Annotated in this window: 109 protein-coding genes (2 of these 109 running past the window's edge); 66 read left to right on the top strand and 43 right to left on the bottom strand. The window is 35.1% G+C overall.

Annotation, left to right across the window (positions count from 1 at the left end; all coding sequences use genetic code 11):
- From aceB to AB9K26_RS10150, 4 genes are all read left to right on the top strand, one after another.
- On the top strand, nt 1-946 hold the 3' portion of the coding sequence (aceB, locus tag AB9K26_RS10165) for a malate synthase A (protein ID WP_369972461.1). The gene continues 653 nt to the left of window position 1, outside the view; only the last 946 of its 1,599 coding nucleotides appear in the window; its start codon lies off the left edge, out of view; it ends in the stop codon at nt 944-946.
- 76 nt (nt 947-1,022) lie between these two features.
- Nucleotides 1,023-2,654 (top strand): isocitrate lyase, encoded by a 1,632-nt coding sequence (locus tag AB9K26_RS10160; RefSeq protein WP_369972460.1) that lies wholly within the window; start codon nt 1,023-1,025, stop codon nt 2,652-2,654.
- A gap of 180 nt (nt 2,655-2,834) precedes the next feature.
- Nucleotides 2,835-3,440, top strand: a complete 606-nt coding sequence (locus AB9K26_RS10155; RefSeq protein WP_369972459.1) for a DUF2306 domain-containing protein — start codon at nt 2,835-2,837, stop codon at nt 3,438-3,440.
- A gap of 75 nt (nt 3,441-3,515) precedes the next feature.
- Nucleotides 3,516-4,520: an NAD(P)-dependent alcohol dehydrogenase gene (locus tag AB9K26_RS10150; RefSeq protein WP_369972458.1), complete on the top strand. Its 1,005-nt coding sequence runs from the start codon at nt 3,516-3,518 to the stop codon at nt 4,518-4,520.
- Here AB9K26_RS10150 and AB9K26_RS10145 read toward each other — a convergent pair whose 3' ends face one another.
- From AB9K26_RS10145 to AB9K26_RS10130, 4 genes are all read right to left on the bottom strand, one after another.
- A complete protein-coding gene (locus AB9K26_RS10145) occupies nt 4,521-5,168 on the bottom strand; it encodes a PolC-type DNA polymerase III (protein WP_369972457.1) in 648 nt (215 codons plus the stop codon). It lies immediately after the preceding gene.
- Nucleotides 5,168-7,069 carry a DUF294 nucleotidyltransferase-like domain-containing protein gene (locus AB9K26_RS10140; RefSeq protein WP_369972456.1) on the bottom strand — a complete coding sequence of 634 codons (1,902 nt, stop codon included), beginning with the start codon at nt 7,067-7,069 and terminating at the stop codon, nt 5,168-5,170. The genes AB9K26_RS10145 and AB9K26_RS10140 overlap by 1 nt, the downstream gene beginning before the upstream one ends.
- A gap of 85 nt (nt 7,070-7,154) precedes the next feature.
- Complete coding sequence (locus AB9K26_RS10135; RefSeq protein ID WP_369972455.1) at nt 7,155-9,332, bottom strand: DUF3857 domain-containing protein; 2,178 nt, start codon at nt 9,330-9,332, stop codon at nt 7,155-7,157.
- A 3-nt stretch (nt 9,333-9,335) separates the two neighbouring features.
- On the bottom strand, nt 9,336-11,258 hold the full coding sequence (locus AB9K26_RS10130) for a transglutaminase family protein (RefSeq protein ID WP_369972454.1): 1,923 nt from the start codon (nt 11,256-11,258) through the stop codon (nt 9,336-9,338).
- Nucleotides 11,259-11,405: 147 nt separating this feature from the next.
- Here AB9K26_RS10130 and AB9K26_RS10125 point away from each other — a divergent pair, with 147 nt between their 5' ends.
- On the top strand, nt 11,406-12,356 hold the full coding sequence (locus AB9K26_RS10125; protein ID WP_369972453.1) for an NAD(P)H-dependent flavin oxidoreductase: 951 nt from the start codon (nt 11,406-11,408) through the stop codon (nt 12,354-12,356).
- 80 nt (nt 12,357-12,436) lie between these two features.
- Nucleotides 12,437-13,609, top strand: a complete 1,173-nt coding sequence (locus AB9K26_RS10120) for an alpha/beta hydrolase-fold protein (protein ID WP_369972452.1) — start codon at nt 12,437-12,439, stop codon at nt 13,607-13,609.
- Nucleotides 13,610-13,612: 3 nt separating this feature from the next.
- Here the strand turns inward: AB9K26_RS10120 and AB9K26_RS10115 are convergent, their stop codons facing one another.
- A complete protein-coding gene (locus AB9K26_RS10115) occupies nt 13,613-14,248 on the bottom strand; it encodes an alpha/beta hydrolase (protein ID WP_369972451.1) in 636 nt (211 codons plus the stop codon).
- 40 nt (nt 14,249-14,288) lie between these two features.
- Here AB9K26_RS10115 and AB9K26_RS10110 point away from each other — a divergent pair, with 40 nt between their 5' ends.
- The 5 genes from AB9K26_RS10110 to AB9K26_RS10090 all read left to right on the top strand — a co-directional run bounded on the left by AB9K26_RS10110 (nt 14,289) and on the right by AB9K26_RS10090 (nt 18,979).
- The gene (locus AB9K26_RS10110; RefSeq protein WP_369972450.1) at nt 14,289-14,711 is read left to right on the top strand and encodes a PaaI family thioesterase; all 423 of its coding nucleotides are present in this window, start codon (nt 14,289-14,291) and stop codon (nt 14,709-14,711) included.
- 2 nt (nt 14,712-14,713) lie between these two features.
- Complete coding sequence (locus tag AB9K26_RS10105; protein ID WP_369972449.1) at nt 14,714-15,829, top strand: chorismate-binding protein; 1,116 nt, start codon at nt 14,714-14,716, stop codon at nt 15,827-15,829.
- 39 nt (nt 15,830-15,868) lie between these two features.
- A complete protein-coding gene (gene menD, locus AB9K26_RS10100; RefSeq protein ID WP_369972448.1) occupies nt 15,869-17,629 on the top strand; it encodes a 2-succinyl-5-enolpyruvyl-6-hydroxy-3-cyclohexene-1-carboxylic-acid synthase in 1,761 nt (586 codons plus the stop codon).
- An 88-nt stretch (nt 17,630-17,717) separates the two neighbouring features.
- Nucleotides 17,718-18,056 (top strand): DUF2853 family protein, encoded by a 339-nt coding sequence (locus tag AB9K26_RS10095; protein ID WP_369972447.1) that lies wholly within the window; start codon nt 17,718-17,720, stop codon nt 18,054-18,056.
- A gap of 92 nt (nt 18,057-18,148) precedes the next feature.
- The gene (locus AB9K26_RS10090) at nt 18,149-18,979 is read left to right on the top strand and encodes a S1 RNA-binding domain-containing protein (RefSeq protein WP_369972446.1); all 831 of its coding nucleotides are present in this window, start codon (nt 18,149-18,151) and stop codon (nt 18,977-18,979) included.
- On the opposite strand, the gene AB9K26_RS10085 is transcribed toward AB9K26_RS10090, so the two are convergent.
- Both AB9K26_RS10085 and AB9K26_RS10080 read right to left on the bottom strand, forming a co-directional pair.
- Nucleotides 18,971-19,171 (bottom strand): hypothetical protein, encoded by a 201-nt coding sequence (locus AB9K26_RS10085; protein WP_369972445.1) that lies wholly within the window; start codon nt 19,169-19,171, stop codon nt 18,971-18,973. The genes AB9K26_RS10090 and AB9K26_RS10085 overlap by 9 nt on opposite strands.
- Before the next feature lie 375 nt (nt 19,172-19,546).
- Entirely contained in the window at nt 19,547-20,080 is a 534-nt protein-coding gene (locus AB9K26_RS10080) for a hypothetical protein (protein ID WP_369972444.1), read from the bottom strand.
- Between AB9K26_RS10080 and AB9K26_RS10075 the strand changes: the two genes are divergently transcribed.
- The 3 genes from AB9K26_RS10075 (at nt 20,072) to AB9K26_RS10065 (ending at nt 22,700) form a co-directional block, all read left to right on the top strand.
- Complete coding sequence (locus AB9K26_RS10075; RefSeq protein ID WP_369972443.1) at nt 20,072-20,911, top strand: 1,4-dihydroxy-2-naphthoyl-CoA synthase; 840 nt, start codon at nt 20,072-20,074, stop codon at nt 20,909-20,911. The two genes, AB9K26_RS10080 and AB9K26_RS10075, sit on opposite strands and share 9 nt — an antisense overlap.
- A gap of 16 nt (nt 20,912-20,927) precedes the next feature.
- Nucleotides 20,928-21,833 (top strand): 1,4-dihydroxy-2-naphthoate octaprenyltransferase, encoded by a 906-nt coding sequence (menA, locus tag AB9K26_RS10070; protein ID WP_369972442.1) that lies wholly within the window; start codon nt 20,928-20,930, stop codon nt 21,831-21,833.
- Nucleotides 21,834-22,022: 189 nt separating this feature from the next.
- Entirely contained in the window at nt 22,023-22,700 is a 678-nt protein-coding gene (locus tag AB9K26_RS10065) for a metal-dependent hydrolase (protein WP_369972441.1), read from the top strand.
- A 4-nt stretch (nt 22,701-22,704) separates the two neighbouring features.
- Here AB9K26_RS10065 and AB9K26_RS10060 read toward each other — a convergent pair whose 3' ends face one another.
- Nucleotides 22,705-23,496, bottom strand: coding sequence for an SDR family oxidoreductase (locus tag AB9K26_RS10060; protein WP_369972440.1), 792 nt, complete (start codon nt 23,494-23,496; stop codon nt 22,705-22,707).
- Nucleotides 23,486-24,394: a sterol desaturase family protein gene (locus AB9K26_RS10055; RefSeq protein ID WP_369972439.1), complete on the bottom strand. Its 909-nt coding sequence runs from the start codon at nt 24,392-24,394 to the stop codon at nt 23,486-23,488. The genes AB9K26_RS10060 and AB9K26_RS10055 overlap by 11 nt, the downstream gene beginning before the upstream one ends.
- 72 nt (nt 24,395-24,466) lie before the next feature.
- Between AB9K26_RS10055 and AB9K26_RS10050 the strand changes: the two genes are divergently transcribed.
- Genes AB9K26_RS10050 through AB9K26_RS10040 form a run of 3 tightly spaced genes read left to right on the top strand, consistent with a single transcriptional unit; the run spans nt 24,467 to nt 27,200 of the window.
- The gene (locus AB9K26_RS10050) at nt 24,467-25,159 is read left to right on the top strand and encodes a DUF2490 domain-containing protein (protein WP_369972438.1); all 693 of its coding nucleotides are present in this window, start codon (nt 24,467-24,469) and stop codon (nt 25,157-25,159) included.
- A 21-nt stretch (nt 25,160-25,180) separates the two neighbouring features.
- A complete protein-coding gene (locus AB9K26_RS10045) occupies nt 25,181-26,230 on the top strand; it encodes an o-succinylbenzoate synthase (protein WP_369972437.1) in 1,050 nt (349 codons plus the stop codon).
- A gap of 10 nt (nt 26,231-26,240) precedes the next feature.
- Nucleotides 26,241-27,200, top strand: coding sequence for a lysostaphin resistance A-like protein (locus AB9K26_RS10040; protein WP_369972436.1), 960 nt, complete (start codon nt 26,241-26,243; stop codon nt 27,198-27,200).
- Nucleotides 27,201-27,233: 33 nt separating this feature from the next.
- On the opposite strand, the gene AB9K26_RS10035 is transcribed toward AB9K26_RS10040, so the two are convergent.
- A complete protein-coding gene (locus AB9K26_RS10035; RefSeq protein ID WP_369972435.1) occupies nt 27,234-29,168 on the bottom strand; it encodes a hypothetical protein in 1,935 nt (644 codons plus the stop codon).
- Entirely contained in the window at nt 29,168-31,051 is a 1,884-nt protein-coding gene (locus tag AB9K26_RS10030; protein WP_369972434.1) for a DUF3857 domain-containing protein, read from the bottom strand. Before AB9K26_RS10030 ends, AB9K26_RS10035 begins: the two co-directional genes overlap by 1 nt.
- A gap of 103 nt (nt 31,052-31,154) precedes the next feature.
- Here AB9K26_RS10030 and AB9K26_RS10025 point away from each other — a divergent pair, with 103 nt between their 5' ends.
- Entirely contained in the window at nt 31,155-32,219 is a 1,065-nt protein-coding gene (locus AB9K26_RS10025) for an AMP-binding protein (RefSeq protein WP_369972433.1), read from the top strand.
- Nucleotides 32,220-32,309: 90 nt separating this feature from the next.
- Nucleotides 32,310-32,909, top strand: coding sequence for a hypothetical protein (locus AB9K26_RS10020; protein ID WP_369972432.1), 600 nt, complete (start codon nt 32,310-32,312; stop codon nt 32,907-32,909).
- Nucleotides 32,910-32,911: 2 nt separating this feature from the next.
- On the opposite strand, the gene AB9K26_RS10015 is transcribed toward AB9K26_RS10020, so the two are convergent.
- Entirely contained in the window at nt 32,912-34,555 is a 1,644-nt protein-coding gene (locus tag AB9K26_RS10015) for an acyl-CoA carboxylase subunit beta (RefSeq protein ID WP_369972431.1), read from the bottom strand.
- Nucleotides 34,556-34,692: 137 nt separating this feature from the next.
- Between AB9K26_RS10015 and AB9K26_RS10010 the strand changes: the two genes are divergently transcribed.
- From AB9K26_RS10010 to ettA, 6 genes are all read left to right on the top strand, one after another.
- Complete coding sequence (locus AB9K26_RS10010) at nt 34,693-35,223, top strand: NADPH-dependent FMN reductase (RefSeq protein WP_369972430.1); 531 nt, start codon at nt 34,693-34,695, stop codon at nt 35,221-35,223.
- 1 nt (nt 35,224) lies between these two features.
- The gene (locus AB9K26_RS10005) at nt 35,225-35,506 is read left to right on the top strand and encodes a GNAT family N-acetyltransferase (protein ID WP_369972429.1); all 282 of its coding nucleotides are present in this window, start codon (nt 35,225-35,227) and stop codon (nt 35,504-35,506) included.
- 3 nt (nt 35,507-35,509) lie between these two features.
- Entirely contained in the window at nt 35,510-35,947 is a 438-nt protein-coding gene (locus AB9K26_RS10000) for a MarR family winged helix-turn-helix transcriptional regulator (RefSeq protein WP_369972428.1), read from the top strand.
- A 51-nt stretch (nt 35,948-35,998) separates the two neighbouring features.
- The gene (locus tag AB9K26_RS09995) at nt 35,999-36,724 is read left to right on the top strand and encodes a pirin family protein (RefSeq protein ID WP_369972427.1); all 726 of its coding nucleotides are present in this window, start codon (nt 35,999-36,001) and stop codon (nt 36,722-36,724) included.
- 103 nt (nt 36,725-36,827) lie between these two features.
- Complete coding sequence (locus AB9K26_RS09990; protein WP_369972426.1) at nt 36,828-37,010, top strand: CAL67264 family membrane protein; 183 nt, start codon at nt 36,828-36,830, stop codon at nt 37,008-37,010.
- Entirely contained in the window at nt 37,010-38,701 is a 1,692-nt protein-coding gene (ettA, locus tag AB9K26_RS09985) for an energy-dependent translational throttle protein EttA (protein WP_369972425.1), read from the top strand. Before AB9K26_RS09990 ends, ettA begins: the two co-directional genes overlap by 1 nt.
- A gap of 69 nt (nt 38,702-38,770) precedes the next feature.
- On the opposite strand, the gene AB9K26_RS09980 is transcribed toward ettA, so the two are convergent.
- Nucleotides 38,771-39,001 (bottom strand): hypothetical protein, encoded by a 231-nt coding sequence (locus tag AB9K26_RS09980; protein WP_369972424.1) that lies wholly within the window; start codon nt 38,999-39,001, stop codon nt 38,771-38,773.
- Nucleotides 39,002-39,093: 92 nt separating this feature from the next.
- On the bottom strand, nt 39,094-39,933 hold the full coding sequence (locus tag AB9K26_RS09975) for an MBL fold metallo-hydrolase (protein ID WP_369972423.1): 840 nt from the start codon (nt 39,931-39,933) through the stop codon (nt 39,094-39,096).
- A gap of 169 nt (nt 39,934-40,102) precedes the next feature.
- Between AB9K26_RS09975 and AB9K26_RS09970 the strand changes: the two genes are divergently transcribed.
- The 8 genes from AB9K26_RS09970 to AB9K26_RS09935 all read left to right on the top strand — a co-directional run bounded on the left by AB9K26_RS09970 (nt 40,103) and on the right by AB9K26_RS09935 (nt 49,246).
- The gene (locus AB9K26_RS09970; protein ID WP_369972422.1) at nt 40,103-41,446 is read left to right on the top strand and encodes a microtubule-binding protein; all 1,344 of its coding nucleotides are present in this window, start codon (nt 40,103-40,105) and stop codon (nt 41,444-41,446) included.
- 134 nt (nt 41,447-41,580) lie between these two features.
- A complete protein-coding gene (locus AB9K26_RS09965; protein ID WP_369972421.1) occupies nt 41,581-42,624 on the top strand; it encodes a hypothetical protein in 1,044 nt (347 codons plus the stop codon).
- Between the two features lie 35 nt (nt 42,625-42,659).
- Nucleotides 42,660-42,998: a GIY-YIG nuclease family protein gene (locus AB9K26_RS09960; protein WP_369972420.1), complete on the top strand. Its 339-nt coding sequence runs from the start codon at nt 42,660-42,662 to the stop codon at nt 42,996-42,998.
- Between the two features lie 139 nt (nt 42,999-43,137).
- On the top strand, nt 43,138-45,099 hold the full coding sequence (locus AB9K26_RS09955) for an AAA family ATPase (RefSeq protein WP_369972419.1): 1,962 nt from the start codon (nt 43,138-43,140) through the stop codon (nt 45,097-45,099).
- A 2-nt stretch (nt 45,100-45,101) separates the two neighbouring features.
- Nucleotides 45,102-45,698: an NUDIX domain-containing protein gene (locus tag AB9K26_RS09950; protein ID WP_369972418.1), complete on the top strand. Its 597-nt coding sequence runs from the start codon at nt 45,102-45,104 to the stop codon at nt 45,696-45,698.
- Nucleotides 45,686-46,921 carry a DUF6638 family protein gene (locus AB9K26_RS09945; protein ID WP_369972417.1) on the top strand — a complete coding sequence of 412 codons (1,236 nt, stop codon included), beginning with the start codon at nt 45,686-45,688 and terminating at the stop codon, nt 46,919-46,921. The genes AB9K26_RS09950 and AB9K26_RS09945 overlap by 13 nt, the downstream gene beginning before the upstream one ends.
- Before the next feature lie 48 nt (nt 46,922-46,969).
- Nucleotides 46,970-47,512, top strand: a complete 543-nt coding sequence (locus AB9K26_RS09940; protein ID WP_369972416.1) for a hypothetical protein — start codon at nt 46,970-46,972, stop codon at nt 47,510-47,512.
- Between the two features lie 30 nt (nt 47,513-47,542).
- Entirely contained in the window at nt 47,543-49,246 is a 1,704-nt protein-coding gene (locus tag AB9K26_RS09935) for a DUF4199 domain-containing protein (protein ID WP_369972415.1), read from the top strand.
- A gap of 113 nt (nt 49,247-49,359) precedes the next feature.
- On the opposite strand, the gene AB9K26_RS09930 is transcribed toward AB9K26_RS09935, so the two are convergent.
- Complete coding sequence (locus AB9K26_RS09930) at nt 49,360-50,388, bottom strand: formimidoylglutamase (RefSeq protein WP_369972414.1); 1,029 nt, start codon at nt 50,386-50,388, stop codon at nt 49,360-49,362.
- A gap of 109 nt (nt 50,389-50,497) precedes the next feature.
- Here AB9K26_RS09930 and AB9K26_RS09925 point away from each other — a divergent pair, with 109 nt between their 5' ends.
- Entirely contained in the window at nt 50,498-51,379 is an 882-nt protein-coding gene (locus tag AB9K26_RS09925) for a chromosome partitioning protein ParA (RefSeq protein WP_369972413.1), read from the top strand.
- A 57-nt stretch (nt 51,380-51,436) separates the two neighbouring features.
- Here AB9K26_RS09925 and hutI read toward each other — a convergent pair whose 3' ends face one another.
- From hutI to fumC, 3 genes are all read right to left on the bottom strand, one after another.
- A complete protein-coding gene (gene hutI / locus AB9K26_RS09920) occupies nt 51,437-52,675 on the bottom strand; it encodes an imidazolonepropionase (protein WP_369972412.1) in 1,239 nt (412 codons plus the stop codon).
- Between the two features lie 83 nt (nt 52,676-52,758).
- Nucleotides 52,759-54,150 (bottom strand): T9SS type A sorting domain-containing protein, encoded by a 1,392-nt coding sequence (locus tag AB9K26_RS09915; RefSeq protein WP_369972411.1) that lies wholly within the window; start codon nt 54,148-54,150, stop codon nt 52,759-52,761.
- Nucleotides 54,151-54,191: 41 nt separating this feature from the next.
- The gene (fumC, locus tag AB9K26_RS09910) at nt 54,192-55,589 is read right to left on the bottom strand and encodes a class II fumarate hydratase (protein ID WP_369972410.1); all 1,398 of its coding nucleotides are present in this window, start codon (nt 55,587-55,589) and stop codon (nt 54,192-54,194) included.
- A 188-nt stretch (nt 55,590-55,777) separates the two neighbouring features.
- Between fumC and AB9K26_RS09905 the strand changes: the two genes are divergently transcribed.
- Nucleotides 55,778-55,957 (top strand): hypothetical protein, encoded by a 180-nt coding sequence (locus AB9K26_RS09905; RefSeq protein ID WP_369972409.1) that lies wholly within the window; start codon nt 55,778-55,780, stop codon nt 55,955-55,957.
- Between the two features lie 78 nt (nt 55,958-56,035).
- Here the strand turns inward: AB9K26_RS09905 and AB9K26_RS09900 are convergent, their stop codons facing one another.
- From AB9K26_RS09900 to prfB, 4 genes are all read right to left on the bottom strand, one after another.
- Nucleotides 56,036-58,555: a TonB-dependent receptor domain-containing protein gene (locus AB9K26_RS09900; RefSeq protein WP_369972408.1), complete on the bottom strand. Its 2,520-nt coding sequence runs from the start codon at nt 58,553-58,555 to the stop codon at nt 56,036-56,038.
- Nucleotides 58,556-58,677: 122 nt separating this feature from the next.
- The gene (locus AB9K26_RS09895; protein WP_369972407.1) at nt 58,678-59,091 is read right to left on the bottom strand and encodes a hypothetical protein; all 414 of its coding nucleotides are present in this window, start codon (nt 59,089-59,091) and stop codon (nt 58,678-58,680) included.
- A 10-nt stretch (nt 59,092-59,101) separates the two neighbouring features.
- Nucleotides 59,102-59,443: an arsenate reductase (glutaredoxin) gene (gene arsC, locus AB9K26_RS09890; RefSeq protein WP_369972406.1), complete on the bottom strand. Its 342-nt coding sequence runs from the start codon at nt 59,441-59,443 to the stop codon at nt 59,102-59,104.
- Nucleotides 59,444-59,446: 3 nt separating this feature from the next.
- A protein-coding gene (gene prfB / locus AB9K26_RS09885; protein ID WP_369972405.1) for a peptide chain release factor 2 occupies nt 59,447-60,557 on the bottom strand; the annotation gives its coding sequence in 2 pieces (ribosomal slippage) (nt 59,447-60,493 and nt 60,495-60,557; 1,110 coding nt in all).
- A 100-nt stretch (nt 60,558-60,657) separates the two neighbouring features.
- On the opposite strand from prfB, the gene AB9K26_RS09880 reads away from it, so the two are divergent.
- Both AB9K26_RS09880 and AB9K26_RS09875 read left to right on the top strand, forming a co-directional pair.
- A complete protein-coding gene (locus AB9K26_RS09880; RefSeq protein WP_369972404.1) occupies nt 60,658-63,081 on the top strand; it encodes a zinc-dependent metalloprotease in 2,424 nt (807 codons plus the stop codon).
- Between the two features lie 3 nt (nt 63,082-63,084).
- On the top strand, nt 63,085-64,101 hold the full coding sequence (locus tag AB9K26_RS09875; protein WP_369972403.1) for a low specificity L-threonine aldolase: 1,017 nt from the start codon (nt 63,085-63,087) through the stop codon (nt 64,099-64,101).
- A gap of 3 nt (nt 64,102-64,104) precedes the next feature.
- Here the strand turns inward: AB9K26_RS09875 and AB9K26_RS09870 are convergent, their stop codons facing one another.
- Nucleotides 64,105-64,428 (bottom strand): YbaB/EbfC family nucleoid-associated protein, encoded by a 324-nt coding sequence (locus AB9K26_RS09870; RefSeq protein WP_369972402.1) that lies wholly within the window; start codon nt 64,426-64,428, stop codon nt 64,105-64,107.
- A 62-nt stretch (nt 64,429-64,490) separates the two neighbouring features.
- On the opposite strand from AB9K26_RS09870, the gene AB9K26_RS09865 reads away from it, so the two are divergent.
- The 3 genes from AB9K26_RS09865 (at nt 64,491) to AB9K26_RS09855 (ending at nt 69,066) form a co-directional block, all read left to right on the top strand.
- Nucleotides 64,491-66,551: a S9 family peptidase gene (locus tag AB9K26_RS09865; RefSeq protein ID WP_369972401.1), complete on the top strand. Its 2,061-nt coding sequence runs from the start codon at nt 64,491-64,493 to the stop codon at nt 66,549-66,551.
- Nucleotides 66,552-66,616: 65 nt separating this feature from the next.
- Complete coding sequence (locus AB9K26_RS09860; RefSeq protein WP_369972400.1) at nt 66,617-67,654, top strand: PLP-dependent cysteine synthase family protein; 1,038 nt, start codon at nt 66,617-66,619, stop codon at nt 67,652-67,654.
- Nucleotides 67,655-67,806: 152 nt separating this feature from the next.
- Nucleotides 67,807-69,066 carry an aminotransferase class I/II-fold pyridoxal phosphate-dependent enzyme gene (locus AB9K26_RS09855; protein WP_369972399.1) on the top strand — a complete coding sequence of 420 codons (1,260 nt, stop codon included), beginning with the start codon at nt 67,807-67,809 and terminating at the stop codon, nt 69,064-69,066.
- Nucleotides 69,067-69,159: 93 nt separating this feature from the next.
- On the opposite strand, the gene AB9K26_RS09850 is transcribed toward AB9K26_RS09855, so the two are convergent.
- Both AB9K26_RS09850 and AB9K26_RS09845 read right to left on the bottom strand, forming a co-directional pair.
- Nucleotides 69,160-69,864, bottom strand: a complete 705-nt coding sequence (locus tag AB9K26_RS09850; RefSeq protein WP_369972398.1) for a 16S rRNA (uracil(1498)-N(3))-methyltransferase — start codon at nt 69,862-69,864, stop codon at nt 69,160-69,162.
- Complete coding sequence (locus AB9K26_RS09845; protein ID WP_369972397.1) at nt 69,864-70,502, bottom strand: peptidylprolyl isomerase; 639 nt, start codon at nt 70,500-70,502, stop codon at nt 69,864-69,866. The genes AB9K26_RS09850 and AB9K26_RS09845 overlap by 1 nt, the downstream gene beginning before the upstream one ends.
- Before the next feature lie 175 nt (nt 70,503-70,677).
- On the opposite strand from AB9K26_RS09845, the gene AB9K26_RS09840 reads away from it, so the two are divergent.
- The 3 genes from AB9K26_RS09840 to AB9K26_RS09830 are packed head-to-tail and all read left to right on the top strand — an operon-like array spanning nt 70,678 to nt 73,987.
- On the top strand, nt 70,678-72,810 hold the full coding sequence (locus AB9K26_RS09840; RefSeq protein ID WP_369972396.1) for an ATP-binding protein: 2,133 nt from the start codon (nt 70,678-70,680) through the stop codon (nt 72,808-72,810).
- Complete coding sequence (locus AB9K26_RS09835) at nt 72,807-73,226, top strand: hypothetical protein (RefSeq protein WP_369972395.1); 420 nt, start codon at nt 72,807-72,809, stop codon at nt 73,224-73,226. The genes AB9K26_RS09840 and AB9K26_RS09835 overlap by 4 nt, the downstream gene beginning before the upstream one ends.
- Entirely contained in the window at nt 73,226-73,987 is a 762-nt protein-coding gene (locus tag AB9K26_RS09830) for a hypothetical protein (RefSeq protein ID WP_369972394.1), read from the top strand. The genes AB9K26_RS09835 and AB9K26_RS09830 overlap by 1 nt, the downstream gene beginning before the upstream one ends.
- Here AB9K26_RS09830 and AB9K26_RS09825 read toward each other — a convergent pair.
- On the bottom strand, nt 73,984-74,646 hold the full coding sequence (locus tag AB9K26_RS09825) for an ABC transporter ATP-binding protein (RefSeq protein ID WP_369972393.1): 663 nt from the start codon (nt 74,644-74,646) through the stop codon (nt 73,984-73,986). The two genes, AB9K26_RS09830 and AB9K26_RS09825, sit on opposite strands and share 4 nt — an antisense overlap.
- Nucleotides 74,647-74,694: 48 nt before the next feature.
- Nucleotides 74,695-77,148, bottom strand: a complete 2,454-nt coding sequence (locus AB9K26_RS09820) for a DUF5916 domain-containing protein (RefSeq protein ID WP_369972392.1) — start codon at nt 77,146-77,148, stop codon at nt 74,695-74,697.
- A 208-nt stretch (nt 77,149-77,356) separates the two neighbouring features.
- On the opposite strand from AB9K26_RS09820, the gene folE reads away from it, so the two are divergent.
- Together folE and AB9K26_RS09810 are read left to right on the top strand one after the other, a co-directional pair.
- Nucleotides 77,357-77,953 (top strand): GTP cyclohydrolase I FolE, encoded by a 597-nt coding sequence (gene folE, locus AB9K26_RS09815; protein ID WP_369972391.1) that lies wholly within the window; start codon nt 77,357-77,359, stop codon nt 77,951-77,953.
- 50 nt (nt 77,954-78,003) lie between these two features.
- Entirely contained in the window at nt 78,004-78,300 is a 297-nt protein-coding gene (locus tag AB9K26_RS09810) for a hypothetical protein (protein ID WP_369972390.1), read from the top strand.
- 48 nt (nt 78,301-78,348) lie between these two features.
- Here AB9K26_RS09810 and AB9K26_RS09805 read toward each other — a convergent pair whose 3' ends face one another.
- The 8 genes from AB9K26_RS09805 to AB9K26_RS09770 form a co-directional block, all read right to left on the bottom strand.
- The gene (locus tag AB9K26_RS09805) at nt 78,349-80,580 is read right to left on the bottom strand and encodes a TonB-dependent receptor domain-containing protein (RefSeq protein WP_369972389.1); all 2,232 of its coding nucleotides are present in this window, start codon (nt 80,578-80,580) and stop codon (nt 78,349-78,351) included.
- A gap of 64 nt (nt 80,581-80,644) precedes the next feature.
- Nucleotides 80,645-80,980 carry a hypothetical protein gene (locus AB9K26_RS09800; RefSeq protein WP_369972388.1) on the bottom strand — a complete coding sequence of 112 codons (336 nt, stop codon included), beginning with the start codon at nt 80,978-80,980 and terminating at the stop codon, nt 80,645-80,647.
- On the bottom strand, nt 80,977-81,474 hold the full coding sequence (locus tag AB9K26_RS09795; RefSeq protein WP_369972387.1) for a DUF6787 family protein: 498 nt from the start codon (nt 81,472-81,474) through the stop codon (nt 80,977-80,979). Before AB9K26_RS09795 ends, AB9K26_RS09800 begins: the two co-directional genes overlap by 4 nt.
- A 27-nt stretch (nt 81,475-81,501) precedes the next feature.
- The gene (locus AB9K26_RS09790; RefSeq protein WP_369972386.1) at nt 81,502-81,933 is read right to left on the bottom strand and encodes a DUF6146 family protein; all 432 of its coding nucleotides are present in this window, start codon (nt 81,931-81,933) and stop codon (nt 81,502-81,504) included.
- Nucleotides 81,934-82,128: 195 nt separating this feature from the next.
- Nucleotides 82,129-82,767 (bottom strand): DUF937 domain-containing protein, encoded by a 639-nt coding sequence (locus tag AB9K26_RS09785; protein ID WP_369972385.1) that lies wholly within the window; start codon nt 82,765-82,767, stop codon nt 82,129-82,131.
- A gap of 100 nt (nt 82,768-82,867) precedes the next feature.
- On the bottom strand, nt 82,868-83,818 hold the full coding sequence (locus AB9K26_RS09780; protein ID WP_369972384.1) for a D-2-hydroxyacid dehydrogenase: 951 nt from the start codon (nt 83,816-83,818) through the stop codon (nt 82,868-82,870).
- Between the two features lie 38 nt (nt 83,819-83,856).
- Nucleotides 83,857-84,918, bottom strand: a complete 1,062-nt coding sequence (serC, locus tag AB9K26_RS09775; RefSeq protein ID WP_369972383.1) for a 3-phosphoserine/phosphohydroxythreonine transaminase — start codon at nt 84,916-84,918, stop codon at nt 83,857-83,859.
- 97 nt (nt 84,919-85,015) lie between these two features.
- On the bottom strand, nt 85,016-86,077 hold the full coding sequence (locus tag AB9K26_RS09770; RefSeq protein ID WP_369972382.1) for an acyl-CoA reductase: 1,062 nt from the start codon (nt 86,075-86,077) through the stop codon (nt 85,016-85,018).
- A 74-nt stretch (nt 86,078-86,151) separates the two neighbouring features.
- On the opposite strand from AB9K26_RS09770, the gene AB9K26_RS09765 reads away from it, so the two are divergent.
- A complete protein-coding gene (locus AB9K26_RS09765) occupies nt 86,152-86,505 on the top strand; it encodes a 4Fe-4S dicluster domain-containing protein (RefSeq protein ID WP_369972381.1) in 354 nt (117 codons plus the stop codon).
- A 67-nt stretch (nt 86,506-86,572) separates the two neighbouring features.
- On the opposite strand, the gene AB9K26_RS09760 is transcribed toward AB9K26_RS09765, so the two are convergent.
- Nucleotides 86,573-87,700 carry a carboxypeptidase-like regulatory domain-containing protein gene (locus tag AB9K26_RS09760; RefSeq protein WP_369972380.1) on the bottom strand — a complete coding sequence of 376 codons (1,128 nt, stop codon included), beginning with the start codon at nt 87,698-87,700 and terminating at the stop codon, nt 86,573-86,575.
- Nucleotides 87,701-88,030: 330 nt separating this feature from the next.
- On the opposite strand from AB9K26_RS09760, the gene ychF reads away from it, so the two are divergent.
- From ychF to AB9K26_RS09710, 10 genes are all read left to right on the top strand, one after another.
- The gene (gene ychF / locus AB9K26_RS09755) at nt 88,031-89,125 is read left to right on the top strand and encodes a redox-regulated ATPase YchF (protein ID WP_369972379.1); all 1,095 of its coding nucleotides are present in this window, start codon (nt 88,031-88,033) and stop codon (nt 89,123-89,125) included.
- Between the two features lie 46 nt (nt 89,126-89,171).
- The gene (locus AB9K26_RS09750; protein ID WP_369972378.1) at nt 89,172-89,936 is read left to right on the top strand and encodes a DUF481 domain-containing protein; all 765 of its coding nucleotides are present in this window, start codon (nt 89,172-89,174) and stop codon (nt 89,934-89,936) included.
- Between the two features lie 124 nt (nt 89,937-90,060).
- Nucleotides 90,061-91,914 carry a DNA topoisomerase IV subunit B gene (locus AB9K26_RS09745; RefSeq protein ID WP_369972377.1) on the top strand — a complete coding sequence of 618 codons (1,854 nt, stop codon included), beginning with the start codon at nt 90,061-90,063 and terminating at the stop codon, nt 91,912-91,914.
- A 101-nt stretch (nt 91,915-92,015) separates the two neighbouring features.
- The gene (locus AB9K26_RS09740; protein ID WP_369972376.1) at nt 92,016-92,393 is read left to right on the top strand and encodes a hypothetical protein; all 378 of its coding nucleotides are present in this window, start codon (nt 92,016-92,018) and stop codon (nt 92,391-92,393) included.
- Nucleotides 92,394-92,396: 3 nt separating this feature from the next.
- The gene (locus AB9K26_RS09735) at nt 92,397-95,030 is read left to right on the top strand and encodes a DNA gyrase/topoisomerase IV subunit A (RefSeq protein WP_369972375.1); all 2,634 of its coding nucleotides are present in this window, start codon (nt 92,397-92,399) and stop codon (nt 95,028-95,030) included.
- A gap of 176 nt (nt 95,031-95,206) precedes the next feature.
- A complete protein-coding gene (locus AB9K26_RS09730) occupies nt 95,207-95,911 on the top strand; it encodes a Crp/Fnr family transcriptional regulator (protein WP_369972374.1) in 705 nt (234 codons plus the stop codon).
- A gap of 74 nt (nt 95,912-95,985) precedes the next feature.
- A complete protein-coding gene (locus AB9K26_RS09725; protein ID WP_369972373.1) occupies nt 95,986-96,420 on the top strand; it encodes a thioredoxin family protein in 435 nt (144 codons plus the stop codon).
- Nucleotides 96,421-96,475: 55 nt separating this feature from the next.
- The gene (locus AB9K26_RS09720) at nt 96,476-97,408 is read left to right on the top strand and encodes an FAD:protein FMN transferase (protein ID WP_369972372.1); all 933 of its coding nucleotides are present in this window, start codon (nt 96,476-96,478) and stop codon (nt 97,406-97,408) included.
- Nucleotides 97,405-97,617 carry a DUF4266 domain-containing protein gene (locus AB9K26_RS09715; protein ID WP_369972371.1) on the top strand — a complete coding sequence of 71 codons (213 nt, stop codon included), beginning with the start codon at nt 97,405-97,407 and terminating at the stop codon, nt 97,615-97,617. The genes AB9K26_RS09720 and AB9K26_RS09715 overlap by 4 nt, the downstream gene beginning before the upstream one ends.
- A 22-nt stretch (nt 97,618-97,639) precedes the next feature.
- Nucleotides 97,640-98,953 (top strand): DUF3570 domain-containing protein, encoded by a 1,314-nt coding sequence (locus AB9K26_RS09710; RefSeq protein WP_369972370.1) that lies wholly within the window; start codon nt 97,640-97,642, stop codon nt 98,951-98,953.
- On the opposite strand, the gene AB9K26_RS09705 is transcribed toward AB9K26_RS09710, so the two are convergent.
- From AB9K26_RS09705 to AB9K26_RS09695, 3 genes are read right to left on the bottom strand one after another with little or no spacing between them, the layout of a single operon-like run.
- The gene (locus tag AB9K26_RS09705; RefSeq protein WP_369972369.1) at nt 98,950-99,744 is read right to left on the bottom strand and encodes a TerC family protein; all 795 of its coding nucleotides are present in this window, start codon (nt 99,742-99,744) and stop codon (nt 98,950-98,952) included. The two genes, AB9K26_RS09710 and AB9K26_RS09705, sit on opposite strands and share 4 nt — an antisense overlap.
- Before the next feature lie 2 nt (nt 99,745-99,746).
- The gene (locus AB9K26_RS09700; RefSeq protein ID WP_369972368.1) at nt 99,747-100,133 is read right to left on the bottom strand and encodes a hypothetical protein; all 387 of its coding nucleotides are present in this window, start codon (nt 100,131-100,133) and stop codon (nt 99,747-99,749) included.
- 58 nt (nt 100,134-100,191) lie between these two features.
- Entirely contained in the window at nt 100,192-100,584 is a 393-nt protein-coding gene (locus AB9K26_RS09695) for a helix-turn-helix domain-containing protein (RefSeq protein ID WP_369972367.1), read from the bottom strand.
- 304 nt (nt 100,585-100,888) lie between these two features.
- Between AB9K26_RS09695 and AB9K26_RS09690 the strand changes: the two genes are divergently transcribed.
- The 3 genes from AB9K26_RS09690 (at nt 100,889) to AB9K26_RS09680 (ending at nt 103,173) form a co-directional block, all read left to right on the top strand.
- Nucleotides 100,889-102,028, top strand: a complete 1,140-nt coding sequence (locus tag AB9K26_RS09690; RefSeq protein WP_369972366.1) for a M14 metallopeptidase family protein — start codon at nt 100,889-100,891, stop codon at nt 102,026-102,028.
- Nucleotides 102,029-102,093: 65 nt separating this feature from the next.
- Nucleotides 102,094-102,573, top strand: coding sequence for an Lrp/AsnC family transcriptional regulator (locus AB9K26_RS09685; RefSeq protein ID WP_369972365.1), 480 nt, complete (start codon nt 102,094-102,096; stop codon nt 102,571-102,573).
- Nucleotides 102,574-102,654: 81 nt separating this feature from the next.
- Complete coding sequence (locus tag AB9K26_RS09680) at nt 102,655-103,173, top strand: DinB family protein (RefSeq protein WP_369972364.1); 519 nt, start codon at nt 102,655-102,657, stop codon at nt 103,171-103,173.
- 47 nt (nt 103,174-103,220) lie between these two features.
- Here AB9K26_RS09680 and AB9K26_RS09675 read toward each other — a convergent pair whose 3' ends face one another.
- Nucleotides 103,221-103,697, bottom strand: coding sequence for a hypothetical protein (locus AB9K26_RS09675; protein ID WP_369972363.1), 477 nt, complete (start codon nt 103,695-103,697; stop codon nt 103,221-103,223).
- Nucleotides 103,698-103,834: 137 nt separating this feature from the next.
- Here AB9K26_RS09675 and AB9K26_RS09670 point away from each other — a divergent pair, with 137 nt between their 5' ends.
- Entirely contained in the window at nt 103,835-106,759 is a 2,925-nt protein-coding gene (locus AB9K26_RS09670; protein WP_369972362.1) for an FAD-binding and (Fe-S)-binding domain-containing protein, read from the top strand.
- Here AB9K26_RS09670 and AB9K26_RS09665 read toward each other — a convergent pair.
- Nucleotides 106,751-107,593: a UDP-2,3-diacylglucosamine diphosphatase gene (locus tag AB9K26_RS09665; protein ID WP_369972361.1), complete on the bottom strand. Its 843-nt coding sequence runs from the start codon at nt 107,591-107,593 to the stop codon at nt 106,751-106,753. The genes AB9K26_RS09670 and AB9K26_RS09665 overlap by 9 nt on opposite strands.
- 186 nt (nt 107,594-107,779) lie before the next feature.
- Between AB9K26_RS09665 and aroC the strand changes: the two genes are divergently transcribed.
- Genes aroC through AB9K26_RS09635 form a run of 6 tightly spaced genes read left to right on the top strand, consistent with a single transcriptional unit; the run spans nt 107,780 to nt 113,781 of the window.
- The gene (gene aroC, locus AB9K26_RS09660; RefSeq protein WP_369972360.1) at nt 107,780-108,844 is read left to right on the top strand and encodes a chorismate synthase; all 1,065 of its coding nucleotides are present in this window, start codon (nt 107,780-107,782) and stop codon (nt 108,842-108,844) included.
- A 56-nt stretch (nt 108,845-108,900) separates the two neighbouring features.
- A complete protein-coding gene (locus tag AB9K26_RS09655; protein WP_369972359.1) occupies nt 108,901-110,346 on the top strand; it encodes a dicarboxylate/amino acid:cation symporter in 1,446 nt (481 codons plus the stop codon).
- 60 nt (nt 110,347-110,406) lie between these two features.
- Complete coding sequence (gshB, locus tag AB9K26_RS09650; RefSeq protein ID WP_369972358.1) at nt 110,407-111,444, top strand: glutathione synthase; 1,038 nt, start codon at nt 110,407-110,409, stop codon at nt 111,442-111,444.
- A 17-nt stretch (nt 111,445-111,461) separates the two neighbouring features.
- On the top strand, nt 111,462-111,791 hold the full coding sequence (locus AB9K26_RS09645) for a hypothetical protein (protein ID WP_369972357.1): 330 nt from the start codon (nt 111,462-111,464) through the stop codon (nt 111,789-111,791).
- Nucleotides 111,791-112,621 (top strand): N-formylglutamate amidohydrolase, encoded by an 831-nt coding sequence (locus tag AB9K26_RS09640; RefSeq protein WP_369972356.1) that lies wholly within the window; start codon nt 111,791-111,793, stop codon nt 112,619-112,621. The genes AB9K26_RS09645 and AB9K26_RS09640 overlap by 1 nt, the downstream gene beginning before the upstream one ends.
- Nucleotides 112,621-113,781, top strand: coding sequence for a flavohemoglobin expression-modulating QEGLA motif protein (locus AB9K26_RS09635; RefSeq protein ID WP_369972355.1), 1,161 nt, complete (start codon nt 112,621-112,623; stop codon nt 113,779-113,781). The genes AB9K26_RS09640 and AB9K26_RS09635 overlap by 1 nt, the downstream gene beginning before the upstream one ends.
- Before the next feature lie 486 nt (nt 113,782-114,267).
- Here AB9K26_RS09635 and AB9K26_RS09630 read toward each other — a convergent pair whose 3' ends face one another.
- Nucleotides 114,268-114,687, bottom strand: a complete 420-nt coding sequence (locus AB9K26_RS09630; RefSeq protein WP_369972354.1) for a thiol-disulfide oxidoreductase DCC family protein — start codon at nt 114,685-114,687, stop codon at nt 114,268-114,270.
- A gap of 22 nt (nt 114,688-114,709) precedes the next feature.
- Nucleotides 114,710-115,343, bottom strand: partial view of a hypothetical protein gene (locus AB9K26_RS09625; protein ID WP_369972353.1) — the 3' portion only. 1,259 nt of this gene lie beyond the right edge of the window; 634 of the gene's 1,893 nt are visible here — the last part of the coding sequence; its start codon lies beyond the right edge, outside the window; the stop codon is at nt 114,710-114,712.

Here is a 115,343-nt window from a genome sequence, read left to right as displayed (position 1 = left end):
ACACTATTTAGAAGCTCGTTGGTGGAATTCGGTTTTTGAATTCGCCCAAGCTTACCTTGGTGTGCATCAAGGAACGTTCAAAGCAACCTTACTCATAGAAACCATTACGGCAAGCTTTCAGTTAGACGAGTTCATTTATGAACTGAAAGACCATATTGTGGGATTGAATTGTGGTCGTTGGGATTATATATTTTCATACATCAAAAAATTCAGAAACCATAAAGGATTTATTGTACCAAATCGTGATCAGGTAACCATGACAACGCCATTCATGGCTGCCTACTCAAATCTGGTAATTCAGCGTTGTCATAAAAGAGGCATTCATGCTATGGGTGGCATGGCAGCACAAATTCCAATTAAAAATAATCCTCAAGCCAATAAGGCAGCGCTAGAAAAAGTAAGATTAGACAAGGAACGAGAAGCCAAAAATGGTCATGATGGCACTTGGGTGGCGCATCCTGCTTTGGTAGATGTTGCGATGAAAGAATTCGATAAATATATGCCAACACCAAATCAGATATTCAAAAAGCGTGAAGACATAACAATTACTGAGGCCGATTTAGTTGAATTACCACAAGGCACGATAACTGAAGCAGGTATTAGAAAAAACATCAATGTCGGCATTTTGTATCTTGAGGCTTGGTTACGAGGTTATGGTGCGGTAGCACTTTACAATTTAATGGAAGATGCAGCAACCGCTGAAATCTCCAGAACCCAAATTTGGCAATGGCTTAAAAATGAAGTTTTCCTAGAAGATGGACGTGTTTTCAATCAGGAATTGTTTGAATCCATTTTTGATGACGAGGTTGAAAAAATCATTACTGAGGTTGGGGAAGATGCTATAGAGAGTACAAAATTTGATAAAGCAATAACACTTTTCAGAACTCTAGTCACACAAGATCAGTTTGAAGAATTTTTAACGCTTCCAGCGTATCAATATTTATAAAAAAAATCCCGAGTATGCGGCAACACACTTCGGGATCCATATTAAATCAAATAGTTCATTAATACCTTTCAAAATTATGAAAAAAATACCACAAAGCAATTATGCTTCAGCTTTGAAAACTATTCAAGACCTCAAAGCTAAATTTGGAAACTCTTGGGATGTGATCCAACCAGAACATGTCGCTAGAATGGCTGCCCAAAATCAATTTAAAACAGGATTGGATATTGCAAAATATACAGCTGCAATCATGCGAAAAGATATGGCTGAATATGATGCAGATGCTTCAAAATTCACGCAATCTCTTGGATGCTGGCATGGATTTGTGGCGCAACAAAAAATGATTTCTGTAAAAAAACATCATAAAACAACCAATAAAAAGTATCTATACCTTTCGGGTTGGATGGTTGCAGCGTTGCGTTCAGAATTCGGTCCGCTACCAGACCAATCCATGCACGAGAAAACTGCAGTTCCAGCTTTGATTGCCGAGATTTATGATTTTTTAAGACAAGCAGATGCTATTGAACTCAATGATTTATTCCGCAGACAAGCAAATGGAGAGGATGTTCAAGACGACATTGATAATTTTGAAACACACATTGTTCCAATTATTGCAGATATTGACGCTGGATTTGGTAATGAAGAGGCGACTTACTTATTGGCAAAAAAGATGATTCAAGCTGGTGCTTGTGCCATTCAAATTGAAAATCAGGTTTCTGATGCCAAACAATGTGGTCACCAAGACGGAAAAGTAACGGTTCCTCATGAAGATTTTATAGCAAAGCTTAATGCTGTTCGTTATGCGTTTTTAGAGTTGGGTGTTGATGATGGTATTATTGTGGCACGAACAGATTCTGAAGGTGCTGGTCTAACCCAAAAACTGCCTGTAAGTAAAGAGACAGGTGATTTAGCCTCTCAATATTTAAGTTTTGTGGATGCTGAAGAAATTACAATCCAGGATGCTAAGGAAGATGATATCCTTTTGAAGCGCAATGGAAAGTTGATGCGACCAAAGCGTTTGCCGAATGGGCTGTATAAATTCAAGGAAGGATCCAATATTGATCGCGTTGTTTTAGACTGTATCACAAGTCTTCAGAATGGTGCCGATTTGTTGTGGATTGAAACACCTACACCAAATGTGAAGCAAATTGCCCACATGATGAATAGAGTTAGGGAAGTAGTTCCAAATGCTAAATTGGTCTATAATAATTCGCCTTCCTTTAATTGGACTTTAAACTTCAGAAATCAGGCTTATGATGACATGCTCGCTGAAGGAGAGAACATGACGGCTTACGACAGAAATAATCTAATGGATGTGCAATATGATGGTACCGAATTGTCCTTCCGTGCAGATGAAAAGATTAAAACTTTCCAGATGGATGGCGCTAAGGAAGCTGGGATTTTTCATCACCTGATTACCTTACCAACTTACCATACAACAGCACTGCATATGAATGATTTAACCGAAGGCTATTTTGGTGCGGAAGGTATGTTAGCTTATGTGAAACACGTTCAACGAGAAGAAATCAGAAAAAATGTAGCTTGTGTAAAACACCAAAGAATGGCAGGTTCAGATTTAGGTGATGATCATAAAACGTTTTTTGCAGGTGATAATGCATTAAAGGCTGGTGGTGAGAAAAATACATCAAATCAGTTTAATACGAATGACAATTTATCTGAAGTAAAGAAAAAATTAAGCGTTGTAGCTTAAAACGTAACCAAGTAGCGTTAGAATATGACATAATTCTAATACTTAGTTTTTTAGTTAGGGAAAAGCACACTCTATTAGAGTGTGTTTTTTTATGTACTGAACTATAATCGTTTAGATTTCTATACTTGTGGTATTATTTTTATATTTAAAGTGTATTTGCTACTAACCAACCAAAAAACAATGCCCAAAAAACTTCCTTTTTTTGTTGTTGCAGTATTTTCTATAATCATCGGACTCTATCCATTAGCCTATTTTGTGTCAAATTATAAATCGGGTTTATTGAGTACAAAAAGTCTTGTTTTACTTCAAGATGGTCTATGGAATATTGGCTTTTATAGCCATATATCACTTGGTGGTTTAGCCTTATTTATTGGATGGACACAATTCAGTAAAAAATTAAGAAGAAAAAATATTAGGTTGCACCGAAATATTGGAAAGGTTTACATAATTTCTGTCCTGTTAAGTGGTATATCCAGTCTTTATATAGCTTATTTTGCCACAGGAGGATGGATTGCATCTTTAGGTTTTAGTTGTCTCGGAATTTTCTGGATTATTAGCACTTTAATAGCCTTTTTAGAGATTAAAAACCATCACATCAGAACACATCAAAAGTTTATGATTTATAGTTATGCGGCTTGTTTTGCTGCTGTAACTCTTAGAATTTGGTTGCCATTGCTAACAGCAATCACAAATGATTTTATGGTGTCTTATAAAATTGTTTCCTGGTTATGTTGGGTCCCAAATTTAGCGGTTGCAAATCTAATTGTAAAGAAACGAAAGTTATAAAGTTAACATGGTTTTAATACAATTTTAAAACTCAATGTGTAAATTATTAAACTATAAAACTCTAAATTTATTTTCATGAAAGTCAATGCGTACGCTGCATCTGAAGCAGGATCAGAATTACAGAAATTTCAATATGATTTACCAGAAATCGGTAACGAACAAATAGATATTAAAGTTCATTATTGCGGACTTTGCCACAGTGATTTAAGTATGATTAATAACGATTGGGGAAATTCGCAATATCCTTTGGTTCCTGGTCATGAAATTGTTGGAGAGGTTGTGGCAGTAGGTTCTGAAGTCAAAGGAGTTCAAGTTGGAGATCGTGTTGGAATGGGTTGGTACTCAGCTTCATGTATGCATTGTAATCAGTGTATGGATGGTAAGCAGCACCTCTGCAGTGATTCTGAAGCCACAATAGTGGGTCGTCATGGTGGGTTTGCTGATTATGTTCGAGGTCATTGGTCTTGGGTAACCAAATTGCCTGAAGGCATCGATATGTCGAAAGCAGGACCTTTATTTTGTGGAGGAATAACCGTGTTTAGCCCAATAGTTATTTCTGGCGTTCAACCAACAGATAAAGTTGGAATTATTGGGATTGGCGGTTTGGGTCATATGGCACTGAAGTTTCTTAAGGCTTGGGGTTGTGAAGTCACCGCATTTACTTCTAACAAATCTAAAACAGATGCGTTAAAAGCTATGGGTGCGCATCAAGTTGTTGATTCAACCGATTCTGAAGATTTGGAACGCATCGCTGGAACTCTCGATTTTATTTTGAATACAACCAACGTGAAATTAGATTGGACGAGCTATATAACTGCTTTAGCTCCTCAAGGAAAATTGCACACGGTTGGAGCTGTTCTAGATCCAATGGAAATTCCTGCGTTTAGTATGATTGCTGGTGAAAAATCTGTAGGTGGAAGTCCGTTGGGAAGTATTGCCTTAACCCGAAAGATGCTCGAGTTTTGTGTGCGTCATGACATATACCCAACTGTTGAAGTTTTCGATATGGCAGATGTCAATAAAGCTTTAAAGCATCTTCACGATGGGAAAGCCAGGTTTAGAGTGGTTTTAAAAGCTTAGTTAAAACCAAGACCTAAAAAGCCTTAAGCTTAAATGCTTGTATTTTTGCTTTAATTTAGATGATAGCTTCAAAAATAAAAGCGCTGTCAAATAAGCATCGCCAGAGGCTGTATGTCTGTCGTGCATAGTGATATTAAAGAGTTGACAAAGTTCATCTAAACTCTTGGGCTTGTTATCGTTTATATACTTGGTTTTTTTATATAATATTCCAGTATCGATAACCTTATTTTTAAGTTTAGGTAATTCCAATCTTTTCAAGGCTTCATTGATCATGGCAATATCAAATGCCGCATGATGCGCTACTAAAACAGAATTTCCTATGTGTTCTATAAATAATTTAATACTCTCTTTCTCACTAATTTTTGAAAAGGAACCTTCTTTTAGTAAGCCATGTACTTCTACAGTTTTAGGGTTGAATGTGTTTTGTTTGATATAACATTCCAAACTATCGGAAATATTGATTTGAAAATTTTTAATGGCAACTGTTCCTATGGAAAGAATTCTATCCTCTTTCAGATTTAATCCTGTGGTTTCCGTATCAAAAATAACGAAGCGTACAGCATTGATGCTCTGAGGCTTTTCCTTGAATGCATTTAAATATGCCTTGTAGAAATCTGGAAGCTTTTTATGTGAATTAAACCAACGCATTACATCATTTGCGATAACATAAAACGTACACGAACCAATTCTTGGATGTCCTTAATGGGTTTGAAGCAACCTTTGAGTTTCAAACGATCTGATTTAGAAAGGCTATCAATGTCAATATAGCGTCCTGAAGTGTTGTTTTTTATGCCATGTTGTGTTCTGAAACGTAATAGAATTCTAAAGGCTTGAATGCAGGAGTTGTATAAGTCACTATTTTGAGGCTCTAGTTCACTTAGTTTATTATAGCGTGCAATCGTATTATTGATATCTTTAATCTCATGCGATAAAATTAGCAATCGTGCCGCATCGACCAAAGGCATCATGGCTCTTGCCTTAATATCAAACTGATCTTTATGATCTCCTGAATCTTCGACAAGAAAATTTCTGAAGAAACTCAAAGGTGGTGGATTGGTCAAGGCGTTTTTCCCTAAGAAATTCAGAAAAATCTCATAACTATCAATGGCATCAAAAATACTATCAGACATTTCATCTACAAGATCATGATTACCGTATACATGATCGTAATCAAAAAAAATGGTGCATAACATGATTTTATCAGTGTCAGGATGCGTGATCCATGTTTTGAATTGGGATTTCCATTCAGAAACAGATAAGCACCATTTCGGATTGCTTGCCATCATTTTTGCAGGACATAGTTCAAAACCAACTATGCTGAGCTTATGATTTACGGCTTCTGATAATTTTAGAAAATAAGACTTTGTATTTGTATCGTCTGTGACATTCTCATAAACCAAAGCATTATCTTGATCTGTTAGCAACAATTGTTCTTTTCGTCCTTGACTTCCAATAGCTAACCATGCAAAGCTTGTTGGAGGTTCTTGCTTCAATTCTTCAATACTTAAGGTGATACAGCGCTTTGTAATAGCATCATTAATAGCAGAAATAATATTGCTTATAAAGGTGATAGGAATATGTTGTTCAATATAATTTTGCAATAAACCTTGCGCCTTTTCCCTAATTTGTTTCAGTTGTTCAGCAGAAGAAGCACGTTTTACTTCCTTTATCAAGACTGAAGGGTTGTTACCGTGAATTACAATAATGTCGTGTTCTGACAAAATCCCTACCAATTCTGAATGAATAGTGCCATCTTTAGTGATACACAAATGCGAAATCTCGTGTTTGAGCATGGCTATTTGCGCTTCGGCTACGGTTATGGTATCGGGAAAAGTGATGACTGGTGTGGACATAATGGCTTCCACATGTTCGGTTATTTGATGTTTACCTGTCGCAATTTTATTCCGTAAGTCTTTATCTGTAATGATTCCTAATGGCTTATTGTCTTCAGCAATAATTATAGAGCCTACTTTGCTAGAACTCATTATCAATGACGCATCTTGAATTGTTGTATTTGGTATACAGGTAATTGGGTTTTTTGAAAAAGAAGCCGATTGCACCTCAGTAAAACTAGACGCATTGGGTTGCAAAACTGTTTCGTTGGCAAAAAGCGTTCCTTTATCCTCATCTGAATACGGATTACGAGTATTTGTGGCAAAAGAAGCAATGATAAACCTATTGGCCTTTATGTTGGTGTTGAGAACTTCTTCAATTAGTTTTGCAGGAATGCCATAAACAATACTTTCCTCAGTAGCAATAGCATTGAGTAGATATTGGTCTTTTCTGATGATGGCACGTAAGCCAAAAATATCACCTTCATCACATTGGTCTACTAATGTATGATCTCTGTAAATCCCGATGGCGCCATCCTTAACAACATAAAAGCAATCGTGCAAAGCCTCTTGCTGCCCAAAAACAACACTGTCTTTTTCGAAATACGATACCTTGACCTGCTTTGAAATAATCAATAACTGCTCATGTGTAAGCGAATCAAAAGGAGGAAAACCCTTTAGGAAATCGAGTATGCGTTCAGCAATGGTATTCTTCATCTTACTAATTTATAGAAAATTAATAGGATAGAAGCTGAGTAATATCATCTAATTGCTAAAATACTATAGCTATAAGAATCAAGATTTAATTTTTTTTCAACAAAATCTTTTCGTTGGTAAATTGTTTCGCCTCATCTAAAAACGTAATCATTTTAGACCAATTTTGAACCGGTTCAAAATAGGATTTATAACGTTTTGAAGTTGTTACGATAAGCTGATTCCCTTCAATATTAGCAGAACTGATAAAGGCTCCTGTTTCATTATCAACATTTTTATTGAGATTGTCTAATCCAGAAACTGAATAGCCTTCAGGTATATTTAAAGTGATGGTATAATTAAAAGATCTTGGATGCGGTAAATATATATTTTCGGATCTTTTTCTTTCTTTTTCTTCAAGGTCAATTTGTCCACCTATCAGCTTTCCTATTTCCATAATATAATTTGGTCCTGCTTTTTTGATTAAAACATCCTTGGCTGTTATGGTTTCGGTAAATGTAAAATAAGAATCTAAGCTGTAACGTCCATTTTCATTGATTTCGTAGGTGTAATCTTCAAACGACTCGATACCGTATTCACTCTTAGCAGAGTTTTCAAAATACTCTTTTTGTTTGTTTTTTAGTTTTTCGATCAAGGCCTTCATTTCCCTGGTGAATTTCTCCCTGTTCTTCTTGCCCCAAACTTGTTCAATCCAAGATTCGGTTTCATAACGCTTATAATCTTCAAAGACATAATCGCTGAATAACAATCGGTCATATTGTTCATCACTTTTTTGATGACCTTTAAAATAATTGACAGCAGTTAATGATAAGCCTGAAAAATCATCATCAAATGTTACTGTAACGTCCTTTTTAGTTTCATTTTGTTCGAACGAGGAAGTTGGAAGTTTTGCCCTTTCTATTTGATCAATCTTGCGCTTATTTTTTTCTGAAGACAGCAAGAATACATCGGTTCCTTCCATAAGCGGTGAAAATTCATTGATATTGGTATGTACACCAAAAAACTGAGCATATAAAGGCGTTGCTGTATGTACTTTCACCATGACCTCTATATTGCGTTCAATAAGAAGTTCATCGATGGTACCATCATAACGTTTTTTCCCTACAACAATACTGTAATCAATATCTTGACGTTTCAGGAATTCGGTAAAATGTCTAATGAATTGTTTTTGGTTTTGGATAAAAACCACATTGTTTTTATAAACTTCAAAGGGATAAGATGAGATATTGGCATCACGAGCATATGCGGCTTCAATATAACGTGTAAGGTAATAATGCCTCATATAGTAATATCCAGAAATTACTTTCTCTGCATCATTTTTGAAGCTCTTTCCTTTGAAGAACGATTTGACATCTCCAACATCTCCATCAGGCTTAAACCTACTATCGTAAAGGTCTAAAACCTCTTCGTCTGAAACACTGGTTTTAATAATATCTTCCTTTTCAGGTAAAAAAGCCAAGGCTCTATCCTCAAATTTTCCTGAACGTGCAAAGTATACTTGAAATTTATAGGAAGGCAGTTCAACAAGTGGATAGAACCAACGTGTAAAGTCACGTTTTGGAATGTTGGTTTCCGTGAGTTCGTATCGACGCATATTATTTTTGTCGGTTGGAAGTTCTTTTAAGTCTGGTGCACCATTAAAAGATTTGAAATTGATAAAAAAATCATTTTCAGTTTCAAAGAACAGTTTGAAATCCATAATAGGATATTCTTCATTTAAGCTCGTTTCCACAGGATCGAAACCGAAGGCATAGGTACTTTTAAAAGGCTCTTTTCTATAAGAATAGTAATCAATGATATCACCAACTTCAAGATTTGGAATGGCAATTTTGGTTTCACCATCGACTTCCACAGCTTCTTCGTCGACATTGATTTCGGTTACACTTCCATCTGGTTTTACGATTTTTACACCTACAAAGGTATTTCCTCTTTTTTTCCAAGTATAGCGTCCTTTAGAAGATCTAAATCGTTTGGTGAATGAAAATTCAGAAAACTCTTCAACGGCAGCTTTATCAAGAAGTTTGATACGTTTTCTTACCGAAGTGGTGTAAGTTACATTCTTGCCAAACTTATGAAAATCGTAATTCTCATTCTTATAAATAACAACAGCTGACTCATTTTCCCATTCTGAAGGAATCTCATTGGCATCGTGGTAGTTGTCATTGGCGCCCCAAAAAAAGTCTTTGGCAGCCATTTCCTCTTTAGATTGCGAGAAAGCAGAAGTTGAAAAAACGAATAGTACTAGTAATAAAAATCTTGAAGCCATGAATTAGTCTTTAGTTAAGATGATTTGTTCGTTATATAGGTTGTTAAGTTGATCAATGAAATTGTTCCATTTTTCAAAATCTGAGGTTTCGATTTTAGCATTCTTAATCTGAAATCGTTTCTTGTAAATAATTGTATTGTTGTCTTTTGAAAACTGTACATCCATATCAAAATTATCAGAGGAAACAGAGATGTTTTCTGGTAAGTGCGAAATATGATACCCTTGAGGAATCTCTAATCGAGTGGTCGCTTCTAAATCTTTTTTAGAGCTGAAAATATAATCGGTAAAGCGTTCCTTAAAGTTGAAATTAGATAGTTGTTTCTCAAAATCTAGATCAATGTAGATCTGATCATCAAATGATGATACTGCATTTTCAACTTTAATATCGTAAGCAATATTGATATTGTCATCTCTATTCAGTAAATCTGAAGTAGCAATATTAGAAACCTTTATATTGCTATTTCCCTTGTTTAGATAATACTCTAAAAACTCATCTTTCTTGTCATTTTTAAGATTGTTGAAATAGTAGAGGAGTCCAGATCGGCTCTCGCCATTAAAAACCTTATCTGCTTTTCCTACAATAGCTTCTTCAGAAAACGACAAGTTGTAATTGAATTGTTCCTTGTTGAAATCGGCTTCAACACTTGGTACGAACTCCAAAATATAATCATCACCATTTTCAATCAAGACTTGCTTTCCTTGAATACGGTCCGCATATTCTCCGAAGGCATTAAATTTTTCTGTACCATCCAAAAAAATAGTTTTTCCATCTTTAAATAATGTACAGATCATGTGATTATCTACAGAGAGGTTAGGCGTAGAGTAGTCGTAGGCAATACGTTTGGTGCCAATCCAAGTCAATCGCGCATCGAATCCAGCTTCGACCAACATTTGTTTGGTTAGGTTAGCCATACCTTTACAATCACCATAGCGCTTGTTGAAAACATTGGAAGCCTCATCGGGTTTGAATCCAGCAATACCATCTTCAAAAGCGATGTAACGAATATTATCTTGAACCCAATAGTAGATATTCTTTATTTTTTCCTCATCGGAAGTTGCATTTTCGGTCAACTCACGTACTTTATCCTTAAAGGCAGAGTTGTCATTTTCAAGGCTAGTAACCAAGGAACGATACCAATCGTAAAGGTCTTGGGTGTCTTTAAAGATATTAACTACTTCGCCATTTACTGAATACGATTTAGGCAAAACCAAGATATGCGGATAAATATAGGTTGGTCCAGGCGTTGCCTCTTCATCATACATGGCTGGAATATCATTTAGCTTGAACGTATATATTTTACCATCGCCCTTTTTGTTGGTAGCGACTTGCTTTTGAATATCAAAACCTTCAAAGTTGATTTCCCTTAATTCTAAATCCAACCAATCTGGTACTTCAACTCTAATGGTTTTTTTTGCTGTAGGATATTGTGAGTTGAAATAAAGTTTGGTAAAATACTTAACATCTTTATACACTTTTTCTAATTTGGTTAAATAGCGATACCCTTTTAGAGGAAAATCAACGTTGGCATAAGTGACGCGAGTATCATTATGAAATAAATCATCGCTGGTATAGGCTTCATCATTAAATGTAAAACCTGCTAGTTTCTGATTTCGGTATCTAATTTCAAAACTCTCAACAGAGGACTCACCATCGTAAAAACTATAAACCTGTATATCGGCACGTGAGTCTATGTTAATCATATTTTCTTCAACGATATGAGTAACGGTAACTTTTCCTTCGCGTTTATTCAAACCAAAGGTCACATCATCTTTACTGGTTACAAGCGCAACATCATCATCTGGATATTGTTCTTTTAAATTTTTAGCTAAGGTAAGGTCTTGTGTGGTTGGTTCTATCCTTTTTTGGCAAAGTGCAACTTCAGAAATAAAAAAGAAGGAGAGAAGTACTAGGGAATATTTAATCATAAAAAAATGTTAAGAATGCTAATATATAATTTCACTTTAAAAATTGAAATTAATTCCAATACATTTCTTTTAAGTGCATTTTCCATCCACGAATAAAACTATGCGTGCATAGTATTTTTTAACTATCTTTACAAAAAAATTATATTTATGGGTTCAACCAAACTTACTGAGCTATTACAAATAAAATATCCTATCATTCAGGCACCAATGTTTTTGGTTTCCAATGTTGCTATGGTAAAAGCTGCGATGGAAACCGGAATAGCAGGTTGTATTCCAGCCTTAAATTATCGAACATTAGATGAGTTGCGTCAAGCGATTCGTGAGTTGAAAGCTGCTAAACCTGAAGGTGGCTCGTTTGGGTTCAACTTGATTGTTAATAAATCAAATATTAAATACAAGGATCAATTGGATGTTCTCTGTCAAGAGGGTTGTGATTTTATCATAACGTCCTTAGGGAGTCCGCAAGAAACTATTGAAAAAGCACATGTTGCTGGAATTAAAGTGTTTTGTGATGTGACCGATTTAAAGTTTGCCAAAAAGGTTGAGGATTTGGGTGCTGACGCTGCTATTGCAGTTAATAACGAAGCTGGTGGACATAGAGGTAATTTGTCGCCTGAAGAATTGATTAAATTATTAAAATCTAATCTCTCCATTCCTGTGATTTCAGCTGGAGGTGTAGGATGCAAGGCAGACATTGATAAAATGCTTAGTTATGGTGCTGAAGGTGTTTCAGTTGGAAGTCCGTTCATTGCTTCTGAGGAAGCTAATGTAACAGATGAATATAAGCAAGCTTGTGTTGATTATGGTGCCGAAGATATTGTGATGACCGAACGTATCTCTGGAACACCGTGTACAGTGATCAATACACCTTATGTACAGAAAATAGGCACTAAGGCTACTTGGATTGAAAATCTACTGAATAAAAATCGAAAGCTTAAAAAATGGGTTAAGATGGTTCGCTTTTCAATTGGGATGAAGGCTACTGAAAAAGCCGCCAAAAAGGCAACTTACAAAACCGTTTGGGTTGCAGGTCCAAGCATCGAACACACAAAAGCAGTATTGCCTGTTAAAGATATAGTGGCAAAGTTGATTTCTTAACACAATTCAAATAATTTATTAGGTAACTGTAACAATTTCAGATGGTTGTTATCTTTAAGTAAACCATAACTATCAATCGCATGAAATTCTTAAAGATTCTAAACCTTACATGCCTTATACTATTTTGTAATCTGACTTTTGCTCAATCTGACGCCAATAAAACACATACCATAAACTCTAAGGCGTTTAATAAAGAAAGATACATAAAGGTGTTTTTACCTGAACGTTACCAAAACGATACCATAACAAAATTTGCAACAGTATATGTTCTTGATGCACAGCATGACATTTTTTGGAATATCGCAAAAGGCAACATTGGCTATATGGTTGATAATTATTCCATAATTCCTATGATTGTGGTCGGAATAGATTCAGACAATAGAGGCTCTGAATTCAATCCTGAAAATACTGAGCTACACGAACACTTTAAAAATGAAGTGATGCCTTTTATTGAGTCCAATTACAGAGTTGATGGGTTTAATATCCTTGTTGGCCATTCTTGGGCTGGTGCTTTTGTTGGGAATACCATATTTAGTGATCAACGCGATTTGTTTGATGCTTACATTGGTATCAGTCCGTCATTTGGAGGAACAGATAACGTGATTGAAAAAAATGCCAAGAAAATGCTTGAAGATCAAACCCATTTTGGCAAGTATCTGTACTTTTCCTATGGAACGGTAGGAAGACGTGAAATGGAATTTGGTGGATTTGTAAAAAGCATTGATACCATGGTTCAGCAGCATCCCAATAAAACCTTAGCTTGGCAACCTCAATTGATTGAAGGTGTTGGACATTGGCAAATCGTGGGACCAACATTTTCTGATGGATTAATTAGTATGAGTAGGAATTATTTTGCGGATCAAAAAGTTATTGAAGATTTTGCGAAATCATCGAGTCAAGACCTTAAAACACAAATACAGTCATTTAATAACGAAAAGAAACAAACTTTCGGTTACATACATGAGGCAAGTCCGAATTACTTAAATTTTGTAGCCAATGACTTTAGAGAGTTAGAAGATTATAAGCATGCATTGGAATTGTATCAGTATGCTTTTGAAAAAGATCCAGAAAACATTAAGGTTTTGGTCAATATTTGTGATGTGTATGATAAAATGGGCGACAAGGTATTGGCTAAACCAGCCTTTGAAAAAGCGATAGCATTGTTGGATGATCAGCAAATGAATGTCAGCAAAAGTTACTATCGAGATGTCAAGAAGTGGCTTATGGAAACTTTGGAGAAATATAAATACTAGTTTTTAAACGATAGATTTTATAATAGTTTCATTTACCTCATGTGGACCATCAAATGGAATGATGTTAAGTTGGTCTCCAAAAAGTTCTTTAGCTCTTGAGGTTTCGTAAGCAATACGCTCTTCGGTTAAATATTCATCTTGAGTTCCATAAATCAAGGAAACCTGTCCAGTAAAATGACTGAAATCGGTTACTTCCAATTCCTTTGGAATACCTCCAGAATGTATAATTAAATGGTCACAGTTTAGTTTCCGCCTAGCGATGTATCGCATGATCACGCTAACGCCTTGTGAATATCCTAGGCACACGAGCTTATTCTTATTAGGTAAGTTTTCAGTTTCAAATATGGCATCAAAATAACGCATGACATTTTCAGTTTCTGCGCTCGTATTCTCTTTAGTCAGCCAACTAGATCCTACATGTTTAAAATTAGAAGACTGATAATATTTGCTTTGTGCTTGAGGTGCAATAATGTAATTCTCTTTTTCTGATAAACCTTTGAAATGCTTTATGAAATAACGGCTCAAATAGCCCATTCCATGGCAAACGAACCAAATATTTTTAGTTTCTGTAGTTAATGTATTCAGCGCGCTGTAAGTATTACTGGTCTTATAAAATATTTCCTTTTCAGTAGAATTCATTTCGTATGTTTGTAATGCACTTTAAAAATACAGTATTTCTATGCAATTATCTAAAGAAGCCGTATTATCTCAGGCAAATGCCGTATGTAAAAATACCTTAATGGAAACACTACAAATTGAAATGGTCGATTTCGGTGATGATTTTTTGGTTGCCAGAATGCCTGTAAATTCTAGAGTTTATCAACCAGATGGTGTTCTGCATGGAGGTGCAACAGTCGCTCTTGCTGAAAGTGTTGGTAGTTTTGCAGCTCATATTTTTATGGATACCAAAGACCGATTTGTGAGAGGCATTGAAATTTCTGCAAACCATCTTAAAAGTGTGAAAGAAGGGTATGTTTATGCAAAAGCTACTTACCTTCATAAAGGTAGAACCACTCAACTTTGGGAAATCAAGATAACCGATGATAATGATGCACTGATTTCTGTTTGTAAACTTTCAACGATTTCGCTTACTAAACAATAACGATGTCCCAAGACGAATTTTTATCTTTCATAGAAGTACATCTTGCTAACAATTTACCATGTGTTGTGTACAGGAAACCAAATCAAACTTTGGTTCATGTCATACTTCAGAAAGATGATCAACTCCACATAACTACTGATTTTACTGAGAGCGGATTTGTGTTTGCACCTTTCGATGATTCAAAAGATGCCGTTCTGATGCCTTTTGATGCTTCTAAAGTCTATTCTTATGATTTGGGAACTACGGACTTTGATTCAAATTCGAATGAAATTTCTGAATCTTCAGAAACTGATAAGGAAATTCATATCAATTTGGTGAAGAAAGGTATTGAGACTATTCAAAAAGGGAGCATGCAAAAAGTGGTCTTATCGCGCTGTGAAACCCAAAAAACACAAAATGGAAGTGCCTTGCAATTGTTTCTCAAACTGCTTTCAGGATATTCCAATGCTTTTGTGTATTGCTGGTTCCATCCAAAAATTGGATTGTGGTTGGGAGCTACTCCAGAAACCTTAATTCAACTTAATGGCAAGCGTTTTAAAACCATGGCGCTTGCAGGCACACAAAGTAATATTGGAAAAGAGGAGGTAAGTTGGAGCCAAAAAGAACTCCAGGAACAACAATATGTAACAGACTTTATTGTAAATCAGCTAGAGCCTCATACTACAAGTCTAAATATAACAGAACCAAAGACATCTAAAGCTGGTCATCTTTTGCATTTAAGAACTGACATTTCTGGAGTTATTTCAACCGATTTAAAGTCAGTAGTGAAAGTGCTTCATCCCACACCAGCGGTTTGTGGATTGCCAAAAACACCTGCAAAAGAATTTATTTTAGAAAATGAAGCGTATGATCGTGGGTTTTACACAGGTTTTTTAGGAGAGTTAAATCTTGAAGCCAAAATTTCCAGAAACAAAAACAAACGAAATGTAGAGAACAATGCTTATTCTGCTATTCAAAAAACGAGTCATTTATTTGTTAATTTAAGATGTCTTCAACTAAAAGACTTTATTGCGATTATCTATATTGGAGGCGGCATTACCAAAGACTCCAATCCGGAAAGTGAATGGTTGGAAACGGTTTCAAAATCTGAAATAATGAAACGTGTTTTACAAGCTTAGAACTTTTTAACAGATTATTTTTTTCGTAATTTTGTTGGAATGATATATCCAAAAATCCCTTTAGCACAAACTGTAGTCCAGTTGTGTAAAATTAAAGATATAAAGCATATTGTAATTTCTCCAGGTAGCAGAAATGCACCTTTAACCATAGGCTTTACAAATGATGATTTTTTTAAGTGTTACAGCATTGTAGACGAACGTTGTGCCGCTTTTTTTGCATTAGGTATAGCACAGCAAATACATGAGCCTGTTGCATTGGTTTGTACATCAGGTAGTGCATTACTCAATTATTATCCCGCTATTTCAGAAGCTTTCTTTAGTGACATTCCTTTGGTAGTGCTCTCTGCAGATCGACCAAAGCACTTGATAGGTATTGGTGATGGTCAAACCATTAATCAGCCAAATGTCTTTGAAAATCATATTCTGTATTCGGCGAATCTTAAATTGGATTTAAAGGATGAGCATAGGCTATCTGACAATGAAGATTTGCCAATTTTTAAGAGTATAGAAAACAAACTTGAGCGTTTATTAGGACTCCAGCAAGGCATTCAATCATTTAATGAAGATGAAATCAATACCGCTTTAAATTTGGCTCGCCACAAAAAGGGACCAGTACATATAAATATTCCTTTTGAAGAGCCATTGTATGAATTGGTAGAGAATCTTTCGGTATCACCTAAAGGCAAGGAATTGGACGTAAAGCCGTCAAAAATTGATATGGTTGAGATTGATGATTGTGTTGACGAATGGTATTTGGCAAAGCGAAAAATGATTTTGATAGGTGTATTACCACCGAATGCTTTGGATAATCAAATTATTGATGAACTTGCAGATGATGAAAGTGTGATTGTTTTTACTGAAACCACATCCAATATAAATCATCCCAATTTTTTTCCGAGTATCGATAAAATCATAGCCCCTTTAGACGAGGATGATTTCAAGGCACTTCAGCCAGAAATACTTATAACCTTGGGTGGTATGGTTGTTTCAAAAAAAATTAAAGCTTTTTTGCGTCAGTTTAAGCCAAAGCAACATTGGCACATCGATGAGAAAACTGCCAATGATACATTTTTTAGTCTGACCAGACATATTGAGACTTCTCCACAACAATTTTTTTCTGCTTTTTTACCAAAGTTGAACCATATCACAAAAAGCGATTATTATGATCATTGGGAATCGGTTAAAAAGCATCGCTCTAAAAAACATTTGCAATACCTGAAAGAGATTCCGTTTTCTGATTTTAAAGTTTTTAACACAGTGTTAAAAGCGATTCCAAGCAAATCTGTTTTGCATCTTGGTAATAGTTCGACAGTGCGTTATGCTCAGCTTTTCAATTTAAATCCGTCACTTCAGGTTTATTGCAATCGCGGCACTAGTGGCATAGATGGTAGTACATCTACAGCTGTTGGTTGTGCTGCAGTTTCAGAAGAACAAACCACTTTGGTTACAGGCGACTTGAGTTTCTTTTATGACAGCAACGCCCTTTGGAATAGCTATATCCCGAAAAATTTCAGAATTATTCTTATCAATAATCAAGGAGGTGGAATTTTCAGAATCCTTCCTGGTAATAAGAACACCCAAAATTTTGATACTTATTTTGAAACTACTCATAATTTGAACGCAGAGCATTTGTGTAAAATGTTTGGATTCGAGTATTCATTAGCCACTTCCGAAGAAGACATAAATACCAAAATCAAGGGTTTTTTCAATAAATCCAAATTGCCACGTTTACTTGAGATTGCAACTCCAAGATTAAAAAACGATGAGATTCTATTGGACTACTTTAACTTTATTAAGTAATCGTTAAATTGTGACTTTCACAAACAAATGGTGTCTTAAAAATAGTTATATTTATAGTAGAATTATTTAACATTAAAAATTATTTCACATGAGTAAAAGAGATGAATTGATAGCAAAGTATGCTGCAGACTTAAAAGAAAAATGCGGTGTAAATCCAGATATGGACTTATTGACAAAAGTAACTGTTGGTCTAGGACCATCAATTTACAATGCTGATGCTGCCACTGTCTCAGGTTCAGATGAGTCAGAACTAAATACTGTTAAGCAAAACTTTTTGATTAAAAAGCTAGGTTTAAAAGATGGTGCCGATTTAGATAAAGGCATCGATTCAGTAATGGAAACCTACGGTAGATCTAATAGAAATAAATACAGAGCTGTAGTTTATTATTTGCTAACTAAGCACTTCAAGAAAGAATCAGTTTATTAAAATTATAAGTTGATAAATTAAAGCGCTATGACTCGTAGAGAATCATAGCGCTTTTTTAATGCTATAAATTCGAATATGAGTATCTTTGGCGCATGATAAAATTAGGAAACTATAATACATTAGACATCATAAGAGAATCAGAGCAAGGGTTATACTTGTCTGATGAAGAAGGGAATGAAGTACTATTACCAAATCGTTATGTTCCAGAGACATTCAAGATATGGGATCCCATCGAGGTGTTTGTCTATTTGGATAATGAAGAACGACCTGTTGCGGTAACAGATAAACCTTATGTAACGGTTAATGAATTTGCTGTGTTACGATGTAACCAAGTGACCAAGCATGGCGCATTTTTAGATTGGGGAATGGTGAAAGAATTGTTTTGTCCGTTCAAAGAGCAAGCCTTTAAAATGAAAGCTGGTGGTTGGTATTTAATTTATTGTTATCTCGATGAAGAAACAGAACGTTTGGTAGCCTCCAGTAAGACCAACCGTTTCTTGGATAATACAGAATTAACGGTTGAACCCTTTGAAGAAGTTAATCTTATCATTTCCCACCCTTCAGAACTCGGAATGAATGTTATTGTCAACAAACAACACCATGGGTTGATATATAAGGATAATATTTTCCAGGAACTTAGTGTTGGAGATGAGTTGAAAGGTATTGTTAAGAAAATCCGTCATGATAATAAACTAGACATCACCTTACAAAAAATAGGTTATCGCAATATAGAACCTAATGCTGAAAAGATCTTGACAGTTCTCGAAGATCATGAAGGATTTTTACCATTAACCGATAAGTCAGACCCTGAGTTGATTCGAAAAGAATTGGGAATGAGCAAAAAGAGCTTTAAAAAAGCAATTGGATCCCTTTATAAAGACCGAATCATAACGATTGAAGAACATGGTATTAGACTAGTTTAAACCGCTTTCATGACATTTTTCCAAACGTTCTTGAACAGAATTGAGTCCTTCATATAGATTATCAAAACAAATATTTTCCCATTCACAAAAACTGCTTTCAATTTTGGCATTCATAAGTGTGGCTTCAGTATAACTAACAATGCCATAAGCAGCTAGGTTAGGCAGTTTTTGTCTGGCCTTTTTTAAATCCAATAACGAAATAGAATATGAATTAATTCTGTTGGCAATTATTCCGAAGGGTTTAGAAGTGCCATAATGTTTTTTTATAGACTTTAATGTTGGTGTTACAGCCTTTAAATCTATATGAGTACCTTCGTTAAACTCAATTACAGCGATGTCTTTAAAAAAGTGGGTAACACCAAACTCTGATGAGGTTTTTTCTAGGATTTTTGTCGCAAATTCTGTGTGTTCAATTCCAATAATCTTATAACTTAATAACAGCTAGACCTTTAGTTACTATGACCAAAAGACTATATCATATTTAAGTTTTCCGATTAAATAATTATATAAACGAAAAACAAAAAGTGATACGTTGGTTTAAGAGTTTTGGATGTTTTTGAACGTTATTTATTCGATGTTAGAAAGCGTTTTTTCAACCCACTCTACAGCAGAATCAAGACTTCTAAAAGATTTTCTGTTGAATTCAAAAAAGCGGTCTTCTATTTCAAATACTCTTTCAGTTATTAGGTTGTAAGCTACAACGGCATAGGCTTTTAAGTTAGGAAAAGCTTCATTGAAAATATTGGCTTGAGTTATGTTTATAGAATATGAATTTTCCCTATTTGCTATGTAGCCAAAATCTCTGCCATTAAAGTGTGACTTAATGTAGTTGCCCACACTTTCAAAATTATTGTGGTTTATATCGATTCCTTCAGAAAAATTAGTGATAACATAGGTGTCGTTAAAAAAAATACTTCCTATGTTAAACTCTTTTTTTTGTAGACCTTCAAGGTTGGGGATGTTAGTCATTTTAGCTAGGGTATAGTAATTAGGGTGTTGTAAATATAGCTCACATTTGATAATTTCCAAATAGAATACCATCGATATTTCTATTATTATTTCCTTATTTTTGTTATCAAAATTTTGTAAAATATGAGCCATATAGATTGGAAAGATGCCAAATCTTATGAAGACATTACATACAAAAAATGTAATGGTGTAGCAAGAATTGCATTCAACAGACCAAATGTTAGAAATGCCTTTAGACCAAAAACCACTAGTGAGCTTTATGATGCTTTTTATGATGCCAATGAAGATGTGAATATTGGAGTTGTTTTATTATCTGCTGAAGGACCATCAACCAAAGATGGTATTTGGAGTTTTTGTTCTGGAGGAGATCAAAAGGCTAGAGGTCATCAAGGGTATGTTGGTGAGGATGGCTATCATCGTTTGAATATATTGGAAGTACAACGTTTGATCCGTTTCATGCCAAAAGCAGTTATTGCTGTGGTTCCTGGTTGGGCTGTTGGTGGAGGTCATAGTCTTCACGTTGTTTGTGATTTAACACTTGCTAGTAAGGAACATGCAATTTTTAAACAAACCGATGCTGATGTCACTAGTTTTGATGGAGGTTATGGCTCAGCGTATTTGGCTAAAATGGTCGGACAAAAAAAGGCGCGTGAAATCTTTTTCCTCGGAAGAAATTATTCGGCTCAAGAAGCTTTCGAAATGGGCATGGTCAATGCGGTGATTACTCATGATGATTTAGAAACTACAGCTTATGAATGGGCCCAAGAGATTTTAGCGAAATCACCAACGTCTATAAAGATGCTGAAATTTGCCATGAACCTAACCGATGATGGTATGGTCGGACAACAAGTATTTGCTGGTGAGGCAACCAGATTAGCATACATGACAGACGAAGCCAAAGAAGGTCGTGATGCCTTTTTAGAAAAGCGTAAGCCAAACTTTGATAAAAAGTGGATCCCATAAAATAATTGCTTCTTTCATGTTTAAGAAAATCAAACCTTGGATTTCAGCTTTTCGCTTGAGAACCTTACCACTTTCTGTTTCAGGAATCATCATAGGTGCTTGTTTGGCACATCACAACGGTGCCTTTAATGGCTATATCTTCACTTTTGCAATTCTATTGACTATAAGTCTGCAAATACTTTCAAATCTAGCAAATGATTATGGTGATGGTGTAAAGGGTACTGATAATGAGACTAGGGTTGGACCTGAACGTGCTATTCAAAGTGGTGCGATTTCAGAAAAAGAAATGCTACTGGGAATAAAAAACAACATTCTGATTGTTGTCGGACTTTCAGTAGCGCTTATTTATATGTCTTTTGGTGTAAGCCATTTATTGCTGTCCCTTCTATTTTTTGTGTTAGCTGGTTTATCTATTTATGCAGCGATATCCTATACTGTTGGAGAATCGGCTTATGGTTATAGAGCTTTAGGTGATTTGTTTGTACTAATTTTCTTTGGTTTTGTAAGCGTTTGTGGTAGCTATATTTTATTCGCAAAGCAAATTGATCATCATGTATTTTTGCCTTCAATATCTTTGGGTCTCTTAAGTGTTGGAGTACTAAACTTAAACAATATGAGAGATATTGATACCGATAAAGTATCAGGAAAGATTACTTTAGCAGTTAAACTTGGAAAGCAAAGGGCAAAATATTACCACTATTTTCTAATAGGATCAGCTATAGTTGTGTCTGCTCTTTTTGGAATTCTCTATTTTTCTTCTTTCACTAATCTGTTGTTTTGTATAGCTTATATTCCATTGATACTACATCTCTTTAAAATCAAGAAAGCCGTGCAACCTCATGATTTTGATTCTCAGTTAAAAGTGTTGGCTCTTTCAACATTTTTGTTTTCTGTACTTTTAGGGATAGGATATATTTTATGAAAATATTAACATAAACACTTGTTTTTCAAATAATTAATCATTATATTTAAATGAAATTTTGTAGGTCGGCATTGTTTGCTATTATGTTGACAATAAAATTTGGGGCTTTAAAACTCAGACAAATTAGCTTTAATCTGTCTGAGTTTTTTCGTATTTTGGAATCTGTCTTATGTTTCAAAAATTGTATTTATGCAAATTTCATTTTATGGCCATGCCTGTTTAGGAATCAAAATTAGTGATATCCATATTCTTGTAGATCCTTTCATTACTGCTAATCCGAAAGCGTCACATATTGATATCAATACGCTCAAAGCGGATTATATTTTAGTAACACATGCGCATCAAGATCATATTTTAGATGTCGAAGCCATTGCAAAGCGTACAGGAGCAGTTGTGGTTTCCAATTTTGAGATTGCTACCCATTACGATAAACTAGGAATTGAAAATCACCCAATGAATCATGGTGGTCAATGGGATTTTGAATTTGGTGTAGTAAAATATGTCAATGCCATTCATACGTCTTCTTTTCCTGATGGAAGCTATGGTGGACAACCTGGTGGATTTGTTATTGAAGGCGAGCACAAGAATATTTATATAGCTGGTGACACGGCTTTGACTATGGATATGAAATTGATTCCTATGCAAACCAAATTAGATTTAGCGATCCTTCCTATTGGAGATAATTTCACCATGGGTGTTGATGATGCCATTTTAGCTAGCGATTTTGTTGGATGCGACAAAGTATTGGGATATCATTTTGATACCTTTGGTTACATTGAAATTGACCATGAAGAGGCAAAACGTAAGTTTTTCGATAAAAACAAGGATTTGATGCTTTTGGATATTGGTGAAAGTATTGAACTATAAAGGCTTATCGTACTTTGCTTCTTAATACAAGCTTGTGAATAAGCTTTGGTGAAAGACGCTTTACATACACTCCGAACCTTTCAAATTTTCCTATGTAGGCTTCGAATTTCTCTTTTTGAATCGCCTTAATCATCTTTTTTGTAAAGACATCTACATTCAGTCCATTTTCAGTCATGTCATCTTGATACCCTTGTTTTGATCCATCACCAGTTAATGCATTACGAGCTACATTTGTGTTTACAAATCCTGGACAAATCAAGGTGACCTTAATATTGTCTTTGTCATGTTCTAATCGTAAAGCATCAAAAAAACCATGTAGCGCATGTTTTGCACCACAGTATGCTGAGCGATATGGAGAACTGAATTTTCCCATAAGGCTTGATACTACGACATAATGTCCAGATTGTTGTTCGACAAAATGTGGCAAAATGGCTTTAGACAAAGCAACTGTTCCCAGATAATCGACTTCCATTAATTTGCGATCAACTTCAATAGTGGTTTCAATTATTGGTGATCGTTGACTAATGCCTGCATTGTTGATAAGCATATCAATTCTTCCAAAACACATAATTGCTTTTTCAGAAACCATTCCTGCTTCATCAATCTTCGATAAATCTAAAGGAAGTATCTTTACGTTTTCAGGGTTTTGACAGTTATTCTTTACATTCAATAACGCTGCTTCTCTTCGAGCAGAAAGAATTAATTTGCAATTGTACTTTGAAAGTGCCATCGCTAGACTTTCACCTATACCACTTGAGGCTCCAGTTATCCAAATGATTTTATTGTCAAATGTCATTCAAGGTATTTTTATCAAGCCATTCTTTTCTTAAATCATCAGAAATTTGTCCGCTACCATCGTGCTTCCAACCAGGTGGTTTGAATAGATATAAGACACGGTCTTTTATAGATTTCTCTCCAGAAAGCATATCTTTAAACATGTAGTACCATTCCACAAATGCAATTTTAACTGGATTATAGGTGTGAATGTTTTTCACTAATCCGTAGACTACTTTTTCTTCCTTTAATTCGGGTTGAAATGTTCCAAAAAATTTATCCCAAATAATTAAGATTCCAGCATGATTACGATCTAAGTACAAGGGATTACTACCATGATGGACGCGATGATGCGAAGGTGTGTTAAAAACAGCTTCAAACCAACGAGGCATTTTATCAATAGCTTCAGTATGAATCCAGAATTGATAGAGCAAACTAATGGACATTTGTAACATGATCATCGCTGGATGAAATCCTAAAATAGGCAACCATAGCCAAAAAATAAAGGTATAAAAGCCACCAGACCAAGTTTGGCGTAAAGCAGTACTTAAGTTATAATGTTGTGAGGAGTGGTGTACCACATGCGATGCCCAAAACAAACGACATTGATGTGAAATACGATGAAACCAATAATAGGCTAAATCATCTGCAAAAAATAACAGCACAAAACTCCACCAAGCAACAGGAATGGTGAATAACCTAAAATTGTCATAGATAAGAAAAAAGGAAAATAACACTAAAGCTTTACTAAAAAAACCAAGAAATACATTGCCTAATCCCATAGCAATTGATGAAAAAGCATCCTTGGGCTCGTAGGTTTTAATGCCATGCCTAACCGTTACAACTAATTCCACAAGCATTGCTAGAATGAAAAATGGAATGGCATATAAAATGATATTGGGAAAGTTAGGGTCTTGCATTTGTCAATCTATTTATGCTAAAGTACAAAATTGCTAAAAATCTCTATATTTTTGCAGAACCAAAACTTTACTATGAAATTAAAATATAACCTCTCATGTATCTTATGTCTTTTAATGTCTTCTGTTTTTTCTCAAGTAGAATCAGGACAAACAGGCGCTTGGTATATGTACTTCTTTAGTCATCAATTTAAAGAGAGTCAATTTGGTATTCAGGGTGATATACAATACCGCAATTGGAATCTTGGAGGAGATCTTGAACAATTGTTGTTGAGAGCTGGAGCGACTTACTCACCTAAATCAGCTAATCTGATCTTGACTTTAGGCTATGCCAATATCACTACTGGAGAATTTGGTGATGGAAATGACACAACGACTGAAAGCCGTATCTATCAAGAAGCATTGATACCGCAAAAAGTAGGAAATAGAATTTATTTGACACATCGCTTTCGTTATGAGCAACGCTTTGTTGAAGATCAAGATTTTAGAACACGCTATCGTTATAACCTATTCTTTAATTTGCCTTTCAATAAACAAAACATGGATGAAGGCGCAATATATCTAGCCTTGTATAATGAATTATTTGTCAACGGTCAAAAGGATATCGGAAAAGGAAGAACGGTTGCGTTTTTTGATAGAAACAGGACATATCTTGGGTTGGGTTATACTTTAAAAGCAGGACAGCGCATTCAGTTGGGTTGGATGAACCAAAAAAGTGACGCTCTAGGAAAAGCCCAATTACAACTTAGTTTCCATCATAAATTTTAGTTAGATATTATATTTGCTATTATGACAGCACAGTATCAGCAATACATTCTGAAATTTAAACAGGCTAGTGGCACATCAAGAGGTGTTTTGAAAACTAAGGAAACTTGGTTTATCATTATTCGTGACACTCAAAATTTTGGAATTGGTGAGTGTGGTCTCTTTAGAGGTTTGAGTTGTGATGATCGACCTGACTATGAAGACAAGCTAAAGTGGGCTTGCAATAATATAGCACTCGGACTTGATGTTTTGAGAAAAGAACTTGTTGAGTTTCCTAGCATTCAATTCGGATTGGAACAAGCATTTCAATCGTTAGGTAGTAAAACACCTTTTGAACTATTTCCATCCGATTTTACTGAAGGACATCAGCCAATTCCCATCAACGGATTGATTTGGATGGGAAGTGAAGCTTTTATGAAAAAACAGATTAAGGAAAAACTTGAGGCAGGTTTTAGTTGCATTAAAATGAAAATTGGAGCCATCGATTTTGATACCGAATTGAATCTTTTGAGATCCATACGAAGAGAGTTTTCAGCAAAGGATATTGAACTAAGAGTTGATGCCAATGGTGCTTTTGGAATTAATGACGCTTTAGAGAAGTTAAATCGTTTATCGGAGTTTGAACTTCATTCTATAGAACAACCCATTAAACAAGGTCAGTTTGAAGCAATGGCAAAGCTTTGTGAACAAACACCTTTACCAATCGCCTTAGACGAGGAATTAATAGGCGTGTTTTCTGTAACAAAAAAGAAAGCCTTACTACAAATGATACAACCACAGTATATCATTTTGAAACCAAGTTTGGTTGGTGGATGGTTTGGTAGTCAGGAATGGATTGATTTAGCAAATGCAAATCAAATAGGATGGTGGATTACCAGTGCTTTGGAAAGTAATGTTGGTTTGAATGCTATTTCACAATGGACTTACACATTGGATAGCCCATTACCACAAGGTTTAGGAACGGGTCAATTATTTACAAACAATATTGTAAGTCCATTAAAAGTAAAAAATGGTACATTGCGTTATGAAATAAATGAAGATTGGAATTTATCTAATCTCAACCTAAAAATTTAAAATTAGAACTATGTTTATAAAACAAGCATTTAATGTAAAACATGAATTCTGGCGATACATCGTTGGATCACTCATTGTTATTGCAGCATCGATTGTTGGGCAATTCCCACTTTTGGGAGCCATTATTTGGAAAGGAGTGCAAGATGGTGGTGATGCCTTTGCATCGTTAGATGAGAGCGCTATATATTCTATGTTGGAGTCTAATCTCTTTTTGTTTTTAATGCTCATTTCTTTTTTAGCAGCATTTGGTGGTCTATACCTTGCTGTAAAGTATTTGCATGGTCAGACTATGACTTCTATTGCCACATCGCGACCTAAACTTGATTGGAAACGTATTTGGTTTGCCTTTATTTTTTGGGGAGTTATTTCTTCAGGAATGATTGTTTTGGACTATCTGTACTTATCACCAGATGATTATTTATGGAATTTTGAATGGAAGCGTTTCGCTATATTATTAGTCATTGCTGTTGCTTTAATACCGTTCCAAACCAGTTTGGAAGAATACTTATTTAGAGGCTATTTGATGCAAGGATTTGGAATGCTAGCAAAAAACAGATGGTTTCCTTTATTGATGACGTCCTTGATTTTTGGAGGTTTGCATATTGCGAATCCTGAAGTTGGTAAACTTGGCTATTCAATCATGATATATTACATAGGAACAGGTTTGTTTTTGGGTATCATGACACTTATGGATGAAGGAACCGAATTAGCTTTAGGCTTTCACGCTGCTAATAATTTGTTTACGGCATTGTTGGTAACAGCAGATTGGACAGCCTTTCAAACACATTCTGTGTTGAAGGATGTTTCAGAACCAACATTAGAGCTTATGGATATGGTTGTACCTGTATTCGTAATGTTCCCAATTATTCTGTTTATCTTCTCCAAAAAGTACAAATGGACCAATTGGAAAGAGAAACTTTTCGGACGCATAGAAGAGCCTCCTAAAGAAGACTACAAGATTATAGAATAAAAAAAAGCGACTTCAAAAGAGTCGCTTTTTAGTTTATTCACTCGCTTTAAATAATATGGCTGCTTTGTTAAAATCTGAAGCCGCATTGATCACTTGACGAAATTCTTCATAACGATTGAGGTCGAACTCATGAGTTTTGTAAAATTCTTCAATGGTAATGATGATTTTATCACCTTCCAATTTATAATTGGATTCAAATTTGGCAGTCTTCTCACCATTTCTTGCGATATAATTCTTATCAATAACCAAGGACTGTAAACCTTCAACAGTATAGCCTTCAGGAATATTAACAATGATTTCATAGTTGTATCTATTCGGATATATCATTTCAATAGGATTGATACGTTCTGTCTCCTGATACAATTCACTTTGGGTACCAATCACCAATCCGATTTGAAAAATATAACTGTCGCCAGCATCTTCCAATAAGGTTTCAGAAGCAATTTTGGTTTTTACCTTAAAAGGTACATTGTATTTAGTAGTATTGATTTCAGTATTAGATTCTTCGTAATCAAGAATCTCTTTGTCTTCAATTCCAGAACCAGTTAAATAATCTTTATAATCGGCAATACCTTGTTCTGTAGAAAAATTCACAACAAACTTGCTGGTTTCAGCCCAATGCCCAAAATAGTCTTGATCTTGCTCTATGATAACACGTTCAAAATCATCTTCAAAACTAATATTCATGTCTCTTCTTATACGACTATATTCAGGATCTTCCTGAACGATTTTAGAAAAATAATGGTCGTTATTTGAATCGATAAACAAGCCGTAGTTACCGAGAATATTAAAAGGTGCTTCACCAATTCTAGACTCAAAACGATCTGGTGCAATGTATTTCTTTTCTGTTGGTAAATAGATTAAAAAATCCCTCAACATGCCAGGTACAAAAAACTCAGGGTCAAACTTGGTTAAAAAACGGTTCGCTGTGATGACAATTTCAAAAGGAACTTCCAAGGCTGTAAGGTATTGTGTGTAGACCTTCATAATACCATAGTCGCTGGCTGAACGGTTCGCCAAGATGTAATTTAAATCTGAAAGTTCAGGGTTGTTATTTTTGACAATGGTATAATTTGACTTGATAAAATTATCTACCATTGCAGCTTTTTCAAAAAGTGTTAAATCAGTTTTGTTTTCTACGATGGCCTCACTATCTTCTTTAGCTTTTTGGGCAATATTGTAAGGAAAAAACTGGTTTCCAATATTGTTAGATACATTGGTCCAAAACATATTTTGAGTGATGTTTTGACCTTTTGGAAAACACTGATATACTACAGCGATATTATTGGCCTTAGGAGTAGCATATTCTTCTTCAACCATAGCAGGAATATCCTTAATGGTTAGTAATTGTGCACGTTTGTTATCAATCTTGATGTTTTCAAACTTCTCAATTGTTCTGTAGGCTTTTACATTGGATTGCAAATCACCAGTAATAAATAAAAATTGTGCTTCGTTGATTTTGTAATCTGCTTGAATGGTTTCAGAACCATACATGTCATAAGCTTTTTCAACTGTATACAGAATTTCAATTTCTGAATGCTCTTCGGCACCTTCAATGGCAAAAATCTTGAAATCACCATATTCTTCAACATTACTGACTTCCTTGATGTTATCTTCGTTTAACAACACGACTTTTCCTTTCGGACTAATCGTGCGTGCTTTAATGTCGACCACTCTTTTGACTTCATACATTGGAATATAGACAGTGTTGTGACGCGCAATGCCTTGATCGTCATTAACTCTAATGATCTTATGTTCAGTTTCAAAACGTTTCGGCTCTGAAGCCAATGGATCAGAATAGTATTCTACGATATGTTTCTTTAATATCGCTACAGAGGAGGCTTTTTCATCTTCATCAGATAACTTATGAAGCTTTGGTTTTTTATTCCAATCATACGTTTTATAATGTTGCGCATAGCTCGCTGTAATTACTAAAAATAGCGATAATGTTATGAGGTTTTTAATCATTATTGTTGTTCTAAAATTATACTTTTTTTGTAGGCTTTTCTAAGGTTTTTAATGAAGTCATTCCACTTCTCAAACCCATCTTTTTTTATGCTTAATGTTTTTACATAAATAGTTTTGGTTTGGGTAATGGTCTTGCCATCATCAATGTAATCAATTTGAAATCCGTAATTAGGATCAGCATAAGCCATTTCTTCTGGAATATAAGAAACTTTATAGCCTTCAGGAATTTCAAAAGTTGTTGAAAAAGATTTTTTAAAATGATAATCAATTTTCTTACTGAACTTACGTTCTTTGATATCAATACTGCTTTTGGAAAGCGTTCGGTCTATATTGAGGTTCAGGTATATTTTATTGCCAATGTTTCTTGTATAACTATCTATCTCGAGATCATAACTAAGCTCTAAAGGTGTAGATGTATTATCGAAGTTAGCTTTGGTGATGTTGTTGTATTTTGTTTTGTTATTGCCTAAGGCCAAGGTTGTATTTAAGTATTCTTCTTCGGTTTTACTATCTTTTTTATATGTGTAGTCTGAAATAAATTCAACTTTATCATAACCCGTCAATAAACGCTTTTCCTGAACTTTTACAATCCCATCTTCCAAAGACATGCTAGTAACGGTTTCTGTGTTGCTTAATTCAGCAGATTGGGCAGGTACTTTAAGAACTTTATAAGTTGTATCATCAATTCCCATTAAAGCTTCCTTGGTTTGAATGAAGGCACTTGGCATACCGAAAGGCACATAACTATCTGTAGCATCCAGAAAAATAGTGTCATTTTCGATAATCGCAGTGGTAATCATATGATCATCAACTGAGGTGGTTGGCAATTCAAAATAGGAGTAAGGTTTGTTTCTGGAACCAATCCACGTTCTATAGGCTTCAATTCCAACATGGTTGAGCATTTCATATAATAAATTAGACATTGCTTTACAGTCGCCATATCGAGAATCGCAGGTAGCAGCTGCTCCAGCCGGAATAAAGCCACCATATCCATCGCCAAACGCAATGTAATTGATGTTATTTTGGACCCATTCAAAAATAGCCTTGGCTTTAGCCTTTTTAGTAGATTTATTATTAGTAATATCATCTGCGATTTTGTAAACCTTTTTGAGATCATTTTTATCAGTTTGTTGTACAAGGCTTACATACCATCTGTAAAGATCATCCAAGCTACCAGACACTCCAATTTTTTCATTTTTGTAAGTGTAATTTTTAATGTAAAGGATGATATGTGGAAGGTAATACATTACAGCTTCACTATCCTCTTGATTTTGATAGCCTTCAGTATTGATGGTATTCCAAGTATAAATAAAACTGTCTTTGGTTTCTTCTTTACTGAATTTAATATCAATATTGTCAGTATTGAATTGTGTAAAACCTAATTCAACATTTTTTGGGAACTCAACTGAAAGTTGGGCACTTTTCGTAGGCACGTAAGTTGCAAAATTATAACCGCCAAGAAAGTGTGGCTCCGAAATAATACGTTTATAGCTCAAATGGGTTTCGGCTCCTTTAGTAACTGCTGGAAACGTAAACTTTTTGTACTCATCATCACTGTAGAACACCATAACATCAAACTCCTGTTGTGTTTCGATATAATCAACATCTATTTTTTTATCAGTCTCAGGAAAGTAAGTAAAGGCTTCAATATCTTCTATTTTTGAAAAACCACTGTAACCAATAGTTTCATTTGCATAGAATAATTTTTTGGAAGTCAAGAATTTACCTTGTTCAACTGTATTCTGTACAATGTTGAATTTTCTATCGTTGAGATTGATTTTGATGTGTTCATGTCGCTTCAAGTAAATGAAATCTTCTTCAGAAAAGTCTTGTGAAAACCCTATTAAGGGCCATAAGAAGAATAACAAAAAATATTTACTCATACTGTATGCATTTAGATTCAAATATAGGCTATTTTTAATATTAATATTTAACTTTGTTACGTTAAAAATAGTATAAAACCTGTATATCTAATACTATACCAAAATGACTCCTACCTTTGATAAAATTCACTTAAAATTTAAGCTAAATGGTATTTCTTATGACCATGATGACCTAAAAGAAGTTGCTTATAGTCTTGTTAAGGAAGGAGAGCCTTATGAGCAGGTTGTTGGCAATTTTTTACTGGATTGGTTAGATGAAAAGGATTATGTTTTGGTGAGAACCTCTGGTACAACCGGATTGCCAAAATCTATAAAACTAGAAAAAAGTGCCATGGTGAATTCGGCTATAATGACTGGTGACTATTTTGGATTAAAGCCTGGTGATTCAGCACTTCACTGCTTGCCAAGTCGGTATATATCAGGAAAAATGATGCTGGTTCGTGCTATGATTCTCGGATTGGAATTAGAGATGGTAGTACCAACATTACATCCACCTTATGATCACCAGAAACCGTATGATTTTGCAGCGATGATTCCTTTACAACTCAAAAATTCGATATCCAGAATCGACAATATTAAAACACTTATAGTAGGAGGAGCTCATGTTTCAAAATCCTTAGTTGAAAAACTACAAGAATTACCAACTCATATCTATGAAACCTTTGGTATGACAGAAACAATCAGTCATGTTGCGGTTAAGCCATTAAATCACACAGATGTTAATAATGATGTTTTCAAAACCTTGCCTCATATTTCCATAAGTAAGGACGATAGTGATTGTTTGGTGATTAAAGCTCCTAAACTTAATTCTGATACGATTGTGACCAATGATTTGATTGAGCTTGTTTCTGAGAATGAGTTTCGCCATATGGGCCGACGTGATAACATGATCAATTCTGGTGGTGTAAAAGTGTATCCTGAGCTCATTGAGTATAAGCTTCAAGATTTGATAGAGCAACGGTTTTTTATCGCTTCAGAATCTGATAAGGATTTCGGGCAAAAAGTAATTATGGTTGTTGAAGGAGACTCTACAGATTTTGATCGTGATATTTTTTCCCAATTGGAAAAGTATGAAGTTCCGAAAGCAGTTTATAATATTCAAAAATTTATGGAAACCGAAACTGGAAAGTTGCAACGCCAAAAAATTCTGGATGTGGTTTTGAGCTAGTTCGCTAAGTCATATATGCAGTTCGCTAACTAGCATTGTTATATTATAATATTTGGTTTTAGTTTTAAGTAAACCATTAAAACCAATCTTATGAAAACAATTGTATTAACTGTCGCAACAATGCTTTGTGCATTTGGTTCCAATACACAGGAACTTAACATAGAAACGAAATCTGTTTCCATAGATCAATTCATTTCTTTTATAGTAAATAACATAGAAAGAAAATCTTTAGATTCTCCTCAAGACATTTCAAACATGGTCTTCTTACTTCAAACTTCTGAGCAAGGCATTGGAACTGAGGAAAAAGTCATTTTGAGGCAAGGATTTAAATTGATTTCTGAACGTTTGACTGAGGATGATTTTATATCTATCTTGACCTATTCAGGATTTAATGGTGTTGCACTTCAACAGTCGTCACCTAAAGAAATGACCACTATAGCTTATACCTTAGAGCACTTAAAACCTAGCGTAAAAGAGTTTCATGAAGATGGAATAGAACTGGCTTATCAATATACTACTGAGCATTTTTTGGAAGATGCTATAAACACCATCGTAATGATTAGAAATCCTTATGCATCTAGTCAAGACAGTGAAGTTTCCCAAAATACAACCTCAAAAAAGAAAAATAATGCTGTGCTGATAACAGCTATGGCTCTGTTGCCAGAATTGATATCAGTAATTAAGGATTGATCTTAGACTTGCAAAACACCCATATTGAATGGTTTTTCAATAGGAGCGTGGTTAGCTGCTTCAATTCCCATACTGATCCATTTTCTAGTATCTAAAGGATCGATCACAGCATCGGTCCATAATCGTGCTGCAGCATAGTAAGGTGACACCTGATTGTCGTAGCGACTTTTGATTTTATCAAACAGCTCCTTTTCTTTAGCCTCTGTGATTTTTTCACCTTGTTTTTCAAGTGAGGCCTTTTCAATCTGCAACAAAACTTTAGCAGCAGAGTTGCCACTCATCACAGCAAGTTCAGCACTAGGCCAAGCAACAATTAACCTTGGGTCATAGGCTTTTCCGCACATGGCGTAATTTCCAGCGCCATAACTATTACCTATAACAATGGTAAACTTTGGTACTACCGAATTACTGACAGCATTGACCATTTTTGCACCATCCTTGATGATGCCACCATGTTCCGATTTGCTACCAACCATAAACCCCGTAACATCCTGTAAAAATACCAATGGGATTTTCTTTTGGTTACAATTTGCAATAAATCGAGTGGCTTTATCTGCACTATCATTGTAAATGACACCACCAAATTGCATTTCGCTAGGCTTGGTTTTAGCACCTTTGGTTTTTACGATATGTCGTTGATTGGCTATAATACCAACAGCCCAACCATCAATACGAGCGTAAGCTGTGATAATGGTTTTCCCATAACCTTCTTTGTATTCATCAAACTCACTATTGTCAACCAATCGCTTAATGATTTCCTTCATATCGTATTGATCAGCACGAGAGCGCGGTAAGATGCCAAAAATATCCTCCGGATTTTCAGAAGGCTTTTTAGATTGAATTCTATTAAAACCAGCTTTGTCATAATCACCGATCTTATCCATGATACGCTGAATTGTTTCCAAAGCATCTTTATCGTCTTTAGCCTTATAATCAGTTACACCAGAAATTTCACAATGCGTGGATGCACCTCCAAGAGTTTCATTATCTATACTTTCTCCTATAGCAGCTTTCACTAAATAACTACCAGCCAAGAATATGCTACCTGTTTTTTCAACAATTAAAGCTTCATCACTCATGATTGGTAAATAGGCGCCTCCAGCTACACAACTTCCCATAACAGCAGCAATTTGTGTGATTCCCATACTGCTCATAACCGCATTATTTCTAAATATACGTCCGAAATGCTCCTTATCAGGAAAAATTTCATCTTGCATAGGAAGATATACTCCAGCGGAATCAACTAAATATATGATTGGCAATCGATTTTCAATGGCGATTTCTTGGGCACGTAAATTCTTCTTTCCAGTAATAGGGAACCATGCACCAGCTTTTACTGTAGCGTCATTGGCAACAACAATACATTGTTTCCCTTTTACATATCCAATCTTTACCACGACACCACCAGACGGACAACCACCATGCTCTTGATACATGTCATTTCCGGCAAAAGCACCAATCTCAATGGAAGGCATTTTGTTGTCCAACAAATAATCAATGCGTTCCCTTGCTGTCATCTTTCCTTTTGCATGGTGCTTTTCAATGCGTTTTTCACCACCACCCAATTTGACTTTTGCTAAGCGTTTTCTTAAATCGGATAACTGTAATTTATTATGATCTTCGTTTTTATTGAAGTTTAAATCCATAGAAAAAATATTTCCACGAATTTACGAAACCCAAAACGGATTAAAAAGTGAATGTTTTGTTAAAATAGTTACATGGAAATATATTCCTTGGAAAATAAATTATTTTGATGTACATTTGTATCAAATAATTAATGACAATGAAACATATAATAGCATTTGCAGGTAGTAACAGTAAAACTTCCATCAACCAACAACTGGTATCTTATGCCAGCTCTTTGGTAGAAGATGTTAATGTGACTATCTTAGACTTGAATGATTTTGAGATGCCACTTTATGGTATCGATTTGGAAAAGGAGCAAGGTATTCCAGAAAAAGCAAAAACGTTTTTGAAACATATTGAAACGACTGATGGTATCATTTTGTCCTTGGCAGAACATAATGGTGCGTATACTGTAGCATTTAAAAATGTATTCGATTGGATGTCAAGATTGGAATCAAAAACTTTTTTTGGAAAACCTATGTTGTTAATGGCTACTTCACCAGGAGCTAGAGGCGGACAATCTGTATTGGGAGTTGCTGCTGAACGATTTCCATTTCACGATGCCAATATAATTGGTACATATTCATTACCTTCATTTAGTAATAATTTTGACAATGGTAAAATAACAAATGAAGAGCTGAACCAACAGCTTTTGACACATATCAAAACTTTTCAAGAAGCATTATAAAATGAAAATCCGTCAATACGATAACAACAATAAAGGAAGGTTTTACATTCAAGCAGAAGGAGTGACAAAAGCTGAAATGACTTACAGTTATGCTGGAAATGATAAAATCATTATCGATCATACGGAAGTCGATGAGTCTTTGAAAGGTCAAGGTGTTGGTTATAAACTATTGGAATCTGTAGTTGAATTTGCTAGGACTCAAAATTTAAAAATTTTGCCATTATGTCCGTTTACGGCTTCAGCATTCAAGAAAAAAACGGAGTATAAAGACGTTTTATTTTAGAGCATGGGAGATTTATCAAAAGACATCAATTCAACTTTCGAAAATTATCGAACCAAAGCATTGCTCAATATAATATATACTGCAAATTGGGTGAATAGCTGTCAGAATGAATTTTTTAAGTCCTATGGCATATCACCTCAACAATATAACATCCTTCGAATTCTCAGAGGAGCAGGAGAGGCCTTGAAGGTTCAAACGATTAAAGATAGAATGTTGGAACGCTCACCAAATGCTACGCGATTGATGGATAAGCTTTGTGCCAAAAAATTAATTGAAAGATTTCCATCTGAAAACGATAGACGAGTCGTGAAAATAGCCATTACAAAACAAGGCTTGGAATTACTAGAGTCTATTCCAATTGATTTCAATAAAGATTTGATAAAAAATCTAAATGAAGAAGAAGCAAAGCAGTTAAGCAATCTGCTAGATAAAATGCGTTAACCTTTTTTTATTATATATTTTCCATGGAAAATATTTGAATATCTTAATAATATGAAAACTATAATACATAAAGCTGAGAGTAGAGGATTTGCAAATCATGGTTGGCTTCAAGCGAATCATTCATTTAGTTTTGCAGGTTGGTTTAACCCTGAAAGAATTCATTTTGGCGCTCTTCGTGTCCTGAATGATGATACCATAGCACCAAAAATGGGCTTTGGTACGCACCCTCACGATAATATGGAAATCATTACCATTCCGCTAAAAGGCGTGCTAAAACATCGTGATAACATGCATTCCGAATGGCAAGAAGTACTACCAGGAGAAGTTCAGGTGATGAGTGCAGGAACTGGTGTTCAGCATTCTGAAATAAACGGTTCTGTTGATGAATATCTAAGTTTGTTTCAAATTTGGATCATTCCAGAGAAACAAGGCGTTGAACCTCGTTACGATCAAAAGCGTTTTAATCCTGAGGATCGACAAGGAAAATTGCAGACTTTGGTAAGTTCGTTTAGTGATACGCATTCCGAAAGTTTAAAAATCCATCAAGATGCGAGATTATCCCGTATTAATTTAAATTCAGGTGATACCTTTATTTACAATTTGAAAAGTGATCAGCATGGAGTTTATATTATGAATATCTCTGGAACTATTGATATTGAAGGACATAAGTTGGAATCAAGGGATGCTATTGGAGTATCAGAAGCAAATGATATTTCAATTAAAGCTAGCGATAATACTGAATTGCTTTTTATTGAAGTACCAATGCTATCACTTTAAGTGATATTTTGAATAGATGAGAATTCAACACCACATTTTGTGGTGCTTTTTTATTTAAAAAACACGATATTTGCATTCACTAACTAAAATAAAATTTCGATAGATGGCAATGAATAAAAATACAGTGTTGGCATGGGCTACCACTATAATGATAATTGTAGGTTTAGGATTAATAGCATTAGGTGCCTTTCGATATGATGAAGTTGCAGGTTGGGGATTTGCGTCGGTAGGAATCGGATTCTTTGCTATTGCTTGGGTGTTTAATGCGTTAAAAGGAAGAGTATAATGAGCGACGATAAAAAAGTCATTTTTTCAATGTCTGGTGTCACTAAGACATTTCAATCGGCTAATACACCAGTACTTAAAAATATCTACTTAAGCTTCTTCTATGGTGCTAAAATTGGCATCTTAGGTCTGAACGGTTCGGGAAAATCAACTTTATTGAAAATCATTGCAGGTGTTGATAAAAATTATCAAGGCGATGTCGTATTTTCTCCTGGATATACAGTAGGTTATTTAGAACAGGAGCCACAATTGGACGATGATAAAACCGTTATGGAAGTCGTTCGTGAAGGCGCTGCAGAAACGGTTGCTATTCTTGAAGAGTACAATAAAATAAATGACATGTTCGGTTTGGAAGAAGTCTATAGCAATCCTGATAAAATGGAAAAGCTCATGAATAGACAAGCCGAACTTCAAGATCAAATCGATGCCTCCAATGCTTGGGAATTGGATACCAAATTGGAAATTGCTATGGATGCTTTACGTACTCCTGAAGGTGATAAGAAAATTGGCGTCCTTTCGGGCGGTGAACGTCGTCGTGTAGCCTTATGCCGATTGTTACTGCAGGAACCAGATGTCTTACTGTTGGATGAACCTACCAACCACTTGGATGCGGAATCTGTGCATTGGTTGGAGCATCATTTGGCTCAATATAAAGGAACCGTAATTGCAGTAACACACGATAGGTACTTCCTTGATAATGTTGCTGGTTGGATCCTTGAACTCGATAGAGGTGAAGGTATTCCTTGGAAAGGAAATTATTCGTCATGGTTAGATCAGAAATCAAAGCGTTTAGCGCAAGAAAACAAGGCAGCTTCTAAACGACAAAAAACTCTAGAGCGTGAGTTGGAATGGGTGCGTCAAGGTGCTAAAGGTCGTCAGACCAAACAAAAAGCACGTTTGAAGAACTACGATAAACTCATGAACCAAGATCAAAAACAATTGGAAGAAAAACTTGAAATCTATATTCCTAACGGTCCGAGACTTGGTACAAATGTTATTGAAGCTAAAGGTGTAAGTAAAGCCTATGGTGATAAGTTGCTATACGAAGACTTAAATTTCAATCTGCCTCAAGCTGGTATTGTTGGTGTAATCGGACCTAATGGTGCTGGTAAGACCACAATTTTCAGAATGGTTATGGGTGAAGAAACACCTGATAAGGGTGAATTTGTGGTTGGTGAAACCGCTAAAATTGCTTATGTGGACCAATCCCATTCCAATATCGATCCTGAAAAAACCATTTGGCAGAATTTTAGCGACGGACAAGAATTAGTTATGATGGGAGGACGACAAGTAAATTCCAGAGCCTATTTAAGCCGTTTTAACTTTTCTGGAAGTGAACAGAATAAAGCTGTAAAATTGCTTTCTGGAGGTGAGCGAAACCGACTTCATTTAGCAATGACACTTAAAGAAGAAGGTAATGTATTACTTTTAGATGAGCCAACTAATGATCTTGATGTCAATACATTACGTGCTTTAGAAGAAGGTCTTGAGAATTTTGCAGGCTGTGCTGTAGTTATTAGTCACGATCGTTGGTTTTTAGATCGTATCTGTACACATATTTTAGCATTCGAAGGCAATAGTCAAGTGTATTTCTTTGAAGGAAGCTTCTCCGATTATGAAGAGAATAGAAAGAAACGTTTAGGTGCCGATATCATGCCTAAGCGAATCAAATATAAGAAGCTAGTACGCTAATAATAAGCATATACCAAAAAAAGCCAGTTTCTAGAAACTGGCTTTTTTTATTTATGTTATAATTTGAATTTAATTATTGGAATCGTAAAGGTGTCCGTCAGTAAAGTCCTTATATTCTTTATCAACATCAGACTTATATTTGCTTCGATCCATCAAGCGTTTATTTTCGGCTTTTAATTTGTACATTTTAATAACTGCAATGCCAATAAAAAAAGCAAAAATAACAGCAGTAACAATAAGTACTATTGTGAGTTGCGTTGTACTAACGAGAGGGATTGAAGCTAGAATAGAAACTAACATAATGTTACGAGTTTAGTTAGATTTGGTCCTCAAATATACGATTTAAATCCAAATGCCAACTATTTAATAATAAAAAAGTTACATTTTAACATTTACAGTTCATCGGAATTATCATACCAATCAACTAGTGCTACTTCTATGCTATTGTCAGCTTCATTAACCATAGATTTAAAGGAATCTACATCACTTAATCCTTCTGTACCTCGATAATGATATGGATATACCTTTTTAGGTTTAAAATCCAATACAGCATCTGCTGCACTTTCAACAGTCATAGTGTAAGGAAGGTTCATACAGACAAAAGCAATATCGATATCTTTAAGATTTCGCATTTCAGGAATATCTTCAGTATCTCCGGAAATATAAACACGTTCCTCACCTAAGGTCAGTACATAGCCATTGCCTCTGTTTTTTGGATGGAATTTTAAGGCTTCCTCTCTAAGATTGTACATCGGAATCGCCTCAATAGTTAATTTTGCATCACCAATCGTATAATTTTTGCTTTCAAAATTACTTAAAATAGAAGCCTGTGCTTTTAAATCATCAGGTAATTGGTCCACAACCGCTTGTGGTGCAATAATTTTCGAGTTTGCAGTCTTTACCGCTTGTAGAGTTTCTACATTTAGGTGGTCACCATGAATATCGGTAACCAAAATAAGTGTTGGTGGTTTTTGACCTTCAAAAGCTTCGGCACCACCAACTGGATCCACATAAAAAACAACGTCTTTATATTCCAAGGCTAAAGTTCCGTGGGAAATTGGATGAATTGCAACCTGGCTTTCCACTTCTTTAGCTTCATCTTCTGAGTCCATCTCTACTTCCATGATTTCCTTTTCAACATCGCTTTCTGATTCTGTTTCAGATTTTTTGTCAGTCTTACATGCCATTATTAGTAAGCATAAGGCAAGAGATAAGGTTTTTAAAAATTTCATATTTTTTTGGTTTTTACTAAAGATAACCACAAAAGACGAAAGAATAAAGTTTGTAACATTTTTTTAAAACACACTACTGATATTTTAAGCACTTTAAGTTTCTAAAATCATAATTTTTAACGAAATTGCTTACCCTAAATTCAGTTCAATTATTTAAATACTATCAACTATGTCTGACGATTTTGACTTATTGGAAACCAATTCTAACGAAAAAAGCGAAAAAGTAGATGTCAATTGGGGAAAAGCCATTGACACTATGAAATCTAAATTAGCACAGGAGGATGATCCTGAAAGTCGTCAGAAAATCTTAAATGCCACGCTTGATGATGTTGTTAAGATGGCAGAGCAAGACCGTTCCACACTTTTGGATGCCATTAAGGATCTAACCGATTATCAAGATGAAGTCGGTATTCTTTTTGAAAAATTCTCTTCCCTTAATGCTGATGAGCAAAAAGTCATTGATGATGCTATCAAGCGTTTGGAGCGTGCCAAAGTCGAACTTGAAGATGCCGAAGCAAAACCAGATACCTGGTGGAATAACCTATGGGGACGAAAAAGTAAAATCAAAAAGGCGCAAGATGAACTCGCACAAGCTCAAAAAGAACGTGATGCTGCCGACAATAAGGCAAAAGCCATGTTTCAGGAACGTATTGAAACGGCAGATGTTCAAACCCTATTAAGTGAGTTAAGCTATAAATCACAAGCTGCCGTTACACGTCTTAAGAATCGTGAGGTTGAAATCAAGGAAGTTGAGGATAAATTGCAAACGGCTATTGTCGAAGCGACTAAAAATCACACCAAGGCTCTTGAGAAAAAGAAAGAGGTAGAGGCTAAGCTTGAGGAAAAGTATGCGGCTTTAAAACAGGCTAGACAAGCTTTGGAAGAAATAGCCGATAAACAATCGGCTGAGTATGCACAAGCCATTGGTAATGTCACAACTCTCGAACAGGAAGTTGAGGAACTTGAAGGACTTAAAAATGCTTACACAACTCTAGCGGCTTCAAAAGATAGTTTTGTACATAAGCATAACTTGACCATTAAGGTATTGACTTCTTTACGAAGTAACCTGCAAACGCATCGTGCGAAATTGAAGAGTGATACTGAAGAGCGACTCAAATACTATGATGGTTATGTGGTGGCTTTAAAAGCAAGAACCGATCAGGAATTTGCTGCTATCCTAGAGCATTTAGGTGTGAAGACCGATGAACATATCGGTGAAACTTTAGCATCTATGCATACGGCTAGTGCCAAGGCTCGTCAGGAAATGATGGACAATATTCCGGTTCACGAAAAAGTAATGCAAGGTGTATACAGTAGTTATGCTGAAGCCTTACAGGAAATTCGTGCTAAGGATGTTGATATCCAAAAGAATTTCGCTGAGCGTTATGGCATCGATATGAAAGAGATTTTTGAAGATTACTATAAAGCTGAAGCGTCTCAACCTTCTGGAGACGATGGTGATGCCAACGACGCACCAAAGCCAGAAGGTGATAATGATGACTTATTGAGCTAAACTTTTGAGGGCGTTTCCCTCTGACGCTTTTGCGACAGAGGGTCAGGCTTTCTTGGCTCGCTCTCTTCGAGGAGCTCAAACAACCCATTCAATCCTTAACGCAAACCTTAAATTATTTGCTTTCATTATAGATTATGATTGTAACTCCATTAGATTCCGCAATATTAGATTCTAAAGAACAGTACATATTCTACCATAAAATGGTGGATTTTGTGCTCAAGGGATTGATTGTGAGCATTCAAAAGGAAAAGCTATGTACCGAAAAGGAATTGGTGTTCTTTAAGCAATATTGTGATTTGCTCTTGTATTCCATCGAAGCCATGCGTATCAAGTATATGTATGACGAAGAGGATAACATGAAAGTCGATCTTACTGAATCTGGATTTCCAAATTATTTGGAATTCCGTTACCTCTTTAATGATTTGTCCTTACGTAATAATTACATCAATAAACTAAAGGATGTCAGTGAACTTCAAGAGGAGTTTCTCGACCAATTGTTAAAACGTAAAGAACCCATTAGCAGACATAAACTATTTCAGGCGGCTTCTATCGTGTATTATACCTCAGTAGAGCAGAAGTATATTTTTAACCGATTTGTTCAAGGGAAAATCATTGAAGCTTCAGATACCGCTTCAGCGCAATACATGACGAGTTGGAGTTTTTTTGATGTCGCTCATAACCGACCGTTTGTTTGCTACATGTATTTTGATTTTGATGGAAAATCGGTTGAGAGTGCAAAAAACAGTATCTACGAGGTACTTAAAAACACGGCAGACCGTAAAATGGATTTGGATACTATGGCGTATGGCATCGATAGAAAATTAACGGATGTAAGACCAAAGCATATCAAACGTATTGATCTGGGACCCTTACACAATGTATTCGCAAAAGATGAAAATGAAGTGACACATACGATTTTACAAAGTATAGCCAGTAAAGACATTCCTTTGGAATCTTATGCAATGACGATGAAAATAGATGAAGTCTATTCAGGTAGTGAATTTACCGAGGGTGGTTACTTCAGTAAACAAACCCTTCAAAAATGGAGTGATGTGATTAAGCAACAGTATGTGTTTGCGCCACATCGTATCATTCAATTGTTGTATAACAAAAACCCAGAAGTCATGAACCGTTTGGCAAAACCACCAATTGAAATGCCAAAACTTGTTTTGAAATAAAAAAGAGAATTGGTAGTAACTCAAAAATCAATGACTTGTCATTCTGCGCTTCGACGCAGAATCCATTAATAATGAAAGAAAATGGTCATCAATATTATGTATATATACTTTCAAACAAGAAAAATGGAACTTTATATATTGGAATGACCAATAATTTAGAAAGACGAATATTTGAACATAAAAATAAATTGGTTGATGGTTTTTCGAAAAAATATAGACTAAACATATTAATCTATTATGAATTATTCCATCAAGTAAATGATGCCATAAAAAGAGAAAAACAATTGAAAAACTGGAATCGACAGTGGAAAATTGATTTAATAGAAAATACAAATCCTGCGTGGACCGACTTAGCATCAAAATGGAAATATTAATAGATCCTGAATCAAGTTCAGGATGACAAAAATTGTAATACTATAATAATAACAAAATTAAAATTTACTGAATCAAACTATAATGTCATTCTGCGCTTCGACGCAGAATCTACAAGTTAAAATAATATAAAAACACAATATGGAACACAACTCAACATTTCCTATAAATCAAAATGAACTTGATATGCTACGCGATGAAGCTACATCATACATTAAAAGTGTGCAATGGGAGCAAGGTCAGCGTGCAAAGAATAAAGATAAGGACGCTAAGGATGAATCCATTTTATTGTATTTATCTCGTGCAAAAGGAAATGGTGGCGCAGGAACGTCTTCAGTCTCCAAAACCATTTTGGAATTAAAAAAGCGATTACTACCTGAATCCATTGCGATTCCTGTATTATTGAATCAAACACTTTATGCCGTTCAGGAAGGCTTAACCTTAGGGATTTGGATCAAGGATAGCTATTATGATGCCTCTGGATTATCTACTTTATCTGAAAACAAATCTGCTTTAGACCGTTCAGGAATACGTGAGTATGAAAGTAAGATGCAAACGGCTACGGCTTTTATGCTATTCTCTACAGCTTATAAAATCCTTCATGATTTACGTACTGTGGCTTCCGATGATTTGAGTGTGATGAAAAACAAATTTGCTGGCATTCCTGAAGTATCTCTTATGTCACCTCTTAAAGGAATTTCCTGTATGCTGTTTTATTACGACAAGTATCTCGATCATCCTGAAATGATTAAATCCGATAAGGATGTTGTCGATTTTACGGTCGTCTTTTTTGAAGCCTTGATTGCTGAAATCCAAATGCGTAAAAGTAATTTGGAATATACTGAAAGTATTACCGATAGAACCTACAAATTAGAAAACTCCGAATTTGCAGTTTCAGGATGGGACAATGTGTTTCAAGGTGCTGCCAAAAGTGTAGAGTTTAATAAAATCCAATTTGAACAAATCGTGGGTAATAGAGATGCCAAGCATTTTGCGCGACGATTGACCGAGCGTATGCTGAGCTACGATTTTACAGCCAAAAAGAATCCGTTTCAGGAATTAGGCGGATTTATGCCGGTATTTATGGGCTATGGCATTCCTGGTACAGGAAAAAGTATGTTGATTGCTGCCATTGCCACGCGCTTAAAAGAACATTGCGACCATTTGGATATTCCATTTCTGTTTCATCCAATGCCAGACACATTGATTTCAACTTTCCAAGGCGGTTCCGCAGAAAAGATGGTAGAGTGGATGAAACCACTGCAAGATCCTTCAAAATTGATTTTTGCACCAATTGATGATGCCGAAAACAACTTACAGGAACGTACTGCTCAAGGAGTTTCGGCTGGTGTTAAGGAAGTGATAGGAGTGTTCTTGAGATATACGGAAGGTGCTTATGCGGTGAATTATGGCAACAGTTCTATTGGATTGTTTACCAACTTACCTGAAATGTTGGATAAAGCGGTCATTTCTCGTGTGCAAGGGCGTTTTAAAATTGATGGTGCTCGTACCGAACATGACTTTTTAGATCAAGATCATTTGTGGTGGCGAAAGTTTGACGATACCATGCCAGATTTCGTGAACATGCAAGGTCCTGAGAATTATAGCTATCTTCAAAATCAAGGTCTGGCCAAGAACATGGGAGAAATTTTGAAGCTAACAGATAAACCAACCGAAGAACGTGTTCTTGAGGTGTACGAAAAGGTGGAAAAAAGCTTTAGCACGAATCAGCACTTATTCTTTGCTAATTTATATAAAGAGATTCAAAAGATATTTCCTTTCTTCTCCTCTCGTGATGTGAGGAATATTCAAAGCGCCATCTCCTTGCGTTTAACGGATTTTGACTTGGAGGAAGACTGGTTCGAAAATCCAGAATACTATTTCAAGAAAGACTACGAGACCAAATTCAATATGCTACAGGAATTGATGCGAGCCAATATGAAAGGCTTGGATTTTTCTGAAATCAGGCGACAAGAAGTGGTGCGTTATCTCGATAATGTGGCTACGATTGCTGATACTGATTTTAAACGTAAGGTAGATGCTAGGGTAAATCAGTTAAATATCGATTTGGAAGCTCGAGAACAATTTCAGAATAAACAGTAACTGTGGGTAAACGAGTACACATTATAGAACGAAATACATTGTCTGATAAGTTTTTTAATCTATCGGAAATCCGTTTTGATTATCAGCAGGAAAATGGAGGTTGGATTCAAAATACATGGGAAGTCCTTGATAGGGGAAATGCTGCAGCTGCATTAGTTTTCAATAAAAAAAGACAAACCGTGTTAATGGTAAAACAGTTTCGATTACCTGCTTATCTCAATGGCGATACAACTGGATTTTTATTGGAAGTGCCTGCAGGTATTGTCGATAAAAATGATTTGTCGCCAAAAAAAGCAATGCAACGCGAAATCTTAGAAGAAACAGGTTTTGATATTCCAAAACTAAAACAGGTTTATAACGCGTATGCAACTCCTGGAGGAAGCACTGAACGATTTGCTTGTTTTGTAGGTGAATATACCGATGACATGAAAACCGAAAAAGGAGGCGGATTGATTACTGAAAATGAAGATATTGAGGTTGTAGAGGTACCATTTGCAGAAGTTATAAACGATTTGCAAAATGGTAACATCGTTGACGCAAAGACAATTATCCTACTGCAATATGCCCTAATCCATAATTTATTGCCATGCAAAAATTAAAACAGGCCAATTTATATAGAAGCGAACTGATACCAATCTCAGGTAAATTGGTAGAACGTTACAACCAATGTTTGAAAAAGCTCGGTTTTACTGAAACCAAGCTTGCCAAATTTTCTATTGATGGTATTGGTTGGAGCCCTGAAATTGCAGAGGAAAAGAAAGACCAAAATTATTTGAGCAACGGTGAATCGAATCCGCATGGTATTATCATTTCCCCTTTACAGAATAATAAACCTGTTTACTTGCCTAATCATACCTTTGATCGTGATATGATGCAACAGGTGTTTAAATCCTATGGAGATAAAATCAATGATATTACTCGTGATTCGGCAATTTGTCTGGATTTTGATCAGAGAATTGATGCCTTTTATGAACCCTTGGATGTACTGAAGTATAACGTTATTCATATCAATTTCCATTTGATGAATAATCTGTATCATCAACAACAGGAACAGTTTGCATTGATTGAGAAATTTAAGCAAGGGCATAACTTCATTGATGAGGATTTACACGATCAATTATTATCTTCAGCAAAAACCTATGGTGATTTGCGACAACGAAATCTGGAGATTCCAGGTATCGATTTTAAAGTCAGTTCTTTTTATACCAAAGCTTTTGGAGGCGTGTACGTGCTTCGTGATTTCATTTCTCCGATTTTGGTTTATGAAGATATGAAATGGTACAAGGAAGCGATAAAGGATACTATACATGATGTACTCATATTCCATATTTCCCAACCAGAACTGTTAGAGAAATTGCGAGATCATATCATTATTGCTTACGATCTTGAGGAAATAGTAAAGACCAAACGCTATGAACGTATCAAAAAGTATGAACTTGCAAGCCATTTAAAGGATACCCATCATCCCATTCGGGATATTTTAAATGATCCTTTATTGTTTAAAAGTTATTTGAATAAGGTTGATATTGACACCCGAAAGAAAATCATGGGTGTGGAGCGCTATCTTGAAAAATTGGAAGTGAGTAATCAATACAAAATCTCAGATATTATTGATGAGGATTTGTTCGACGCGATGCATGAACCGCATTCGAGTTTACATCCTAAACATCAAGATTTGATATGGAAGCTTTTGGTAAATATCTCTCCTAAGGACGTGCTCTTTTTATATTGGTATGATAAGGAAGAATTCTATCGCTTATATGAAACCTGGGATAGCTCCTTACAGGATTGGGTTATTGAGACCATTCGTAACAATATTTAGGAAATTTAGACTAACTTTATAAAGTCTGATATCAAAACCAATACCATTATGGGAATAGATTTAATCATTTTTATTGCTGCTATATTATTTGGAATTTTCCTGTATTGGAGAGAATCCAATGGGAATTCAGTATACCGTTTTGTTAATAAAATGGTCAATAGTAAGGAGTTGCAAATGGCTCCAGACAGCAAAAAAGGATTTATTTACTTACAACCTTTCATTCCCAGACTTATTTTCATTGTCTCCATTTTTCTAATTCTGGCCGTATTGGTTCAGTTTTTAACGCCTTTCGAAATTTTTGGTAATTACAATGCCGTATCTGCTTTGGCTTCAGTAGTGGTGGGTACTTTGGTTGGGACGTATTTGGCGAATTTCATTTTGAAATCCACTAAGGTTATCGAAAAGCAAAGTGAAACTTTAGAGGATAAGTTTGATTCTGTTGTGGAAAAGGGAAAGGACTTCATAGAGGATATCAAGAATAAAGACAACAAAGTGGTTGAAGAAGCCAAAAAAGAAATCAAAACCGATCCACAGCCAGATTCCGATCAGAAATCAGCTCGAGAACGCTTAAAGGATAAAGGATTGTTATAGGAAGTCATAATTTGACAAAAATTCATTTACATGATAAAAAGATATTGGAATAAAGGACGAAAGCAGAAAACCATAACCATTATTTTGGGTCTCGTATTGCTTATTGCTCTATTCGTGCTGCGTGATGATTACCAACCAGCGCTGTTGTTTGTCAGAAAGTATATTTTCATAATTCTTTTGAGCATTCTGGTTTTGGTGTTCGGACTTAAAAAGTTTAGAAAAACGGCTAGTACAGGTGGTCGATTGGGAATTTTGGCTTTACTCATCGCATTTTTTGCATTGATCTATTTAGTGGGTTGGCATTTAAAGCTTTATGACTATATGAAAACCTATAATGTTTTCAATGATCTTGATAAAGTTGAAATCAACGAATTACCATTAACTCAAAACGAACGTATTCAACCCTTACGAAACATTTTCTCAATGGCCAATGAAAGTGTGGGAGAAACTAAAGATGTGTCATTGCCACATTTGGTTCGTGTTGATGATGAAAATAAATGGACGATGGCAATACAACCATCTGAAAAGTATGTGATGCAGCGTATCAGTGATAATACGGAAGAGGTGTTTGCCGTATCGAGTACAACACCGTTTCCACGATTTTCAGCTGAAAACCGTATTCCAGTAACATTCTCTATTGGTGAAACCCTTAAATTTAGTCGAAATACTTATAACGCTGTGGTACAACGTTTCAATCCGTGGATGTTGGTCAATTATGAACCAAGTGACACCTTCTACATGAAAAACGACAATGGTGAATGGGTACAAGTGGTGAGTTTGATTAAATGGAAAGGCTTCTTTTTTCCATATCCAAGTTTTGGTGGAGTGATGGTTATCGATAATGGCGAACACGATTTCAACGATTATTTAGAACGTATTGCCATTGGAAAGGGAACTTTTATTGCTCCAGAGGAAATGAAGGATTATCCATATTTGAACAAACAAAACACCTTAGCAGAAAAAGTATCGCGACTCCAAGCAGAATCCTTGAAATTTTTAGGAGGTTTCAGTGATCCTTTACCATGGAATATGGAAACAGCCGTTAAGATTCCTGATATGCCTAAAGATCAAAATCAGCAACCTTATGTAACCGATTTCGATTTTGCTGGAAGTAATACCAATGCGTATAGTGGCTTGTATCATTGGTTCGGACTGGAACCTGTGGGAGCAGAGCGAACAAGTCTAAGCTATAGTGTCTTTATTCCAGCTGATGGAACTGACAAGTTATATTATTATGACCATGCTGCCAAAAAACAAGGATATGCAGGTGTTTCTGCAATGCCATTAAAGGTAAGGGAATCTCGCAAGGAATACGATTGGAATGCGAATACACCAACCGAATTCAGGCCATACATTAAGGATATTGCCGGAAGGAAGCGTCTGTTCTTCTTGGGAACCATTTCTGCGATTAGTGAAACCAACTCTAAGCAGTTTGATGGTGCAGCCACACCTGATTTGGTTTTAATCGATAGTGAATATCGCGATGTGATTTGGATTGATGTCAAACATCCAAGTACTTGGGATAAAACCGTTTATGACCAATTAGGTGAAGCTTGGCGAGCCAGTGAAGGAATTGGCTATTATTTTCAAGAAAAGATGGTAGATGAGGATTTATTGATTCAGCAAGCGGTAGATTCAATTATGGCTATGCCAAGTCAGGATGATAATGAAAAACAAATTGAAGCCCTTCAGCAAAAATTGGATTCACTAAAAGCGCTACAAAAGAATGAGTAAGCAATCCTTTTGGGAAAGTTTTAAAACCTATACTAGGTTTCAGATTATAATCGCATTTATTCTTGCGGCACTACTTATGTTAGTTATTATTTACAAACTAATTATTTTGTTACTCAACAATTAGACGTTTGATGTGCTCTAATAAAATCAGTAATCAAATAGGAGATTAACTTGCCAATCTGACCAGCATTACTTTCGGTTGGAGCAGCCTCACAAATATGTAGATAGGTAACATTTTTTTGCAAGGCAAATGTATGCACAAAGCGTCTGGCTTTCGTAACAGAAAATCCGCTAGGTGTCATGGCACTACTTGAAATTCCTTGAATGGCATCGCAATCAATTTCCAATCCGAAATGTGATTCAGATACATGATCTAAAGCTCTTTGGGTTTCTTCCTTAAATTTTAATTCCTTCCGAACAGCCATAGCTTCAAAAGTATTGTATTGTACAGCCTTGATTTTATCTAAGGTTTTAAAAATTCGGTCTGAAGTATAGTTTTCATGTAAACCAAAAATAAAGTAGTTCTTCAAAAATCCTTCACTGTAGGCATAACTGAAGCCATTCCCACTGTGTCGACCTTCTTCGGCTCTAAAATCATGATGTGCATCGAAATTTACGGCATGTATAGGACGTTTTAAGGCCAACGCTGAACCTTTGATGTTTCCATAGGCATTGTTGTGTCCGCCACCAATAATGATTGGGATTTTTCCAGCACTAACTATTAAAGACACTAAATGGGTTACAGCAGCATCTATTTTAGAGACATATTTTCGGGCCTTTTGCAGATCCTTAGATTTGTTTTGATTTAATTTTTCAAGTTTTGATTGATAGGAATCAAATTCAAAATGTCCTAAAACCAATACTTTTTGTGCATGTGTATGAACGTTACTTTGTATATTTAACAAAATTTTAATCGCGTGTTCCCATGCGTTAAAAGTCCCAGTATTGCCTAGGTTAGCGAAAACTCCTACATCTTCTTTGATTCCAAAAATCACATAGCTAACGTCTAACTTTTGTAATTGAACGTATATATCACTGAAGTCTGGAAGCAATAAAACATGTTCTCCAAATTTGGTCTCTTTTGATCGTTTTTTTAATACCGATTTTAAATCAGTTTTTGTAAACGGCTTTAAGTGTTCCATGAACTTAAATGATTAAATTTGATTGAATAAAAGTACAGTTTTTTATTTTCAGCATTAAACAAAAAAGAAAGAATTAACGTTTTAAATAACCAATAGACAAAAGTAAATTATGGAAAATTCAAACAGTAAAAGTATTGGGTTAAAGATTGCTTTAGGAATTTTATTAGCCCTTTTTTTAGGTACAGCTTTTTACACATCCAAGTTGTACAAAGACAAACAAGAAAATGAGGCTACACTAACTAGAGAGAAAGAACAAGTTATGGCAGATTTGAGCTCAATGGCAAAGCAATATGATATTGCCATTAAGGAAAATGATGTTGCCAATCAGAATCTTATTGAAGCAAGAGAGCGTATCCAAGGATTAATGGATTCGTTGAAGATATCACAAAACAGTGTGAATAGTTTATGGAGATACAAAAAGAAATTCTTAGCACTTCAAGAAGAAATGGATGTATTATTGACTGAAAACGATAAACTAAAAACTGAAAATGAGCTCTTGGCAACAACGTTAGATAGTACAAATGTACAATTAGCCGAACGTGCTGTGTTTACTGATTCATTATTAGTTCAAAACACGCAACTATCTGAAGTTGTAGAAAATGCAGCTGTATTGCAAACCGTTGGATTAAAAGGTTTTGGTGTGATTGAGAGAAATTCCGGGAAATTAATTCCAACTGAACGTGCAAAGCGTAGTGATAAGATTAGAGTATGCTATACCGTTGCTAAAAATGCTTTGGTTGGAGCAGGAGATAAGGAACTTTATGTTCAAGTGTTAGACCCTAAAAACAATGTTTTGGGTGTGAACGAACAAGTACAATTTGATGACACAGTATTGAACTACAGTTTAATCAGTAAGTTTAATTACGAAAATAAAAACTTAGACATTTGTGAGTTTATTGCTCCAAATGAAGACTTTGAAGAAGGACGTTATGTCATTAATGTCTTCAATGAAAGAGAATTGATTTCAACCTCTGAATTCACGTTGAGATAATTTTGATTGATTGATTTGAAATCTAAGCCCAAAAGCATCATGCTTTTGGGTTTTTTTTTATTCATATTTTATACCATTAATAATCACTGTATCAATCAAATTATCACCAAAAGCATAAGTTAAGTATTGATAATTAGGAATGGGTTTGGTAATGATGAGGTTTGCTTTTTTACCACGACAGATACTGCCATACATATTTGAAACTTCCATGGCATACGCGCCATTGATAGTTGCTGCATTAATAGCTTCCTCAGGCGTCATTTTCATTTTGATACAGGCTGCAGCCAGTACAAAATTCATATTGCCACTTGGTGCTGATCCAGGGTTGTAATCTGTCGCCAATGCTAAAGGTAATCCAGCATCTATAATAGATCTTGCTGGCGTGTAAGGGATGCTTAAAAAATAGGAACATCCAGGTAGGGCAACAGGTATTGTTTCAGAAGATTTTAAGACCTTGATATCCTCTGGATTCAATTCTTCTAAATGATCGACTGATAAGGCATTGTATTTAACTGCGAGACCAACGCCACCAAAGGCATTAAACTGATTGACATGGATTTTAGGTTTTAAACCATGTTCGGTTCCTGCTTTTAGGATACGTTCGGTATCTTCTAAATCGAAATAGCCTTTTTCACAGAAGACATCAATATATTCTGCTAAACGTTCATTTGCTGCTGCAGGAATCATTTGATCAACAACTAAATCTACAAAACCAACTTTATTGTTTAAATAATCTTTTGGAACCGCGTGAGCAGCCAGCAATGTTGGTTTTACTTTTATTGGAAATACTTTTTTTAGGCGTTTAATAACACGAAGCATTTTTAACTCTGACTCAATTGAAAGTCCGTAACCAGACTTAATCTCAATGGCTCCAGTTCCCAATTTGATAAGCTTTTTCAAACGATCAGAAGCCTGATTATAAAGGTATTCTTCAGAAGTTTTTTGAAGCATTTCAGCAGAATTTAAAATGCCACCACCACGTTTGGCAATCTCTTCGTAAGTTAAACCGTTAATACGATCAACAAATTCTTGAACACGATTACCAGCATAAACCAAATGGGTATGCGAATCGCACCAAGCAGGTAAAACTATTTTTCCCGTCGCATCAATGATTTCTTCAGCTTCAATACCATCAACGTTATCCATAGTTCCATATTCAACTATAGTATCATGTTCAATTAAAACATAAGCGTTTTTTAAAACAGGTAAATTTTTCATGTCGCTACCTTTGACAATAGTGACATTGTTTTCTCGAACTTGAACAAGTTCTTTAATATTGGTGATTAGTGTAGACATGGAAATAAATATAGGTTAAATTTTCAAAAAAAAAAACGCTAGTAATAGACTAGCGTTTTAAAAATTGAATTAAAAAATATCATCTATTGCTTGATCAATCGTTTTGTTTGTGAAAACCCTTCAAATTCAACTATGTAAACACCTGAAGATAGATCTTTAATGTCAATTGTTGTTTGGTGATTATTTAATGTTGCTTTTGAGACCTCGTCACCAATCATATTGTAGATAACGACATTGATTTCTTGATCAATTCCCTTGAAATTCACAAAATCAACAGCAGGATTTGGAAACATTGCAATTGACTCAGTAGAGGAAGAACTTAAGCTTAATGTGATCAATTCATTTTCGAACCAATTCAAATCATCATTGTTATAGGCAATATTGGCAATGTCCTTATCACCATCATTATCAAAATCGGCAATGGTAAAGGCATAAGCTTGGCTTTGGGTGTTATCAATTACCTGTTCTGCTCCGAAAGAACCTGAACCTAAGTTTTTGAACCAAGTGATATCGTTTCCTGCACCTGAAGTTCCGCTACTTAGTACGATATCTTTAATGCCATCGTTGTCCATATCTTCAAACATTGCTGTTGATGGATTGGCAATTGAAGTTGGTATAATAGTTTCTGAAAACGTGCCATCCATTTCCTTTTTGTACCATCCTAACCCAGAAGCACCACCAAATAAATCAACAGCAATAATATCTAGATTCATATCACCATCAACATCAGCAAATCTGACATCAAAAGGATACACCTCTCCAGAGGTGACTGTATTTGGATCTATAGTGAAGCTAACACTTCCACTTGGAACCAAGTTATTATAATAAAGCTCAAAAGTGCCAATGCCAGAGTTCATTATAACGGCATCTAAATCGCCATCATCGTCAAAATCGGCAAGATCAAGATTTCCAGGTCCACTTCCAGAAACTGAGGCAATTGAATTCGGACCTGTAAAATTACCGCTTCCATCATTTGAAAACCAGACAGTATCTCCAGAATTAAAAGCTACCACAGCAACATCGACAGTTGTTCCTGAATCGATAAAACCTGTAACAATTCCGCTGGAACCATCAATGCTACTAGAAATAATTTGTTCTGTCCCGAAATTACCACTACCATCATTGGCAAACCATACCAATTCATCATCAGCAAAATTTGAGGCCAAGACATCATTGTAACCATCTCCATTAAGATCCGCAATTTTCACGCTACCACATTCCAAAATGCTTGAGGAAATAAGAGGTTGCAGTGTAAAGGTACCATCACCATTATTTTTGTACCATTCAACAGTATTTCCTAGATATGTTCCAATAACGATATCTACAAATGCATCGGCATCCAAAAGTCCAGAATCAATCACAAAAGGTGCATCTCCTGTAGAGGTATTTATGGGTTGTTTCGCGCTAAAAGTAGTTTGCGAAGTCGAGTTTAGATAGCATAAAATAAAGGCAATGAAGAGTAGTTGTTGTTTCATAGTTAAATATTTAATTAATTGATAATCTTAAAGTTAGTGAATTATTTAAGACTACCAACCATATCTTCAGGTTTAACCCATTGATCATATTCCTCAGCAGTAACATAACCTAGATTGATAGCTTCTTCTTTTAATGTCGTTCCGTTTTTATGAGCTGTATTTGCTATTTCCGCAGCTTTATAATAGCCTATTTTGGTATTTAGTGCAGTAACGAGCATTAAAGAATTATTCAATAATTGCTTAATAATTTTATGATTTGGTTCAATTCCAGAAGCGCAGTGCTCATCAAAACTTACACATGCATCACCAATTAATTGTGCCGATTGCAAGACATTAGCTGCCATCACAGGTTTGAACACATTTAATTCATAATGACCTTGAGTTCCACCAACGGTTACGGCTACATCATTTCCCATAACTTGGGCACATACCATGGTTAAGGCCTCACATTGTGTAGGATTCACTTTGCCAGGCATGATAGAGCTTCCTGGTTCATTAGCTGGAATAATGATTTCACCAATACCACTTCTTGGACCAGAAGCCATCATTCTAATATCGTTAGCAATTTTGTTTAAGGAGACTGCCAATTGTTTGAGCGCTCCATGCGTTTCCACTAAAGCGTCGTGAGCAGCCAAAGCTTCAAACTTGTTATCAGCTGAAACAAAAGGTAAATCAGTGAACTTAGAGATATATTCAGCAACTAATCTACTGTAACCTTCAGGAGTATTCAAACCTGTTCCGACAGCTGTTCCACCAAGAGCTAATTCAGACAAATGTGCTAAGGTATTTTCTAAGGCTTTTAAGCCATGATCTAATTGTGACACATAACCAGAAAATTCTTGTCCGAGTGTTAAAGGAGTAGCATCCATCAAGTGTGTTCTACCTATTTTAACAACATCCTTGAATTCCAATGATTTGTTATGGAGTGTATTTCGTAATTTAATGACACCTGGAATGGTTGTTTCTACTACTTTTTTGTAGATGGCAATATGCATTCCCGTAGGAAAGGTATCATTTGAAGATTGCGATTTGTTGACATCATCATTGGGTTGAATGGTTTTTTCACCTTCGCCAATAACTTTACCAGCTAATTGATGAGCTCTATTGGCAATGACTTCATTAACATTCATGTTACTTTGGGTTCCAGACCCGGTTTGCCAAATTACCAATGGGAATTGATCGTCGTGCTTTCCTTCTAAAATTTCGTCACATACTTGAGCAATTAAATCACGTTTTTCAGAAGCTAAAACACCTAATTCGGCATTTGTATAAGCAGCAGCTTTTTTAAGATACGCAAAGCCATAAATGATTTCCATAGGCATAGATGCAGAAGGTCCAATCTTAAAATTGTTTCTTGAACGTTCTGTTTGTGCTCCCCAAAGTTTATCAGCAGGTACATTTACCTTGCCCATTGTGTCTTTTTCTATTCTGAATTCCATAATAATTTGAGTAATGAATTAATTCTACAAAGTTAGACTTTTGCTCAGTAAATGTTTACTATTTGTCCTTTTAATTTTATGAAATGTCAATTGAAAAGGATCTTTTAATATCCTGTTAATAAATCACAATTTTAGTATTGTATAACACTGAAGATTGTTTTATCTTTGTGCAAACAAAAAGCAACGACATGTTTGAATTTGATCAATATTTAGGATTTTTAGCGTTTCTAACCATTTTGACCATTGGTTTTTGGTTGATGATTTTTTTAATCACATTTGTTGTGCCTTATTGGATTGGAGGTTCTTTAATTGAACGTTTCAAGGAAAAGAAAGCAGAAAAGAAACAGCAATTGGAAGCAAAAAGCTAAATTGTCATCATTATATAAAAAAAGGAAACCATTTCGGTTTCCTTTTTTTATGTCTATTATTTGTGGTTAGTTCAAGTCTTAACCTTCAAAATCAAAATCCTCTCCATCGTTTCCTCCATTGTTTCCGTTACGCTGACGTTTCTTCTGTTGGTTGAATCGATAAATAAATGATAATGTAACCTGACGTTGTCTCCATTGTGATTCAGAATCTCTATTGAAAAACTCTGTGGTAGTAAATGAACGTCTTTTTCTAGAGTTGAATACATCTCTTACATTTAAGGAGAGCGTTGCTTTATCATTTAAAATCTCTTTACTAAACGCTAAGTCTAGCGAAAAGATTCCATTGGTTTTCGTTTGTGCATCTTGTCTTGCGCCTCTGTAGAATGCATTGGTTTGCCAATCTATTTTGGCAGGTAAAGTGACTTTACCACTAAATCTAGCAAACCAGCTTGTGTTTTTGGCACTGTAATCAATACCATTAAAATCACCTTCGGTTTCAAATTGGAAAAAGTTAAAGCTCGTGTTCAAACGTAACCATTTTTCCGGATTATAAAGAATTCCAAACTCAGCACCAGTACGTTTGTTGGTCGAAAGGTTTACAGGAATGGTTCTAATGATGTCAATACCATCTGAAGTCTGTTGTCCGGTATTCTCCTGAATGCGTTCAAAAGAATCCGTTTCCACTTGGTAATATACGGAAGTGGTAAGCGTTAATTTATCCCAACGCTTTAAATACCCAACGTCGAAAGCATTAGAGAAGGCAGGATTAAGGTTTGGATTCCCTTGAAAAACCCTAGTTCTACTTGAACGTGTTGGGAATGGATTGATAAACCAACCTCTTGGCCTGTTGATTCTTCTATTATAACCAACTGTAATGCTTTCTTCTTGATTGGCATCTGAGGTTAAATTGAAAATGAGGTTTACAGTAGGGAAGAGCCCTAAGTAATTTTTATCAAAATCGGTGTCAATAGGAAACCCAAAAGCTTCATTCAATTCAGCATCGGTCAATCTAGAATCAATTTTACCTTTTAATTGGGTATGTTCCAATCGAAGTCCTAATAAAAATGAAAATTTTCCAAATTTAGTACCATACTGTGAGTAAAGTGCATTTACATTTTCATCGTAATCAAAAACATTGGTAATGGTATCGTTTACAAAGAAACTTCCATCACTAGTATCTTCTTGACGTAAAAGGTAATCGGTAATTTCATTTTCAAAAGTACCTCTATAACCAGCTTCAAATCTTGTATCTTCTCCTATGGGAAGTACATAGTCGGTTTGTATCAAGTATTCCTTTTGATCTTCAGTTTGATTGATTTGTTCAATCTGGAAGGGTTCAGGGTTGGTTTCTTGACTTACCAAGTAGTTCTCATCAATTAACGTAAATTGTTCTTCGGCACTATTTTCATATTGAAAATCTGCTGTAAGTTCATGTCCGCTATCATTAAATTTCGTGATGTAGTTTATCGCAATTTGATAACGGTTATCCTCCTCATTTTGACGCTCGGTTCTAATTGTTCGATCTACAACGATACCGTTGTTGAAGCGCTGACTGTTATTCAGTGATAAATCGGCATCTTCACCATATCTGTAGAAAAAGCTACCAGTAATCGAAGACATATCGGTTAAAAAATATTCAATACCAACATTTCCATTATAGTTACGATTCAATCGCGTAACTTCTTGGTCTTCTTTGATTCTTCGATATTCTGGCGTAATAACTTCACCATCAACCATACGATCGAAATATTCTACATCAGTATTACTAAATCGCGGTGCATCGAAATATCTAAATCCGAAATTTGAAAACAAATTGAATTTTTCAGTTCGATAATTTATGGTAGCCGCTAGACCAACAAGATCTGGATTTCCAAGGTTTAGATTCAGGGAACCATTGAAGCCCAAAGTTTCTTTTTGGCGAAGAATAATATTTAGAATTCCAGCTGTTCCCTCAGCATCATATCGAGCAGAAGGAGATGTAATTACCTCTACACGTTCAATGGCCTCGGCAGGCAATTGACTTAAAATATTTGAGTCTCCAAATCCAGCCAGTGCAGAAGGTTTACCATTAATTAAAATTCTTACATTTTCATTACCTCTTAAGCTAATGGCGCCTTCTATATCAACAGAAACCGACGGGACATTATTTAGTGCATCACTAACTGTTCCACCTGCAGTTGTAAGATCTTTACCTATATTGTAAATCTTCTTATCAAGTTTGATTTCTACAGTGGTACGTTCTGCAACCACCTCTACAGCATCTAATTCTTCAAGGTTTAAGGATAATTCAACAGTTCCCAAATCAATATCACTGTCAATAAGTTTATTGGTGTAGGTTTTAGTTTTGTATGATAAGTATTCAACTTTAACCGTGTAGGTTCCTTGTGGCACATCAATACTGAATTTTCCGTCTAAGTCAGTGATATCACCATTAACGATAGAATTATCAGTTGAATTTATAAACGAAATTGTGGCATACTCTAATGGGAATTTTTCGTCGGCATCAATAACTTTACCTGAAACGGTAACGTTTTTCTGTGAAAATCCAATAGAAGTTAAAGAGAATAGAAGTAGGAAAAATGGTAGTGTTAGTTTCATAAATTTGATATATGGTTATCTATATAAGCAAAGATAACGTTACCAAATTTTGACTTGGGTTAATCTTTTGTTAAACGTTGATTGATAACATCTATAGAGTTATGTAATATTACTATTCACAATTAGTTTTTGCGTCTTTTCTTTCGCTTTTTGTCTTTTTTGTTTTGCTTCCAATCGCCTTTTAATTGCTCAAGAATATAACTGATTTGTTCTTCGTTTAAAATGGTTTTCAAATCATTGAAATGACTTCCATCCAATTGGGAGACCAAGTCTCTTTTTTCAAAAATCGGTATGTTCATGACGTTAATTTTTTGAACTTCGTCATAATAGCTGAATATAGATTGTGAAACGATTTCTTTTTCGAATGCATCCAATTTTAAGTCCTCGGCAATCATCGTTACAATTTCATCTTTCAATTCTTTGGTGCGCTCAGCATAGCGTTCTTTCAAGCGTTCAATCTCAGCTTCAGATTGAGAATAGGAGATACTAAGGCTGAAGAAAAACAATAAATAAATTAAAACAGGTTTGATTTTCATCTTTAAAAAATTATAGGATTTCAGAGATTAACGATGGAGGTCTTCCAATTACAGCTTTATGTCCATTGATAACAATAGGTCGCTCAATCAGTTTAGGATGTTTCACCATTGCAGATATTATAGCTTTATCAGATAGTTGTTTTCCTTTATAATCTGATTTCCATATGGCTTCATTTTTTCTGACCAATTCAATAGGCTTTATACCCAACAGCGTAATGATTTGTTGTAGCTGGTCTTCTGTCAATGGCTCATCAAGATATTTTACGATATTAAAACTATGTCCTGAAGCTTCCAAAATTTCAAGACCTTCTCTAGATTTTCTACATCTCGGATTGTGATAAATACGTATCATGATTTATAATTCTGTTGTATTAGTATCTTTTTGACCCATCATCATTAAATAGGACTTCAAAAATGGTTCCAAATCTCCATCCATAACTGCATCAACATTTCCGGTTTCATGTCCAGAACGTACATCTTTCACCAATTTATATGGATGCATTACGTAATTGCGAATTTGGCTTCCCCATTCAATTTTCATTTTTCCAGCTTCAATATCTTCACGTTGCGCCATTTGCTTTTGCAATTCAATCTCATATAATTGCGATTTCAACATTTGCATGGCTCTGGCGCGATTATCATGCTGTGATCTGGTTTCTGAACAAGAAATTTGGATGCCTGTAGGCTTATGTGTTAGCTGAACTTTGGTTTCTACTTTATTGACATTTTGACCACCAGCACCACTTGAACGCGCCGTTGTGATTTCAATATCTGCAGGATTGATTTCAATTTCAATACTATCATCTACCAAAGGGTAGACATAAACTGAAGCAAAGCTGGTATGGCGTTTTGCATTGCTGTCGAAAGGCGATATTCTTACCAATCGATGCACACCATTTTCACCTTTTAGCCAACCGAAAGCGTAATCACCTTCAATCTCAAGTGTTACGGTTTTGATTCCTGCAACATCACCTTCTTGGTAGTTGAGTTCCTTTACTTTGAATCCATTTTTTTCTGCGTACATTAAATACATTCGCATCAGCATACTCGCCCAATCACAGGATTCTGTACCACCTGCTCCAGCAGTGATTTGAAGGACTGCACTTAAACTATCGGCTTCATCGGAAAGCATGTTCTTGAACTCGAGTTTTTCAATACAGTTGGAGGCTATCTCAAAACGGTTTTCAACATTCTCGGAAGTGGCTTCTTCTTCCTTGAAGAATTCGTAGATGACTTCAAGGTCTTCAACAGCGGTTTTTGCCGATTCAAAATCTTGAACCCAACTTTTTTTCTCTCGAAGCGATTTCATCACCATTTCGGCTTTTTTTGAATCATTCCAGAAGTTAGGGTCAAATGTTTGTTCTTCTTCGTTTGAAATTTCTATCAGTTTGGCATCTAAGTCAAAGATAGTGCCTTAGTTTGTCAAGGCGTGTGTTAAGATCTTTAATTTGATCTGAAGTAATCATAAATTTATTTTTTACAAAAGTATAAACACCAAGGGTTTTGCAAAACATTTTAATATTTTTTTGTATTAATTTCCGTAGTTTTATACACTAATTATTTTTTATGAAAACACGTTTATTCAGTATTTCACTTTGTTTATTCATTTCAATTTTTAACGCTCAAATTTTAGACAAAAAGGACTTAAAGGAATTCAAGGGTTTTTTTGATTTTTATTATGAAGCATCCCAAGACAAAATCTACTTGAAAGTCGATAATTTAAATGATGAATTTCTATACGTCAATTCACTAGCTACAGGTGTTGGGTCTAATGACATCGGATTGGACAGAGGTCAAATAGGACGTGAACGTATTGTAAAGTTTCAAAAAGCAGGTAATAAATTGTTATTGGTTCAACCAAATCAAAATTACAGAGCTATTACAAATAATGATCTAGAGAAAAAAAGTATAGAACAGGCTTTTGCTAAATCGGTATTGTTCGGATTTAATATTGTAGAAGAGCATAACGATGCCTACATCATCGATTTAACGCCTTTTTTAATGGAAGACACACATGGTGTAGCCAACACCTTTAAGCGAAATGGAGAAGGAACCTATAAAGTCGATATTTCTAAAAGTGCTTTGGCATTAGAACGTACCAAAGCATTTCCTAAAAACGTAGAGTTTGAAGCCTTATTGACATTTGCTGGAAAACCTACAGGTAAGCTTATCAGAACAGTCGCTCCAACGGCTTCATTGGTTAGTGTAGTTCAACACCATAGTTTTATTGAATTGCCAGATGATCAATATCAAAAACGTGAATTTGATGTGCGTTGTGGCGCCATTTATACGACTTATATGGATTATGCCACGCCAATTCAAGAACCTATTTTGAAACGCTATATCATTCGTCACCGATTGGAGAAGAAAAACCCAAATGCTGCCATAAGTGAAGCAAAAGAGCCTATTATTTACTATTTAGATCCTGGTACTCCAGAGCCTGTGCGTTCTGCTTTGTTAGATGGTGCCCGTTGGTGGAATGAAGCTTATGAAGCTATCGGATATAAGGATGCGTTTCAAGTAAAAATGTTACCTGCTGACGCAGATCCAATGGACTGTCGCTATAATGTGATTCAATGGGTACACCGCTCGACAAGAGGTTGGAGTTATGGTGCTAGTGTTGTCGATCCTAGAACGGGTGAAATCATTAAAGGACATGTGAGTTTAGGGAGTTTACGAATTCGTCAGGATTTTATGATAGCGCAAGCTTTGCTAAACAAACCTTTTGCTGAACGTGATGATAATTACCAACCAATGTTGGATATGGCTTTAGCTAGAATTCGTCAACTAAGTGCTCATGAAGTTGGTCATACCATCGGATTTGCACATAATTTTGCTGCTAGTGCAAATGATAGATCTTCAGTCATGGATTATCCACATCCAACTGTGAAATTAACTAATGGCGAGATTGATTTAAGTGATGCCTACGCAGTTGGTATTAGTGATTGGGATAAAGTAACGGTTGCTTATAGTTATTCTGAGTTTGGAGAAGGAACCAACGAAAAAGAAGCACTCAATGATATTTTAATGGCAGCAACACTTTCAGGTCATCGTTTCATTACTGATAGTGATGCGAGAGCTACTGGTGGTGCTCATGCATTGGCGCATCTTTGGGATAATGGTTCAAGTGCGTCCCAAGAATTGGATAATGTGTTGCAAGTAAGGGCAAAAGCCATTTCAAATTTTTCAAAGGATAACATAAGAACAAGTGAGCCTTACTCTGTGTTGGAAGATGTTTTTGTGCCTTTATATTATTTTCATAGATACCAAACGGAAGCGACAGCTAAACTTGTTGGTGGATTGGATTATAACTATGCAGCTAAAGATGATGGCCAAACGATTGTAGAACCTATAGATTCGAAAGCCCAAAAGGAAGCCTTGAACTCTTTACTAAAAACCTTGTCGGTAGAAACTATAGCGATTCCTCAAAATAAATTGGAGTTATTTCCACCACGTGCCTTTAGTTATTCGAGAGGAAGGGAATCATTTGCAAGCAATACAGGTGTTGCTTTTGATCCAATGAGTGCTGTTGCAACTGCAAGTGATATGACGTTGGGATTATTATTTCATCCTGAACGCGCTAATAGACTGATTCAGCAAGCAAGTTTAGATACGAATCAATTGTCGTTTAAAGCCATGGTAAAAATGGTTTTAGATGAATCCTTCGGAAAGCAACATGAGGATGCTTACCATAGCGAAATACAACAATTGGTTAATGAGCGCATCCTTTTACATTTGATGAATTTGGCAACTAATGATAAGTCTTTTTTTCAGGTTAAAGCGATAACAAATCAGGCAATTAACTCATTAGTTTATGATTATTTTTCAGATAAATCTAGTAAGAATAAAAGTGCAATGTATAAAGCACAGTACGTGAATATGATTAACCAATTCAAAGTACATCCTGAACAATTCAAAATGGAGAAAGCACCTAAAATACCTGACGGTTCTCCAATAGGAAGTGATTTGTGCCAATATAATTCCAACTAAATCATGATTATCGATTTAAGAAGTGATACCGTAACCAAGCCAACCCAAGGGATGCTTGAGGCTATGATGAATGCTGAAGTTGGTGACGATGTATTTGATGAAGATCCAACGGTAAAACAACTCGAACAGCGTTTGGCTGATATGTTTGGAAAGCCTAGAGCTTTGTTCTTTCCTTCCGGAAGTATGGCGAATCAAACAGCTATTAAGTTACATACTAATCCAGGTGATCAAGTGATTTGCGATAAATACGCACATATTTACAATTATGAAGCAGGAGGTGTAAGCTTCAACAGTGGTGTTTCTTGCCATTTAATTGATGGTGACAGAGGGATGTTTACAGCTGAACAAGCAGAAGCAGCTATTAATCCTTCAGCCTTTTACTACAGTCCGACACGCCTTATCGAAGTTGAAAATACAACCAATAAAGGAGGAGGCGCTTGTTGGGATTTTGAGGAATTAAAAAATATTCGAAACCTGTGCAATAATCATAATTTAGGTTACCACTTAGATGGTGCTCGCTTGTGGAATGCATTAGTTGAAAAGAATGAAAGTCCGAAATCTTATGGAGATTTATTCGATACAATTTCTGTGTGTTTGAGTAAAGGATTGGGCTGTCCTATTGGATCTGTGTTAATTGGTGATGAGGAAATAATGACACATTCGGTTCGATATCGTAAGGTGTTTGGTGGCAATATGCGACAAGTGGGTTATTTGGCTGCTGCTGGACTATATGCTTTAGATAATCATGTGGACCGACTGAAATCAGATCACCTCAAAGCCAAAGAAATTGGTAACGTAATCCAGGAGTTATCTATAATAAAGAAAGTGGAGCCTATTGAAACCAACATCGTGATTTTTGAGTTGGAACCACATGTGGATGAAAGTGAGTTTTTACAACAGTTGGATTCCCAAAATATCAAAATCATCAGTATGGGAAGTAATAAACTGCGTATGGTGACACATCTAGGTTATACTGATGCGATGCATAGTAAACTTTTGGAAATCTTAAGTGATTTTTAATGCTTATTTAAACATGTCCATACCTGGAATGTTAGGCATTCCTGCTTTTGCTACTGCCGCAACTTCCGTTTCATGTACATTTGTAGCGCGTTCGATAGCCTTGTTTAAGGTAAGAATGAGATAATCTTCCAACATCTCCTTATCTTGTAGCAACTCATCGTCAATAGCAATAGACTTAATGGTTCTATTGGCAGTAATAGTGACTTTAAGCTTTCCGTCATTACTCACTTCGTCAAGTAATACTGTATGCAAGCGTTCTTTGGTTTCTTCTACTTTTTTCTGGGTTTCCTTGAGTTTACCCATCATTCCCATCATATCTCCAAACATAGTGTTAAGTATTAAATTATGAATGACAAATTTACTAAATTGCCAGCGTTATAAAAAGAAAAATGAAGACTGTAATTAAAGCTCCAATTGCTAGAAAGATTCCAAAGCATTTAAAAGTTCATAATGATATAAGAGTTGACAACTACTATTGGTTAAACGAGCGTGAAGATCAAAATGTCTTGGATTATCTCAAGGCTGAAAATGAATTCTACGAGCAAGAAACTGCTCATACCAAAGCCTTTGAAACGTCACTTTTTGAAGAGATGAAAGCAAGAATCAAAGAAGATGACACTTCTGTGCCATATAAATACAATGGCTATTGGTATATTGTTCGCTATGAAAAAGGTAAGGATTATCCTATTTATACACGAAAAAAAGATACTCTGGAAGCCCATGAAGAACTTTTGTTTGATTGTAATGAGTTGGCAAAATCACATTCCTATTTTAAGTTAGTTGGATTAAGTGTTAGTCCAGATAATACTATGGTGGCTTTTGGAATGGATACCGTTGGAAGACGCCAATATAAGCTTCAAATTAAAAGTTTGATTACTGGTGAAGTGTTTTCAGATGTTATTGAAAACACAACAGGATCTTCAACTTGGGCCAATGATAACTGTACGTTGTTTTATACCAAAAAAGACTCACAAACGCTTCGTTCCAACTGTATTTACAAGCATAAAATAGGTCATTCTGAAAGTGAAGATACTCTTGTTTTTACTGAAGACGATGATACTTTTGGAGTGGCAGTTTACAAATCCAAATCAAGAGCATACATTATCATTGCATGTTACAGTACAATGACTAATGAATACCATCTTTTGGATGCCAATACACCTGATGCTAATTTTAAAGTATTTCAAAAGCGCATCAGAGGTTTGGAATACAGCATTGCTCATTTTGAAGACCAATTCTATATCCTTACCAACAAGGATAAGGCGACTAATTTCAAGTTGATGAAAACGAGTATTGGTGCAACCGGACTAGAGAATTGGGTTGATGTGATTTCACATCGTGATGAGGTTTTACTTGAAGATATTGAAATTTTTAAATCTTATTTAGTTGTTAGTGAGCGCAATAAAGGTTTAACAAAACTTCGTATTATACGTTGGGATCAAACAGAAGATTATTATTTGCCATTTGATAGTGAAACCTATACAGTAAATACAGGTGCCAATATTGATTTTGATACTGAAGTATTGAGATATTCATATAACAGTTTGACACAACCTGCTTCAGTAATTGATTTCAATATGAACACGAGATCAAAAACCATCATGAAAGAGCAGGAGGTTTTAGATCCTAATTTTGATAAATCTAATTACACTTCAGAACGTATTTGGGCTACAGCTGATGATGGTACAAAAGTACCAATGTCGATTGTGAGACGAAAGGATACGGTTTTAGGGAAGAATACGCCGTTGCTTCAATACGCCTATGGAAGCTACGGTTCTACTATCGATCCATACTTTTCATCAATTAGGCTAAGCCTATTAGATAGAGGCTTTGTCTATGCCATTGCGCATGTGCGTGGAGGCGAATATTTAGGTCGTAAATGGTATGAGGAGGGAAAGTTGTTAAAGAAGAAAAACACATTTACTGATTTTATAGCCTGCTCCAAACATTTGATAGCCAATAATTATACATCTGCCAACCATTTATATGCCATGGGAGGAAGTGCTGGCGGACTTTTAATGGGAGTGATTGTAAATGAAGCTCCAGAATTATACAATGGAGTCATTGCTGCAGTGCCTTTTGTAGATGTAGTAACAACCATGCTTGATGAAACAATACCGTTAACGACAGGCGAATATGATGAATGGGGAAATCCTAATGACAAGGTTTTTTACGATTATATGAAAAGTTATTCACCTTACGATAATGTAAAGGCACAAAGCTATCCAAATATATTGGTCACGACTGGACTTCATGATTCTCAAGTTCAGTATTGGGAACCTGCAAAATGGGTAGCAAAGCTTAGAACTTATAAACAAGATACTAACAAGTTGTACCTTACAACCAACATGGATGCTGGTCATGGCGGTGCTTCTGGACGATTTGAAGCGTTGAAAGAAGACGCACAAGAATTTGCGTTTTTATTAGATTTAGAGGGAATTTATGGCTAGTTTTAAAAAAATTGTTAATTTTGCGAGGTTTTATGTTTCTATTTGAAACTGATTAAATAGCGTTTATGAAACAAGGCAAAAATGTATTTGATAATGTTTTGCAATTAATTGGGCAAACACCACTTATCAAATTAAATCGCATAACTGAAGGTTTTAAAGGCGAATACTTAGCAAAAGTAGAAGCGTTTAATCCAGGACACTCTTCAAAGGATCGAATTGCATTACATATTATAGAAGAAGCTGAAAGGCAAGGAATTCTGTCACCAGGTGATACCATTATTGAAACCACTTCGGGTAATACAGGGTTTAGTATTGCAATGGTTAGCATTATTAAGGGCTACAACTGCATATTGGCTGTTAGCTCGAAATCATCTGGAGATAAAATAGATATGCTAAAGTCTATGGGAGCTCAAGTGTATGTGTGTCCTGCAAATGTGAGTGCCGATGATCCTAGATCATATTACCAAGTCGCAAAGCGTTTGCATAACGAAATCAAAGGTTCAATTTATATCAATCAATATTTCAATCAATTGAATATTGATGCGCATTACCATACGACAGGTCCTGAAATCTGGAATCAGACAGAAGGAGAAATCACACATCTTGTGGCTTGTAGTGGTACAGGTGGAACTATTTCAGGAATCGCTAAGTATTTGAAAGAACAAAATGAAGACATCAAAATCATTGGTGTAGATGCTTATGGTTCTGTTTTAAAAAAATATCATGAAACTCGTGAGTTTGATGACAAGGAAATCTACCCTTACAGAATTGAAGGTTTAGGTAAAAACTTGATACCTACAGCTACAGAATTTGACTTAATTGACAAATTTATTAAAGTTACTGATGAAGAAAGTGCACATACTGCTCGCGAAATAGCCAAAACTGAAGGTCTTTTCGTAGGTTATACAAGTGGAGCTGCGATGCAAGCTTTAAAGCAACTTAATGAAGAAGGAGAATTTAAGAAAGGTGATAAAGTTGTTGTTGTATTTCCAGATCATGGTTCTAGATACATGAGTAAAGTATATAGCGACAAATGGATGGAAGAACAAGGCTTTTTTGATAGCCAAACTGAGGTTTCTGAAAGCATTCAATACGTAAAGTAAAATAAAAGAACATATTAAAATCCTACTGCATTGAATTGCTGTAGGATTTTTTGTGTTTTAGGAGTTAAAACATTGACTTCAAAATATTATGTCATCATAATATAAATGACTAATTTTGCTCCAACTAATTAGACTAATTTTAATAGCTTTAAATGAAGGATTTATTTGAAAAGATTTATAAGGATAAAGGACCTTTAGGAAAATGGGCTTCTCAAGCAGAAGGCTACTTTGTGTTTCCTAAATTGGAAGGTCAGATATCCAATCGAATGAAGTTTCAGGGTAAGGATGTTATTACTTGGAGTATAAACGATTATCTTGGATTAGCTAACCATCCTGAAGTAAGAAAGGTTGATGCCGAAGCTGCTGCGCAATATGGTTCTGCCTATCCTATGGGAGCTCGAATGATGTCGGGCCATACAGATCTTCACGAAAAATTGCAAAACGAGTTAGCAGATTTTGTAAGCAAAGAAGCAGCTTACTTATTGAATTTCGGCTATCAAGGTATGGTATCAACTATCGATGCCTTAGTGTCTAAAGATGATATTATTGTTTATGATGTTGATGCCCATGCGTGTATAATTGATGGTGTTCGTTTACACATGGGAAAACGCTTTACCTACAAGCATAACGATGTAGAAAGTTTAGAGAAAAACCTAGAGCGTGCCACTAAAATGGCAGAACAGACAGGTGGTGGGATTTTAGTGATTTCTGAAGGTGTTTTCGGCATGCGAGGTGAACAAGGTCGCTTAAAGGAAATCGTCGAACTTAAGAAAAAATTCAATTTCCGCTTATTTGTTGATGATGCACATGGTTTCGGAACGCTTGGAGCAACTGGAGCAGGAGCAGGTGAAGAACAAGGTGTTCAAGATGATATTGATGTATATTTTGCAACATTCGCTAAATCAATGGCAAGTACAGGAGCTTTTATAGCAGGAGACCAAGAAATCATTGATTATTTAAAATACAATTTAAGATCTCAAATGTTTGCTAAATCATTGCAAATGCAATTGGTTGTAGGTGCATTAAAGCGTTTGGAGATGTTAAGAACCATGCCAGAGTTAAAGCAGAATCTTTGGAAAATTGTTGATGCTTTACAATCTGGATTAAAAGAACGTGGATTCGATATTGGAACAACGCAAAGCTGTGTCACACCTGTTTATTTACAAGGTAGTATTCCTGAAGCGATGGCCTTGGTACGTGATTTACGTGAAAACTATGGCATTTTCTGTTCTATTGTAGTGTATCCTGTGATTCCAAAGAACATGATTCTATTGCGTATGATTCCTACAGCAACACATACCTTAGAAGATGTTAATGAAACGTTGGATGCGTTTGATGCGATTCGTGAGCGACTTCAAAACGGCACTTATAAAAGACTTTCAGCAGCTTTGATTGCAGCTATGGGAGAATAACATAAAAGTATTTATTATATTAAAACCGATGTAAAAACATCGGTTTTTTATTTAATTGATTTAAAGAAACTTAAACCACTTTAGCTCAAGTAATTATTCATTTATAAAAGCCACAGAATGACAGGCGACAATAGCAGCAGTTTCAGTTCTTAATCGTGTATTTCCTAAAGACACAGGTAGAAAATTTTTAGACAATGCCATCTCTATTTCCTTTAGACTAAAATCACCTTCAGGTCCAATAAGAATCGTAACATTTTCATCAGGTTTTAAAACATCTTTTAATGATTTTTTATCACTGTCTTCACAATGAGCTATGTATAATTGTCCGTCGTGATTTTGCGAAAGAAATTCCTGAAACGTAATGGCCTCATTCAAAATTGGGAGATAGCAACTTAATGATTGCTTCATAGCAGATTGCAAGATTTTCTCTAAGCGTTCAGGTTTTATGCTTTTACGTTCGCTGTTATCACAAAAAATAGGTGTAATAGTATCAATACCTATTTCAGTGGCTTTTTCCAAGAACCATTCATAACGATCGTTCATTTTAGTAGGTGCAACCGCTAAATGCAAATGGTAATTGTGTTTAATTTGTTGCTCAAAAGATTTTATCAATGCTTCACAACGTTTTTGGTCTGCGGAAACTATTTCAGCTAAAAACAAAAACCCGTTTCCATTTGTAATATGGAGAGTATCTCCAACAGATTTCCGTAGAACCCGAACAATATGTATACTTTCATCCTTTGAAAATTGGATATGTTCCTGACCAGATTTTAATTCAGGGTTGTAAAACAACTGCATTATTTAACAGTTTCTGTAAATTTAAGCACTTTGATTTCTTCAATGTATTTAGTGTCTTCAGTGATGACCACCAAATAGTGCCAGTTTTGTTTAGGAATATCGACTTCAAATATCTCATTGATGGGATGAGTACTATTCAATACCAAATCTTCAAAATCAGGATGTAAATCGCCTTGCGTTACCCAGCCCAAATCACCACCGCGTTTAGCATTATGATCCATAGAGTGGTGCTTTGCCAAATCTTCAAAACGATAACCTTCATTGTACTTAGTTGCAATTTTGCGACGTAAATCGTTGATCTCGTCCATGCTTTTTTGTTTTCCATCAAAAAAGATATAGCTCAATCGTTGATAAGGAATTTCATTTTTATCAATAACCTTATAATAGGTTTTCTTCATATCTGTTTTGTAGATTTTCTTAGAGCCTTTTCCCAATCGGAATAATTCATCTGCAATGCGAGTGTGGTGCTTTTCTTTATTGAAGACAATTACTTTTCCTTTTATAGATTTATTGTTTTCAATAAAGGCTTGGGCCTCTGATTCACTTTGGATAGAATCTAATTCACGTTCAAAATCCTGTTGGGCAGAAATTGAACAAACGGTCATACAAAAAATAAGTAGAATGGTCTTTTTAAGCATAATGTAGTAGTTAGGATTGATTTCAAAAATAAAATGAATCCAAAACCATCAAACACAATAGCTATGAAGTTTTTAAGAATTTATTGTTTATAACTCTATTTTGTATTTGAATAAAAGCTTACTAACAAGTTAAGTAATTATTAAATTAATCATATATTTAATAAATTTTATTTTTATGAATAGTCATTCATGGCCAATAAAACCTACACAGATTACTTCCGATTATTCAGATTATGATGATAATAATGTAAATTTTTTGACAGGTGTTGGTATAATCCCAAATAATCATTTAAGGGGTTTGTTTCAGTATCTTAATGTTGATAAAAACTATTGTACAGGGATTTACGAGTACTCCTTTGAAACGGATAGATTAGCTATCACTAATGGTTTTTATGAAAACCCTCTACTAAAAAATTATTGCATTATAAAAAATAAAATAAATAGAAATGAGGAGGGCAAAAAGGACTTTATTAAATCTATTTTCAAAAAGGAAATAAGATTAGATAATAATAAAATTAAATTTATTAATTGTGATAAAGAAAGGTTTAAATACTACGAATTAAGATTTTTGGAATATTCGTATTCTAATTATTATATTCCTATAATTATTGAAGATGTAGTTATTGGTGTAATAGAATTATCAGATTTACAAACGAATAGAGTATTTGAAATAAGATCTAATAATGAAATAGAATCTTTAAAGCAATTTTATAAGCTTAACAATATAGAGCTTATAAAACAGGTTAGTTTTGAAGAGTCTCATGATGGTTTGTTTTATAAAGTAGATAGAATACAAACTTTGCTGCTAAAAAAGTTATTTGAGATAAGAAAAAATTTTATTAACTATCATAATAAGTTTTTTAATGATCTATTAAGAGAAACTTTTGATCAAAAAAGTTGCGATGTAGATAGCTTTTGGGGTTTGGTTAAAAATGTTTTAGATAGGGTTATTGAGGTTTTTCCTGCTAAGAGTTTAAGGATTTTTGCAACGGAAATTATAACTAAAGGAAATTCTCAAAATTTTAAATTGGTTATGTCAACTGTAACGGGTGAAATATCCAAAAGTAAAAGGAAAAATTTCAGATATTTAGTTGACTCTTCAAAATTTAAAAAAAGGATTGAAACGAGTATTAATAACCCTAAATTACTTGATAAAATATATCTTGATGGAGAAAAATTTACAGACTTAGATCCTAGATTTGATTTAGTTAGAGTTTACACATCTCCTTTTGCAAAAAATGCTTCATTAATTATTTGGATAACTTATGACGAATTCAAGTGGGATAGACTAAATGAACTAGAGACTAACAAAGAATCTGAACAAGTTTTTGCAAATTTGATAGTGTCTTTTTACAGTTTTTTATCCTCTCTGTACACTTCAATGATTTCTAGTGCTAGTCTTGAAAAACTCAATGATATAATAAAAATTGACTCTCATGAAATGGATAATTTGGCTATGAGTATGGAGCTAAATAGATCAAGATTTATAAGTACACAAACTCAAATTAACAGATTGACACCAGAAAGATTTGAAATTTTAAATAACAATTTTGAAAGCTTACTCAGACAGCTTAAAGTCCTTTCAAATCTTTCTAAAAATATTTTGACATCAAATTTAAGGCCAAAAAGAGATTATTTTTTTCCATACGGAGTCTTATTGTTTAAGTGGAAAAATTTATTCTCAACGAAATGTAGACGAAGTAAAAACGAGATTGTTTTTCCCTATAATCATAAGGATATACATAGATCTCCTAAATATTATGGTGATCAGTTAATGATTGAGGCAATTATTTATAATATGCTTAGTAATGCTCATAAATACTCACATAGAGGGACGAAAATAGAACTTGATTATTCATATGATATAATAAAAAATGAATATATTTTTAAGTTTGTCAACTACTTTTCTGAGATGGATAAGTCTAGAAGTAAGTATGATATTTTTAGAAGAGGAGGTAATGTTGTGAACAGCAACTCTTATAAAGGTTTGGGTGTCGGTCTTTTTTTGTGTGAGAAAATTGCTCAGGCTCATGGCGGAAGTATAGAGGATGAACAGGTTGAGATTTCTAAATTTAATGTGCCTTTTATAATTCCTTTTTTAAAAAAAGTTAGACCAAACATAGATGTTAGTAAAGATGTCTATGACCAAATTAAGAATGAATTTGAAAGACTTACTGAAAATAGAATTAATAGAATAGTAGCAAAAAATGAAAAAGGGGAAGCATTATATAATCCTTCTGTTAACACAATATTAGATATGATTTTTGACCCAACAATAAAAATCATCTTTAAATTGAAATTGAAATGAATATACTTTTACTTGAAGACGATGCTTACATAGCAGATGCATTGGAAGATATTTTGGTTCATCATGGACACCAAATTATTTATGCTTATGATATCCATGATGCAAATGACAATCTAGAAGATTATGATATTGATCTAATAATAACTGATTTAAATTTAAAGCCTAGAGGTTTAAGTGAACCCCAAATTTCTCAAACTATGGATGGAATGTTAACAGGTTACATATGGCTTAGGGATTGCGCATTTAAAAAGGATATGAAATTTAAAAACAACTCTATTATCTTTTCTGCTTACGAAAGTGAACTCAGAGATAATATAGATGAAAATGAGCTTAAGGGATTAACAATACTTAGTAAAGAAGTTAACCTCACAGACAAAGTAAAACTGATTTTAGAAAAACTAGATAAAAAATCATAATGATAAAATTTACTAAAGACATACTGCCATGGTCGTTTACAATATTGGCTTTTTCATCAATTTTTATGTTATATCTAGGCTATATTGAATCTAAACAATCTAATTCAGAAATTGTTGAAGTTCTTAAAAGAGCTCAAATCCCTGATACAATTATAATAAATAAAAAATTAAAGAATGATGTATTAAACGACACTATTCTAATTGAAAAAAATACAGTCAAGGATAATATTGCTGAACTAAAACTAATCTCTAGTAATACTCTAGACGATACAACAATGACTTTTTTGTTTACTTTCTTTTCTGTCACATTATTAACAGCTGGTGTTTATCTTTTATCTACTACAAATAAAAGACTCAATGAATTTGAAAAGCAGCATAATGAAATGAGAGATGAAAGTTTAAACTTAAGATTTTCCTTAATTATGCTTTCAACAGTTAACAATATTCATAGTCTAGTAACTAAATTCGATTCCGAAGACATTGATTTTATAACTGAATTAAGAGAAAAAATCACAACTTTAAGTTCTATTCTAACTAGTAAGAAATTTTCAAAATTAGAAGATCAAGTTTATAATATTTCTATTACTAAATTAGATTTTGTTTTAGAAACCTTAAAAGATTTAGTGGAAGATCATTATAAGAACAATAATGAAAAGAAAAAAACTTATAATACATTTATACTTAATCTTGAAAAGATACAACAATCAATTACAAACAAGGATAAAGAAACTATTATAGATGTTAGAAAGATTAACAATTAATTTTTTATAATACCATCGACCATGGTCAATTTACGGTCTGCCATATTAGCCAATTCTTGGTTGTGGGTGACAATCACAAAGGTTTGACCAAATTCCTCTCGAAGTTTGAAAAAGAGGTTATGCAGATTTTCAGCAGATTCACTATCAAGGTTCCCAGAAGGTTCATCAGCAAAGACGATATCAGGATCGTTTATCAATGCTCTGGCCACAGCAACACGTTGCTGTTCACCACCAGAAAGTTCGTTGGGTTTATGATGATAACGTTCCTTTAGGCCAAGAAAATCCAAAAGTGATTTGGCTCTTGATTCCACTTCATTAGGCTTTTTACCTCTGATTAAAGCAGGAATACTAACGTTTTCAAGTGCCGTAAATTCAGGTAATAGTTGATGAAATTGAAAAATAAAACCAATATGCTCATTTCTGAATTTTGCCAAAGCCTTTTCACTTAGGTTAGAAATATCAGTATTGTTTATTGTTAAACTAGAGTCTTTATTAGAATCAATTCGGTCAAGAGTTCCTAGAATTTGTAGAAGAGTCGTTTTACCTGCTCCTGAAGCACCAACTATAGATACGATTTCACCTTTATCAATCGATAAATTAACTCCCTTCAATACATGAAGGTCCCCATAATACTTATGAATATTTTTGACTTCTATCATAAAATTGCAATGGCTGATAAAAGTAAGCTTTTAAGATGTCATGTACAATTAAGAGTTTGTTTTGTTTTTCTTTTTGAATACATCCTTAAGATTGTTGTAATCAATAAAGTATTGCAATCGTACCGAAAAGGAGTGGAGTATCGGTTGTTCAAAAAGCGTATTCAGGCTTTGTCCGTAATTTACTGTGGCCTCATCATTGCTATTAAACAATTGGTTTCTGTACAAAGCCGTTAAAAAACTACCAGGAGCAAATTGCCAGGTGTAATTCAAATCTAAATTCCAAGTACTGAAATTGATATCGGAACGCTCTAAACCTAAATCAGAATAGCTATTACCAGTATTCAATAAACGGCCGTTATCTTGTAAGAAATAAACATCATTTTCGTAAGCTACGGTTGACCAATAGTTTCTAAAGGTAAGTCCTAAAGAATGAAAAGGATTAAAACTATAGGTTCCAGTTAATCGGTTGACCAATGTTATTTGATCTCTTTGTCCGAATACAATTTCATCATCTAAAGAATTAGAATTGTTGGCGTAACCTCGATCTTTAAAGATTTCGTTGTAGTCAAAGGAATAAACCACCAAAAACTTATCATTGAAGCGCACTCTCGGACTTATACCAAACCAATATTCATCAGTGTCACGGTTTTTTTCAAAAAATACAGCACCTCCAATATTAGCGTCTATAGCAAAAACGTTATTGTAGTTTGAAGAAAAATAGATGTTTGAGTTCAATCTGTTTTCGTAAATAAAATAACGTCCTGGAGACCTCGGTTCAAAATAATCGAATTGTTTTCCTGCTTGAAAGTTGATATTACCGCCAAAATTGTGAAGGCTCTCCTTTGTAGCGGCATTGTAATTTCCGCCAAAATTCATTCCAGTATAAACATCAGGACTGGCGAGTCGTCTATAATTAATATATGTATTCCAGTTATAATTATTAAGTTTTTTGGTTGGTTCAAAGGTTCTATACCCAAAATCTGCCCCAAAGTTATTGTAGTTATTTCTGAAAATGAGACCTATATCATTGATGTCATATTCTGTATCGGCAAAGCTGTGGTCAACACTATACCTGTAATTTCCATGAATTTTTCGAGCCATAAAAAATGAACTGAAACCAGTTGATGTTCCATCAGCTAGGTTGACATTACTCATTTTTAATTCGCCATACAGATTGTATGTATTTCGTTTGTTTGTGATATCAGCTAACAAACCAGTGACATTACCATCTCTAAAATGTCCATTTCTGGTCACATTGGTATTGATTAAGCTGATAGAAGAGTTTTGGTTAAATTGTTGATCTACAACTAAAATATTATAATTTGAAAAGGGCTCTACAAGCACTTCTCTAGATTTTCCTGTCATATTATCTTGAACCCGAGCATAGGTCTTTTCAGTAATGGCGTTGAAAAATCCGATACCTAAACCTTTTTTGGTACGACCTGATACTTTTGCAGCATTCAGCACTTTAACCGTTTTAGGGTAATCTACTACCTCTTCATTTTCGTTAAGGTCCACATTTCCTGTTGGACCATTTCCGACACGCCTAGAGAAAAACAAGCCACCTTTGTTGAACAGATCAACTCCTTCGGTAAAAAACTGGCGTTGTTCCGAAAAGGTTTGTTCAAACGGACCAAGATTTAAGGAAAGATTGTCAAAGCCAGCCTGACTAAAATCCGGAACCAAAGTCATGTCCAAAGTGAAATTTTCAGTAATTCCGTATTTAACGTCCAAACCAAACTTTAGATCGGTTTCGCTTTCACCATCAAAGCTGTTGACAATACCTGTGGAAAACGGATAAAAACTTAAACGAGTAGGAGGTTCGATATTATTCAAACCGACTATTTCTCCGTGATATAAGCTGTAATTTCCTTTCGTAACATCTATTGGGTTCCAAGCATATTGGGAACGGTAACGTCTGAAATGTCTATGAAATTGAACACCCCAAGTTTGGACTTCACGATTGGAAAATCTTAAAGCACGATAAGGAATTTTCATTTCAACCACCCAACCATCATCATTGATTTTTACAGCACTGTCCCAAACGGCGTTCCAGCCAAAATCTTCACCATTACTAGGAGAAGCAACCGCATCTGCTTGAGTTCCCGAACTGAACACAAAAAATTCCGTGTCATTTTGAGCATCATTATTTGGATTCAGAATGATGCCGAAAAAATCGGCTTGTCCAAAATTGTCACGACTGGTCAATTGCTTCATGATTTTACTCGGATCATCATATAGGTAAGCAGCAAAATAGATTGCTTTATCATCGTAAGTCATTTTTACGACAGTTCTATTTTCTAAGGAATCTTTTACACCTGCATTAGGCCTGAACTGTGTGAAATTCGTAGCTTCCATAGCATTTTGCCATACGTCATCATCTAAAATACCATCGATTTTAGGTGGTATGGAGGTGCGTTGTATTTGAAGCTGTTTTTTTTCTTGCGCATTGCCGTAAAGGCATAAAAGCACAACGAGTGAAAGAATAAAGCGGATATTCATTACTTTTGATTGATGATTAGTGTCGTTTAATAAAGACACTAAGAAATTCAGTTTGTTACAGTTAGTTTTACAAATCTATCTATGTATCCTTCTGAATTTTCATAAGCAAACGTTAAAAACTGTAGACTAGTGTTAATCTTTTAATAAGATAAGGCGTTTATGTCTATCGTATTTTTTGCGTACATTTATTCTTACAAAACATTCAAATATGCCATATCAAAAGTTTGAGGAATACAATATGCAGGTCACAGATGATGTAAAGGCCAGATACAAAAGTATTATTGAAGAACTAGGAGAGGACAGTAATCGAGAAGGGTTGTTGAAAACTCCTGAACGTGCTTCAAAAGCCATGCAGTTTTTGACGCAAGGTTATCATCAAGATGCTGCCGAAATATTAAAAAGCGCCATGTTTAAGGAATCTTATAATGAAATGGTGATTGTTAAGGATATTGAGTTGTATTCTTTATGTGAACATCATATCTTACCTTTTTTTGGTAAAGCACATATCGCTTATATTCCCAATGGACATATTGTTGGCTTAAGTAAAATTCCAAGAATTGTTGATGTTTTTGCTAGACGTTTACAGGTTCAGGAGCGTCTAACAGAACAAATACTTGATTGCATCAATGAAACCTTAAAACCTGAAGGTGTAGCTGTAGTTATAGAAGCTTCCCATATGTGCATGATGATGCGAGGTGTTCAAAAACAAAATTCAACCACTACAACCTCTGGATTTAGAGGTGCTTTTCAGAATATGGAAACGCGAACAGAGTTTTTGAAGCTGATAAGTGAAAATTTGTCGTAAGTCATTATTTGGAATACTATTTGCTTTTCTATTAGTAAATTAAAAAATACATGACTTTAGAAAATTTATCTAAAAACAAAAAATTACTGCTAGGTTTACTTTTTGACGCTTGTGGTTATTTATCCTTTATTTTTCCTCCCATAGATTTTGTTTGGGCTCCAGCATCAGCTTGGTTAATGACCAAATTGTATAAGGGAAAGACTGGTAAAATTGCGGCCGTAGTAACTTTTATAGAAGAAGCCTTACCATGGTTTGATGTGATACCAACATTTACCTTAATGTGGTTATATACTTATGTGTTTTCTTCGAAAAAGAAGCCGACTGAAGAAGTTATAGATGTTGAATAAAACAATCGAGCGTAAATGACATGGCAATTACGCTCGAATTATTTTTGTCTATAAAGTGTAATTCAATCCGAAACTAATGTTTCTTCCAATATTGAAAATACCATCTGGTTTTAAACGAGACAAGTGATTGATATAGGTTTCGTCTGTTATATTGGTTGCTGCAATACTAATATCTAAATCGTTGTCAAATAGTTTCACAGTACCACCAAAACCAGCACTTAACAAGTTGAAGCCTTCAGTGTTTGTCTCAAATTCACTAACATTGTTTTGGTCAAACGTTGAACTGTATTTAACAAATGCATAGCCTTTGGTGAACCAATCTCTTTCAAATTCTACACTTAAAGTATTATTGAGTGTGTTTGCAGGAATTAAAGGTAAGTAACTATCATCTTCCAATTGTCCGGTAACAGTTTCAAAACTTGTTTCCACATGTAGCCAATCCAAAGGATGTGGATGAAAATGAAATCCGAATTCACCACCATATAATCTAGCATTATCTTGAACATATAAAAAGACAGGATCTTCATCAATAAATTCTCCACTCGGATTTAAATAAATGTAATTATTGATGTGATTATAGAAAGCATTGGCAAATACTTCCACATGTTCATTTTTGTATTCCAAGGCAAAATCTATTTGAAAGTTTTGTTCATTTTCAAGATCTAAATTACCAATTTCATAACGATTGGTGCCTTCGTGTGTTCCATCTGAAGCCAGCTCTGATAAATTAGGAGCTCTAAATCCAGAAGCAAAATTTAATCGCGCAGTAATGTTGTCAAAAAGCTTGGTTTTAGCACCTAAAGCACCATTTAAACTATTAAAGCTTCGGTTTTCAGTATTGCTGATGTCTATGGTTCTATGATCAAAGCGAGCACCTAATTGAATGTCAACAGCCTCAAAATGAATATGCGATGTAGCCAAAACGCCAATATCATTGGTTGTTGCATTTGGAATTAGAATTTCTTCACCATAGTTAGTATTGGTTTGACGCATTCCTTGAGCACCAACAATGGTTTCAAATCTTCCTAGTTTAGGAAGGTTGTATTTGATGTTATAATTTAAGGTTTTTAGCTTCATATGTAATGCTGGTCCTTCTTCCTCTTCCTCATGTTCCTCGTGTTCCTCGTCACCATGTTCTTCATCGTCCTCATGATGGTGGTGTTCTTCAAACTCCTTACGGTCGTTGTATGTGTATCCTAGAATGATGTCTAAACTGGAGTTATTAAAAAACAATGTGGATTTAGAGCTAAAAATATGATTGGTAATGTCTTGGAAAGGCTCTAGTGGTGTTCTATTGGTACTTTGTTCACCAATCTCTTCTGGAAGTCCAATTTTTGACCTATTGACATTGTAACGAAGTTCCGTCTTGAAATTGTTTTTTTGATACCCCAATCCGGTCTTAAAATCCTGTTCCCTGAATCGTGAATTGGTGACACGATAATCTGAGGTTTCATAATCAGAATGTTCAGAAATGCTACCTCTAAAAAGGAATTTAAAATTAGTTCCAGAGGCTTTATAGCCAGCGCTTGTTGAATAGCCTTGTGTATTCGTAAAGTAATTAGCTCTAATATTGCCTTCACTTGTATTTGAAGCTGCAAATCGTTCTGGATTTAGATACAGGACACCTCCAAGTGCATCACTTCCGTAAAGAAGGGAAGCAGGTCCTTTAATAACTTCAACACTTTCAATTCCTGCATCATTTACGCCTAGTCCATGCTCATCTCCATATTGTTGGTTTTCTAGTCGAACACCTTGAGTATAAACTAAAACCCGATTGGAACTTAAACCTCTAATAACGGGTTTGCCAATACCAATTCCAGTGCTGAAATTATTCACTCCAGGAATATTACTGATGCCATCTGTTAAGTTCACTAAACCTTCAGTTCTTAGGTCCTTGAGGTCTTTTCGTTCGACCTTCATAACATTTTCACTTTGCAATTTATGAAACGGCGTTGACACAATAATTTCTTCCATTTCAATGGCTGAAGGCGTCAAAGTAATGTTCAAAGATTCAGATTGAGGAATTTTTTGGGTTATTGAATACGTTTCATAACCGAGAAACGAAACTACTATTTTATAGTTTCCGTTAGGAATGTTTTCTAATAAAAAACGACCATTTTCATTTGTAACAGTGCCGATTTCTAATTCAGGAAGGTAAATATTTACAAATACCAAAGGTTCGTTGGTATTAGCGTCACTTATTGTTCCTTCAAAAGTATTTTGTGACCATATAGTTTGTGTTGCTGAAAACAGCAATAGGAATATTAAATTTATTCTCATTTGTTTTTAATTTAATAGTTAATACCATCAACGCATTGTTGCATTGATTTAGATAAATAAAATGTTAACTATTAAAAGGTGGTCCTCGAAGTGAAAAGTGCAGTTGCTGAAATGAACTTAAAAAGACATATTCAGCATCGAAGGTTTTCTGATGGTCTGTAAATTCAATCGGTTGGAAATCGAAGGAGGCGAAAGTTGTTTGGTGATTGATCTTAAATTTGAAAAACTCACAATCCATGTCAATCTCATGCAAGTGTGATTGGTTTTCACCTAAACAGACTTCGTGATCGTGATGACTGAAAAGATGAGAGAATTTAACGGCTAGAGGTAACAACAGACAAGCCGTAATTGCCAGAACGGCAACTCTATAACCTAAGGTATGTCTATTATTAACTATCATTTTAACCATTTGCCAAAACCAAAGCGTTTGAGCATTTTCTTTTCAAATTCCCAGAAAAATTTATGTTGACCAAAAAGCCAACCAAAAGCTACGAGTAGTAGCTGATAAAAAATCAGTCCAATAATAATAAATAAAACCCAATAGAGAATAGGGTTTAAGTTTTCCTTAGTAATTCCAATAGCTTTCATTATCGGACGACCAACAAACATAGAAGAGGTTCCTGTAATGGCAAACACAATAAAGACGCGAATCATTTCCCATCTGTAATCTAGAATCCATTTGTTTTCTAACTTTTTGAAACAGAACAAGGTAAACTTCAACAGCACAAAAAAGACAACTATCGCCAAGGTAATCTTTAGTAATATCGAATAGGTTTTCAACAGGGTAGAGGCTATTTTATAAGCACTGTAACCCAGTCCCAATAATCCTAAAAAAGGGAAAATCAACTGCCAATTCTGTTGAATTTCCCAACGCTTTTTAAATGTGTTTAGCATAGCTCTTTTTTGCTATGCAAAGATAGGCTAAATTCTAGGAACGAAAGATGATAATCTTTGATTATAGGTTAACTGAAAGTAGATAAAATAATTATAGAGTTTATAATTTAGATCATATCCATAATCGATATCAGGTTGATAATCAATCTGTACTTGATATAGGTTAGGATCATAAACACTTGGTTGTAAATTTCTAAGATTCCATTCTTGTACCAATATTCTATTTCTGGTTTCCAAGAATGATTGTGAATAATAACCTTCAGGTCTTGCCATTGAATTTAACCAGGTATTGAAACCAGGTTCAATAATAATGATATCATATTCCAGTTGCTCATTGGAAAACTTTACAATATCTTCTTCAGGTACTTTTTTTTCTTCACCATCTACCATTACAGTCTGCGAACTTCCACAGCTCATAAATAACAATAGCGATAATGAAAGTTTGAATAAATTCTTCATAGGATGTTTTTATTTAAAGTTACAAAATTTGATTAAGGACTCGAGTTGAAGTCGTCTTAAAGTTTTTATCGAATTTAAATAAAAGTAGGGCTGATTAAAATTGGAAATGAGTCAAGTGCCTATTTGAATGCGTGAATAAAAAAAGCTGAATGTAAAAACATCCAGCTTTATTGTATTTAAAAGTTGATTATGGAATTACTTACCACCAAAAAGACCTCCAAGCAATCCTCCTAATCCACCTTTCTTTTTAGCACTTCCCAATACCATTCCAGCAACATCATCTATCACGCTACCATCTCCATCAGCATCAAGTATCTTTTCCAGAAAGCTTTGTTCGTTTCTAGTGTCATTTCCACCAAGCAAACCACCTAGTAAACCTGTAAGTTCGTTAGGATTGCTTACGTTGTTTTGACGTGTTTGCTTACCTAAAACACCCATTAATATTGGAGCTGCAACTTGTAGAATATCACCAACTGAAGAGGCGTCTATGCCAGCTTTTTGTCCGATAACTTGTTGCACACCTTGTTGTTTTTGACCTAAAATATGTCCTAGAATTTTAGAACCATCGGTTTTTACGTCTTGATCAACACCTCCACCAAATAATCCACCAAGATTATCTAAAATACTACCATCGTGTTTGTTGCTTAAAGCACCCATTAATCCTTGAGCACCTTCTGGTGTAGAAGCGTTACGTTCCATTGCTTTCATTAAAACTGGAAGCGCCATAGTAAGAACGCTACTTGTTTTGTTTTGATCTGTTCCTGTTGATCCTGAAACTCCACTAATAATAGTTTTTCCAAGATCACTGTTCAATAAGTCTAAAATTCCTGACATAATATGTGTTTATAAGTTTACAAAAAGGACCATCAATTTACGAAAAAGTCCTGACATATAATTATGACTCAATTAATTAAAAAAAGTCACATTAATGTATTTACTTAAGCAGGCTTATGATTTGTTCAGCGAGTTCAGATCCTATTCTATCTTGTGCTTCGTTGGTTGCTGCACCAGTATGAGGAGTTAACGATAGGGCAGAATGCATTAACAATTGGATTTCTGGTTTTGGTTCATTTTCAAACACGTCTAAAGCGGCTCTTGCAACCTTGCCGTTTTCTATAGCTTTTACCAAGGCAATTTCATTCACAACACCACCACGAGCAGCATTAGCGATAATAACGCCATCTTTCATTTCCTTAAAATCGGTTTCATCAATGACGTATTCCTTTTGGGCAGGAACATGTAACGTGAGGAAGTCAGCTTGGTTTAAAACCTCTTTTTTAGAAACGGTTTTGATGTTAAAATTCAATTTTTGCCCATCAAAAAACTCAAGTTCCAAAGGAGCGTTTTCAATAAAAGGGTCGTAAGCTACAATATTCATTCCAGCACCAATTCCAATTTTTGCAGTTGCTTGACCAATTCTTCCGAAGCCAATAACACCCAGTGTTTTGCCTTTAAGTTCTGTACCTTTGGCATAAGCTTTTTTCAAACCTTTAAAGTTGGCATCACCTTCTAAAGGCATATCGCGATTGGAATTGTGTAAAAAACGAGCCAGACCATAAAAATGACCGAATACCAATTCTGCAACGGAATGGGATGAAGCTGCAGGCGTATTAATAACATGTAAGCCTTTACTGCGAGCATAATCCACATCGATATTATCCATTCCAACACCACCACGTCCAATTACTTTTAGACTTGGACACTTATCAATTAAAGGTTTTCTTACGGTTGTAGCGCTTCTTACAAGTAATACATCAACATTGTGTTCATTGATGTAGTTTTCAAGTTGTTCTTGAGCTACTTTCGTCGTAATGACTTCAAATCCTGCGTTTTCCAAAGCGGTAATTCCACTTTGTGATACACCATCGTTTGCTAATACTTTCATTTTAAGATTATAGTTGTTATACTGTTTTTTGAATTTAATTATGCCTTACGTTCCAATTCACTCATTACATCAACCAAAACACCTACGCTTTCGAGAGATAACGCGTTGTACATAGAAGCTCTGTAACCTCCAACACTTCTGTGACCATTAAGTCCGTTGATACCTGCTTCATTAACCATGGTTTCAAAAGTTTCCTTTAAGTCTTCATTGGCTAAGGTAAATGTGGCATTCATGATAGAACGGTCTGCTTTGGTTGCAAACCCTTTGAATAGCGGATTTAAATCGATTTCAGAATAAATAAGTTGTGCCTTCTTTTCGTTTTCTTTTTCGATAGCTTCGATACCACCTAATTTCTTTAACCATTCCAACGTCAACATTGATACATACACAGAAAACACAGGAGGCGTGTTAAACATGCTGCTTTTACTAATATGCACTTTATAATCCATCATAGAAGGGATTTTTCTGGAAACTTTCCCTAGAATATCTTCTTTTACAACGACTAATGTAGCACCAGCTGGTCCCATATTTTTTTGAGCACCTGCATAAATCAAATCAAATTTTGAAAAATCCAATTGTCGAGAAAAAATATCACTACTCATATCGCAAACCATTGGAATAGGAGAATCTGGAAACTCTTTTATTTGAGTACCATAAATAGTATTGTTTGAAGTGCAATGAAAATAATCGTATTCAGTAGGTATATCATAGCCTTTAGGAATGTAATTGTAGTTAGCATCCTTTGAAGAAGCCACTTCATAAATGTCGTCGAAAATCCTAGCTTCCTTGATGGCTTTATCACTCCAAGTACCAGTATTTAAATAACCAGCTCTTTTTTCAAGTAGATTGAGTGCAACCATTAAAAACTGGGTACTGGCACCACCTTGAAGAAACAACGCTTTGTAGCCTTTGCCTTCTAAACCTAACAGTTCCAATGCAAGGGCTCTTGCATTTTCCATAACATCTACGAAAGGTTTACTACGATGTGATATTTCTAAAAGTGATAGTCCGTTGTCAAAATCTATGACTGCTTCAGAAGCTTTTTGTAGGACTTCGCTAGGTAATACGCAAGGACCTGCACTAAAATTATGTCTTTTCATGTATTTGATCGTTTTATTTTAGAAAAAGAGAAGTAAAACATTACCTCACAAAGGTCAGAAATTCTGTTAAAAGAAGCGTTATATAATTGATAAATTATTAACAGATTTTCAACGAAAACGAAATAGTATCAACACCATCTGCATAATCCCATAAATTCGGTAATTGAGTTTGTCCGAAAGCCACTTCATTTTCAAATAGTCCTTCTGAAACGATGCATTGGATATGGTCTTCATGCTCATTGAGAAAAGTTTTCAAAGACTCTACGTTAGAATACGCTTCATAAAAAACAGTGGCAATAGGAGAGGCAAAACTCTGGTCTTCCTTAAGCATCATAAAACCATTTTCAAGGATGTCAAATTCACTCATTAAATACACAGCCTTATTGTAATCGTAATTGTTGGCATATTTGGTTTCATTTATAATGGGATGCCAATGGTACATGGCGTTGAAAAAACGATCAAAATCATAATCCTTTGGAACAAATAGTTTGGACACATTTCTGCAACCGAGTCCGTAATACCTAAAAATGTCATTTGATAGATTTTTGAGTTGCTCTTCGGTTTCCTGACCTGTTAATACAGCTACTGAATTTCGATTCTTTCTAATTATAGAAGGTTTATCTTTGAAATAATATTCAAAATAACGGGCAGTATTGTTACTTCCTGTTGCGATAACGGCATCAAAACCTTCGAGCTTTTCCTTTGTAAATTTAATCTTGTCCTTAAAACCAGGCTCAACAGCTTCTAAATATTTAGCTAAAAAAGGAAGTATGTGTTTATCGTTGGAAGACAATTTAACCAAAACATCATGACCGCAAATCAAGACGCTTAAAAAGTCATGAAAGCCAACTAGCGGAATATTTCCAGCCATAATTATAGCGATAGTCTTAGGTTTAATTATATTAAACTGATACTTTGAAGTCCATTCTATAAGATTATTGTAAGTCAACTGCTTACGCCATCCGTTAATAGCGTATGAAATATTCTCTTTTGTAAACCAACCGTTCTGTTCTTCAGATAATTTAAGTTGGTGCAAAAAGCCATCATAGAACAAATCATTGTTCGGGATATTTTCTGTTTTTTGAGCGTTTGGTGTGCTAAACTGTTCTAAAAAATCACCCAGTTTAACAAAAGCGTTAATTCTTTGTTGTAAATCCATTCTCAGTTTGGTAAAACGATGTTTTGGCTTTATTTTTGCACTGCAAATTTAAGCAATAAATAAGAAGAAATACTATGGCAATAATAATTACAGATGAATGTATCAATTGTGGAGCATGTGAGCCAGAGTGTCCAAATACAGCAATATACGAAGGTGCAGATGATTGGAGATACAAAGATGGCACGAGCTTAACAGGAACTGTCGTTTTGCCTAGCGGAAAGGAAGTTGATGCTGAGGAAGCCCAAGAACCAATTAGTGATGAAGTATACTACATTGCTCCAGACAAATGTACAGAGTGTCAAGGATTTCATGAAGAACCACAATGCGCTGCTGTTTGTCCAGTAGATTGTTGTGTTCCAGATGAAGATCATGAAGAAACTGTTGAAGAGCTGCTAGCAAAACAACGATTTATGCATCCTGATGATTAAAACGATATTATAAAACGAAAAAAAGCCCGAGCATTTTGCTTGGGCTTTTTTATATAATCGTGTTTTATTATTCTATATCAGACATTTCAAATACCAAGTATTGCATGACACGTTCAACATCTGTAACTTCTTCAACACTGTTGTTTTCTGTATGAAAAGATGAGTAGAGTACGGCACCATCTCCATGAAGAAAAGTAAATGCTAAATCTTTGTTTTCCGAAATTTCAATATTACTTCCATCGCGATAAGTTACCGGACCATTAAGCCAAGCAACTGCGGTATTTGGATCATAACTATCAATTACTTGCCAAGAATATAAAAAATCATCAATTAAGACCGTTTCGTCAATTGAAATATTAAAGTTTTGCAATAGCCATTCATCTAAATCTTCACTTAGTATCGTTGCAACAGTAGATGTTGAAGTACCACTTTTTTCTGGAACATAAGGAGTGATGTAATTCGCTCCAGAATTGGTGATAGCATCCAAATACCCTGAAGCCCAATCAGTAGCATACAAAATACCACCATTGGACACATAATTTTCCAGCACACCTGAATCACTTTCAAGTACATCGCTCACACCACAATTCAGAAAGACAATGTCATAAGTTGCCATAAGCTCAGGATCATCCATTAAATCTCCGAAATTATAACTTACATTAGGTAACAATAAGGGATTTGAATTAGTATTGCGCTCCAATGAACCATGATGACGATGCTTGTTGTGTTGGATTGAGTTTCTTGAAACACCTTGATTACCTTCAATAATATCAAATAAAGGTTCTCCACTTACTGGATCAAAGAGTCCGATACTGTACAATACACTTTCGATATTGTCATAGTAACCTGTAACAACAGCAATATTGGGAAGTGTGTTAAACACCAAGCTATCTAAATCGACGCTACGATCTACATTGATATTTTGTTCTACTTTAAACTTGCCCTTATTGATGACTAAATTATAGTCTCCTTGGTTAATGGGAAGCGCAAATTCTCCCTTTGGGTTTGTTGTGGTTTGCGATTTGATTTCTCCATTGGCATAAGCCCTTACATGAGCTCCAGATATCGGGTCATTGCTGTTAGGTGCTAAAAACTTTCCGGTAATGGTTAATTTCTGACTGTCATCTGAACTGTCGTCCTTACTGCAAGTCATAAGAGTGAGGCAAGCTAAAATTACAAAAACATAAAATTTCATCGAGGTTGATTTTAGATTGTTATTAATTAATAGGAGCATCCTATTTTCTATAAATTTAAACAATTCACTTTACAAAATTCCTACCTTGTTGAATTGATTTTATATAAACTGAAGTCTCAAATCCTCGTGATTTGATTACCTTGCCAATATGGAAAACAATAAGGAAGGCTATACTGGGTTTTGGAAATATTTAGGATGTACCTTGTTTACTATCGTAGGACTAGTTTTTCTAGGAATATTCCTTTACATCATCAATATGATATTTTTTAGGTTTGAGTTCTAATTAATTTCAAGCGGAACACTATATTTGCAATCGCAAATTTATAAGTTATGAAAGCTGGAATTGTAGGATTACCAAATGTTGGGAAATCGACATTGTTTAACTGTTTGTCAAATGCCAAAGCGCAAAGTGCAAACTTCCCATTTTGTACCATCGAACCCAATATAGGAGTGGTTAATGTACCAGACCCAAGACTTCAGAAATTAGAATCATTGGTTAATCCTGAGCGTGTCATTCCTGCAACCGTTGAGATTGTTGATATTGCTGGTTTGGTAAAAGGGGCCAGTAAAGGTGAAGGACTGGGAAACCAATTCCTTGGTAATATTCGTGAAACAGATGCTATTTTGCATGTATTGCGTTGTTTTGATAATGACAATGTCGTACATGTTGATGGCAGTGTAGATCCTATTCGCGATAAGGAAACCATTGATATGGAATTGCAGCTTAAGGATTTGGAAACTGTTGAGAAGAAGTTGGATAAAATTACGCGTGCTGCCAGAACTGGAAATAAAGAAGCCCAAAAAGAAGAAGCAATTTTATTGAAGCTCAAGCAAGGTTTGGAATCAGGACAATCGGTAAGAGCGATTTCGTTTTCTGATGAGGAATATGAAGATTTTGTAAACTCATATCAATTGATTACAGCTAAACCAGTCATGTATGTTTGTAACGTTGATGAAGGTAGTGCGGTTTCTGGAAATGCTTATGTAGAAAAAGTACGCGAAACTGTAAAGGATGAGAATGCTGAAGTTTTAGTGCTTGCTGTTGGAACTGAAGCAGATATCAATGAATTGGATGATTACGAAGAGCGTCAGATGTTTTTACAAGATATTGGATTAGAAGAGCCAGGTTCTTCCAAATTGATTCGTTCTGCCTATAAATTATTGAATCAGCAAACCTATTTTACAGCTGGTGTTAAGGAAGTTCGCGCATGGACAGTTGATGTTGGTGCTACGGCACCACAAGCTGCTGGAGTGATTCACACCGATTTTGAGAAAGGCTTCATTAGAGCAGAAGTCATTGCCTACGATGACTACATCAATTATGGCAGTGAATCAAAAGTCAAGGAAGCTGGAAAAATGCGTGTTGAAGGAAAAAACTACATTGTCAAGGATGGCGATGTGATGCATTTCCTATTTAACGTCTAGGCTCAATTTAGTTCCTCATTTCACGATTTTAATTTAAAATGATGAGATGAATAAGTTTTGGTTTTACATTTTTATATGCATAGTTCCATTTTCAGTTTATGGACAAATAAACGAAAGCGATTCCCTTAAGGTAAAAGCAAGTCTTTCCTTGACAGGTTTTTGGCAAGGTGGAAATGTGGAAACCTTGATTTTTAGGGGACGAACAGACTTTAGTATTAAACCCTGGGAAAAGTGGGTTTATAAAAACACCAATTCCTACGTATATCAAGAATTTGGAAGAGTTAAAGCAGATGCTGATTTCTTGAGTTTGAATTTCCTGTATTTCAATCCTGAACGTCGATTATATCCGCAAGTTTTAGGTTTTGTCAGTACCAATTTCAGAAGGGAAATAGATCTTCGCTATCTGGTTGGAGCAGGTGCGACTTATCAGATTCTAAAGCATGAAAAGCATTGGCTAAAGGCTTCTTTGACGTTTGAGTACGAAGAAACCGAATTCAAAACCCGTATATTCAATAAGTCCATGTATAATGGAAACAGTTCCATAAATACACTTCGAGGCACAATATGGATCAATGGAAAGTACGAATTGTTTGAGAAAAAAATGATTTTGAAGCATGAAAGTTATTTTCAACCGTCATTAAGCGATAGCGAAAATTATCGTTGGCAAGCTGATATTGGAGTAGAGTTTCCTTTGTGGAAGTTTTTGAGTTTTAAAATTAATTACCTTCATACATTTGAAAGTGTTGTGATTCAAAATCAAGATGAAGAAGATCAATTTTTGACCTTTGGGTTTACTTTAAAGAATTTTTAGTCCATCTTTTGTGAAATTGGCAAATTTTTGCTTCATAACTTGTTAATTACTTTAGCAAAACCATATTTCATTTTTTATTGTATAATCTTATATTAGCGTTTTATCAAATTTTCGTCCTTTATATATGGTACCAGAGTCTAATTATACTGAAGAAAACATACGTTCACTCGATTGGAAAGAGCACATCCGAATGCGTCCAGGTATGTATATTGGTAAATTGGGCGATGGGTCTTCTCCTGACGACGGAATTTACATCCTATTAAAAGAAGTCATAGACAATTCCATCGACGAATTTGTGATGGGAGCTGGAAAGACGATTGACATTTCTATTCAAGGAAACAAAGTGATTGTCCGCGATTATGGTCGTGGCATCCCGTTGGGTAAGGTGGTTGATGTGGTTTCTAAAATGAATACTGGAGGAAAATATGACTCTAGGGCTTTTAAGAAATCTGTCGGACTTAACGGTGTAGGTACTAAAGCCGTTAATGCCTTATCGGCTTATTTTAGGGTAGAATCTACTAGAGACGGAAAATCAGCTTCGGCAGAGTTTGAACTTGGAAACTTGACCAATGAGGAAACGCTTGATGATACCTCAAGACGTAAAGGAACTAAAGTGTCTTTTGTGCCTGATGAAACGATTTTCAAAAACTACAAGTTTCGAAATGAATATGTAGAAAAGATGCTGAAAAACTATGTCTATCTGAATCCAGGATTGACGATAGTTTTTAATGGTGAAAAGTTCTACAGTGAAAACGGACTTAAAGATTTATTAGCTGAAAATATTACGGAGTCTGATCGCCTTTATGATATTATTCATTTGAAAGGCAGCGATATTGAAGTGGCTTTAACTCATAGTAAAACCCAGTATAGTGAACAGTATCACAGTTTTGTGAATGGTCAGAATACAACTCAAGGAGGAACCCATTTGGCAGCATTTAGGGAAGCTTTGGTCAAAACACTTCGTGAGTTTTATGGAAAGAATTACGATGCTTCCGATGTAAGAAAATCGGTTGTTTCAGCAATTTCCATTAAGGTAATGGAACCAGTTTTTGAAAGTCAGACCAAAACCAAATTAGGCTCAACTGATATGGGAGGCGATTTGCCAACGGTAAGAACCTATATCAATGATTTCGTAAAAACATATCTCGATAACTACCTACATAAAAATCCTAATACTGCAGAGAAAATCCAGCGTAAGATTTTACAAGCCGAACGCGAGCGTAAAGAACTTTCTGGGATTCGTAAATTGGCTAGAGAACGTGCAAAAAAGGCAAACCTTCACAATAAGAAGTTAAGAGATTGTCGTGTTCATTTTGGAGATACTAAAAATGAGCGTAATCTTGAAACGACCCTTTTTATCACAGAGGGAGATTCCGCCTCTGGAAGTATTACCAAGTCTAGGGATGTTAATACACAAGCTGTTTTTAGCTTAAAAGGAAAGCCATTGAACTGTTATGGTTTAAGCAAGAAAATAGTATATGAAAATGAAGAATTCAATTTACTTCAAGCAGCTTTAAATATTGAAGAATCTCTTGAAGATTTGCGATATAATAATATTGTTATTGCTACAGATGCTGATGTCGATGGAATGCACATTAGATTGTTACTGATTACTTTCTTTTTGCAATTTTTCCCAGAATTGATAAAAGAAGGTCACTTATACATTTTGCAAACCCCTTTGTTTAGGGTTCGTAATAAAAAAGAAACTATTTATTGCTATTCCGATGAAGAACGTCGTAATGCAATAGAGAAACTAAAACCGAAACCCGAAATCACACGATTTAAAGGTTTAGGAGAAATTTCACCAGATGAGTTCCAACACTTCATAGGTGATGACATTCGCTTAGATCCAGTCATGCTGGACAAAGACATGTCAATTGATGAATTGCTTTCATTTTATATGGGTAAAAATACGCCTTCTAGACAAGAGTTTATAATTGATAATTTGAAAGTTGAACTAGATATTGTAGAAGATTAATGCGTACCAATAATTCGAAAGTTAGAAATACAATTATTTCTGTATATTTTATATTCTTTGTTCTAGCAATAGCATTGCCTATTTTTATTAAATCCTTGAGGTTGTTCACTAGTAATGCTACGATGAGTGCCGTGATTTTTGCTCTTATTTTTGTAGTGATTTTCTTTATAATCCATTTCATCAGCAGATACTTTGAGTATGATAGCGATGGCAAAAAGGTAATTGTTATCAACAGAGGGCTTTTGTTGTCTGATCATTTTAATTACAGACAGCGCGTTGTTGAGTTTGATAAAAAAGATCTTATTGCATATAGTTTCAAAAATTATGTCATCTACAGAGTCTTAACACTTTATCTTAAAGATTCAAGAGGCGGAAAACGTAGGGAAAATTTCAATATTAGTTTGGTCAACAGACGCAAGCGTCGTTACATGAGACAATCTCTAAAGAAAATTGTCAAAGCCAATAAAAAAGCGGAATAATTAATGAGCGAATCGATAAACGATACAAACGAGAATCACGAAGAAAACAATGATACAATTACCAGAGTTACTGGTATGTATAAGGATTGGTTCTTAGACTATGCATCTTATGTTATCCTGGAGCGTGCAGTACCAGCAATTGAAGACGGATTTAAGCCTGTGCAACGTCGAATCATGCATTCCATGAAGGATTTGGACGATGGCAGATACAATAAGGTTGCCAACATCGTTGGTCATACCATGCAGTACCATCCTCATGGCGATGCAAGTATTGCTGATGCCATGGTACAAATTGGCCAAAAAGATTTATTGATCGATACGCAAGGGAACTGGGGAAATATATTGACTGGTGATAGTGCTGCTGCTTCACGTTACATTGAAGCTCGACTCTCAAAATTTGCTTTAGATGTGGTTTATAATCCGAAAATCACAGAATGGCAAGCGAGTTATGATGGAAGACGAAAAGAGCCTATCAATTTACCTGTGATGTTCCCATTATTGTTGGCTCAAGGTGGTGAAGGAATTGCTGTCGGATTGTCAACAAAAATTTTACCTCATAATTTCATTGAACTTATAGAGGCTTCCATAAAACATTTACAAGGCAAACGATTTAAATTGGTTCCTGATTTTCCTACGGCTGGAATTGCTGACTTCACAAATTACAATGATGGTCAACGTGGAGGAAAAGTTAGGGTTCGTGCTAAAATATCCCAATTAGATAAGAATACTTTAGTAATTACTGAAATTCCATATGGCACAAACACATCCTCCTTAATTGATTCCATTCTCAAGTCAAATGACAAGGGTAAAATCAAAATCAAAAAAATTGAAGACAACACGGCTGCTGATGTTGAAATTTTAGTGCATTTGCCTTCTGGAATTTCTCCAGACAAAACCATTGATGCATTGTATGCATTCACACACTGTGAAGTGTCTATTTCACCTTTGGGTTGTGTTATCGAAGACAACAAACCTTTGTTTATTGGTGTATCTGAAATGCTTCGTCGCTCTACAGACAATACAGTAGAACTGCTTAAGAGTGAACTTGAAATCAAATTAGGAGAGTTTGAAGAACAATGGCATTTCGCTTCGCTTGAACGTATCTTCATTGAAAACCGTATCTATCGTGACATCGAGGAAGAAGAAACGTGGGAAGGCGTTATTCAGGCTATTGATAAAGGATTAAAGCCTCATGTGAAGCATTTAAAGCGTAAGGTTACTGAAGAAGACATAATTCGCTTAACCGAAATTCGAATCAAGCGTATTTCAAAATTTGATATTGATAAAGCACAACAAAAAATAGAAGCCTTAGAAGATCAAATTGCTGAAGTAAAACATCATTTGGCAAATCTTATTGATTATGCTATTGCTTATTTTGAGCGTTTGAAAAAAGACTATGGAGAAGGTCGCGAGCGTAAAACCGAAATCAGAACCTTTGAGGATGTTGATGCGACAAAAGTAGTCATTAGAAACACAAAACTCTACGTCAATAGAGAAGAAGGCTTTATTGGAACCTCACTAAGACGTGATGAATATGTTTGCGATTGTAGTGATATCGACGACATTATTGTTTTTACTGCAAACGGAACCATGATGGTGACCAAGGTAGACAGTAAGACCTTTGTTGGAAAGGATATCATTCATGTGGCTGTATTCAAGAAAAAGGACAAGCGTACCATTTATAATATGATCTATCGTGATGGAAGTAAAGGTGCAACCTATGTAAAACGTTTTGCCGTGACATCAATTACTCGTGATCGTGAGTACGACATGACCAATGGCAACAAGAATTCCAAAATTTGGTATTTCTCCGCCAATCCTAATGGAGAAGCAGAGGTTGTAACAATCTTTTTACGACAAGTAGGCAGTATCAAGAAATTGAAATGGGATTTAGATTTTGCAGAAATCCTCATAAAAGGACGTGCTTCCAAAGGAAATTTGGTTACCAAATATGCCGTTAAAAAAATAGAGCTTAAGGAAAAAGGCGTTTCGACTCTAAAACCTAGAAAAATTTGGTTCGATGATACAGTTCAAAGACTAAATGTTGATGGCAGAGGAGAATTGGTTGGTGAATTTAGAGGAGAAGATCGTTTGTTGATCATTACCCAATCTGGAATGGTTAAAACCATTTTGCCTGAATTGACGACTCATTTTGATGATGACATGATTGTGTTGGAAAAATGGATTCCAAAAAAACCAATTTCTGCTATTTATTATAATGGTGAGCGTGAACTGTATTATGTGAAACGCTTCTTGGTTGAAAATGAAGGAAAGGAAGAATTGTTTATTTCCGATCATCCAAAATCACAATTGGAAATCGTTTCCACAGATTGGAAGCCTATGGCTGAAATTGAATTCACCAAGGAACGCGGTAAAGACCGTAAAGATAACGAAATGGTAAATCTTGAAGAGTTTATTGCTGTTAAGGGCATTTCGGCTATTGGAAACCAACTGACAAAGGATAAAATCAACCAAATCAACCTTTTGGACCCCTTGCCTTACGAGGCACCAGAGGAAGTTCATGCTGAAGATATTGAAGTAGTTGATGAAAAAGATGTGAGTTCAGAAAACGCTTCGCCTGACGACACTAACGATTCAAAGCCTAATGCTGAAGGAGAACAAGGGTCTTTATTTTAAATGAGAGCCTTTTTAAGAGAAATTATTTTTCAGCAAACAATGTATATCTGCCTCTTATTTATTCAGCTTTGAAGCTAATCAACTATACCTAATAACTAAAAATTAAAAATATTATAGGGTATTATAGACTTTAAATGTATTAATAGTATTGACAGAACATTAATCAATATCTATCTATGAGTATAAAGTTGCAAATCAAACATGATTATACTTTTAACAATCAAAATTTATTTAATGGACTTTCAGATTCTATAATCAAAGAATTACAATCTGGTAGTGTCATAATGAAGTTTGGTGTAGGAGAATCTATTTTCAATGAAGGAGAAATGCCTCTTGGGATTTATAGAGTAAAAAAAGGAATGGTCAAAAAATTCACAAGTACCAGTTTTGCTTCCCATCATATCTTTTATATCTGTAAAGAAGACGAGTTTTTAGGCTATCACGCAGTTATCAGTCACGACAGCTATGTTGATTCTGCTACTGCACTTGTAGATTCTGAAATTGAATTTATTCCAAAAAAAACTTTTATGAAAGCTTTAGATGATTGTCCGAAGTTACAGAAACACCTTTTCGAGAGCTTAGGATTAGAATTTAGGGTGTTTGTTAATGCAACTAAAGTATTGGCAAAATATACGGTTCGGGAACGAACAGCTTTAAACTTATTGATTTTGGAAAACAAATTTAAAAGCACAAATCAAGACGTCACTGAAATTATCATCAATCGGGATGATTTGGCTAGTATGGTTGGTACAGCTAAGGAATCGGTTGTAAGAACCCTTAAGGAATTTAAGGAAGACCGCTTGATTACTACCAAAAGGAGCAGTATCTTTATTAAAGACTATGATGGCTTGGTTAAAGCTAGTTACATCGATGTGGTTTAGAAATTGATAAATGTCAATGTAAGAATGCGACTTGAATTACGTTTAAATAATTACTTTCACTCAATAAATATTACATGAAAAAGATCATCATAATATTAGCTTTTACAATTGCCTCGAATTCTACAAGTTTTGCTCAAGAATGGCTAACAAATTTTGAGCAAGCCAAATCATTAGCCAAAGCCCAAAACAAAAAGGTTATTTTGGTATTTCAAGGTTCAGATTGGTGTGCGCCTTGTATCAAATTGGATAAGGAAATATGGAGTACAGAAACTTTTAAGACTTATGCTGAAAAACATTATATCATGCTAAAGGCCGATTTTCCTAAACGGAAAAAAAATGCCCTTTCTGAGGCTCAACAAGAGCACAATAATAAATTAGCCGAAACCTATAATAAAAATGGTTACTTTCCGTACGTTGTTGTAATGGATGCTGATGGAAACTATCTAGGTTCAACAGGGTATCAAAAGATAGAACCTTCAGAATATATTAAGATTTTAGAAGATTTTTAAAATGAAGTTGAACCCCTTGTTTACTTTTCTTTTTCTATTGTTGTCATTTCAGCTGATGGCTCAAAGTACACATAAACGTGTTCTAAAACTTATGGGTAGTCGCTTTGAAATAACTGTAATTGCAAAAGACTCTATCGAAGCCAATAATTATATCGATTTGGCAATCGAAGAAATTTCACGAATTGAAAAATTGATTTCATCTTGGGACCCAAATTCGCAGACTTCTGAGATCAATTCCAATGCAGGTATCAAACCGATTAAAGTTGACAAGGAGCTTTTCGATTTGATTTCAAGAGCCATAAAAATTTCTGAATTAACCGATGGCGCTTTCGATATTTCTTATGCATCGATGGACCGTATCTGGAAATTCGATGGTTCTATGACTGAAATGCCTTCCGAAGACGAAATCAAAGCCTCAGTTGAAAAAGTAGGGTATAATAACATCACACTTGATCCGGAAAACTCAACCGTGTTTTTGAAACATGAAGGAATGAAAATTGGTTTTGGTGCTATTGGAAAAGGTTATGCGGCTGATAGAGCTAAAACCTTATTAGTCAGTAAAGGCGTAAAATCTGGAATTATCAATGCCTCGGGAGATATGACCACTTGGGGAAGACAAACAAATGGTGAAGAATGGAAAGTTGCCATTACTAATCCATTGAATAAGAACAAAGCTTTTGCGCTTTTACCTATTACGAATGGTGCTGTTGTCACTTCAGGAAATTATGAGAAGTATGTCAATTTTAATGGAACACGTTACACACATATTATTGACCCAAGAACCGGTTATCCTGCCACTGGGATCATTAGTGTAACCGTTTTTGCTCCAAAGGCAGAGTTGGCAGATGCTTTATCAACTTCAGTTTTTGTTATGGGAAAAGAAGTCGGCTTAAACCGTATTGAGCAACTGCCAAATATTGAATGCATCATTATTGATTACCAAGGAAACATATTTAAATCAAAAAACATAAAAATCAACAAACTATGATAAAGAGAGTTTTTTTAATGCTATCGGTAATTTTAATGTTATCGTCTTGTGTAGCCGTCAAGGAATATGAAAAAGTAAACTTAAATGATCCTGACATGATTTTGGCTGACAAATCATCTGATCGTAATATTTCAACCTTCCATTCCTACAGAGAAGCAGCTTCGGGTGGTAATGGTGGAAAGACTGGAGGAGGTTGTGGTTGCAACTAATTTTTAACTAAAAACAATTCTATTGAAAACTTTAATCAGCCTTTCTTTATTGCTCTTTACTTTACAGATAGGATATAGCCAAGATTCTACAGCTACTTATAAAAAACGCGTGCTTGAAACCACAGAAGTAGATTTCTTGACAAGTTATTATACCCAAGATGGTGAGAACGCTGCAGTAAGTGGTGGTATTGGTACCGAAGAATTAAGTGATATCACAGCTGCTTTTGTGGTATCAATTCCCTTAAATGATGATGATGTTTTAACTATTGATGCTGGAATTTCAGCGTATACATCTGCTTCTTCAAGTAACGTTGGTCCATTTGATGGTGATGGAAGAGCTAATCCTTATAATGCTAGTACAGGTGCTTCACAAGGAGATGTGTGGGCCAATATGACCGGAACCTATACACATAATTCTGATGATCGTAACGATATTTGGTCTGCCAAACTCTCGGTGTCTTCAGAATATGATTATTTCTCCATAGGAGTTGGAGGCAGTTACAGTAAGTTGTTCAATGAGAAAAACACAGAACTCAGTATTCATGGTAATGTTTATATCGATACATGGAATGCTATATATCCAACCGAATTACGTCCTTTTGCCGCAGGTGGCAATGGTTTGAATGATATATTGTTTACTCAATTTTATACGATTACAGGCAACACAAATTACAATCCAGATTTTAAGACTTTTGGTAATGAAGGAAGGAATACCTATTCTGTCGGATTAGGGTTTTCACAAATTCTGTCGAAAAAACTTCAAGGTTCATTGGCATTGGATTTTGTATTGCAAGACGGACTTTTATCTACACCATTTCAGCGTGTATATTTTAGTGATGTACCAGATTCATTCATCCAGGATTTTCACTTGGCTGATGATATTGAACGATTGCCTGATTCGCGATTTAAGGTGGCCTTAGGAGGTCGTTTGCATTACTATATCAATGAAACCTTTGTCCTTCGAACGTTTTACAGGTACTATTTTGATGATTGGGGAATTACCTCGCATACCGCAAGTATAGAAGTGCCAATCAAGCTTTCAGATAAATTCACGGTTTATCCATCATATAGATTCTACAATCAAACGGCTGCTGATTATTTTGCGCCTTACGAAGAACACATGTCAACTGATGAATTTTATACTTCAGATTATGATTTATCCAATTACTCAGCCAATCAATTTGGTTTAGGACTTACCTATACTGACATTTTTACAAAATTCCATATTTGGCGTTTCGGACTTAAGAGCATCGATGCTAAATTCACTCAGTATGACCGAAACATTTCTCTCAGTGCGAGTATGATTTCGGCTGGATTTAAATTTGTATTGGACTAGGGCTTATTTTTTCTGTTCGCTGATTTATAATTCAAAAATTCAACAAACAAAGAAAATGCGATAGCAAAGTACAGATAACCCTTTGGAATTGCTCCAACAGTATTTCCGAAGAACTCTGTATGTGATAAATGGGCAGATTCTGTAATGAGCATGAAGCCAATTAGAATTAAAAAGGCCAATCCTAGCATTTGAATACTCGGATTTTTATCAATGAATTTGCGTATCGGATTGGCAAAACCAATCATTATAAATATGGAAATCATAACAGCAATAACCATTAGCACCAGAGTATAATTGTGGTTAGGATGAAGTCCGTTAGTCATTCCAACCGCAGTTAAAATGGAATCAATTGAGAAGATAAAGTCGATGATCAGTATTTGAACTAAGGCTTGTGATAGTGATGCGATTTTCTTTCCTCTAACTTCTTTTTCGTCATGCTCGCGATCTGTGACTTTTTCTCTAATTTCTGAGGTACTCTTGTAAATCAAAAATAATCCACCAACAAATAAGATAATAGCTTGCCAACTTATATGAAGTTCTAGCCAGGAATTATCCAAAGAATAAAACGGCTCTGATAGCCCTACCAAAAAGGATACAAAGAACAGGAGCAAAACACGTTGCAACATAGCCAACAAAAGTCCGATGTTAGTAGCTTTTGAACGTTGGTTCTCAGGTAGTTTATTAGCCGCAATAGAAATAAAAACGATGTTGTCAATTCCTAGGACAATCTCTAAAAAAGTTAGCGTTAACAGTGCAATCAAGGCATCACTTGTCAATAAAAACTCTAACATAGCTAATTGATTTTTTTGGCAGTTCCTTTTTCTATTCGCTGCTTCTTGTATGGTTCTTTAACTGCGAGTTTATACTCGAAAGTATAGGTGTCTTCAGTCGTACTTAAAATCTTGAAATGGATGGCTTTTTCCTCATTCTTAGATTTCGGGTGAAGATCCTTTTGAATGAACTCACAATCATTAATCCAACGCACTGAAGCAGAATCTACTTTATTTTCAAAATAATCAATGTTTAAGGTGTCAGTCCTAATAAACCTACCAGTTTTTTCAATGCCATCAACGATAAATGTAAATTCGAAAGTACCCGTTTTAAAATCTGAGCAATTACGCTCATTCTCATAACAGCTAAAACATGTTATACAAAGGAAAATAACAAAGAGATGCCTCATACTTGAATTTTATACAAAATTACAAAATGGGAATTGATAAATAGATAATGGAGTAAAATTACTTTTCTGGAGTTGTTGACTGTTCAAAGTTTTCAAAAGTGCCGTCTTTATAGAAAATAACGATGCGTTCAATGGCTTTGTCAGATACCATTTTGTCATCGGTAACATTAATATGTGCTGCAGATGTATTTTCATTAGTGCTTTTAAGAGGATTGTGTTCTTGTTGTGAAGGAAATTGTCCTTTGCCATTCATTAGCCAATATAATTCCACTTCAGGAAAAGAGGAGAGGACTTTCAAGACGAAATCCAAACTCGGCTTATTTCGACCCGATAATATATGTGAAATACTTGAGCGCTGTACACCAATTTTTTCAGCAAATGAAGAGGCGGATTCACCGTAATAATCGATGACTTTTTGCAAGCGTTTCGTGAAATCTTCTGTGTTTATCATTGTAAACAAACTTATGTCAATCAATAACGTTACAAATGTAAACTTATTTCCTTAAAAAGTATAATACTATTAAAAAACAATTCAAAATAACATAAATTTTAACTTTATATTAATGAGTATAAATAACTGATATTAAATAATATAAATTAAATATTATTTTTTGATTAGAGAATTATCATTATACAACACTTAAATGAATATAAATAATGTTGTTTTGTTTACTACTGTAATCAAAATGATCAGAAATAAGTGTTTACAATTGTGAATTCCCATTTGTTTACCTTTGTAAAATCAAACTAAAAATATGTCAATCGACTCATTCAATTTTCTCTTTAAAACCTACAAAGAAAATACGCTTTATGGACGCTATATAAACACGTCGTCTATTGAGCCCATCTTAAAGAAAAGAGATCTTCAATCATACTCGAAAATTATTGGTCATTCAGTTTTAGGGATCCCTATTTACAATGTAACTATTGGTTCTGGGCAAAAACGAGTTTTGATGTGGTCGCAAATGCATGGCAATGAAAGCACCACTACAAAGGCTGTTTTTGATCTGCTTAATTTTTTGACTTCAGAAATACCATTGGCTAAAAACCTTCTATCATATTGTACAATATCTATCATTCCTATATTAAATCCAGATGGTGCCAAAGCGTACACGCGTTTTAACGCTAATGAAATTGATTTAAATCGTGATGCACAAGATTTATCCCAGCCTGAGAGCAAAGTGCTTCGAGATGTTTTTGATGAATTTCAAGCCAATTTTTGTTTTAATCTCCATGGCCAGCGTACCATCTTTAGCGCTGGTAAAACCAACAAACCTGCAACTGTATCGTTTTTGTCACCTGCTCAAGACGCTGAATGTAGCTTAACTGAAAACAGAAAAGTTGCGATGGCTCTTATAGCATCTATGAATGAAAATTTACAGCAGCAAATTCCAGGTCAGGTTGGAGTGTATGACGATGCATTCAACCTCAATTGCGTAGGAGACACGTTTCAAAGTTTTGGTGTTCCAACCGTTTTGTTTGAAGCTGGGCACTATCCAAACGATTATGACAGGGACATTACGAGAGGGTTTATATTTCAGTCGTTGCTAATTGCTTTACAGAAGATATCTGAGAATGGTATTGATGAATCAAGCCACCAAGCTTACTTTGATATTCCTGAGAATCAAAAATTGTTTTATGATGTACTTATTAGAAATTCAACTGTAGGTGATATCGGAATCCTTTATACTGAAAAATTGATAGGAGAAACGATATGTTTTGTGCCTAAAGTTGAAAAAATTTCAAATCTCGAGTCTTTTTATGGTCATAAAGAGCTCGATGCTAATGGACATCAAGTATTAGACGAAAATGGCAAGGTGCCACAAGAGGGTTACGAAATCGATTTCGTTTCAATAAACAATGAGAAATTCTCATTGAAATTGAAAAAAAAGTAACTTTTAATGCATTATCTTCACGGTTTTTGCTTTATTTTTGTATAAAATTTAAAGAATTACATTAAATGGCAAAGTACAAGTTAGATGAAATTGATCACCAGATTTTGGATATGTTAATAGATAACACGCGTATCCCTTTTACTGATATTGCAAAAAAATTGGTGATTTCGGCAGGAACAGTTCATGTTAGAGTTAAAAAAATGGAAGAGGCTGGAATCATTCAAGGGTCATCGTTAACTTTGGATTATAAAAAATTAGGATATTCCTTTATAGCATATGTTGGAGTTTATCTTAATAACACCTCCCAAACTAAGTTTGTCTTAGAACGTATAAGTCAGATCCCATTTGTAACTGTAGCTCATATTACGACTGGAAAATTCAATATTTTCTGTAAAATAAGAGCTAAAGATACGTCTCATGCCAAGGATATCATTTTTATGTTAGATGATATTGAAGGTATATATAGAACAGAAACCATGATCTCGTTGGAAGAGAGCCTTAATGATAAAAAGCGATTAATGCATACTATTTTCAGCGAACTATAACTTACTTAACACTAATAACTATTTTAACATTTATTGACCCTTTATCGCATTTTGATAGAGGGTTTTTTAATCCTAAAATTTATGAAGCGTTCAGAATTGAATCCGAAAGAATACAATGTTTATTACCAAACGTATTTAAGTCTAGTTGATGGTGATACTGATCTCATTGATGGATTGCTAGAAAGCGGTGAGAAAGCAAGAATGTTTTTACAATCACTAAGCGAGGAGCAATTTGAACATTCTTATGCTGATGGTAAGTGGACTGTAAAAGAGATTGTACAGCATATCATTGACACCGAACGTATTTTTAGTGCAAGAGCCTTGCGCTTTGCCAGAAACGATAAAACCATTCTCTCTGGCTATGACCACAATGTTTATGCGCAAGCTTCTAATGCTGGTGACAGAACAAAAGAGAGTTTGCTAGATGAATATAAGGCGTTGAGAAATGCGACCATAGCATTGTTCAGAAGCTTTTCAGATATCATGTTAAACAGAATGGGTAATGCTAATCAAAATGATATTTCTGTGCGTTCTATTGGCTTTATTTTAATTGGCCATGAAAACCATCATATCAAAATCATCAAAGAACGTTATCTATAAAAAAACCACCTTTAAAAGGTGGTTTCATTATTTGTGTTTATTATTTCTTAGAATTGATATCTAATTCCAAGGGCAATATCAAAATCGACATCATCCCTAAAATCTCCAAAACCTAATTCAGGCCTGAAATCCAAGGATAAAAGTAGTGGAATATCAAAATTATATTCAATACCAACATCACCAGCTACAAATACAAAAGTTTCTCCGTCAATATTATCATTGTCAAAACTGTAAGAGCCCAAACCTCCACCAGCACCAGCGTACCAGTTAAAATTACCATCAAGATTCCAAACCCACTGATAGATACCAGTTAATTTGAACCCATCATAGCCATTTCCGCCTCGCCAACCTAAGTCGGCTTCAAGACGATTGTTGTCTCCAAGAGCTCTTTGGTATGATATTTCAGCGCCAAAGCCATCACTGTCTCCTAAACGCAATCCAATGGCGTTTTCAGAAATATCTTGAGCATTTGAAAAACTGATCAATCCAACACAGGCTATAATCGTTAAAAATAATTTCTTCATAAGTTAAAGTTTTAATGTTTTTAATTAATTATCTAGGTAGAAATACTTTCTACTTGAATCTATTTTACAAAATTAACGTCAAATTCTATTTTTTATTGATATAATTTATAGATTTATTAACATTCTTAAATCGAATTATGGTAACAAAATCTCAATTGCAAAACTTGTCTTTAAAGCTTGAAGGAGAATTGTATTTTGATGACTTATTGAAAGCTGTATATGCCACAGATGCTTCAGTGTACAGAATGTTGCCTTTGGCTGTAGCACTTCCAAAAAACGAAAATGACATTAAAACACTTATTGATTTCGCTACAGCCAATAACACATCTCTTGTTCCTAGAGCCGCTGGTACTTCATTAGCTGGTCAATGTGTTGGAAAAGGTATTGTGGTTGATATCTCTAAATACTTCAATAAGATTTTACATATTGACGAAAAAGCACAAACCGTTACGGTTCAACCAGGTGTGGTTAGGGACGAACTGAATAATTTTCTAAAACCCTTTGGTTTGTTCTTTGGACCGAATACGTCTACATCAAATCGATGCATGATAGGAGGCATGGTTGGGAACAATTCTTCCGGAACTACATCCATCAGATATGGCGTGACTCGGGATAAAGTAATTGGGTTAGAAGCTATCCTATCAGATGGAAGTAGTGCTGTGTTTACTGCAATATCTAAATCAGAGTTTGATTCCAAAAAACAATTAGATTCACTTGAAGGTAAAATATATAAAACCATTTATGATGAATTGATTTCAAAGGAAAACCAAGCATCTATAAGAAATGGGTTTCCAAAGCCTGAAATCCATAGGCGAAATACAGGCTATGCTATTGATGAACTAATAAAATCAGATGTCTTTTCTGATGTTAATGAGCAATTCAACATGTGTAAGTTACTTTCTGGAAGTGAGGGCACTTTAGCTTTTACAACACAAATCAAGCTTAAGCTTGATGTTTTGCCACCTGAAGAATCCGTGATGATTGCAGCACATTTTAAATCGGTTAGAGATTGTCTTAATGCTGTGGTTCCTGTAATGGAACATGAGTTGTATGCTTGTGAAATGATGGACAAAACGATTTTGGATTTGACTAAGCATAATAAGGTTCAAGAGAAAAATAGAGCTTTCATAGAAGGAGATCCTGAGGCGATATTGATGTGTGAAGTTCGAGGTAAAACTGAAGAAGCTGCAAAAGAATCAGCTGAAAGCCTTTTGCAGACCTTTGAAAATTCAACACGTAGTTTTGCTAATCCGTTATTGTTTGGCGAATCCATTAATCAAGCCATGGAGCTTAGAAAGGCTGGTCTTGGATTGCTAGGGAACATCATTGGCGATAAAAAAACAGCAGCTTGTATTGAGGATACAGCAGTCGCTATATCTGATCTTTCAGCATATATTGAAGAGTTTACGCAATTAATGTCTTATCATAAACAAAAAGCGGTTTATTATGCGCATGCTGGAGCAGGAGAGCTGCATCTGAGGCCTATCTTGAATTTAAAGACTATGGAAGATGTTGTTTTGTTCAGAACCATTACTTCTGAAGTCGCTTCATTGGTAAAAAAGTACAATGGGTCAATGAGTGGTGAGCATGGTGATGGTATTGTAAGGGCTGAATTTATTCCTTTGATGATCGGTGAGAACAATTACAATATTCTTAAGACGATAAAATCAGTTTTTGATCCTCATAATATTTTTAATCCTGGAAAAATTGTTGACGCTTTTCCAATGGACAAATCATTGCGATATGAACCTGGACGTAAGGAACCTGAAATCGAAACGATATTGGACTTTTCAGATGCTCATGGAATATTACGAGAAGCTGAAAAATGTAATGGTTCAGGAGACTGTAGGAAACTCCCAGAGTTTGGAGGTGCGATGTGTCCGAGTTATAGAGCAACACGAAATGAAAAGGATACGACAAGAGCAAGAGCCAATGCGCTTCGGGAGTTTTTAACCCAATCTGATATGACCAACCGCTTTAACCATGAGGAATTGAAAGAGGTTTTTGATCTATGCCTTAGCTGCAAAGCTTGTGCAAGTGAATGTCCAAGTAGCGTCAATGTAGCCAATCTTAAAGCAGAGTTTCAATATCAATTCAAAAAAGCAAATGGTACTTCGTTCAGAGATCGTTTTTTTGCAAATGCAACTAAGTATAATGCTTTGGCCTCTAAGTTTCCAACACTATCAAATTTTATTTTCAAAAACAGGTTAACCGCTTCGATATTAAAATCCATACTGAAGATTCATAAGGATAGAAGTTTGCCTCCTGTTTCAAAGCTTCAGCTCATCTCAAAAAACAATGTTACGAGCATTTATAAAACTGAAAAGGAACCGCTTAAAACAGTGGTGTTGTTTGTTGATGAATTTACACGTTTTAATGAGGGCGATATCATAGAAGATGTCTATTTATTGCTCTTAGAGCTTAACTATAAGATTGTGATTGTAAATAATTTAGAATCAGGACGTTCATATATATCAAAAGGGTTTTTGGAGGAAGCTAAATCTATTGCAAACAATAATATTTCTTATTTTAAGGATTACATTGGAGATGACTTCAATTTAGTCGGCATTGAACCTTCAGCAATATTAACTTTTAAGGATGAATACATCAGGTTAGCTGATGATAAAACTTCAGCAAGGCAGATTGCTGAGCGTACCTACTTAATTGAAGATTTTTTACATCAGGAAATGAAACTAGGGAATATTACTTCCAAATCATTTACATCAGAGGTAAAAACCATTAAGTTTCATGGCCATTGCCATCAAAAAGCACTTGCTGATCAGTCGTCGAGTTTTGCAGTTTTGAATCTTCCTGAAAATTATAAGGTCACCATCATACCAAGTGGTTGTTGTGGTATGGCAGGTAGTTTTGGTTTTGAAAAGGAACATTATGATATCAGCATGGCAATAGGTGAACAAACCTTGTTTCCTGCTGTTAGAAAAAGTCCGCAAGAGGCTATTATAGCTGCCAATGGAACAAGTTGCAGGCATCAAATTAAGGATGGTACCCAAAGAGAAGTTTTGCACCCTGTGACTATTCTAAGGCGTGCGTTGTTAACTTGATTTCTTTTGATCAACTATAGTTATGGCAGCAATTAAATCTTTTACTTCCATATCCTTAATATCTTCATCGGCATAGAATGCACGGAGCTTATCGCTATTGTAATTGTAGATTTTCCAGCGCTTGAATTGGTATTCCAAAGCTGTAAAATTTTCAACCCAATCACCAGAGTTTAAATACGTGGTTTTACCATGTTTATTTTCCTTGGTCAACATCTTAGGTTGATGAATATGACCACAAATCACATAATCGTATTCATTTTCTATGGCTAAGTCTGCTGCAACCTGTTCAAAGTCACTTATATATTTCACAGCACCTTTGACGCTGTTCTTTATTTTTTTTGACAGGGAATACCGTTCTTTTCCCATACGTTCCAAACACCAGTTCACAAAGCGATTTAAAAGGATTAATAAGTCATAACCATAACCTCCTAATTTGGCTAACCATTTGGCATTTTGAATAGATACATCAAAAACATCACCATGAAAAAACCAAGCTTTTTTTCCGTCTAATTCCAATACTTTTTTATCGACAATGGAAATATTACCAATGGTAGTATCACTAAACTTTCGTAACATTTCATCATGGTTTCCGGTAATGTAAATCACTTCAACGCCATCAGAAGCCATATCCATGATTTTCTTTATCACACGAAGATGGGATTTAGGAAAATACCGTTTCTTGAATTGCCATATATCAATAATATCACCATTAAGAATCAGCTTTTTAGGCGATATACTGTTAAGATAGGTGAGTAGTTGCTTGGCATGGCAACCGTAGGTTCCCAAGTGCACGTCAGAAATAACAGCGACTTCTATTTTTCTCTTGATTTTCAAGGGCAAAATGCTTTCTTAATTGCAAAGAACATCTTTCATTATTAACTGAGTGTCAAGTAAGTATTATCATAGCTTAAGCATATTGTTAAGCTAGTGTTACGATGCATTGCCAATTAGTTTTGTAACTGTTATGGCTTTCTAGTTTTGTTTCTCTATTTTTACACTTCGACTAGTCAAATTATTGATATGGCAGGAAATACCTTCGGAACTATTTTTAAGTTAACAACCTTTGGCGAATCCCACGGAAAGGCTATTGGTGGTATTATTGATGGTTGTCCAGCTGGACTTAAATTAGACCTTGAAGCCATTCAAAATGAGCTGGACCGTAGACGACCAGGACAATCGGAAATTGTCACCCAACGCAAGGAGCCAGATACGGTTCAATTTTTATCAGGTGTCTTCGAAGGTCAAACCACAGGAACACCTATTGGTTTTATAATTGAAAACACCAATCAGAAATCTAAGGATTATTCTCATATTAAAGAGGTGTATCGTCCGAGTCATGCCGATTACACCTATCAAAAAAAATACGGTGTTAGGGATTATAGAGGAGGCGGTCGAAGTTCTGCGCGAGAAACGGCTTGTCGCGTAGTGGCTGGAGCCATTGCTAAACAGTTGTTGAGTGCCATTAAAATCAATGCTTACACATCTTCAGTTGGTAATATTTTCCTTGAAAAACCTTATCAGGAATTGGATTTTTCAAAAACAGAATCCAATGCTGTTCGTTGTCCAGATGAGACAACAGCCGAACAAATGATAACAAAGATCAAAGCCATTCGAAAAGAAGGCGACACTATTGGAGGAACCATTACTTGTGTATTACAAAATGTACCCATTGGTCTTGGTGAACCTGTTTTTGATAAGCTGCATGCCGAATTGGGAAAAGCCATGCTCTCGATAAATGCTGTTAAAGGTTTCGAATATGGAAGTGGTTTCTGTGGTGCTAAAATGAAAGGAAGCGAACACAATGATTTGTTTAACGAAGATGGAAGTACAAAAACTAATTTGTCGGGAGGTGTTCAAGGTGGTATTAGTAATGGTATGGATATCTATTTTAGAGTTGCTTTCAAACCCGTAGCCACCATTCTTCAAAAACAAGAAGCACTTGATAGCTCAGGACAGATTGTTGAAATGCAAGGTAAAGGACGTCACGATCCTTGTGTGGTTCCTAGAGCGATACCAATAGTAGAGGCTATGGCTGCTTTGGTTTTAGCGGATTTTTATTTGTTGAACAAAGTACATTCTAAATAGCAATAGGCAAGATTGTATGCTATCTAGCGACTTCAATATCAATTTAATTTAGGCTTATGAAAAAAATGGCATTACACTGGAAAATCATCATAGGTATGGCACTTGGTGTCCTCTGGGCTTTATTGTCAAGTACAATGGGCTGGAGCCAATTCACCATCAATTGGATTGATCCCTTTGGAACCATTTTTATCAATTTATTGAAACTGATAGCTGTTCCTTTAGTATTATTTTCAATAATAAGTGGTGTTGCAAATATTGGAGAACCTTCAAGTTTGGGGAGAATGGGAGGTAAGACCTTGGGCATCTATTTGCTGACGACCATTATGGCCATTTCTCTCGGATTGTTATTAGTCAATATGATTGCACCTGGAAAATTGATTGATGAACAAAGTAGAATCGACAATAGAATTAGTTATGAAATATGGGCAGATTCTGAAGGTCTTGAGATAAAAGATGGTGTCAATTATTTAAAAGACCCTGAATTCTTTGAACGTGCACAGGAAATTTCAGAATTATCCAAAACCGAACTTCAGGATGCTGCAGTTGCCGATAAAATGAAAACCGTAAACAATAGGAAGGAAGCGACACCACTTCAGCCATTAGTGGATATTGTTCCGAGTAATTTTTTCTATTCTTTATCAAATAACGGTTTGATGCTTCAAATTATATTCTTTGCATTGTTTTTTGGAGTGTGTTTATTGTTTATTCCTTCGGAAAAATCAGCTCCTGTTTTAAAGCTTGTTGATGGCATCAATGAAGTATTTCTCAAAATGGTCGATGTAGTCATGCAAGCGGCTCCCTTTTTTGTATTTGCCTTGTTAGCTGGTGTTGTTAGCAAAATGGCTGGTGATGATATAGGTAAAGTCGTTGAGATTTTTAAAGGTTTAAGTTGGTATTCCTTAACGGTGTTGATAGGATTACTGCTGATGATTTTTGTAGTATATCCAATCATCCTAAAGTTTTTTGTGAAGAAAATTCCATATACTGGTTTTTTTAAATCGATGAGTCCAGCACAAACTCTAGCGTTTTCTACCTCTAGTAGTGCGGCGACACTTCCTGTGACTATGGAGTGTGTTGAGCAAAACCTTGGTGTTAATAAAAAGATAAGCAGTTTTGTTTTACCAATAGGTGCTACCGTAAATATGGATGGCACGAGCTTGTATCAAGCAGTTGCTGTAATATTTTTGGCACAAATGCACATGATAGACCTCACAATTGGGCAGCAAATTACAGTTGTTTTAACGGCAACCTTAGCGTCAATTGGTTCTGCCGCTGTACCAAGTGCAGGTTTGGTGATGCTCATTATTGTATTGAATTCGGTTGGATTAAATCCAGCTTGGATAGCTATTATATTTCCTGTAGACCGTATTTTGGATATGTTTAGAACGGTTGTTAATGTGACTGGTGATGCTACAGTATGTTCCATAATTGCAGATGGTGAAAATATGTTAGAGTATAGAGAACATGAGAACCCAACAGAAACGTTTGATTTAGACTCATAATTTTTATATCTTCAATTATCGTTTTAAAATCTTAAAAAGAACCGACCAAAATTTATTAGAATGAATATTTGCTTTATAATGTATCCATGGGATAAAATCGACCCTGAAAACGATACAAGTCTAGCCCTTATCAAAGAATGTGTAAAACGAGGTCATGGTGTGGCCATGTGTACACCTGCGAATCTTACCATTCGAAATAGTGTTACCAATGCCTTTTGTACTGTAGTTGGACGTATGGAGAAAGTGCCTGCGACTTTAAAGGCGTTTTATAAAAAGGCAAAATTAAGAGAGGAAATGCTGCCTTTGGCTGGTTTTGACGCTATTTTCTTTAGAGCAAATCCGCCTTTAGACCCAATTATGCTTAATTTCTTAGATTCTGTTAAAGATGATGTCTTTATTATCAACTCCCTTCAAGGGATGCGTGAAGCCAATAACAAGTTATATACAGCAGCTTTTGGTGATGCTCATAGCAATATCATTCCAAATACACATGTGTCTAAAAACAAGGATTATCTCATTCAGCAAATTAAAGATTCCAAATCTGATAAGATGATTATTAAGCCATTGAACGGCTTTGGAGGCTCTGGTGTGATTTTAATTGAGAAATCTGCTATGAGCAATATCAATTCTTTATTAGACTTTTATATCAGTAACAGTGATGGTACTTCAAACTATGTTATTTTGCAAGATTACATTGAAGGAGCCGATAAAGGAGATGTTCGAATATTAATGCTCAATGGTGAAGCTGTTGGTGCTATGAAACGCGTTCCAGGCTCTGATGACCATCGTTCTAATGTATCTGCTGGTGGTTCGGTTCAAAAACATTCACTTACAAAAGCTGAAAAAGATTTGTGTAAACAAATTGGTCCGAAACTAGTAAAAGACGGACTCTACTTCGTTGGTATCGATGTTATTGGAGGTAAGTTAGTGGAAGTTAATGTCATGTCGCCTGGAGGTATTACTTATATCAACAAAGTATATAAGTCTAAAGTAAAGGTAGAAGAACGTGTTATTGATTTCTTGGAAGCTAAAGTTGTAGATCAATTGCAAGCCTTTGACAGACGCGTAAGATTGAGAAAAACAGTTGATGAAGCATAACGCATTAAAACAATATTATGGATCATTCAAATTGGACTAAAAAGGAATTTGTCGCCTATATTTTATTATACATTGCAAATATTGATTTGGAAGAATCAGAAGCAGAGAAACGCTATATCTTATCACGCGTAAATAAAGATACTTACAATTCTGTCCATGACGAATTTGACAAGGATAACGATTATCAGAGCATTAACAAGATTGTCAACGCCTACAAGAGTAAATCATTATATGCTTCTTTAGACGAATTGTTTGCTGATGTTAAACTCATGGCTTTTGCCGATGGAAAAAACCATCAAATGGAACAGACATCATACAATACTTTAAAACGTATTTTAGAAGATTAATGGAACGACTTTCAATTGCCCAAATTATTGACAACATCAATGCTGAAAAAACCTTTCATGCGGTTGCTGAAGATTATTCATTCACACTGAAGATTGATGACTACGTACATTATGTATGTGGAGCAGTTCATGATGGACATCAATTTAGAAATGAGTTATGGGACAATTGTCTGCATACCGAATACGATCGCTGGTATGAAGAAGATCCAGAAACCAAAAACATGGTTGTATCGCACCCTATTGTTATTGCTGGATGTGATTCCCGATTTGAATACGACCTAAACAGGACACCTGATGAAGCTGTTTTCGAAACTGCTTGGGGAAAACAACTATGGAAATCTCCTCTTCCTGATGACCAAAAGAAGAAAAGCCAAGACAAACATGCTAACTTTTATAAAGTAGTCCATGCATTGATTTCAAAACTGGAATCCAAGTTTGGTATTTGTATCGTTTATGATATGCATAGTTATAATTGGAGACGTTGGGATAGGGAAGTGCCCACTTGGAATCTGGGAACCTCAAATGTAGATAACGACCGATTTGGAGATGTCATTGAAACCTGGAGACAAAGTTTATCTGAAATTCCCTTTCCTCAAGACATTAAATCGACTGCAGCAATAAACAATACGTTTTATGGCAATGGTTATTTTTTAAAATTCATTACAAAAGCATTTGAAAATACCTTAGTTTTGGCGACTGAAATTGCCAAGGTTTACTGTCATGAATATGATCAAGTGATTTATCCTGAAGTTGTTGCCACAGTAGAATCTGAGTTAAAAACCAAAATACCTGAGCACGCAGCCCTGTTCTATAAAATGCATAAAAACTAATGCCGCAAATTACAAGTACTGACGAATACCAAGATTTATTTGATATTGATGCCAACCTGAATCGCTTGGTAAAAAATATCGAATTGCTTAACTATATCAATCCCTTAAATATTGAACGTGAGAAAAAGCAGTTCTTTTCTTCAAAATATAATTACGAGCCAGAGTTTAATTATCCGAAGTTAAAATTTAACGGCTATAAATTACATCGTTTGTTTTTCTCTCAACGATTGGAGCGCATTGAAAACGAATCTATTAGAAAGCTTTATGAAGATGTGATTTATGAATATTCAGGCTTAATTGAATGCATACAAACCATTAATCAAGGAAGAAAATTTTATTATAATAGTTTAAAAAGTTTTGGAACTCCAACCGAAAAAGATATCGATAATGCGAAATTTATTCTTCGTTTTGACGATAGTGATTTTGATCAGGAAATGCTTCCTATGTATTCTGCAAAAGAAGCGATTGATTATTTCGAGGAGTATTCCAAGCGTTATGACTTTAATTACAACATTAAGTTGTCTACGAATCTTTCCGCAGCTGCAATGGTCCTTAACAATACACAAACACTTGTGTTACGTAAAAATCACAAGTTCAGTTTAAATCAATTAAAAGTATTGACCAATCATGAAATTGGCGTGCATATGGTGACTACCTTCAACGGATTGGCGCAACCCTTGAAGATTTTTTCAAACGGATTTCCAAATAATGTGGAAACCCAAGAAGGTTTAGCTGTGTTTTCAGAATACATGTCAGGTTGTTTAACCATGAAACGTTTAAAAGAATTGGCTTATCGTGTTATTGCTGTAGATACATTGCATAAAGGCTATGATTTTTCGGCAACTTTCGATTTACTGCACAACCAATACAAACTAAGTAGAGATAAAGCCTTCGCGATTACCTTAAGAGTTCATCGTGGTGGCGGATTCACGAAAGACCATAAATATCTACGAGGCATCAAGCAAGTTTATAAATACGCAAAATCGGGAGGTGATTTAGATATATTGTTAACTGGAAAAGTGAGTTTAGAATATAAAGACACCATAAAACAATTGCAGGATTTGGGATTGGCGATAACTTCAAAATACTATACTGATGCGTATGTCACTAACGACAATTCCAACACCAATTTAGATTTCATCTTAAAGAGTTTAAAGTAATAAAGCCTTAAAGCGTAACAGTTTCCAACAGAATTTTACTGAAGCCCAATCTGTGTTAGACATGCACAGAAAGGGAACTTGAATCGTTCCTTGCTAACGGAAGCAAGGTTCAAATTGATTGCTTTGCTTTAAGGCTTTGTGCAATTATCAATTCAATTTAGTAAAGATTGACTCAGGCTGAAAACACTAATTAGCTAACAGACGTACTGAATGAGTAAACCTCAAATTCAATTAAGTTTTGAGTATTGCTTGAAACGTCATTCACGGATATTTTTTGCACTTTTAATTTTTTGAACAATTTTTTTGGACTGTACACCGAGAATCTTGCCAATTTTTGAAATAGGAGTGTAAGTTTATATTAAATAATGTGCTATTAATCATTAAACATGTTAGATAATCCCTCAAATGATTAATGATAAATTTTAGAGTTAAATTAGTTTTAATTAGTTGTTAATTATTAAAGTCCTTTCGAATGAAAGGGCTTTTTTATGTTAGAAATTTTGAGCTCAACTCTGGAGTAGGTATCATACAAGCGTCTTTTTTTCCATACCATTTATAGCGATTTTTTGCTACATAGTCATAAACCCAATTTCGTATAAAAGTTGGAATGATAAAGAAAACTGTCATTAAGTTCCTTGGGAAGCCTAAATCCTTGGCAATTCGTAATGCAGCACTAGATTTGATTGAAAGTCCGTCATTCTCAGAATACAACAGTATAGAGTCTGTTTTGGACGTATCTATATTAAAGTGTTGAATGATTTTTGTACCAGCCTCACCTTGCAATGGTGCAAACATGAATTTGTTGTTTTTATCATGTTTGATCACATATAAAACAGAACTGTTGCACAGGTTGCAAACACCATCGAATAAAATGAGTTTTTTGTCTTTCGGTAAATTTGATATCACACTACAAAAATACGCGATTGTTTTATAAGGTGTTTAAAAATTCATTTAAATCGGTGTCCTTGTCCAATTGCAACTTCTTTTTCAGTCTATATTTCGATTTCAAGACGCTATCTGGAAGCACATTGAGCATTGAGGCGATTTCTTTGGTAGACAGATTCATTCGTAAAAAAGAAGCCAATCGTATTTCCTTTTCGGTAATATCATCAGCAATAGACTTGATTTTCTTATCAAAGTTATTATGTACTTCTGAAAAGTAAGATTTGAAAACTTCCCAGTCTTTATCCTCTGCGTTTTGTTTTCTAAGTAACATGACGATACGTCTGAATTCGACTTTAAATAATTCAGGCGACTTTTTGATTTTCTCAAGGTTTTCTTTCAACTCTTGGATAAATGTGCTCTTTTGAACCAAATGAAGTGTTTGTGTTGCAAGCTCTTTCTTTTTGAATTCGATTTCCTTCTTATAGATTTCTTCTTGTTTTTCTCTGGCTATTCTGTTCTTTTTAATGCGTTGTTTGAATCCGAAATACAATAATCCTAGAACAGTAAGTAGAGAAACAATACCAATAATATATAATGTTTTAGTCAACTTATCATTTTCAGCTTTAGAATTTAATGATTTAATTTTTTCGTTTTGAAAACGTATTTCCGCTGCCTTT

The organism is Psychroserpens sp. XS_ASV72 (assembly GCF_041224425.1).
Classification (GTDB): Bacteria; Bacteroidota; Bacteroidia; order Flavobacteriales; family Flavobacteriaceae; genus Psychroserpens.
The sequence above is the reverse complement of the archived record's forward strand: the minus strand, read 5'-3'. Positions and strand labels throughout refer to the sequence as shown.

What these genes read in the sequence shown, in the direction of transcription:
- AB9K26_RS09860 (WP_369972400.1), top strand. Translation starts at nt 66,617, where the DNA reads ATGAAACAAGGCAAAAATGTATTTGATAATGTTTTGCAATTAATTGGG.
- AB9K26_RS10035 (WP_369972435.1), bottom strand. Translation starts at nt 29,168, where the DNA reads ATGATTAAAAACCTCATAACATTATCGCTATTTTTAGTAATTACAGCG.
- AB9K26_RS10055 (WP_369972439.1), bottom strand. Translation starts at nt 24,394, where the DNA reads ATGCAAGACCCTAACTTTCCCAATATCATTTTATATGCCATTCCATTT.
- AB9K26_RS09705 (WP_369972369.1), bottom strand. Translation starts at nt 99,744, where the DNA reads ATGTTAGAGTTTTTATTGACAAGTGATGCCTTGATTGCACTGTTAACG.
- AB9K26_RS09970 (WP_369972422.1), top strand. Translation starts at nt 40,103, where the DNA reads ATGTCTGACGATTTTGACTTATTGGAAACCAATTCTAACGAAAAAAGC.
- folE (WP_369972391.1), top strand. Translation starts at nt 77,357, where the DNA reads ATGCCATATCAAAAGTTTGAGGAATACAATATGCAGGTCACAGATGAT.
- AB9K26_RS09700 (WP_369972368.1), bottom strand. Translation starts at nt 100,133, where the DNA reads ATGAGGCATCTCTTTGTTATTTTCCTTTGTATAACATGTTTTAGCTGT.
- AB9K26_RS10080 (WP_369972444.1), bottom strand. Translation starts at nt 20,080, where the DNA reads ATGGCTCATATTTTACAAAATTTTGATAACAAAAATAAGGAAATAATA.
- AB9K26_RS10110 (WP_369972450.1), top strand. Translation starts at nt 14,289, where the DNA reads ATGCAATTATCTAAAGAAGCCGTATTATCTCAGGCAAATGCCGTATGT.
- AB9K26_RS10090 (WP_369972446.1), top strand. Translation starts at nt 18,149, where the DNA reads ATGATAAAATTAGGAAACTATAATACATTAGACATCATAAGAGAATCA.
- AB9K26_RS09655 (WP_369972359.1), top strand. Translation starts at nt 108,901, where the DNA reads ATGAAAAAAATGGCATTACACTGGAAAATCATCATAGGTATGGCACTT.
- AB9K26_RS09855 (WP_369972399.1), top strand. Translation starts at nt 67,807, where the DNA reads ATGAAGGATTTATTTGAAAAGATTTATAAGGATAAAGGACCTTTAGGA.
- AB9K26_RS09690 (WP_369972366.1), top strand. Translation starts at nt 100,889, where the DNA reads ATGTCAATCGACTCATTCAATTTTCTCTTTAAAACCTACAAAGAAAAT.
- AB9K26_RS09730 (WP_369972374.1), top strand. Translation starts at nt 95,207, where the DNA reads ATGAGTATAAAGTTGCAAATCAAACATGATTATACTTTTAACAATCAA.
- AB9K26_RS09645 (WP_369972357.1), top strand. Translation starts at nt 111,462, where the DNA reads ATGGATCATTCAAATTGGACTAAAAAGGAATTTGTCGCCTATATTTTA.
- AB9K26_RS09940 (WP_369972416.1), top strand. Translation starts at nt 46,970, where the DNA reads ATGGGAATAGATTTAATCATTTTTATTGCTGCTATATTATTTGGAATT.
- gshB (WP_369972358.1), top strand. Translation starts at nt 110,407, where the DNA reads ATGAATATTTGCTTTATAATGTATCCATGGGATAAAATCGACCCTGAA.
- AB9K26_RS10105 (WP_369972449.1), top strand. Translation starts at nt 14,714, where the DNA reads ATGTCCCAAGACGAATTTTTATCTTTCATAGAAGTACATCTTGCTAAC.
- AB9K26_RS09905 (WP_369972409.1), top strand. Translation starts at nt 55,778, where the DNA reads ATGTTTGAATTTGATCAATATTTAGGATTTTTAGCGTTTCTAACCATT.
- AB9K26_RS09835 (WP_369972395.1), top strand. Translation starts at nt 72,807, where the DNA reads ATGAATATACTTTTACTTGAAGACGATGCTTACATAGCAGATGCATTG.
- AB9K26_RS09760 (WP_369972380.1), bottom strand. Translation starts at nt 87,700, where the DNA reads ATGAAATTTTATGTTTTTGTAATTTTAGCTTGCCTCACTCTTATGACT.
- AB9K26_RS09840 (WP_369972396.1), top strand. Translation starts at nt 70,678, where the DNA reads ATGAATAGTCATTCATGGCCAATAAAACCTACACAGATTACTTCCGAT.
- AB9K26_RS09945 (WP_369972417.1), top strand. Translation starts at nt 45,686, where the DNA reads ATGCAAAAATTAAAACAGGCCAATTTATATAGAAGCGAACTGATACCA.
- AB9K26_RS10050 (WP_369972438.1), top strand. Translation starts at nt 24,467, where the DNA reads ATGAAATTAAAATATAACCTCTCATGTATCTTATGTCTTTTAATGTCT.
- AB9K26_RS09795 (WP_369972387.1), bottom strand. Translation starts at nt 81,474, where the DNA reads ATGCTAAACACATTTAAAAAGCGTTGGGAAATTCAACAGAATTGGCAG.
- AB9K26_RS09850 (WP_369972398.1), bottom strand. Translation starts at nt 69,864, where the DNA reads ATGCAGTTGTTTTACAACCCTGAATTAAAATCTGGTCAGGAACATATC.
- AB9K26_RS09790 (WP_369972386.1), bottom strand. Translation starts at nt 81,933, where the DNA reads ATGAAGAATTTATTCAAACTTTCATTATCGCTATTGTTATTTATGAGC.
- AB9K26_RS10155 (WP_369972459.1), top strand. Translation starts at nt 2,835, where the DNA reads ATGCCCAAAAAACTTCCTTTTTTTGTTGTTGCAGTATTTTCTATAATC.
- AB9K26_RS10140 (WP_369972456.1), bottom strand. Translation starts at nt 7,069, where the DNA reads ATGAAGAATACCATTGCTGAACGCATACTCGATTTCCTAAAGGGTTTT.
- AB9K26_RS09750 (WP_369972378.1), top strand. Translation starts at nt 89,172, where the DNA reads ATGAATAAGTTTTGGTTTTACATTTTTATATGCATAGTTCCATTTTCA.
- AB9K26_RS10010 (WP_369972430.1), top strand. Translation starts at nt 34,693, where the DNA reads ATGAAACATATAATAGCATTTGCAGGTAGTAACAGTAAAACTTCCATC.
- AB9K26_RS09955 (WP_369972419.1), top strand. Translation starts at nt 43,138, where the DNA reads ATGGAACACAACTCAACATTTCCTATAAATCAAAATGAACTTGATATG.
- AB9K26_RS09780 (WP_369972384.1), bottom strand. Translation starts at nt 83,818, where the DNA reads ATGAAAGTATTAGCAAACGATGGTGTATCACAAAGTGGAATTACCGCT.
- AB9K26_RS10135 (WP_369972455.1), bottom strand. Translation starts at nt 9,332, where the DNA reads ATGGCTTCAAGATTTTTATTACTAGTACTATTCGTTTTTTCAACTTCT.
- AB9K26_RS10120 (WP_369972452.1), top strand. Translation starts at nt 12,437, where the DNA reads ATGAAATTCTTAAAGATTCTAAACCTTACATGCCTTATACTATTTTGT.
- menA (WP_369972442.1), top strand. Translation starts at nt 20,928, where the DNA reads ATGTTTAAGAAAATCAAACCTTGGATTTCAGCTTTTCGCTTGAGAACC.
- ettA (WP_369972425.1), top strand. Translation starts at nt 37,010, where the DNA reads ATGAGCGACGATAAAAAAGTCATTTTTTCAATGTCTGGTGTCACTAAG.
- AB9K26_RS10130 (WP_369972454.1), bottom strand. Translation starts at nt 11,258, where the DNA reads ATGATTAAATATTCCCTAGTACTTCTCTCCTTCTTTTTTATTTCTGAA.
- AB9K26_RS09990 (WP_369972426.1), top strand. Translation starts at nt 36,828, where the DNA reads ATGGCAATGAATAAAAATACAGTGTTGGCATGGGCTACCACTATAATG.
- AB9K26_RS09785 (WP_369972385.1), bottom strand. Translation starts at nt 82,767, where the DNA reads ATGTCAGGAATTTTAGACTTATTGAACAGTGATCTTGGAAAAACTATT.
- AB9K26_RS09765 (WP_369972381.1), top strand. Translation starts at nt 86,152, where the DNA reads ATGGCAATAATAATTACAGATGAATGTATCAATTGTGGAGCATGTGAG.
- AB9K26_RS09770 (WP_369972382.1), bottom strand. Translation starts at nt 86,077, where the DNA reads ATGGATTTACAACAAAGAATTAACGCTTTTGTTAAACTGGGTGATTTT.
- AB9K26_RS09845 (WP_369972397.1), bottom strand. Translation starts at nt 70,502, where the DNA reads ATGCTTAAAAAGACCATTCTACTTATTTTTTGTATGACCGTTTGTTCA.
- AB9K26_RS09825 (WP_369972393.1), bottom strand. Translation starts at nt 74,646, where the DNA reads ATGATAGAAGTCAAAAATATTCATAAGTATTATGGGGACCTTCATGTA.
- AB9K26_RS09680 (WP_369972364.1), top strand. Translation starts at nt 102,655, where the DNA reads ATGAAGCGTTCAGAATTGAATCCGAAAGAATACAATGTTTATTACCAA.
- AB9K26_RS09880 (WP_369972404.1), top strand. Translation starts at nt 60,658, where the DNA reads ATGAAAACACGTTTATTCAGTATTTCACTTTGTTTATTCATTTCAATT.
- AB9K26_RS10150 (WP_369972458.1), top strand. Translation starts at nt 3,516, where the DNA reads ATGAAAGTCAATGCGTACGCTGCATCTGAAGCAGGATCAGAATTACAG.
- AB9K26_RS09745 (WP_369972377.1), top strand. Translation starts at nt 90,061, where the DNA reads ATGGTACCAGAGTCTAATTATACTGAAGAAAACATACGTTCACTCGAT.
- AB9K26_RS10145 (WP_369972457.1), bottom strand. Translation starts at nt 5,168, where the DNA reads ATGCGTTGGTTTAATTCACATAAAAAGCTTCCAGATTTCTACAAGGCA.
- AB9K26_RS09915 (WP_369972411.1), bottom strand. Translation starts at nt 54,150, where the DNA reads ATGAAACAACAACTACTCTTCATTGCCTTTATTTTATGCTATCTAAAC.
- AB9K26_RS10000 (WP_369972428.1), top strand. Translation starts at nt 35,510, where the DNA reads ATGGGAGATTTATCAAAAGACATCAATTCAACTTTCGAAAATTATCGA.
- AB9K26_RS10025 (WP_369972433.1), top strand. Translation starts at nt 31,155, where the DNA reads ATGACTCCTACCTTTGATAAAATTCACTTAAAATTTAAGCTAAATGGT.
- AB9K26_RS09640 (WP_369972356.1), top strand. Translation starts at nt 111,791, where the DNA reads ATGGAACGACTTTCAATTGCCCAAATTATTGACAACATCAATGCTGAA.
- AB9K26_RS09975 (WP_369972423.1), bottom strand. Translation starts at nt 39,933, where the DNA reads ATGAAATTTTTAAAAACCTTATCTCTTGCCTTATGCTTACTAATAATG.
- AB9K26_RS10015 (WP_369972431.1), bottom strand. Translation starts at nt 34,555, where the DNA reads ATGGATTTAAACTTCAATAAAAACGAAGATCATAATAAATTACAGTTA.
- AB9K26_RS09965 (WP_369972421.1), top strand. Translation starts at nt 41,581, where the DNA reads ATGATTGTAACTCCATTAGATTCCGCAATATTAGATTCTAAAGAACAG.
- AB9K26_RS09865 (WP_369972401.1), top strand. Translation starts at nt 64,491, where the DNA reads ATGAAGACTGTAATTAAAGCTCCAATTGCTAGAAAGATTCCAAAGCAT.
- AB9K26_RS10115 (WP_369972451.1), bottom strand. Translation starts at nt 14,248, where the DNA reads ATGAATTCTACTGAAAAGGAAATATTTTATAAGACCAGTAATACTTAC.
- AB9K26_RS09735 (WP_369972375.1), top strand. Translation starts at nt 92,397, where the DNA reads ATGAGCGAATCGATAAACGATACAAACGAGAATCACGAAGAAAACAAT.
- menD (WP_369972448.1), top strand. Translation starts at nt 15,869, where the DNA reads ATGATATATCCAAAAATCCCTTTAGCACAAACTGTAGTCCAGTTGTGT.
- AB9K26_RS09800 (WP_369972388.1), bottom strand. Translation starts at nt 80,980, where the DNA reads ATGATAGTTAATAATAGACATACCTTAGGTTATAGAGTTGCCGTTCTG.
- AB9K26_RS09685 (WP_369972365.1), top strand. Translation starts at nt 102,094, where the DNA reads ATGGCAAAGTACAAGTTAGATGAAATTGATCACCAGATTTTGGATATG.
- AB9K26_RS10075 (WP_369972443.1), top strand. Translation starts at nt 20,072, where the DNA reads ATGAGCCATATAGATTGGAAAGATGCCAAATCTTATGAAGACATTACA.
- AB9K26_RS09895 (WP_369972407.1), bottom strand. Translation starts at nt 59,091, where the DNA reads ATGAAAATCAAACCTGTTTTAATTTATTTATTGTTTTTCTTCAGCCTT.
- AB9K26_RS10065 (WP_369972441.1), top strand. Translation starts at nt 22,023, where the DNA reads ATGCAAATTTCATTTTATGGCCATGCCTGTTTAGGAATCAAAATTAGT.
- serC (WP_369972383.1), bottom strand. Translation starts at nt 84,918, where the DNA reads ATGAAAAGACATAATTTTAGTGCAGGTCCTTGCGTATTACCTAGCGAA.
- AB9K26_RS09820 (WP_369972392.1), bottom strand. Translation starts at nt 77,148, where the DNA reads ATGAATATCCGCTTTATTCTTTCACTCGTTGTGCTTTTATGCCTTTAC.
- AB9K26_RS09635 (WP_369972355.1), top strand. Translation starts at nt 112,621, where the DNA reads ATGCCGCAAATTACAAGTACTGACGAATACCAAGATTTATTTGATATT.
- AB9K26_RS10005 (WP_369972429.1), top strand. Translation starts at nt 35,225, where the DNA reads ATGAAAATCCGTCAATACGATAACAACAATAAAGGAAGGTTTTACATT.
- hutI (WP_369972412.1), bottom strand. Translation starts at nt 52,675, where the DNA reads ATGTCTACACTAATCACCAATATTAAAGAACTTGTTCAAGTTCGAGAA.
- AB9K26_RS09935 (WP_369972415.1), top strand. Translation starts at nt 47,543, where the DNA reads ATGATAAAAAGATATTGGAATAAAGGACGAAAGCAGAAAACCATAACC.
- AB9K26_RS09805 (WP_369972389.1), bottom strand. Translation starts at nt 80,580, where the DNA reads ATGAGAATAAATTTAATATTCCTATTGCTGTTTTCAGCAACACAAACT.
- arsC (WP_369972406.1), bottom strand. Translation starts at nt 59,443, where the DNA reads ATGATACGTATTTATCACAATCCGAGATGTAGAAAATCTAGAGAAGGT.
- AB9K26_RS09930 (WP_369972414.1), bottom strand. Translation starts at nt 50,388, where the DNA reads ATGGAACACTTAAAGCCGTTTACAAAAACTGATTTAAAATCGGTATTA.
- AB9K26_RS09995 (WP_369972427.1), top strand. Translation starts at nt 35,999, where the DNA reads ATGAAAACTATAATACATAAAGCTGAGAGTAGAGGATTTGCAAATCAT.
- AB9K26_RS09720 (WP_369972372.1), top strand. Translation starts at nt 96,476, where the DNA reads ATGGCTCAAAGTACACATAAACGTGTTCTAAAACTTATGGGTAGTCGC.
- AB9K26_RS09925 (WP_369972413.1), top strand. Translation starts at nt 50,498, where the DNA reads ATGGAAAATTCAAACAGTAAAAGTATTGGGTTAAAGATTGCTTTAGGA.
- AB9K26_RS10160 (WP_369972460.1), top strand. Translation starts at nt 1,023, where the DNA reads ATGAAAAAAATACCACAAAGCAATTATGCTTCAGCTTTGAAAACTATT.
- AB9K26_RS09670 (WP_369972362.1), top strand. Translation starts at nt 103,835, where the DNA reads ATGGTAACAAAATCTCAATTGCAAAACTTGTCTTTAAAGCTTGAAGGA.
- AB9K26_RS09830 (WP_369972394.1), top strand. Translation starts at nt 73,226, where the DNA reads ATGATAAAATTTACTAAAGACATACTGCCATGGTCGTTTACAATATTG.
- aroC (WP_369972360.1), top strand. Translation starts at nt 107,780, where the DNA reads ATGGCAGGAAATACCTTCGGAACTATTTTTAAGTTAACAACCTTTGGC.
- AB9K26_RS09715 (WP_369972371.1), top strand. Translation starts at nt 97,405, where the DNA reads ATGATAAAGAGAGTTTTTTTAATGCTATCGGTAATTTTAATGTTATCG.
- AB9K26_RS10020 (WP_369972432.1), top strand. Translation starts at nt 32,310, where the DNA reads ATGAAAACAATTGTATTAACTGTCGCAACAATGCTTTGTGCATTTGGT.
- AB9K26_RS09810 (WP_369972390.1), top strand. Translation starts at nt 78,004, where the DNA reads ATGACTTTAGAAAATTTATCTAAAAACAAAAAATTACTGCTAGGTTTA.
- AB9K26_RS10030 (WP_369972434.1), bottom strand. Translation starts at nt 31,051, where the DNA reads ATGAGTAAATATTTTTTGTTATTCTTCTTATGGCCCTTAATAGGGTTT.
- AB9K26_RS09870 (WP_369972402.1), bottom strand. Translation starts at nt 64,428, where the DNA reads ATGTTTGGAGATATGATGGGAATGATGGGTAAACTCAAGGAAACCCAG.
- AB9K26_RS09675 (WP_369972363.1), bottom strand. Translation starts at nt 103,697, where the DNA reads ATGAAGAAATTATTTTTAACGATTATAGCCTGTGTTGGATTGATCAGT.
- AB9K26_RS10095 (WP_369972447.1), top strand. Translation starts at nt 17,718, where the DNA reads ATGAGTAAAAGAGATGAATTGATAGCAAAGTATGCTGCAGACTTAAAA.
- AB9K26_RS10060 (WP_369972440.1), bottom strand. Translation starts at nt 23,496, where the DNA reads ATGACATTTGACAATAAAATCATTTGGATAACTGGAGCCTCAAGTGGT.
- AB9K26_RS09695 (WP_369972367.1), bottom strand. Translation starts at nt 100,584, where the DNA reads ATGATAAACACAGAAGATTTCACGAAACGCTTGCAAAAAGTCATCGAT.
- AB9K26_RS10125 (WP_369972453.1), top strand. Translation starts at nt 11,406, where the DNA reads ATGGGTTCAACCAAACTTACTGAGCTATTACAAATAAAATATCCTATC.
- AB9K26_RS09900 (WP_369972408.1), bottom strand. Translation starts at nt 58,555, where the DNA reads ATGAAACTAACACTACCATTTTTCCTACTTCTATTCTCTTTAACTTCT.
- AB9K26_RS10045 (WP_369972437.1), top strand. Translation starts at nt 25,181, where the DNA reads ATGACAGCACAGTATCAGCAATACATTCTGAAATTTAAACAGGCTAGT.
- AB9K26_RS10040 (WP_369972436.1), top strand. Translation starts at nt 26,241, where the DNA reads ATGTTTATAAAACAAGCATTTAATGTAAAACATGAATTCTGGCGATAC.
- fumC (WP_369972410.1), bottom strand. Translation starts at nt 55,589, where the DNA reads ATGGAATTCAGAATAGAAAAAGACACAATGGGCAAGGTAAATGTACCT.
- AB9K26_RS09980 (WP_369972424.1), bottom strand. Translation starts at nt 39,001, where the DNA reads ATGTTAGTTTCTATTCTAGCTTCAATCCCTCTCGTTAGTACAACGCAA.
- ychF (WP_369972379.1), top strand. Translation starts at nt 88,031, where the DNA reads ATGAAAGCTGGAATTGTAGGATTACCAAATGTTGGGAAATCGACATTG.
- AB9K26_RS09875 (WP_369972403.1), top strand. Translation starts at nt 63,085, where the DNA reads ATGATTATCGATTTAAGAAGTGATACCGTAACCAAGCCAACCCAAGGG.
- AB9K26_RS09725 (WP_369972373.1), top strand. Translation starts at nt 95,986, where the DNA reads ATGAAAAAGATCATCATAATATTAGCTTTTACAATTGCCTCGAATTCT.